The sequence below is a fragment of the Lentisalinibacter salinarum genome (assembly GCF_040706555.1).
Classification (GTDB): Bacteria; Pseudomonadota; Gammaproteobacteria; order Steroidobacterales; family Woeseiaceae; genus Lentisalinibacter; species Lentisalinibacter salinarum.
On the sequence record NZ_JAPDRH010000002.1, the window covers coordinates 965,536 to 1,078,697 of the forward strand.

Genomic DNA, 113,162 nt, shown 5'->3' on the forward strand with positions numbered 1-113,162 from the left:
CAACTCCGGCTGGAAGTTCCTGACCGTGTCGACGACGCCCTCGTAGCCCTGCAGGAAGTACTGGTCCATGGCGGCGTTGCCGAAGACCGTCATCCAGACGATGAAGATGAAGGACGGCGCGAGGATGGACACCAGCAGGAACTCGCGCACCGTGCGGCCCGACGAGATGCGGGCGATGAACATGCCGACGAAGGGCGAGAACGCGATCCACCACGACCAGTAGAACGTGGTCCAGTCGTGCATGTAGTACATGTCCTCGCGGCCCACCCAGTTTGACAGCGCCGGCATGTAGCGGAAATAGGCGAGAGTGTTGTCGACGATGGCGCCCAGGCTATCCAGCGTCGGGCCGACCAGCAGCACGAACAGCCCGAGCACGGCGGCCATCGCCATGTTGCTCTCGGACAGGACCTTGATTCCCCCGTCCAGGCCGCGCAGCACCGAGATGAGCGCCATGATGGTGATGACCACGATGATGGTGAGCTTCACCACGTGGCCCTCGGAGATGCCGAACAGATACGCGAGCCCGCCGGCGGACTGCTCGGCGCCGTAGCCGAGCGAGGTGGCCAGCCCGAACAGGGTGGCGAACACGGCGAGCACATCGATGATGTGGCCGGGCCAGCCCCACACGCGCTCGCCGAAGATGGGGTACATGGCCGAGCGCACGATCAGCGGCAGGCCCTTGTTGTACGCGAAGAAGGCGAGCGCGAGCCCGACGATGCCGTAGACGGCCCACGGGTGGATGGCCCAGTGGAACACCGTGGCGGCCATCGCGAGTTCCCGCCGCGCGTCCTCGCTGAGCCCCTCCAGGCCGAGCGGCGGCGTGAGCAGATGATTCATCGGCTCCAGCACCGCGTAGAACATGATGCCGATGCCGATGCCGGCGGCGAACAGCATCGACACCCAGGAGACGTAGGAGTACATGGGCTCGGCGTCCGGCCCGCCGATGCGCACCTTGCCCACCGGCAGCACGATGAGCGCGATGCAGAACAGCACGAAGAAATTGCCCGCGGCCATGAAGAACCAGTCGAATCGGGTCGTCAGCCACGGGCGGAGGTCGCCGAACCAGTGCTTCGCCAGTTCCGGGAAGGACAGCGTGAAGACCACAAAGACGATCACCGAGACGGCGGAGATGGCGAAGACCGGATTATGGAAATCGAGGCCGAAGGGCTGGACGTTGTCCTGCCCAACCTCGAAGTCGGATACGTATTCGTCGACGATTTCCTCGACGAGTTCGTCGCCGGCCTCGTGACCGGAGTCGGTGCTCTGCTGCAAAGTTCCGTGACCTTTACGCAGCCTGGGTCGCGCGGGAGTCCGCTACACCGTCCCTCGACGTCACACGGGCATTATGTTCTCCGGCGCGACCTGACGCGCTGATTGGGATGACACCATTCTAGGCGCCTCCGGCGCGGGATTCCAAACGGGGGCCCGGCCGGCGTGGATGCAGGCGGCGGAAAAGCGTGTAGCTGGCGGCCAGCCCGATGGCGGCGAAGGCCGCGAGGAACAGGAAGTAGTGCCGGTGGCCGGCAAGGCCGGGCGAGGCGTCCAGCAGCAACCCGCCGACGACACCCACGAAGATATCCGGCGTGAAGCCGATCACCGAGACCAGGCCCACGGCGGTGCCCGTCAGCGCGTCCGGCACCTTCGCCTCTTCGAACAACGCGAAGTACAGGGCGCGCAGGCCGAACATGGCCGCCGAGGCGGCCAGCACGTTGCCGAGCAGCACCCAGGTCGCGCCGGCCACGGCCGAATCGAAACCGAGGAAAAGGTACGAGGCCAGCAGCATCACGAAACATGCGACGGTCATGCGGGCGACGCCGTAACGGTCGCCGAGGAAGCCTGCGGCGACGGCGGCCACCGGCCGCATCCAGGCACCGATGGCGGCGATGCGGGCGGCGTCCACGTCGCTCATGCCGTAGACCTCCACCGCATAGAGGGAGTAGTTGTCGAAACCCTTGTAGGCGACGTAGGCGCACACCACGATCAGCGCCTGCAGCCAGACGGCGGGCATGGCCAGCACGCGCGCGATGTGATGACCGAGGCCCTCCTCCGCCGGCCGCCAGCGTTCGAGGTCCGGCTCCTCGGACGGATGCCCGTCCCGGATGACGAACCAGACGAACACGCCGGCCAGCGCAGTGACCAGTGTGTAGCCGTGGATCACCGTGACGAGGGCAGCCTTGCGCTCCTCGAAGGTGACGGCGCCCGTGCCTTCGGGGAATACCAGGCCGAAGAAGGCGACCGCGACGGAAGCCAGCGCCGCGGCGAGCAACCCGCGGCCGCCGTCCAGCAGGCCGTAGGCGCGGCCCTGCTCGTCGCTGCCGCCCCAGTCCCTCGTCGCCCGGATCAGCGCCGCCCAGAAGAACAGGATGGTGGTGACGCCGAAGAAGCCCCACAGCACGAGCGCCCCCGTGTAATCGGGGATGGTCGCCATGTAGAGGCCGCCGGCCGCTGTCGACCAGAGCGAGAACGCGAGCAGCTTGCGGGCGGGGAAGCGGTCGGCCAGCGGCCCGCCGGGGAAATAGGCCAGCATCGCGAGGATGCCGTACACGCCCTGCGCCGCGCCGAGCTCGGTGTTGGTGAGCTGGAAGACGTCGAGCACCGCCGGCCGGAAGAATCGCGCGATATGGAACGGCAGCGCGAACACGGCCTCGCCGGCGAGGATGAGACCGAACATGTAGAGGAAGCGATGCATCAATTCTATGTAGGAGGGCCTTCAGGCCCGATTGGGTAACGAATCGGGGCTAAAGCCCCTCCTACAAAGCCCCTCCCACAAATCCCCTCCTACATCGCCAGGCGGTAGGTCCAGCGGCCGTACACGTACAGCCCGAAACCCGAGATCAGCCCCACTGCGCCCATGAGGTACCAGACCGCGCCGATGTTGTAGGCCGCATACAGCTGATCGGTCATGGCCTGGGCGCTCTGCCCGCTCACCGCCACCAGCTTCTGGAAGGCCTCGCCGATGGGCACGGCCTGCACGTCGGCGGCGCTGAGCCCGTAGTCCTGTACCAGCACCTCCCGGGAGATCTGCTCTTTCGAGGAGAACCTGCCGTACAGCGTGGGGCCGATGTAACTCTCCAGCGACCAGCCCACGCCGATGGGCAGCTGGGAGAAGCCGAGGTACATCGCCTTCTTGTCCCGTGGCGCGATGTTGCCGAGGTACTCGCTGGACTTCGGGCTGGAGAGCATCTCGCCCAGGGAGAAGATGACGATGCCGCCGACGATCACCCAGGCGGCGTTGAAGCCGCCGAACAGCAGCATGGCCGACGAGGCGAAGAACGTGCCCAGCGCCATCGAGTTCGCGGCTCGCAGCCGCGCGCTCCAGCCGGCCACCAGGAAGCAGGTGAACATGATCAGCATGGCGTTAATGTTCACCACGCCCTCGGGCATCATGCGCGTGCCTTCCTGGTTCAGGCCGAAGAAGAAGATCACGGCCTTCGAGTCGGTGCCGTCCGGGCCGAACACGTCCGTGACCAGGCGGCTGGTGTCCACCCAGTCGCGGAAGTACAGCGGCCCCACGTCCCAGAGGATGTAGAGCATGAACCAGAAGCCGCAGAACAGCACGATGTACCAGACGAGCACCGGGTTCGAGAGCTCCTTCAGGCTCTCGCGCCACAGGGACTTCTCGGTGAGCTCGCCGCTCCGGATCTTCGCGCGGTGAGCGAGCCGCTCTTCCTTGTCCGGCTCCCTGTAGGTGAGCAGCAGGAGGAAGTTCAGCGAGATGATGGCGGCGCACACGTAGAACACGTTCTCCCAGGCCAGCTGGCGGAGCTGGGCGGCGATGATGGGGCCGAGGAAGCCGCCGATGTTCACCGTCTGGTAGAACACGCCCCAGGCCACCGAGCTGTTCTTGCGGCTCGTCGCCTTCACAATGGTGCCCTGGATGCCGGGCTTGAAGATGCCGGTGCCGAAAGCGAGCACGACCGCGCCGGCCAGGAAGCCCCAGAACGTGGGCACCATCGCCATGATCAGGTAGCCGGCGATCTTGAATACCGTGGAGGCGAAGATCGTCTCCTTGTAGCCGACGCGATCGGAGATGCCGCCGGTGAACACCGGCACGAAGGTCTGGGTGACGGCCCAGACGAAGAAGATGATGCCGAGGTCCGATTCGAGCAGGCCGAGCCCGCCGCGGGACTGAGCGTCGGTGGCGTAGAGGCTGGAGACCTGGCGCACGCCGTAGTAGGCGAGGCGCTCGATCATCTCCATGCCGCCGCAGATCCAGAAGACGTAACCCAGGCTGCCGAGTGCGGCGAAAGTCCCGAGCTGTCTGACGTCCCGGACGGTGGTGCTGTGGTCCTGGCTGCTCATGCGTCCCCCGGCGGATGGTCCCGAAGGCACGGGATGCTACACGGGAACGCCCCCACAGGCATGTAGGAGGGCCTTCAGGCCCGACGCGGCTTTCTATCGTCGTTGGCCCCTCATCGGGTGGGCAAGGGTCGCGGGGACGCTCAGTCGGACGTCCTGTCCTCCTTCGCTTCGGCCGGGCCTCCTTCCCGCCGTCCTGGCTCCAGTCGGCCCGGACGACCCCGCAACCCTTGCCCACCCGCTGACGGGCCCGTAGCCGAGAGGTCTGGCACCAGTCAGCAGGCGTCACTGACTGGCGGATCCTCTCGGCGACCGCGAGGCGGCCGTCGTGCGGGGGTATCCATCGCCGCGACCTTTTGTCGGGAGCAAGATGGATACCCCCGCAGGGCGGCCAGGAGAGAAGGAATCGGGCCTGAAGGCCCTCCCACAGCAGGGTCGGGCCTGAAGGCCCTCCTACATGGGATCAGGGGACTGCCAGCGAGCGGGTCTGCTCGACGCGCTGCCAGTGGCGGGTGGAGTTGATGCTGTAGGCCGGCGGTTCGCGCCAGAGGCCGAGTTCGTCCAGTTGCCGGAACTGGTCACGGCGGACCTTGGGGCCGGGCCGGAACGGCGGGCGGGGATGCGCCACCGGGTAGTAGTAGCCGTCGCGGCCATAGCGCCAGCCGTAGCGGCCTTCCCGGCGACCATGGGGCTCGTATGCGAGGCGCTCCTCGGCTGACCGGCGCGCCTCGCGCCTCGCTTCCTGTTCCTTTTCCCGCTCCTCTGCGAGTGCGGTCCACTCGGCGTGGATGCGCTCGGCCTGGTTCATCACGGAGTACTCATACTCGTCAGGGTCGTAGTCGTCGGGGGTGGACGTGGTGACTTCGCGGGTCTCGACCGGGACGGTCGCGTCGGCCGGCGGCGTCTGGCTGTAATGGGCGACGCCGTCCTCATCCACCCAGTGGTAGATCTGGCCGGCGTGGGCGAGGCCGGTGATCAGAAGCAGCGTGGCGATGAGGTGAAACCGGTGCATGGCTTATTAGACATTGTAGGAGGGGATTTATCCCCGATCTTTATTGGATCGGGGATAAATCCCCTCCTACCAGGCCCTCCTACATTAGATCAGCATCGCCACCTCGTAGCCTTCGCGCGTCGCGGCCAGCACGCCGCGGGGGGCGCGGGCGTCGCCGATGCATTCCACCGTCAAACCTGCCGCCTCCAGCGGCGCGCGCAGGGCGTCGTCCGGCACACGCGCGGTGGCGTAGGTGATGGCGATTACCTCGTCCACCCGGCTCTCCGCCCCGCTCCAGACGTTCACCAGGCCGAGCGCGCCCTCCTCCAGCAGGTCGAGATTGCGGGGCTCGACGCAGGTGCGTATCTCGATCCCCTTCGCGCTCAGGCGGTGATAGATGCCCTGCCGGTTGATCAGCGAGCAGTCGGAGGCGATGCGCTCGCGAGGCGTGACCAGCATCACCCGTTCGAAGCGCTCGGCGAAGAGTTCGGCGGCCGCGTAGGTCATCTCGGTGTGGTCACGGTCCACGACGACGACGCGGCCGGGTTCGCGGCCGGAGCGCTCCAGCATGTCGCGGGCCAGGGTGCGCAGATCCGGTACCAGGTCGTCCTCGGCGAACTCCGCCGGCACGAAGTCCGGCACTGCCATGCGGGAACCGGTGGCGAGCAGCACGTGGTCCGGCTTCAGCGCCAGGACGTCGTCGGCCCTGGCGAGCACCCCCGTCTCGTAACGCACGCCGGCGGCCTTGCCGGCCAGGTACTGGTAGTCGTAGATGCTGGAGAGGTTCTCGCCGCCGGGCAGCTCCGCGTGCAGGCGCGTCTTTCCGCCGGGCTCGTCGGAGGCCGAGAACACGGTCACCCGATGACCCCGTCGGGCCGCAGTGTGGGCCGCCTCCATGCCTGCGATGCCGCCGCCGACGATGACGACGTGCCGGGGCCGTTTAGCCGGCGCGGGCTTCCAGGCGGCCTCGTCCGGCGTGCCCACCCGGGGGTTGTTGTCGCACTCCAGCCCGCCGCCCTCGATGATGGCGCGCCAGCAGGTGTTGCAGGAGACGCAGTAGCGGATCTCCGCCTCGCGGCCGTGCTCGGCCTTCGTGCCGAAGGCGGGATCGGTGATCAGCGGGCGGCCGAGGAAGGCCAGGTCTGCCGTGCCGTCGGTGAGCGCCCGCTCGCATTCGTTCGGGTCGGTGATGTAGCCGATGGCGCCGGCGGGGATCTCCGGCGCCACCTGTCTGAGCTCCCGGATGTGGCCGAGATAGGGATGGCGCTCGCCGTGGGCATCCGGCAGGTGGCGCCAGAGCGAGTTGGCGTGTGCGCCCCAGGCCCAGGTCCAGTAGTCCACCTCGCCGGTGGCGGCGACGAGTTCGGAGATGCGCCGCGCTTCGTCGAGGCCGATGCTGCCCGGCACGCCGTCGTCGCCGGGCAGTTTCACGCCGATGAGGAACGGCCGCCCGCAGGCGGCCCGGATGGCGGCGATCAGCTCGGTCAGAAAGCGGGCGCGGCCGGCGAGGTCACCGCCGAATTCGTCCTCCCGGCGGTTCGACCAGGCGGAGAGGAACTGGTGGAAGATGTGGCCGTGGCCGGCGGAGATCTCCACACCGGACCAGCCGGCGCGCTTCAGCCGCGCCGAGCCCTCGGCCCACTCGTCGATCATCTGCCGGATCTCGCCCGGCGTGAGCACCCGCGGCACCGTCCAGCTGAGGTCGTCCGGCAGGGCCGATGCGCCGACTGCGCCCTCGTTGCGGCCGACGGCGTGGCGGCCGCGGCCCGAGTCCTGCACCTGGCCGAGCAGCCGCGTGTCGGCGCCTTCCACGGCTTCCGCGACACGCGCCAGCGAGTCATAGGTCTTGTCGTCCCAGACCCGCAGCCGGTACGGCACCCGGTTCACCGACGTCATGGCGACGGGCTCGGTGACGATCAGGCCGGTGCCGCCCCGGGCGCGGGCGCCGTGGTAGTTGATGAACTGTTCGGTGGGCTCGCCGTCGCGGACGAACTTCGTCAGGATGGAGGCATGGGCCAGCCGGTTGCGCAGGCGCAGGCCCCCGATCTCGACCGGCCTGAAGAGGGTGGGATACGCGGTGTCGCCGGCGCTCACGCGGGACGGGGCGCGGTCACGCGGCGCGGAACGATTTCGGATCTTCCCCGGAGTCTCTCTTTTTGGCGCTCTCTTCGCCGGCCGGCGCCGCTTCCACGGCGTCGCGGCTGCCGGACTCGACCGTGCGCAGCACGGTGGAGAGCAGCCGCTCGCGTTCGGCGGTGAGCCAGGCGTCGTCTTCGTCGCTGATCTGGTAGCGCTCGATGCCCTCGCCCACGGCGAGGCCGTTCTGCTCGAGCACGCGCTCGGTGACGTAGAGCCGCTCGCGCAGCGTAGCCACCTCGGCGGTGAGTTCCATCACCATGCTCAGAAGCTCGTCGACGCCCTCGGCCTCGAAAAAGCGGTTGCGGCGGCCGCGGGCCATGCGGGGTAGTTCTGCAGACATGTCTCTCTCCTCTCAGGCGCCGGGGCGCGGCTCAGGACTGTTTCCAGGCGCCGAAGGCGTACCAGCGCGTCCCCTTCGGGTCCATGCGGCCGGTCTGGCTGTCGAACAGGGCGGGCTGGTCCACGCCCTCGCGGAAGGCGGCCTCGCCGACGAAACTGTAACGCGGCAGGGTGGCCTCGATGAAGTCCTCCGCCGCGAATCCGGCGTCGGTGCACAGCCCCTGGTAGTCCTGGTCGCGGAACGGCTTGTAGAAGGGCTCGTTGTTGTAATAGCTGTCCCAGTCCAGATAGAAGCTCTCGTAAGGCGCCATGCGGGAGTTCGGCGGCAGCTCCATGTTCCAAAGCACGCCACCCGGCTTCAGCACCCGGTACGCCTCGCGGAAGAAGGCATGGATGTCTTTGAGTGGCAGCTCGTGCAGAAACATGGACGAGAACACCACGTCCAGGCTCGCGTCCGGGTAGTCGAGCTTCGTCGCATCCATCTGGCGGAAGTGCACCGGCACGCCCAGGCTCTTCGCCCGTGCGCTCGCGTAGCGCAGCACGCCCGGGGCCACGTCGATGCCGTGCACCTCGGCCTCCGGGAATGTCCGCGCCCAGGGCAGCGTGTTGTGGCCGATGGTGCAGCCGCAGTCGAGGATGCGCTGCGGGCGGAACGCCGGGTACTTCAGCCGGATGTAGTTGGACAGCGTCTGGCCGATGTCGTCGAGTTCGCGGCCGAACTGACCGAAGGCGAACACGTTGATGGAGTGGTCGTACAGGGCGCCCGCCACCACGTCGTCGTCGCCGTATTCCGCGTGGTAACTGCCCGGCGCGAGATGCACGTCGATCTCGGTCACGTTGCGGGGCACCTCGAGGTCCGGGTCGAGGGTGAGCGAGCCGCCGGCCCGGTCGTCGTCGTCGCGCAGCGCGCGGGCCTGGTCGGCCAGTTCCGCGATGCGCCGCTCCACGCCGGGGATGACCGAGGCGAACACCATCTCCTGGGCGTTCGTGCGCACGGCGCTGTAGAAGCGGAACGCGCGCGTGGCGCGCACGGCCTTGTGCACCTCGGGCCCGTCCGCGGGCGGGCGGCCGTGTTCGCGCTCGAATGCGGGCAGCACCTCCTCGTCGTACTCGCCGCGCATGTGTCCCGCCAGGCGGGTGAGCACGTGCCGGCGCAGGCCGGAGACGAATTCCTGCCGGGCCCGCTCGTCGCGGGTGGGGCCGGGCTGCAGATCGTGAGGCTGTGGCTGGATCATGCTTCGCGTCCTCTGCTGAGCGATCCCGGATTTTCCCGAAATTGCCTTTCGGTTGTCAAACACAAATCCTTTTTGTATAAGAGGCATGAACTTTTGTACCGGGAGGCCAGGCCATGACGACACCCATGACCACCATCATCGTGCTGTTCAACCTGAAGCCGGACGCCGACCCGGCCGCCTACGAGCGCTGGGCCGCAGAGACCGATCTTCCGACGGTGCGCAATCTGGCCACTACCGACGGTTTCGACGTCTACCGCACCACCGGCGTGCTGGGCTCGGATGCGCCGGCGCCCTACCAGTATGTGGAGATGATCCGCGTGAGCGACATGGCCGGATTCGCGAGCGAGGTGGCCACGGAAACCATGCAGAAGGTGGCGAGCGAGTTCCGCGGCTTCGCCGATAACCCGGTATTCATGCTCAGCGAGGAGGTGGCGTGATGCGAGGACTGCAGGGCAAGGTCGCCGTCTGCACGGGCTCGGGCCGCCGGAAGGGCCTGGGCGAGGGCATCCTCCGCCGCCTCGCTGCCGAGGGCTGCAAGGTGGTAGTCACCGATCTCGGCCGGCCGGACGAAGGCCTGGACAGCGGCAACATCGGCACCACCGAGGAGATGGAAGCGGTGGCGGCGGGGCTGCGCGAGGCGGGCGCCGAGGCGGTGGCGCTGCCCTGCGACGTGCGCGACGAGGCCCAGGTGCAGGCACTGGTGGACGGCACGGTGGAGGCGTTCGGGCGCCTCGACATCCTGGTGAACAACGCGGGCGTCGGCTACATGATGAAGCACACCGCCGACCTGACGCTGGAAGAGTGGAAGCTGGTGCTGGACGTGAATCTCACCGGCGCGTTCCTGTGCACCCGCATCGCCGCGGCGCAGATGCGCGAACAGGGCGACGGCGGGCGCATCATCAATATCGCCAGCCAGGCGGCCAAGTCCGGCTTCCCCCACATGGCGCCCTACGTCGCGTCCAAGCACGGCATGGTGGGGCTGACGCGCACGGCGGCGATCGATTACGCCGGCGACGGCATCACGGTGAACGCCGTATGTCCGAACCACGTCACCACCGGGCTCGGCAAAAAGCAGAACGAGTATTTCGCGAAGTACAAGGGGCAGACCGTCGAGGAGTATCGGGCGGCGCTGCGCCAGCGCATCCCGCTCGGCCGCGTCGGCCTGCCGGAGGATACGGCGGCGGCGGCGGCGTTCCTCGCCTCCGACGACGCGGCGTTCATCACCGGCGAGGCGCTGAACGTGAGCGGCGGCGAGGAGATGCATTGAGCACCATGTAGGAGGGCCTGAAGGCCCTCCTGCCCGGGTATCAGCATGGAATTACGGCAGTTGGAGCGGTTCCTCGCGGTGGTCGATCACGGCACGCTGGCCGCCGCCGCGCGCGAGCTCGGCCTGACCCAGCAGGCATTGTCGGCCAGCCTGTCCGGGCTGGAGAAGGCGCTCGACGTCCGCCTGTTCGATCGCGGGCCCGGCGGCATAACGAAGCTCACCGCCTACGGCGAGACGCTGGTCACCCATGCCCGCTCCCAGATTGCCGCCGACCGCCGCGCGCGTGAGGCACTGAGGAGCCTGGCGAATGCGGAGACCGGCACGGTAACCGTGGGCATCGGCGAGACCTTCGCCGGCGACATCATCGAGCCGGCCGTGAGCCTGGTCCACGCGGAACGGCCCGGCCTCCGCATCAACCTCATCGAGGGTTACTCGGAGCAGATTCTGGAGCGGCTCTACGACGGGGAATTCGATTTCGTGGCGGTGGGCGTCGGCGGCTTCGCGCTGCGGGAAGGCTTCGGCGCCGAGGTCATCTACTCCGCAGACGACGTGGTGGCCTGCCGGCCGGCCCACCCGCTGGCCCGCAAGCGCAAGGTCCGGCTCCGCGACCTCGCCGGCTACACGTGGGTGGTGCCGTACTCCCGCCCCACCGATGTGGACGTGATCACCGACGCCTTCATCGCCGAGGGGCTCGAACCGCCAACGCGCTTCATCGGTTCGGACGCCTACCGCATCGGCATGAAGCTGCTGGCAGCGAACGATTTTCTGCTGATGACGTCGCCGGCGCTGGTTACCAGCCGGCTGGCGAAGGAGGCCTGGGGCGTGCACATCCTCCCCGTGGAGCGGCCTTCCGTGCGCCGCAATGCGAGTCTGGTGACGCCGTCGGAGCGACCGATGACTCCGGCCGCCGCGGCCATGCTGAAGGCGGTGCGCCAGGCCGCCGAGGTGTTCGCGGCCAGCGGCGAATCCGCCCGCTTCCGCGGCTCCGCAGGATGAAAGGACCGGCGCGGGGCGACGGGGTGCCGCCCCGCTTCCGGCTCCGCGTTCCCTGCGGATTTAACGGCCGGAGGGGGGTCCGACCATGGGGACAATGGCGCGATTACGCGTGGAGCGGTCGCGCCACCGTCCTCATGCTACGGCGCGCGTGGGATTCGGCAAGCGGTTTACGCCGATACGACAATCAGGCTGAGCCTGATGGACGGTATACCTTTATCGGTTTCTGCCGTAGTTTTCGTGGCTGCTGACCCACTCCTCGGCGATCACGGCGGCGCCCAGGGACAGCTCGCCGCAGAGCACGGTCGCGGCGATGATCTCGGCGAGCTTCTTCGCCTTGCCCTTGCCATAGCAGCCCAGCGACTCGAGGCACTCGCGCTGGGTGGCGAGGCCGGTGCCACCGCCGTAGGTGGCGACGATGAGCGACGGCAGCGTGATGGAGTAGTAGTAGTCGCCGGTGCGCGTGAGTTCGGCATAGGTAAACGCGGCGTGGGACTCGGCTACGTTCGCCTCGTCCTGACCGGTGGCGATGAAGGTGGCGGCGATGCCGTTGGCCGGGTGCACGCCGTTGTAGACGGACCCCGCCATGAGCGCGCCGAGCTGGGACACCCGCCGCGTGGCGAACAGCTGCTCCGCCGACACCCGAATGCGTTCACGCAGCACCGCGTCAGGGATGGTCACCTCGGCAATCACCCGTTTGCCACGGCTGCGCAGGCCGTTGAGCGCGGAGTGCTTCTTGTCGGTGTCCATGTTGCCCGACAGGTAGTACTCCACGCGGCCGTAGTTCTCGATAATCCAGTGACAGGCCGCCAGCGTGGCCTTACCTGCCATGTTCTGGCCGGCCGCGTCGCCGGTGGTGTAGTTGAAACGCAGGTAGAGCATCCGGCTGGCCGCGTACTGTTCGATGTCGCGCAGCCTGCCGACACTCGTGGTGGCCTCCGCCGCCGCCTTGATGCCAGCGAAGTTCTCCGACACCCACTCGCCGAAGGCCCGGGCTTCCCGCGCGCTGGGGAACAGGAACACCGGCGCGCGCTGCATGGCGTCGTCGGCGACGGTGGTGGTGATGCCGCCTGCCTCCCGGGTCAGGCTCATGCCCCGGTTGTAGCTCGCCACCAGCGTGCCCTCGGTGGTGGCCATGGGCACGTAGAACTCGCCCTCGGCGTGCTCGCCGTTCACCAGCAGCGGGCCGGCGAAGCCGATGGGCATCTGCGCGATGCCGGTGAAGTTCTCGACGTTGCCGCGCAGGGTGGCGGGGTAAAGCGAATAGCTGCCGAGATGGGTGAAGCGGGTGCCGGTCTGCTCGGTGATGAACTCCCGACGGCTGCGTACCGCCTCTTCCGAGTAATCGTTGTCGCGATCGCGGGGAATCCTGGGCATGGCTGCCTCCGTTCTTGTTGTTTCAGCGAATTATAGTCCGATGCAGGAGGGCCTTCAGGCCCGATTGCGATTGCAGGATCGCGCCTGAAGGCGCTCCTACAGAGTGCCAGTAGGAGGGGCTTTAGCCCCGACCCCTAAAACAATCGGGCCTGAAGGCCCTCCTGCACGATTATCGAGGTGATCCATGCGTCCAGCCGCTGCCATAATCATTGCCGTCGTCGCATCGATGCTGACGGGGACCGCCATGGCCTACGAGGAGCCGGAGTACCGGGTGCTCGCCGAGCGCGAGGAGTACGAGATCCGCGCCTACGAGCCCTATCTGGTGGCCGAGACCGTCGTGGAAGGCGATTACGGCGAGAGCGGCGGCAAGGGCTTCCGCATCCTGGCGGGCTACATCTTCGGCGACAACAAGGCGTCTGAGAAGATGGCCATGACCGCGCCGGTCACCCGGGAGCCCACCGAGAGCGTGAAGATGAATATGACGGTGCCGGTGATCGCCGAGCGCGTGGCCGAGGCGGAGCGCTACCGCTACCAGTTCGTGATGGAGCGCAAGTACACCCGCGAGACGCTGCCCGTACCGGAGGACGAACGGGTCACCATCCGCGAGGTGCCCGCACGCACCATGGCCGTGCACCGCTACTCGGGCCGCTGGACCGCGTCCAATTTCGAGAAGCACACGGCGATCCTGCTCCGCGCGCTCGAGGGCGACGGCATCGAGATCGTCGGCACACCACGGTCCGCCGCTTACAACGCCCCGTTCATGCCGCCGTTCCTGCGCCGCAACGAGGTGCTGGTTGAAATAGACCCCGCCTCGATGGGCATGTAGGAGGGCCTTCAGGCCCGACCGCGTATCGCGCCTGAAGGCGCTCCTACAGAGTGCCAGTAGGAGGGGCTTTAGCCCCGACCCCTAAAACAATCGGGCCTGAAGGCCCTCCCACAGCGTTAGGCCGCCAGCGGCGTCGGGTTCACCAGCCGCTCGAAGTCCGCGTAGGACATGCGGATCAGCTCGCTGTGGGAGCCGGCGTTGAAGGCGATCTCGTCGTCCTCCCTGAGCGCCGCCGAAACAAACACCTTCATGTCGTAGAGGTTGCCGAAGGGCGGCATCGCACCCGTCTCGCAGTCCGGGAAGCGTTCCTTGAACTCGTACTCGCCGGCGAGTTCCACCTCGTCGGCGCCCAGCGCCTCCTTCAGACGCGCGAGCTTCACGTGGTCCGAGGCCGGCACCACGATCATCGCCAGTTCGCCGTCGATCTTCACCATCACCGTCTTCGCCAGTTCCTTGCCGGGGATGTGGGCCCGTTCGGCGATCTCCTGGGCGGTGAAGGCGGGTGAATGGCCGACGGTGACGTACTTGACGTTCTCCCGGTCGAGGAATTCCTTCAGTCTGGTAACAGGCATGGCCGTCTCCTTGTCTCCCGCGGGAAACCGGGCAGGCCCGGGCCTGCCCGGACAGGAACAAGATAACGCGTTGTCCTGTCCCGGGAAACTCTCGGAATCTGCATATGGGCGGGGGGGCCTAGTCCGCCGCGTCGGCGGGTCGGTAGCTCGCGTAGTAGTTCACCACGGCGCCGATATCGCCGGCTTCCAGTTCCCCGAGTTCATGCGCCATGGCCGGCAGCAGGGCTTCCCGGTCGCCGGCGAGGTAGGCCTCGATGGCGTAGCGGAGATATTCCTTGCGCTGACCGTGCAGGGGGATACCGATGGCGTACTCCGCCTCCTCGCTGTCCGGCCGCATGTGGCAGGCGGCGCAGTGCTGGCGGTGCAGCGCGGCGCCCTCCTCCGCCAGCTTCTCGTCGTAAGGTTGGTTGAGAGCCTGACGCTCCTTCGCGCCGTAGTAGTTGGCGATATCGAACACCGTGTCCTCGTCGAGCTCCGCCACCGTCTCGCACATCTTCGGCTCCCGCACGCAGCGCCGCGCGCCGTCGATGTAGGCGAAGACGGCCTCCTCGATGTGCCCGGCAGGTATGCCGGCGAGCACGGGGATCATGGGATCGCCCGTGCCCATTCCGTCCGCACCGTGGCATTCGGCGCAGGCGTCCACCGCGTCGGGCCTGGCCGCTGCGAGGACCGGGAGAGCTAGTAGTGCGAGCAGGCAGAAGCGGAATCGCTGATTCATGCCTGTACCCCCGAGACGTTGCTTCCCTTGTAAGACTTTAGGCGGGAAACGGCTGCAGTTGAATAAGGGGATGACGCTTGCCCCGCTCAGGAAGCCGCCAGCCCGGCGGCGGCGATGCCGCCGCCGGCGAGCAACAGCACCGCGCCCAGCGGCTCGCCGATGCGCCGGCCCCAGCTCGCATTCTTTTCCACCGCCATGATCAGCCCCAGCACGAACATCCACAGGAGGTTCGCGCTGGCCGCGGCGAACATGAGCAGCATCAGCGCCCAGCAGCAGCCGGCGCAGAACAGCCCGTGGTCGACGCCGATGCGCCAGGCCCGGCGGGCATCTCCAGTGCCCGCGCTCCAGCGCGACAGGACGAAGCCCAGCGGGGCACGGCATTGCTCCAGGCAGCGGTACTTCAGCGCCGAGAACTGGAAGGCACCGGCCAGCAGGAACAGGCCGGCGGCGGGCGCCCAGACCGGCAGCGGCAACTCCAGCAGACCGAACGCCTGGCCGGCAGCAAAGACGACCGCGCCGAGAATCGCCCAGACGACCAGATAGCCGCCCGTGAGGACGCCGACCAGGGCCGCCGCATGGCGCCGACGGCGCACCAGCCGGCGGAATATCTCGACGAGGGGAAACGTGCTCGGCAGCATCATGGCCACGGTCATGAGCGTCCAGCCCACCACGAACGCCACGGCCGTCACCGTCAGCGGCTGGGCGTGGCCGGCGTGGGCGTGCGCGCCGCCGTGGGCATGGAACAGGGCGCCCCACGGCGTCCGTTCCAGCCACCACAGCAACGCCCACGCGACCGCGACGGTGCCGCCGAGCGCGACTGCGAGCCAGCTCTGATACCGGGTGTTCGGGTTCATGCGACGACCATGCCGCGGCGCCCGCAGGCGGGCCGGGCGCGCGGTGCCGCCGGGTCAGGCGGCTTCGTCGTAGTCGAACACGAACGGGCCGGATATCGCGTTGTGGCCGGCGATGTCGATGTCCTGGCCCAGCTCCTCGCTCTTCTGGCGATAGCGGGTGGCCTTGCCGACGTAGGCGGGCGAGCCCGGGATGGTGGAGAAGACGGAACCCACGAGCTTCGTCGGTTCGCCGTTCGGCCCCACGTAGGGCTCGAGATCCGCCTCGACGACGTCGCCGATTGTGAACCGGCCCTTGCCCTCTTCCACGTCGCAGACGATGGGCGCCCGGCGCACGTCGATGAGCTCGCCCACCAGCTGCGCGAGGTCGGCGATGGGCCCGCCGGCTTCGCCGAGGAAGACGCGGCGCAGCGCGGCCTCCTGTTCGTCGGTGGCCGTGTCGTTCAGATAGGCGATCTCCCGCCAGTTGCCGTCGAATACGTTGCCGGGGATGTGGACCACGCCGACCCAGGTCAGGCCGGAGACGTCCACGCCATCGATCTCGCCGCTGCGGATGTGGTAGGCCAGCGAGGAGTCGCAGGTACCGCCGTCCGGGTTCTCGCCCACCCAGCACGGGCACAGCGTCTCGCAGGTGCAGACCTCGAGGAGGTCACCTTCCAGGTGATAAGGCATTTGAATCTCTCCCCCGCGCGTCGCGGGAACCGCGCCTGGGCAGGTGAGTCCCGCGACGGATTACGCGGATTTGCGTGTGTATGCAAAAGGCTAACGCCGCGCCGTGGGGCAGGTCAAACGGGCCCGGCGCCGGATGTTAGCCTGCAGGTCACGTATCCGCATGCCACAGGAGCCCGACCATGACTATCCCTGTCTGGGTATTGCTCGCCTTCGCCGGTTGGACGCTGCTGACACTGACCACCACGGTCGGTGTGTACAGGTGGGGTCACATACTGACCGGGCGCGCGTCCGTCAGCGAATGGAACCCGGACGTGCCTCAGGGCAGCGACTGGTATCGCCGCGCGATGCGGGCCCACATGAACTGCGTGGAGAATCTGCCGGTCTACGGCGCGATCGTGGTGGCGCTGATAGCCAGCGGCACGACCGGGCCGAGCCTCGACGTGCTGGCGATCGTGCTGATTGTCGCGCGGGTATGCCAGACGCTGCTGCACATCGGCACGAGGCCCGGCGAATTCACGGCGGGGCTGCGATTCACGTTCTTCTTCGTGCAGCTGGCCTGTATGGTGGCCATGGGCGGCATCGTGGTCGCCCGCGCCCTGTAACGCAGGCACTCTGAAGCAGCCTCGGTGGATCAGCCGCCGAAGCCCTCGCCCTCGTCCGCCTCGCTCATGCGGATGAGCCGGCTGTCGGCGACCGCGGCCTGGCGGTGCTTCACGGCCTCCCGGTAGTCCGGGTCGGTGACCATCTCGAGGAAGGCGCCGGCCGTCGGATAGCGGGCTACGAACACCAGGTCCCAGTGCTTGTCCGATGGGCCGATCACCATCAGCTCCTGCTTCGCCCGCCAGACGATCTCGCCGCCAACGCGGCGGAAGATGGGGCCGCTGTCCCGGCCGTAGGCGGCGTAGGCCTCGGCGCCCGTGGCCTCGCGGCCATCCGGGTAGGCGGCTTTGTCGCGGAAGCGCAGGAAGTTCAGCATCAGTATGGGTTGGTCCCGCGGCAGGTCCTTGAAGGCTTCGAACTGGTCGCGTTCAGGGTCGATGTATCCGGTCATGGCGCGGCTCCCACAGTCTGCAGAGCCGCGAGGATAGCAGAGCGGCAACGCTGCGCCGGAATTGACGCAACGGGTTGTCGCCGATATTATTCACCGAAACGTATTAATTAATGCCATGCGAACCAACGACGTTCTGGACAACACGATGATCGCCCTCGCCGATCCGGTGCGAAGACGCATCCTTCAGCGTCTGGAGGCGGGCGAGGCGCGGGTGACCGACCTGGCCGAGCCGTTCGACATCTCGCTCAACTCCGTCTCGAAGCACATCCGCCTGCTGGAGCGTGCCGGGCTGGTGCGGCGGCGGCGGGCCGGGCGGGAGCATTTTCTGTCGCTGGATCCCGCGCCGCTGGATGCGGCCGCGGCGTGGATAGAGGAGCGGCGGCGATTCTGGGCCGGACGGCTGGATGCCCTGGAAGAGGCGATCGCGGCAGACGGGCACAACGCGGGGGAATGAAACATGAACGAGTACGGTGAATACCAGGTGCCAGGATGCATCCGCTTCGAGCGGTTGCTGAACGCGCCGGCCGACGTGGTCTGGGAGTATCTGGTGGATGCGGAGAAGCGCTCGCGCTGGCTGGCGGCCGGCGAGTTCGAGCTGCGCGCAGGGGGGCGGGCCGAGTTCGTGTTCCGCAACGGCGACCTCTGCCGGCCCGGTGACGAGCCACCCGAGAAGTACCGGTCGCTGTCCGCGGAGGTGCGGCTCGAGGGCCGTGTGCTGGAGGTGAACGCACCCTCGCGGCTCGTCCTCGAGTGGCCGTCGGATCAGGGTCCGCCGAGCATCGTGATTTTCGAGCTGGAGGCGCGGGGCGGCGAGACGCTGCTCACGCTGACGGAGACCGGACTGGCCGCGCGCGGCGACCTGCTCGGTGCCGCCGCCGGCTGGCATGCCCATCTCGACATACTGGAGGCGCTGGCGAGCAGTGCCCCGCCGCCCTCGTTCTGGTCGAACCATACGCGGCTGGAAGCCGAGTACGGACTCCGGCTGTCCTGAGCAGCCGATCGGGTCAGTAGCCGTCGCCGATGGGTGAGCCCGGAGGCACCGTGGTCTCCGGCAGCTGTTCGACGTAGGCGGGGTCGTCGCCGAAACGCTCGATGTCCTGACGGGCGGCGGTGTAGGCGGCCCGCCAGCGCGCATCCATTCGGCCATCCAGGCGGTCTTCGAGCCAGTCGTCGAGATTGTCTATAGCGCCGGTGGCGAGCATGCGCACGGCGGGGTCGGCGTCTTCGTCGGCGGCCAGGCGCATGAGGGCGTGCAGGGTCTGGCGGTTGGTACGCCGGTGGATGAGCCCTTCCATGCGATCGCGGCGGTCGGCATACCAGGTGGCTTGCAGCACGGCGTCGATGAGTTCGGCGAAGCCGGGCTGGTCGGCGTCGGCCGCGCGCTGGCGCTCCAGGCGGGCGGCGCGGGCGGGGTCGAGCAGCGCGGCCAGGGTGAGTGCCGCGGCGCTGTCGGCCGGCCCCGCCGGGTCGAACGTGTTGCCGGTCTCGCGCGGGAAGAGTTCGCGGTTGGGGGCATAGCCGGGCGGTCGTGGCGGGATGAGCTCGACGATGCGGTCCGGCAGTCGCAGGACGGCGGGGTCGAGCAGTGCGATGAGGGCGTCCATGGCGGCGCGCTGGCGCTGCGCGGGGACGCCCGCGCTGATGCGCTGGCCGTCGCCGCGGAGTGCGTAGTCGAAGTAGCGGCCGCCGATGAGTTTGGAGACCGCGCGGATCTGGTAGCGGTGCAGGAGGTACATCGGCACGAGTACCTCTTCCAGCGTCGCCCAGGGGCGTCCGGGGCGGATGTTGCGCTCGCCGAAGCGCCGGAGCACGACGTCGCGGACGCGCAGGAGGTGTTCGAGTTCGGCGATGGCGTCTACGCCGTTGTCCCAGAGGTTGCCGTCCGGGTGCGGCGTGCCGGTGCCGCGGGCGTCGTCGTCGGCGACGTAGGCGTAGCGGGCGGCGGTCTCCGCCAGGATGCGGTCGCGTTCGGCTGCGGCACCGGTGCCTGGCGGGAAGTCCTGGTAGGCATAGAGGATGGCGCGTTCGTCCCAGTCGCCGATGCCGGTGTCGTAGGCGTCGGTGAGGTCGATGACGCCCTCGTCGGTGAGGCGGATCTGCGGGAAGGGGTAGTCCATGACCGAGGCGCGGTCCTGGGTGCTGGCGGCGAAGTTGTGCTCGATGCCGAGGGTGTGGCCGACCTCGTGGGCCGAGAGCTGGCGGATGCGGGCGAGGGCCATGGCGAGCATGGGGTCATCGTCCGGGGCATAAGTTGGAAAAGTTTCGAGAGTTCGGTCCGGCACCTCATACGGTGCCAGGAGGCCCTCCGCGAGGAGGTAGTCCTGGCGTACGCGGAGTGAGCCGAGGGTGACGTGGCCCTTGATGATCTCGCCGGTGCGGGGGTCGAGAACGGAGGCGCCGTAGGACCAGCCGCGGGTGGAGCGGTGTACCCACTGGATGACGTTGTAGCGCACGTCCATGGGGTCGGCGTCTTCGGGCAGCAGCTCCACGCGGAAGGCGTCGCGGTAACCCGCCCCCTCGAAGGCCTGGTTCCACCATGCGGCGCCCTCGATCAGGGCGCTGCGTACCGGCTCGGGCGCGCCCCGGTCGACGTAGTAGACGATGGGCTCCACCGGCTCGCTCATCGGCGCGGCCGGGTCCTGCTTCGCGAGCCGGTGGCGGCGCCCGTAGTTCACCAGTAACGGGTCGCTGATCCCGGTGGCGTAGTCCACGAAGCCGCCGTTGTCGTACGTCAGGCCGATGATGCCGCCGCGGGGATCGTAGGGCAGAGGCTCGTAGCCCGGCGGCGGCAGCCGCACGAAGGAATGGTGCAGGTGTACGGTGAAGCTGGTCGGATCCGGTGCGACGGTGGGCAGCAACTCCCCCTCGGGCTTGCCGGTGAACGTGACCATGGCCTCGGTCTCGCTGTTGTCCGGGAAGGCCTTCGTGCGTGGCAGGTAGACGGCCGAGCGGTCGGCATCCACCGCATAGGTACCCTCCTCCATGTCCGCCAGGCGGCGGGCGATGCCGTGAGCGTCGCGGAGCAGGAACGGGGTGGCGTCCACGAACACTGCATCGTCGCGCTCGCCCAGCACCTCGAAGCCCCACAGGACCGAGGTGGCGAAGGACTCCGTGGTGGCGGCGCGTTCCGGGGCATCGCCGTCGAGCGCCCGGTAGGCCAGATTGTGCTGAATCAGCAGCACGCGGGGACCGACCCGGCGGAGCTCGACCAGGCGCGTGGCGCCGAGCTGTCCCCGGTCCAGACCGATGTCGTTGGAGCCCACGCCCCGGGCCAGCGAGGACTGGTAGATGAAGGGTTCGTCGAAGGCATCCAGCGCGAGCACCAGGCGGCCGCCGTCCTCGTCCCAGTACATGTCGATGAAGCCGGGCATCGACTGCCACGCGTCTGTCGCGAGCGCCTCCGCGGTCTCCCCGGTGCGGTCGTCGGCAGGCTGGTCGGCGGCGAGGGCCGGGAAAGCGAGAGCCAGCAGTGTCAGCAGGGTCGGCGGCAGAAGGCGTGGTGTCATCGTTGTTCTCGTCGCATCGATCGGTCCGTTATCTTGCCCGAGAAAGGCGGCTGACTCATCATCGCCGCCAACGGTATCCGCTACGCCCCCTGACTCCCGTCGAGCAAACAAGTTGGAAAAGTTGCAAAAGTTCGGTCCGGCACCGGAGTATCGGGTCGGGTTGCCGGCCTGGGCGTTTCCTGGCTGGAAAGGCCGCTACTGGGATGCGCGCCCGTCCCCGCTGGCGGACTATGCCCGCTTCTTCGGCACGGTGGAGGGCAACACCACCTTCTATCGCATTCCGGAGGAGAAGACGGTGGCCGCGTGGCACGAGGGCGTCGCGGGACGCGACTTCGAGTTCTGCTTCAAGCTGCCCCGCAGCGTCACCCACGAGCCGGCGCCCTCCCTGTCGGACCTCGACGCCTTCCTGCGGGCGATCGAGCCCCTCGGCGAGCACATCGGCCCGCTGCTCGTGCAGTTCCCGGCCACGGCCGGCCCGAAGGAGATCGCCGGCATGGAGACGGTGCTCTCCCGGCTTTCCCGCCAGTACCGCTACGCCATCGAGGTGCGCCATCCCGCGTTCTTCTCCCGCCCGGAGCTGCTCGAGCCGCTGCTTGCCGAGCACGGCTGTGGCCGCGTCATGATGGACAGCAGGCCCATCTACCAGGGCGACACCGCACACCCGGAGGTGCAGCAGGCACTGCATGAGAAACCCGACGTGCCGGTGCTGGATACGGTCTACAACGGCCTCGCCTTCGTGCGCCTGGTGCTGCATCCCGATGCCGGCAGCAACGAGGTCTGGATGGCCGAGTGGTGCCGACGGGTGGCGGGCTACCTGCGGGCCGGACAGCGGGTCTACATGATGATCCACTGCCCGAACAATCTGCATTGCCCGCCGTTCGCACGCACCTTCCACGAGACGCTGCAGCGCGAGCCGGGCATGCGGGGGCTGCCGGCGCTGCCGCCCTGGCCGCTGCCACGCCAGGCGTCGCTCCTCTGACCTGCCGCCATTACGTATTGCCGGCGCGGCGCCGGCTGGCCCAGCATGGTGGAGGCAGATAAACCGCGAGCGATTGATGGTTCGTCCCGCGCGCGGCAACGCCCGCGCGCCGTAATGTCGGGAGGAGACATGACTACGCGCAAGACCCCCTCGTGGCCAGGGAAGTGGCCGCTGCTGTCACTCGTCGTTCCGCTCCTGTTGTTCGCGGCCCCCTCCGGCGCGGAGGAACTGGTGAAGACCTTCACCGGCTCCGGCCCGGACACGACGCCCCGGTTCGAGGTGGAAGGCCCCTGGCGGGTGGACTGGGAGGCCGAGAGCGAGCATCCCCTGCTCTCCGCCTTCTACACCAACCTGTATGACGCGGAGACGAGCGAATACCTCGGCTTCATCACCCAGCTTCGGGGCACCGGTGCCGGCTCCAAGCTCATCCGCGAGAGCGGCACGTTCCGCATCGGCATCTCGGGCAACGACGTGGACTGGACGATCAGGATCGTCGAGCTGAGGGAAGCGGAGGCCGCGGCACTGTCCGCCGGGGCCGGCCGGCGTCCCGCCGCCGATCTGCCGGAATCCCCTGGGGAAGCCGGCGCGCTGGTAGCTGCCGGCTCGTTCATCGGCTGGGACGTCGTCGACGAGCGCACGCTGAACCTCGTCACCGGCGAGGACGGCCTCGTGCTGGAGACGACGCTGACCGCTCCGTGCCCGGGCCTGACCGAGACCGCGGAGGTGCTGTTCGTGACGCCGGACACCGGCGCGACGAACGTCTACAACTCGATCCTGCTGGACGACGGCACTCGCTGCTACTTCGAGCGGGTGGTGCCGCAGTACCGCTAGGCAATACCGCCAGGCGAAGCGCCTGGCCGACTGCGATAGTGACGGGCCGCCGCGGCGGTTGCCCCTAGCGCCGCGATGGGGCGGCCGCGGCCCGGGCCCGCTCGATGACCCGGTCCAGGCGTTCCAGGTGCGACCCCGGCCAGTAGATGCGCCCGCAGCCCGTACAGCGGCGGAAGTCGCGGTAGACGAGGAATACCTGCAGCGGGACCCTCAGGGCGGCCTCCCGGCGGCGGATCGGCACGCACTCCCCGTCGCACTCCAGGCAGCGGGTGTAGGGCTCGAATTCCGGGCCGAGCTGAAGGGCCCGGACCACCTCCTCCAGCTGGGCCACCGGATCGGTGGCGCGCAGCCAGTAGCCGTGGGTCACGCGCCCGTTGCGCAGGATGCCGATATCCCGCGTGAGGATAATTCGGTGCTCGGCGAGGGAGCGGTCGATGATCTCGTCGTCGCCGAGGTCGTTCCGCCACACCGTGTCGTAACCCAGCAGGCGGAGGTAGCGGGCCAGCGTGCCGAGGTGCACGTCCGCGATGAAGCGCGTCACCCGCAGGGGCGCCGGGCGCAGCCGGACCAGGGGCGCCACGTCGAGACGCTCGAACACCGGATAGACGGCCACCCGCTCGCCGCCGCGCAGCCGGTGGCCGAAGTCGACGGACTCGCCGTCGACCAGGATCACGTCGATCTCGGTATGGGGCACGCCCAGCGCCTCGACGGTGTCCTTGACCGAGGGCGTGTCGGTGAAGCGGTGGACGAAGCTGCGCTTGCGCCGCGCCGTAGGCAGGAAGTCGTTCAGCTCCTCGTAGAAGCGGAACTCCGCCTCGCGCGCGGGTTTGGCATGAGGGTCGTCGGGAGGAGCTGCCATGTGTAATGTAGGAGGGCCTTCAGGCCCGATGCTGTAGGAGGGCCTTCAGGCCCGACGGGGTAGCCACCAGAGTGTAAGCCACCATGCAGGAGACCGCCGTCAACGTCGTCTGGCTCGGCTTCGCCGCGAGCCTCGTGGCCGGGCTGGGCACCGGCGTCGGCGCCGTGGGCGTATTCTTCGTCCGCCGGCTTACGGATGCCACCGAGGATCTGCTGCTGAGCTTCGCCGCCGGCATCATGCTGGCCGCCTCTTTCTTCTCGCTGCTGCTGCCGGCCATTGCCTACGGCGAGGCGGAATTCGGCGGGAGGCAGGCGGCGGTCGGCGTGGTCATCGCGGGCCTGCTGCTCGGCGCACTGGCGCTGGCCGGCGTCCATCGCTACGTGCCGCACGAGCATTTCTTCGCCGGCCGCGAAGGCCCGGACACCGCGGCGCTGGAGCGCATCTGGCTGTTCATCATTGCCATCACGCTGCACAACTTTCCCGAAGGCATGGCCGTCGGGGTGGGCTTCGCCGGTGGCAACGTCGACAACGGACTCGCGCTCGCGACCGGCATCGGCATCCAGAACCTGCCCGAGGGCCTGGCCGTGGCCGTTTCGCTGATCGGCGCGGGCTACACCCGCCTGCAGTCCTGGCTGGTGGCCTTCCTGACCGGCCTCGCCGAACCGATCGGCGGATTGTTCGGCAGTGCGGCGGTCTCCGTCGCCGGGCCGCTCATGCCCTGGGCCCTGGCCTTCGCCGCCGGCGCCATGCTGTTCATCATCAGCGACGAGATCATCCCGGAGACTCACCGGCGGGGACTGCAGAACATCGCCACCTTCTCGCTGCTGGCCGGCTTCGTGGTGATGATGTTCCTCGACGCAACGCTGGGATAAATCCCGCGGCGGCACCTTGATCGGGCGGTATCCGCGCCCATGTCTAAGGGAGAAGCGCAGAAAAAGGAGTACTACGCATGGCCGACAAGAGCACGTATCAGAAGAAGCTGGAAGCCCAGCTCGAGGAATGGAACGCCGAGATCGACAAGCTGCAGGCGAAGGCGAAACGGCAGCGGGCCGATGCCGAGGCGGACTATTCCGAGGCCATCGAGGACCTCAAATCCCGCCGTGACGACATGAAGAAGCGGCTCGAGGAACTGAGGGAGGCCAGCGACGACGCCTGGGAAGACATCAAGGCCGGCGCCGAAAGCGCCTGGCAGTCGATGTCCGCGGCCGTTAAATCGGCCACGTCGCGCCTGAAACAGTAGACTGTCACCGGGGCGCCGGCCGGGTACGGCCCGGCCGGCGCCTCTCTTTGTCCGCAGATCGCACACAGTCAGAAATCTTGTCAGCAAGGAGCCAGCAATGGGTTTGCTCGTAGACGGCCAGTGGAAGGACCAGTGGTACGACACGAAGTCCACCGGCGGGAAGTTCAAGCGTCAGGAACAGGCGTACCGTAACTGGATAACCGCCGACGGCGAGCCGGGGCCCTCCGGCGAAGGCGGCTACGCTGCGGAGCCCGACCGCTATCACCTCTACGTCTCGCTGGCCTGTCCCTGGGCCCACCGGGCGCTGATCGTGCGCTCGTTGAAGGGTCTGGAAGAGATGCTGCCCATCTCGGTGGTGCACTGGTACATGGCCGAGCACGGCTGGACCTTCGAGCCCGGCCCGGGCGTGATCCCGGACCCCATCCACGACGTCGAGCGCCTCTACCAGCTCTATCAGAAGGCGGACCCGGACTTCACCGGCCGGGTAACGGTGCCGGTACTCTGGGACAAGCAGCGCGAGACGATCGTCAACAACGAATCCTCCGAGATCATCCGCATGCTGAACTCCGCATTCGATCATCTCGGCGCGGAACCCGGCGACTACTACCCTGAGCCGCTGCGCGCGGAGATCGACGCCGTCAACGAGCGCGTGTATCACACGCTGAACAACGGCGTGTACAAGTCGGGCTTCGCCACCACCCAGGAAGCCTACGAAGAGGCGGTGTATCCCCTGTTCGAGACCATGGACTGGCTGGAGGAACGCCTTGCCGGCTCACGCTGGCTGGTCGGCGACACCCTGACCGAGGCCGACATCCGGCTGTTCACCACCCTGGTGCGGTTCGACCCGGTCTACCACGGCCACTTCAAGTGCAATGTCCGTCGGCTGAGCGAGTATCCGAATCTGTGGGGCTTCACCCGGGACCTTTACCAGCATCCGAAGGTCCGCGAGACGGTGAACTTCGAGCACATCAAGAAGCACTACTACGCGAGCCACGCGACCATCAATCCGACGCGCATCGTGCCGGTGGGCCCGGAGCTCGACTTCGAGGCCCCGCACGGCCGCGAGGACATGTAGCCTCGGCCGGATGCCCGGCCGCCGTGGAGAGGATGCCGGGCCCGGCTACTCCCGCGGCTCGCCGGGGACGAGCAGATCCTCGAGGAAAAACGCGGACAGGGCGGAACGGCCCGACAGGCCCGACTTGCGATAGACCGCCCGGGCCTGCTCGCGGATGGTGCGCTCGCTGGTGTCCCGCACTGCCGCGATCTCCTTGTGGCTCAGCCCCTTCAGCAGCAGCAGGCCCACCTCGGATTCCGCGCGGGTGAGGCCCCAGTCGACGAACTGATTCTCGATTGCGATACCGAGTCCGCGCACCAGCTCCCGGTTCTGCCGTTGCCATTCTTCCGCCCGGTCCCGCGCCGCGGCCAGATCCGAACGGGTGCGCTCCAGCCGTCCCCACAGCAGCACGAGGCCTGCGCCCGCCGCCGCCAGCACCGCCAGTTCGATCGACACATGGCGCCAGTCCGCGCCCTCGCCGTAGTCGAGCAGGAGATCCCAGGCGATGAGTGCTGCGATGACGGCCAGCAGAGCCATCACCGCCGGCACCCGGCGCCGGTCGTGTACGTCATCCGACATAGAGCCGCTCGCTGATCACGTTTTCCTGACGTATAGGACGGATGGCGGATAGTAGCATCGCCGCCCGCCGGGGATGATGGATCAACCCCGACAGCGAGGAGACCGGAGATGCAGGAGAAAAAAGAGACCGTAAAGGTGTGGGATCCGGTGGTGCGTATCGGCCACTGGGTACTGGTGGCGGCATTCTTCACCGCTTATTTCACGGAAGAAGATCTGCTCGCGCAGCACGTCTGGGCCGGTTATGCGGTGGCCGGGGTGGTGCTCCTGCGCATTCTCTGGGGCTTCATCGGCAGCGAGCACGCCCGCTTCCGCGACTTTCTCTTCTCGCCGGTGCAGGCGCTGCAATACCTCGGCCGGCTGGCCACCCACCGGGCGCGTCGCTACATCGGTCACAGCCCCGCGGGCGCCGTCATGATCTTCGCGCTGCTGGCGAGCCTGGCGGTCACCACATTCTCCGGGCTGGAGATCTATGCCATCGAGGAAAACGCGGGTCCGCTGGCTGCCGTGGCCGTCGCCGAGCCACCATCGCGCATCGCCCTGATCACCGCCGCGCGGGCGGACGGGCGCGACGACGAGGACAGTGACGCGAGAGCCGCCGGGGCCAGCGAGGCCGCCGAGGAGTTCTGGGAGGATATCCATGAGGCCTCGGCCGACTTCACCGTGTTTCTCGTGCTGCTGCACATCGCCGGTGTGCTGGCGGCCAGTCTGTCCCACCGGGAGAACCTGGTGAAATCGATGGTGACCGGTCGCAAGCGCCGCGAGAACGACTGACGCCGCGGCGCGGCCTCAGCCCCCGGCGCCGGACGCCTGCCGCGTGGGGAACTGCATGAACAGGTCGTGCACCACGTTCTCGATGGCGGGCTTCGGGTTCTCCAGCGACTCGCGGGTGAGCCGGCCCTCGGCCACGCCCTCCCAGATGAGCTGCTTGCGCTCGGCATCCACCACGTCGATGTTGGCGGTGCCCACCCGGTAGTGCACCGTGTCCACTTCCTGCTCGTACATCGGCCAGGCCGTGTACAGGCCGTAGCGATAGCCGTAATAGCCGACACCCACGGTCATGGACGGGCGGCTGCGCACTTCACTGCGCTCGCGCACCCGGGTGTAGAAGTTGACGATCAGGTCCGGGTCGGTCTCCGTGTAGCGATAGCCGAGCGCCTCCATCTCGTCGCGTACCGCGCCCTTGAAGTGGCTGGTGATGAGCGAGGAATAGCCTGCCCGGTCGGTGCCCAGTTCCTCGGCGAAGCCGAACGTCTGGTAGCGGGTGAAGTCGACGCTGCGATCGTAGTCGGTGCGCAGCTGCGGGCCCGTGGCGCAGGCCGCGACGAGTGCGCCGCAGGCGATCGCCAGTACCGTGAACAGTCTCCCTGTTCTCGCGCCCATGGCATGCCTCCTTGGCGGTGAGGGAAGTGGTGGAGCCGAGGAGGATCGAACTCCCGACCTTCGCATTGCGAACGCGACGCTCTCCCAGCTGAGCTACGGCCCCGTGTTCTCCGTACCCCCATTTTATCGCAGGCGGCGCCGGTTTGGACCATCGCCGTCGATGGCAATCAATGGTTCAGCGGCTCTCAGTGGCCATCAGTCGCCGGCGGCCGGTTCGCCGGGGCCGGGGCCGGCGCCGTCCTCCTCCGGCGGCTGCGCGGCGGCTGCCTGCCGGTCGGCGGTGAGGGTCACTTTCATGGCGACCCGGTCGTTGTCGGTCAACGACACTTCGGCCGGCTCGGTCACGAGCACCCGGCCTTCCAGCTCGCTGCCCGCGGCCAGGATGGTCTCGCGCAGGTTCGCCGCCCGCTCGGCGGCGAGGGCCGCGAGGGCCCCCTCTTCCAGCGGCTGCAGGGGCACGAGTTCGTCCGCGAGGTCGGCGGCGTAGGCCGTGGCGTCGAAACGCGTCTCGCCAGGCTGGCCAGGCTCGCCCTCGGCCGTCTCCACCACCCTGGTATTCTCAGCACGCAGGGCGTCGAGCCGGGACTGCGGGTCCTCCACGGTGGCCAGTTCCCGATACAGTGCTTCCAGTGCCTCCCGGCGCCGCTCCGCATACATGCCGCCGGCCTCTCCACCCCCTGCAACGCCGGTCACCCGCTCCGACACCGCGGCCTCCAGCTTCGCTTCGCGGAGTGCGCGTCCATCGGCCGCCGGCGCCTGCACCGGCGGCAGCTCCAGTACGAGCTGGGGACGCAGGGTCAGGGCCTCGGCCAGATTCGCCGCCTTCTGCACCTCCGGCGGCGTCAGATCGGCGCGGCCGGGCAGGAAGGTCACCTGCTCGAGCTCGCTGGCCTCCACGCCGAGCAGGTTGCCCAGCAGGGCGAACGGGGAGGTCGCGATCTTCACGATCAGGTTGCCCAGTGCCTTCGCCACGATACCGCCGATGCTGAACTCGGGGTCGTCCACCTCGCCGGTGATGGGCAGGTCCACGTCGATGGTGCCGCTGGAGTCCTTCAGCAGAGCGATGGCAAGTCCCAGCGGCAGACTCATGGCGTCGGGGTGCGGCACCTGCTCGCCCAGCTCGAATTCCCGCAGCACGATGTTGTTGTCGCCGACCAGGCGGCCGCCGGTCAACCGGTAGCCGAGGTCCAGGGAGAGTCGGCCGCTGGCGATCTTGCGCCCGGCGAACGGCACCGAGTAGGCCGAGAAGCGGGGCATGGCCACGTTCTCGAACTCTGCACGCAGATCCGTATTCTCGGCCGGCGCCAGCGGCGTGACGCTGCCGGTAATCCGCAGGAATCCGTACTCGTCGACCCTGCCTTCCAGCGACACCGAAGAGGGCTCGGTGCTGGCCGTGGCAATCGTGGAGAGCTCGCCGTTCAGTCCGGCGATCTTCACGCTGAACGGCAGCGGCAGCGAACGGTCGGCGAAGTCGGCGGCACCGTCGGCGATCACGACCCGGCCAACCGTCACGCGGATCGGCAGCTCCTCGCCTTCCGCCTCGGACGGCTCGGTCTCGGCGGCGGCCGGCCCTTCGCCGGCCGGCTCACTCTCCGCTTCGGCCTCGGTATCCGCGTCGGCCTCGCCCTTCGCCACGCGCCCGAGATTCACCTGCCCCTCTTCCGTGATGAGGATATCGCCGTAGGGCCGCTCCAGCCGGACTTCGGAGACCTCGAGATTGGCGTCCGCCAGGCTGAAGACGATGCCGCTGGCGGCCACCCGCTCCCAGCTGCCGAGCCGGGTGCCGAGATCGGTCTCGGTGATCAGGAAGTCCCGGACCGCGATGTCGCCCTCGAAGCGCAGCGGATCGTCCGGGGAAGTGGCCAGCCGGGCATCGGCGTCGAACACGCCGGAGTCCAGGCTGACGTCCGCCAGCGGCTGGATGTAGGGGTGGCTCCAGGCCAGCGGAATGCCGTCGATGCCGAGGCCGAAGTCCGCCCGGAGCGCCGGCAGCACGGTGAGGGTGCCGTCCAGCTCCGCGCGGCCGCCCCGGCCGCTCTGCAACGAGAGTGTCGTCGGGAAGGACGCTCCGGGCTCGTTGCCGAGGTCGCGGATCTCCAGCTGCACGGCGTCGACTCCTATCTCGGCGGCCGGCTCCACGCTTTCGTCGCGCAGGCTCGCCGCGAGGTCGGCGATACGGAAGCGCCCGAGTGAGAACCGCCAGGGTCGGGCCTCGTCCGCCGTGCCGTCGCCCCCCGTCTCGTCGGCGGACGGCGTTTCGGCAGCCGGCTCTGCATCCGCATCGGCTTCCGCGGTCGGCGTGGCTTCCCTCGCCGGCAGATTGCGCACGACGTCCAGGGTGCCCTCCGTGTCCCGGTGCAGCGCCAGCACGGCCCCGTCGATGTCGAAACTCTCGGCGGACACGCTGCGCTCGGGCCAGCGCAGGCGGCCGCCGGCCAGCGCGATCCGTGGCACCGACAGGAGTTCCCGCGGCTCGCGCCCGGGCCCGCCGTCGGCCGCCGCCGGGAAGGTCAGTACGCGCACGTCGTTGAAGACCACGTCGAGATCGTCCACCGTCGCGCCGAGCACGCCGTCCGGCCGGGCGGCGACGTTGTAGGTGAAGTCGATGTCGGCATCGCCGTCGGTGATGTCCAGACCGGTCTCGTGGCGGATGTAGGCCGAGAGCAGCTCGAAATGCGAGCCGTCGATGGCCGCCTCACCCGCAGCCCGGAACGGGTTCATCTGCAGGCTCCCGGACCAGGTGAGCGTGCCTTCCGTCGCCGTCCGGATCACCACCTCCTGGGTGCCCGGCCGTTCCGGCAGGGTGTTCAGCCCCTGGACGCGGACGTCCACCGGTCCGAAGCGGGTCTCCACCGGCTGGGGCGGGACCGCGTCGCGCCAGTGCAGGGCGGCGTCGGTCACCGCGGCCTCGTGGAGGATGAAGCGCAGCGGTCCGCCTTCTTCATCCGGCGGCGGCGGTTCCTCCGCTGCCGGCGGCCGCGCGGCCAGCAGGCGGCGGAAGTTGAACGCACCGGCGCCGTCCCGCGAGATGAAAAGCTCGGGGGCGTCGATGCGGAACTCGGCGAAGGTCCAGGCCCAGCGGAACAGCGAACTCGTCTGAAAGTTGACGTGGATCTGGCGCACCCGCGCCAGCGGCTCCCCGGCGGGATCGTCCAGTGCCAGGCCGTCGATCGTGAGGCTCAGCACGTACGGGTTGATCGCCACGCGCTCCAGCCGGAGTTCGGAGTCGAACTGTTCGGCCATCGCCCTGACCGCCTGGCGCTCGACCAGCCAGGGCGCCAGGAAGAAGCCGGCCAGGGTCCAGGCGGCGATCAGTCCCGCCAGGACGGTCAGCAGGCGGCGATGGCGTTGCAGAAGATCACGCATGGGCGGCTCCTTCCGCGCCTTCCTCCTGCTCGGTCTCCTCGTGCCACTCGAAGATGTTCATCTCGATGAAGATGAAGGCCACCAGCCACAGGAAGGCGTCCCAGAAGTCGAGGAAGTCGCCGTCGATGCCCCAGTAGATGGCGCAGGCGAACAGCACCGCGTAGAGGAATCCCTTGATCCACTTGTTGACGGCCAGCAGGCGGTCGCTCAGGAGGCCCTTCAGCTGCAGCCACACCTCGGCCTCCAGCAGAGCCACGACGATGAGCCAGTCGCCGGCATTGATGATGTCCGTCAGCGCCAGCGACTTCGCCAGTCCGAGCTGCTCCGGCGTGCCCACGATCTTCGTGCCCGCGATCTGCAGGATGGACTGGCCCTGCATCGCCGCGCAGGCCTCGGCCGTCAGCCGCGGGTACTCGTCCAGCGTGGCCACCCAGGCGTAGCCCTGGTCTGCCAGCGCGCAGACGTTCACGCGGCCCAGCTCGACCAGGTCGGTGACGACGAAATACTTGCTGACGTAGCCGTAGAAGGCATAGACGATGAAGGCGTAGCAGATGCCGCGCACGGCGGTGAGCATCCACTTCAGCCGGCCCTCGAGCTTCTCGTCGGGGATAACCGCCGTCTCGAGTTCGAACAGGAGCAGCAGGATGACCCAGGCCAGCGTGTCGACGGTGGCCGAGAACGCCTCCACCAGATTGCTCCAGGTGACGCCGTCGACGAACACCTCCTTGCTGGCGGCGTAGTCGTCCAGGAAGAACAGCCAGACGTTCAGCGCCAGCAGGCAGTAGACGGTGTACTTGAAGGCCCGGAACCAGACGTGGCCCGGGCCGAGTTTTGTCAGGGCGTTCAACGGCTCACTGCTCCCTGTTTTCCGCGGCCGGCGATGTGCGTGTTGCGGGTCACCATGGCGATACCAGCCTTCAATGCTACCGCAGCCCCCGGCGGCGGCGCTCCTTCTTCTCCGCGCGGCGCCGGGACCGCTCGGCCTTCTTCTCCCGCTTCTCGCGCCGCCGTGCGGCCTTCGCCGCCCGTGCCTCTGCCAGTTCCGGCACGCGCGACTCCACCAGCGGGCGCAGGCCGTACTCGAACGCGCCGTAGGCCGCGGCCAGCAGCAGGATCCCCCAGAGGCCCAGCCGCTCCAGTACCCACAGCGGCCAGAGCAGGGCGAGGAAGCCGTTCAGGATGGACATGAACCCCAGGCGGAAGACGAACTCGATGAGCTCGCCGACGAGAAAGTCCGTGACCCCGCTGCTCTCGGCGACGTCGTCGGCGATCATGCGCGCCTCGAGGATCAGGAAGCTCACGACGACGCCGAGGCCGTAGAGACCGCCGCCGCGGGCCGTCCAGAGACCCACCAGCCAACCGCGGATCAGCGTGAGCGCCGTGCGGGGCTCGGCGCGCACCTCCCGCGCGATGCGCAGCTGGCGCGCGATGCGGCCCTCTTTCTTCGCCGTCCCGTCCTTCTCCGCCTCTCCCATGGCCGTGCTCAGTGCCCCCGCCACCAGTCCGGCAGGTCGCCGATGGAGTCGAGCACGGCGGTCGGCCGCACGTCGTCCGCCGACTCCTCGCCGCGATACTTGCCGGTGCGCACGAGCACGCCGCCGAGGCCGGCCTCCCGTGCACCGCCCACGTCGGCGCGCAGGTCGTCGCCGACCATCACGGTCTCGCCGGCCGCGCTGCCGAGTTTCGCGAGCGCCGTCTCGAAGAACGGGACCGCCGGCTTGCCGAGCACCACCGGGTCCGCCCCGCTGGCGTGAGCAAGGGCCACGACGAACGGCGCGGTGTCCAGCCGCAGGCCGTCCTCCGCCTTCCAGTAGCGGGTCATGCCGAGGGCGACCAGGTATGGCTGCGGCGCGGCCATCAGCAGCCGAAACGCCCGGTTGAGGCGGGCGAAGCTCCAGCCCTCGCCGAGGTCGCCGACGATCACCGCACCAGCCGGCCCCTCGTCGTCGTCACCCAGCCGGTCGAACGCAGAGAACTCCGCCGCCGTGGCCTCGGGGACGAACGCCGCCACCGTATCCACGTCGCGCTCCCGGAGCCAGGCCGCCGCGGCCACGGGTGGCGTGAGTATGTCGTCCTCGTCCGCCTCCACGCCGAGGCCGGCGAGTTTCTCGACCAGCGCCGAACGCGGGCGGGAGGTGGTGTTGGTGAGGAACAGGCATGGGATGCCTTCGTCGCGGATCCATCGGACCGTCTCCACCGCGCCGTCGACGGCGCGTTCGCCCTCGTAGATGACGCCGTCCAGGTCGATCAGCAGCGCTTTTCGGCTCGGGTCGCTCATGGCCGCAGAGTAGCCGGACTGCCGGCCGGGGTCGATGGCGCGAACCGGGGCAGCGCCGGGCCGCGGCCGCGGGGCAGCGGCATGCCGCCGAGGCGGATACCGAGCGTGAAGACCCAGCCGGCATCCACCGCGGCGTCGACGGGCCGACCCTTGTCGTCGATGAAGCCGTGTTCGCGGGCGAACTCGCGGGCCACGCCGACATCCACCGCGAGGCCGTCCGTGAACCGGTAGCTCCAGGTGGCCCTGGCGCGCCAGCCCTCCATCCGGTAGTCAAACGACTCGCCGAGTTCGTCGCTCACCACGTGCCAGCGCTGCCCGGCGGGGAAGACGTCCAGTGCCACCGAGTGACGCTCCGTGACGGCCAGCTGCAGGGACGGGTCCGGCCACGCGAGCCGCAGGCCGAGGGCGACGGAGGGGCGGTACTCCAGCCCGGCCACCGGCAGCGTGCGGCTCTCTCCCCGGCTGCGGTCGTGGGCCGCGCCGAGCAGCCAGGCGCTGCGCGGGCCCCGCCGCACGCGCAGCTCGATGCGACCGGTCAGCAGAAAATCCTCGTCGGTGGCCCGGCTGCCCAGGTCCTTGAAGACATTCGACGAGGTTGCCACGCCGGGAGCGAGCAGCGCGTCGACCCGCCAGCCTTCGCCCTGCCGGCGGGCGGTCAGCGGGAGCTGCAGCCGGTGCAGGTCCCGGTCGCGTCCGGCGATGCCGTCGTACTCGTGGCGGACGTAGGCATAGTCCATGCCCAGATCGAGCCCGGACCGGCTGCCGTACACCGACAGAAAGCAGGCCGACAGGGTGGACTCGCGGGTGGCGACCTCCGCACCCGGCGGCGGCGACATGTCTTCGGCGGGCAGCACGGCGTAGCCGAGAGCGGCCGACGGGCAATGCGACGCCGCGAGAACAGCGGCACCGGGCAACAGCAGGCTCAGGGCCGCGATTACCCTGGCCATTGCTATGGCTGGTACGGCGGCCGCCTCTCGACGCCTCACGCCGGACTCCGGTAGGGGCCGTGCTGGTAGTACTTCGGCCGCCGGTCCAGACGGACATGCAGCCAGGCCACTCCGGTGCCGGAGGTGCTGAGCCAGAGCGGCGAGTCGTCCAGCCGGTCGAGGACCGCTTCCGCCGTGGCGCGCCAGAGCGCGCGGACCTGCCGGGCCGGCCCCCGGCGCAGGAATACGGCCAGATGCGGATAGGCATCGGGCCCGGCATCGTCTGCGGGCTCGGGCACGACCAGCAGCGCATCGCCGCCCAGGTTGGGGAAGGTGACCACGCCGTCGCCGGCGCCGAAGTGGCTGCTGAAAGTCGCGGCGTCGGGCCGCACTTCGGCCAGCGCCGGCGCCTCGATCAGCACGAACTCCGCCGGCCGCTCCAGTGACCCGGCGGCGAGCGGCGGATTCTCCCAGTAGTACGCCGGCCAGGGTGCCGCGGCTAACAACTCCGAATACCAGGAAGCGAAGTCCGCGTCATCCCGGAGCCGCTGCAGGAAATGCGCACGGCTGAGCGGAGCGCCGCGCTCCTCCAGCGTGTGGCGCCGCCCGCCCGGCACCGTCTCGGCCGGGGCCGACCAGACACTCATGCGCGGCTCCGTTGCATCCCGTGAACAGCATACCGGTTCGACCGTAGCGGGCGCAGGTATGATGCGCTGCCATGGAACTGCTCCGGGCCATCCGGCGGCTGGACTCGACGGCCGTCGCACTGATCCTGGCGAATCTCGTGCCGCTGTACGGGGTATTCGCCTGGGGCTGGGCCGTGTTCCCCATCCTGTTCCTGTTCTGGTTCGAGAATATCGTCATCGGCTTCTTCAACGCCGCGCGCATGCTGACCGCGCGGCCGGCCGAACCGGTGCTCTGGGCCGGCAAGCTGTTCCTGGTGGCGTTCTTCTGCGTTCATTACGGGATGTTCACCGCCGTGCACGGCAGCTTCGTGCTGAGCCTGTTCGGCGACATGGCCGATGCCAGCGCGCTACCCGACATCGCGCTGGTCACGGACGTCATCGCACGCGAGCATCTGCTGTTGCCCGTGCTGGCGCTGGTGGCAAGCCACGGCTATTCCTTCGTGGTCAATTTCGTATTGCGGGGCGAGTACCGCGAAGCCTCGCCCAAACAGCTGATGGCCCGGCCCTACGGCCGCATCGTGCTGCTGCACGTCACCATCATCGCGGGCGGCGCGCTGCTGACGGCGCTGGATGCGCCGCTGGCCGGACTGGTCCTGCTGATCGCGCTGAAGATCGCGATGGACCTCCATTCCCACCTGCGCGCCCACGCGCGGGAGCTGCCCTGACGCGTCGCCCACCGCGGCTGACCGGCCTCAACGGGACGCGCCGTCGCCGCTTTCCTCCGCCACCGCCCGGCGCTCGGTCTCGACGTCCAGCAGCTCGCGCAGCAGCAGGATGAGGGGGTCGTCGGAGGTATAGCGGTGGCCGTAGTCCAGGTTGAAGCGGTAGTCGAAACCCGGCGGGTTGTCCCCCTGCGTGTGCTGGAGGATGGTCTCGAGCTTGTCCAGCGCCTTCGCCAGGCGGGCCTCGGGCGTGCGGCCGGCCTCGTACTCCTCCCACAGGCCGACGATGCTCTCGCGCTGCCGCGGGGCCAGCGGGCGGACCAGGGTCTGCAGGTCGCGGCGCTCCCGCTCGCTCTTGCCCGGCGCGTCCTCCTGTTCCGGCGCCGGCACGTCGCCGCCGATGGCCTCGCCGAGGTCGTGCACGATGCACAGGCGGATGAGGCGCGGGAAATCGAGATCCGGGTATTCGTCGGCCAGCAGCATCGCCATCAGGCAGAGCCGCCAGGTGTGCTCGGCCACGCTCTCCCGCCGCCCGCCGGAGGTCCAGGCATGGCGTTCGGTGTCCTTCAGGCGCTCGGCGGCACGCAGGAAATCGAGCAGTCCCTCCAGTTCTCCGGCGTCGGCTTTCAGCAAAGCGGTCACTCCCCTGCGCATGGCCCGGACGACAGACGCTAACCGACCGGCCGGGTGCTGTCATCCGCCCGCCTGCCCGCCGCCCCTCGGAAAGCCCGGATTGCCGCTCCCCGCGGGCACACCTAGCGTCGGCAGGACAGGTCACGGAGCCGGGCCATGCAGAGCAGCGCCGCGAAGAGGAAGCCGCCGTTCCCCGCCGACGGGAGCGAGAAGGACCAGCTCAGGTTCCTGCTGGGTTACGCCATCCAGGCGCCGTCCAGCCACAACTCCCAGCCGTGGCTGTTCCGCCTGAACGAGGATGCGGTCGAGCTGTATGCCGACCGTCGACGCGCGCTGCCCGTGGTGGACCCCCGGGACCGGGAGCTCACCATGTCCTGCGGCGCCGCCCTGGACCATCTCGCCGTCGCCGCACGCTATTTCAGGCGGGCGCCGGTGCTCGAACTGCTGCCCGACGAGGGGGAACCGGACCTGCTCGCCGTGTTCCGCCTGGGAGAAGCCGTGACGCCGGATGAGGAGGACCGGGCGCTGTTCGAGGCCATCCCCGAGCGGCGGACGACGCGGCACGCGTTCGAGCAACGCCGCCTGCCGCCGGCGCTGCAGGCCCGCTGCCGGCAACTGGCGGCGCATCAGGGCGCCGAACTGACGCTGGTGGCGGACGAGACCACCAAGGCCGAGATCGCAGACCTCGTCGCCGAGGGCGACCGCACCCAGTTCGCGGATGCGGGCTTCCGCCGGGAACTCGCCTCCTGGGTGCATTCGCGCCGCTCCGAGAGCCGGGACGGCATGTCCGGCGAGGCCTTCGGGGTGCCCGACGTGCTCTCCCCGGTGGGCGCCCTGGTGATCCGCACATTCGACCTCGGCAACGGCGTCGCCGCCGGGGATGCGAAGAAGATCATGGCCGGCTCGCCCCTGCTGGCCATCCTGAGTACGCCCGAAGACGACGTCGGCCACTGGCTGCGGGCCGGCCGGGCGCTGTCCCGGGTGCTGCTGCGCCTCGCCGCCGACGGCGCCACCGCAGCCTACCTGAACCAGCCGCTGGAGACGCCCCAGCTCCGCCCCCTGCTGCAGGACGTCATCGGCAGCGACAATGCGCCTCAGCTGCTGCTCCGCTTCGGCTACGGCCCGAAGACGAAGGCGAGCGTCCGCCGGCCCCTGAGCGAAGTTCTGATCTGATCCGGGCCGCTCGGCTCGCTGGCCGATTACGTTAACCGTCGCCGGAACTTGCGCGTATAGTGGCCCGGCGGCTCCGGCCGCCGACCAACACGACAATCAAAACCGAAACCCGCAAGGGGGAGAGCGCAATGAAGACGAAGATCACCGGCCTTTTCGCGGCCGCAATACTGCTGTGCCTGACTGCCACGGGCGCCGTCGCCCAGGATCATTCCCGTAACTGGGAGAACGGTCACGTCGTGCAGATCACCCACGTACACATCAAGCCCGGCATGTTCAATGCCTACATCAACGACCTGAACAGCCTGTGGCGCAAGTCCCTGGAGATACAGAAGAAGGACGGCCACGTCATCGACTACGCGATGTACTCGAACCCGAGTGCCCGCGAGGGCGAGCCGGACCTGATCCTGAGCGTCACGTACAAGAACTGGGCAACGTTCGATCTCGGTATCGAATATTTCGAGAAGGTGTCCGAGCAGCTCAAGGGCTCCATGGAGGCGATGCGCATGGCCTCCATCGACCGCGAGGAGCTGCGCACCATCGGCAGCACGATTGTCCTGCAGGAAGTGAAGTTCGCGGACTGACGGCTATTGTGTAGCGGGCCGGCACGCGCCCATGGGCGTGCCGGCCCTTCTTCGGGTAGGCTACGCCCGGGGCGACCTCGAGAGCCGTAGCCATGAAACTGACCCGACGCCGATTCGTCACCCGCGTGCTGCCCGGCGCCGCGCTGGCCCTGGCGCTGCCGCCGGCGAAAGCCAGCCCGGCCGCGAGCTTCGTCCACGGCGTCGCCAGCGGCGACCCGACCGCCACCGGCGTCCTGCTGTGGACGCGGGTAACGCCCCGCTTCGAAGCCGAGACGGCGGTGGGCTGGGAACTGGCCGTCGACCCGCACTTCGAACGCATCCTGCGCCGGGGCACCACGGCGGCACTGCCCGCACGTGACTACACCGTCAAGGCGGAGGTGGAGGGCCTGGATCCGGGCCGCCACTACTACTATCGCTTCCGAGCCCTGGGCGCGGTCTCGCAGACCGGTCGCACGCTGACCCTGCCGGTAGGCCCGGTGGACCGCTTCGTGGTGGCGGCCTGCTCGTGCTCGAACTACCCGGCCGGCTACTTCAACGCCTACCGGACCATGGCGCAGACCGACGATATCGACGTGGTGCTGCACCTCGGCGACTATATCTACGAGTACGCGGCCGACGGCTACGCCTCCGCCCGCGCCCGCGAGCTGCACCGGGAATCCGTACCGGGCCACGAGGTGGTCAGCCTGCACGACTACCGCCTGCGCCACGCCCAGTACAAGAGCGATCCCGACCTGCAGGCGGTGCACGCGCGCCATCCGTTCATCGTCAGCTGGGACGACCACGAGTCCGCCAACGACGCCTGGCGGGACGGCGCCCAGAACCACGACGCCAGTGAAGGAGAATGGGCACTCAGGCGCCGGGCCGCCATGCAGGCCTATTACGAATGGATGCCCGTCCGTGAGCCGCGCGGCGACGACCCGTCCGCCAGCTGGCGGGCGTTCGAGATCGGCGACCTCGCCACCCTCGTCATGCTGGAGACCCGGCTGTCGGCACGCAGCGCTCAGCTGGACATTCCGGCGTCCGTCGAAGCCGACACCCTGGCCGCCGACCTGGCCGATCCCTCGCGCCGCCTCCTCTCCGACGACCAGCGCCGCTTCGTCGCCGGCCGTCTCGCCGGCTCCCGCGAGGCGGGCAAGCCCTGGCAGTTGTTCGGCAATCAGGTGCTGATGGCCCAGATCACCGCGCCCAAGCTGGCCGAGAATATGAGCGCCGCCGAGATCCAGGCGCTGCCGGATTACGTGCGCCCGTACGTGGATTTCACCCGCCTCGGCGTGCCGCTCAGCGCCGACAGCTGGGACGGCTACGCGGCCGAGCGCGCCTGGCTGCTGGAGCAGTGCCGGGCGACGGAAGCGAGCCCCGTCGTGCTGAGCGGCGACTCCCACGCCGCCTGGGCGCTCGACGTGCTGGACCCGGCAAGCGGGAGACCGGCGGCCGTGGAATTCGGCGCCACGTCAATCAGCTCACCCGGCTATCCGGAGACCCTCGGCCTCGCGCCGCCGCGCATCGAACAGATGCTGCGGCAGGCGAACGCCAACCTGCACCACACGGACGTCGCCCACCGCGGCTTCCTGGCACTGGATCTCGGCCGCGAGCGCGCCGAGGCCCGCTACCACGTCGTGGACACGGTGCACTCCCGCCGCTACGAGGCATCGATCTCCCACCGCATGGCGATCGCCCCGCGCCGGGCCAAGGCCCCCGCCTGGCAGTAGGAGGGCCTTCAGGCCCGATCCGACTGTGGGAGAGCCTTCAGGCCCGATCCCCTTCTTTGCTGGCCGCCCTGCGGGGGTATCCATCTTGCTCCCGACAAAAGGTCGCGGCGATGGATACCCCCGCAGCCCGTGTCCGACCGATGGCGTGCCAACCCGAAGAGAATCTCCTGTCGGTCAGGCGCAGCCAGGTCGGGCCTGAAGGCCCTCCCACATGGCCGTTATTGCATCCGGTAGTTCACCGTCAGACCGTAGGTCCGCGGCATACCCCACAGGTCCACCGTGCCGGCGATGTTGCTGATGATGGTGTGGGTGCGGTACTCCTCGTCGGTGAGATTCTTGCCCCATGCCGTCACGTCCCACGCGCCGCTCGCGCTGGTCCAGGTGAAGCCGGCGCGCAGCAGGCCGTAGGCGTCCTCGCCGGAGCCGTTGGCGTTGCTCGGGTCGTGGAAGAAGTCGTCCTGATACGCATAGTTCAGGTTGAAGTCCAGGCTCGAGCCACCGGCCAGGTTAAAGGTGTAGTTGCTGGTGATGCTGTAGCTGTTCTCCGGCGCGCGGGGCAGCTGGTTGCCGGTAAAGTCCTCCCCGCCGGAGATGAACTGGTCGTACTCGGCGTCAAGGTAGCCGTAGTTGAAGTTCAGCACCCAGTTGTCCGTCAGCAGCGCGGTCGTGTCCAGCTCCAGGCCCTGGCTGGTCGCCTCCGCATTGGCGGCGATAAGCAGGGAGCCGTCCAGACGGAAGACCTGCAGGTCCTCGTAGTCCATGCGGAACACCGCCGCGTTCACCCGCAGCCGGTTGTTCAGGAACTCGCTCTTGACGCCCACCTCGTAGTTGGTGGCGATCTCCGGGTCGAGCGGCGTGGCCGCCGCCTGCGGCGTGGCGGTCTGGCTCACGAAGGCGCCGCTCTTGTAACCGCGAGCCGCGGTGAAGTAGACGAAGCCGTCGTCATTGAACTGGTAGCTGACGTTCGTCGATGGCACGAACTCGCTCCAGTCCTCGTCCGCCGTCGTGTTGTACGGCGTGTTCAGCACGGAGGGGTCGCCGCTGTTCACGAAGGCGATCAGCTCGCCCGGACCGTTGACCGGGATGCCGAGCACCACCAGCTCCACGGGCACGCCCAGCAGCTGGCTCAGCACGGCGCTGTCGAAAGCCGGATCCTCGAAGTTCTCCACCGCCTGCTCGATCTCCTTCTCGTCCCGGGCGTAGCGGGCGCCGATGCTCCAGGTGAGCCGGTCGCTGATGTTCCAGTCGATCTTGCCGAATACGGCCGTACTGGTCGTCTCGTTGATCTGGTTGAACTGCACGTCGCCGTTCAGCAGCGCGAAGCCCTGGGCTGCGAGGGGTGCGTGAAAGGAACCGATGTAGCGTTCCTTGCGATCGACGTCCTCGGTCATGAAGAAGCCGCCCACCAGCCAGTCGATCGTGCCTCCACCGGCCGAGGTCAGCCGCAGCTCCTGGCTGATCTGGTCGGCCTCCTCCTCCACGGTATCCGTCAGGTTGAAGGGGGTGTCGCCCAGCGGCATGCCGGCCAGGTCCTCCAGCCAGGAGTAGTCGGTCTCCCGGTAGGCGGTGATGGAGGTGAGGGTGGAGTTGGCGAAGTCGTGGTCCACGCGCAGCAGCGTGCCGAGCATATCGCGCTCCTGGAACGCGTCCGCCTCGGAGGCGCACTTGCGCACGTCGCCGCCGGTGGTGGCGGCGATTACCGGCGGGTAGAACACGGCCAGGCCGAGCGGATCGTTCTTGTCCAGGTTGTTAACATTACGGCAGTTGCCGGCCTGGTCGTCGGTGGCCCAGTCGAAGCCGACCAGCACCTCGGTGGCGTCCGAAACCGTGAACAGGAGCTGGCCGCGGGCACTCAGATTGTCCTGGTCGTGGTACTCCTCGCCGTCGACCACGTTATCCACGTAGCCGTCGCGCTGGCGGCGGCTGAAGGAGAACTTCCCGGCGACGTTGTCGGCGATGGCCCCGTTCACGAAGCCGCGCAGCACGGTCTGGGAGTAATTACCCACCGTCGCGCCGAATTTGGCCTCGAAGTCCTCGGTGGGCTTCTTGGTGATGATATTCAGCGCGCCGCCCACCACGTTCTTGCCGAACAGGGTGCCCTGCGGGCCGCGCAGGACCTCGACACGATCCAGATCGTAGAGGTCCATGGCCGTGCCGGCGGAGCGCCCGACGTAGACCTCGTCGATGAAGGTGGCCACTGCCGGGTCGCTGCCGGCGGAGTCGAGGGAGTTGCCGATGCCCCGGATGTAGTACTGGGGCTCGCCGATGTTGAACTGGGTCATGGTGAAGTTGGGCGTCTCCAGTGCCACATCCTCCACCTGGGTGATCTTGCCCTCCTGGATGGCCTGCTCGCCGATGGCGGTCACCGAGATGGGCACCTCCTGCAGGCTCTGCTCCCGCTTCTGCGCGGTCACGATGATCTCTTCCAGCACGCCCGCTTCCTGGGCGGTCACGGGCTGGACGGTGAGCAACAGGCAAGCGCTCGCGCAACTGGCGAAAAGGTTTCTCGGCTTCATGAACTATCTCCCCTCTGAGATGGCGTCTGCGTCTAATTGTGAAAGATACGCGGTCGGGGTGGCAACTGGCAGCTCTTTCTCCCGAAACTAATTCCGCGACGCGCAGACCCGTTCCGTTTGTTCCATTCGTTCCATTTGTTCCGGTTCTACATCGCTCCCTGCGATGGCCACGGCGGAGTCCGGCCAGGGACACAGCAGCGCCTCCGGCACCCGGGCGGCTTGCGGATCCGCCGCGCTGGCCGCAATGCGTTCCGGCGGACGGCCCTCCTCCACCCAGCGCTCGAGCACGCGGATGGGGTTGAAGCGGTCCGGCGTCTGCGCCGGCAGTTCCCAGCAATGGCCGTGGCCGGGGATCATGAACAGGCGCAGGAACTCGTCCGGCTCGCCGCCGGCCGTCTCGGCGACGCGGCGGTAGTAGTCGACGCTCTGGTCGGGCAGCACCAGCGGATCGGCCCAGCCGTGCCACATCAGGAGCTTGCCGCCGGCGGCGCGGAACGCGGCCAGGTCCGGATCGATAGCATTCAGGAGAGAGGCCGATTGGGCCAGTCGCGCCGGGTCCGCGTCGAAGTCGAAATCGAGCGCGCTCCAGTCCTCGCCGACCTGGCCGGCCAGGCCGAGATACTTCGGATAATCACTGCCCAGCGCGTTCCCCGGCGCCGTGCGCCCGCCGGCATCGAGGAACCAGACGGCCCAGTAGCGCTCGCTGCCGGGCGGCATGCCCGGGTAGAGCTGTCGGCCGGCCGAATCTCGCGGGCCCGCGTACCAGCGTTCCAGCACCCGGCGTTCGGCCGGCTTGAAGCAGACACGCTCTCCGGTCGCGGCCCCGTCGCCGCAAGCAGGCAGCGCCTCCAGGTCCGGAGCGCAGGCCCGCGGTGCGGAGATCAGCCCGTCCGCCCGGCCGTCGGCGCCGTCGCATTGCGCGAGCACTTCGGCGGACAGCAGGGGCAGCTTGTGGGCGAAGTTCTCCCGGGTGAGGATGCGCTCGCCGTCGCGGTCCGTGTTCGACTGCACCACCCACGGGCCATAGATGCCGCCGTTGCCGGAGAGATCCAGGACAGAGCCGCCGGCGAGGATTCCGTCGAACAGAGCCGGGTAGCGCTGTGCCGCCATCGCCCCCATGCGGCCGCCGTTGGAGCAGCCGCCGAAGTAGTCGTAGCGGGGCGCGGCGCCGTAATAGCGGGCGACCAGGGCGGTGCCGAAACGATGGGTGAGCGGGATGGCGCGGTGGGCGTACACCTCCACGGCCGCGGGGTCGTCCGCGGCCCAGGACGCGTCGCCGAGTCCGCCGCTGTGGCCGGCGTCCGTCGTGATGGCGGCATAGCCGAGCTTCAAAGCCTCGTTGATGGTGTTGGAGAAGCCGGGCTTGTCCGGCAGGACGCTGCCGCAGAATCCTCCGCAGCCGGCCTGGTAGTACTTGCCGTTCCAGCCGGCGAGCGGCAGCCGGGCCTCGTAGCCGATGCGCGGTTCGATGACGCCGCGCACGCGGCAGTAGGCGGGGAGCCCGTCGTCTTCGTCGACGACGGCCGCGGCGGTGACGGTGCCGCCGGGCACCGGCCTGTCCGCCAGGACGCCGCAGTTGGTCGTGCGGTCGGGCGCGCCGGCGCAGCCGGCAAGCGCGACGAGGAAGAGGAGGAGGAACGCGCGCATCGTCGCACCGCAGGAGGGCCTTCAGGCCCGATTATAGACATTGAATCGGGCCTGAAGGCCCTCCTGCGGACTATCGATCAGAGGCTCAGGGTCTGCTGTGCGTTGCGGATATCCTCACCGTGCGCCCAGGTGGCGTGCGTGCCGCTCGAGATGCGGTGCGGCAGGATGATGCGGCAGACCGGGCCCGCCGCGAAGTCGGTGGCGTCGATCAGCAGGGCCTCGGAGCGGTCTTCTTTCACGTCGGAGACGAAGGTGACCAGATAGCCGTCGTCCTCGGATTTCGCGCCAACGCGCGGAGCGAAACCGGCCTCGCTGCCGTAACGGCCTTCGCCGAGTTCCACGGTCGAGGAGGCGCCCGTCTCCATGTCGTGCTTGGTGAAGCCCTGGAACATGAACCAGCCCTGCACGGGCACTGCGCTGTAGCCGTAGCGGTAGGCACGCCCGCCGTGACGCTGGTTGATGGTACCGAACTCGAGCGTGCGGTCATCAAGGCGCTCTTCCTTCGTCTCGCCGGTCTTCAGGTTGAAACGCCAGCGGTGCAGGCGCGGCATGAGCAGGCCCTGGTCGAGATAGGCCATCATGCGCTCGAAACCCGAGGGCGCGCCGTCGTAGTTCGCCGGCTCCGGGTGCTCCTGGAAGTAGCCGTCGAGGACCACCTCGTCGCCTTCCTCCCAGGCATTCAGCCAGTGCAGCACGTAGGTGGGATCGGCCTCGAACCACTTGATGTCCTCCGGCTGACCCATGCGCGGGATCACGGCGAACCGGCTGGGCGTGTCCTTGTGCATGCGCACGGCATGGACGCCGCGCTCGAGCATCTTCTCGTCCCAGTACAGCGGCATGTCGTTCAGGATGGCGTAGTTCTCGGTGAACGCCATGTCGTGAGGCAGGCGCGGGCCGGGCAGAGGGATGGGCACGTAGTGCTTCAACCTGTTGTCCGGCCCCACCACGCCGTAGTGCATGTAGGGCGGATGCTTGGAATAGTTGAAGAACAGCAACTCGCCCGTCTGCTCGTCGAGTTTGGTGTGGGCGGAGATGCCGTCCAGCGGTACCCAGCCCTCCGTGCCGAACTGCTCCAGCGTGTAGGGGTCGAGCCGGTAGCCCTCACCGCACTGGTAGAAGGTGGAGAGCACGCGGCCGGCATGCACGATGACGTCGGTGGAAGACGAGTCCTTCAGCCACTCCTGGGCGCCCCAGCCCGGACGGGTCGAGGAGGACGGGTGCTCCATCAGGCCGGCCCAGAGGGAGCGCCCGGCCTCCTGTTCCGCCATGAAGCCTTTGGTGCGCACGAAACGGTTGCGGTACTCCGCCTTGCCGTCGGCGAAGCTGATCATGTGGATCATGCCGTCGCCGTCGAAGGGGTGGTAGCGGCCGATGGGCTCGTGCAGCTGGTTCTCGGTATTGCGCAGATAGACGCCGTCGATGTCGGCGGGAATCTCGCCTATCACTTCCATGTCGGTGGCGTTGTACTCGTCGTAATTGGGCCGCCACCCTTCCTGCAGGTTCAGGTAGGGGTGATCCTTGGTGCGGACAGTGGGCTCGATATGTGCGACGCGTTCGACAGGCATGGTCAATCCCTCGATGTTCCCGTGTAAGTCTTGTTGAACAAGTTACCATCGGAAATCGGGGTCTGCAATACCTCCCGGAGACGACTATTGCGGGACTACCGCGGACGCCGATAGCCGCCGTCGACGCCCCGCGGCGACAGCACCAGCTGCCAGAGCTGGATGTCCCGGGCGCGGAAGGCGCCGGCGCAGGAGAGCAGGTAGTACTTCCACATGCGGTAGAAGGTCTCGTCGTAGCGCTCGCGCAGCGCCGGCCAGGCGGCGTCGAAGTTGGCGAACCAGGCCATCAGCGTGCGGTCGTAGTCGGCGCCGAAGTTGTGCACGTCTTCCACCACGAAACGGCCCTCGCAGGCCGCCGTGAGCTGTCGCAGGGACGGCAGGTGGCCGTTGGGGAAGATGTAGCGGTTGATCCAGGGGTCCGCCGAGCGGGTGGTGCGGGGCCGGCCGATGGTGTGCAGCAGGAACAGCCCGTCGGGCTTCAGACAGCGCCGCGCGACGTCGAGCAGCGTGCCGTAGTTCTTCACCCCGACGTGCTCGGCCATGCCCACCGAGACAATATGATCGAAGGGCTCGTCCAGCTCGCGGTAGTCCTGCAGCCTCAGTTCAACCGGCAGGCCCTCGCACCGCTCGCGGCCGAGCTCCACCTGCTCGCGGGAGACGGTGATGCCGACCGTCGAGACGCCGTAGCGTTCGGCGGCGAACCGGCAGAAACTGCCCCAGCCGCAGCCGATGTCGAGCACCCGCTGACCGGCGCGCAGGCCGAGCTTGCGGCAGATGAGATCCAGCTTCTGGCCCTGGGCCGCATCCAGGTCGTCGACGCCCTCCCAGTAGCCGCAGCTGTAGACCATGCGCTTGTCCAGCATCGCCCGGAACAGCTCGTTGCCCCGGTCGTAGTGAGCTTCGCCGATCTCGAAGGCCTTCCCGACCCGCTGGGGGTTGGTGAGCCATTCCCGCAGGGCGAGCTTCAGCACCTGCCAGCGGCCAAAGCCGGCGGGCAGCCCTGCCCGGAGCAGGCGGTAGAACAGGTCGGACAGGTCGCGGGCATCCCACCAGCCGCGCATGTAGGCCTCGCCGGCGCCGAGCGAACCGCGGCGCAGAATCTCGGCGCAGGCCCGCTCGTCCCGGATCACCGGGTCCCAGGGCTCGTTTCCGTTCAGGGTCAGGCCGGCCGGTTCGATCAGGCGCTGCAGCGCGCGTTCTCCCGACGATTCGGTGGCAGCCGGTGGCGTGTAGCGCTCGTCCGCACGCGAGCGCCAGTGATGGTGACGGGTCGTAGCCATATCCGCGCTCCTCGGAGCGGTCTCCGCGGAGCGCCTTCGGTGCCGGGGCCGGCACGGGCTGCGGCGGCCGCTCTCTCCGTTTCCCCGCCCGGCGGGCGGAGCTTGTCTGGCGGCGCCGGGGCGCACGGCGGGCGGGTCCTTGCCCCGCACCGGCGCCTTATGTTCAGTCGTACTAGTCTGACAAACGGAAGGGGTCTGCGTCCAGATGGAAAGGATAATCCCGGCGGAAAGTGCGCAGGGCCTCCAGGGACAGGACGGTGGTGGTCACACAGGGCTCCTGCGCGCAGTCCGTCAGCGTGGCGCCGAGGAAATCGACGGCGGCGCTGCCGCCCCGGTAGTCGAGCCCGTTGCCGTCCCGGCCGGCCCGGTTCACGCCGATGACGTAGCACTGGTTTTCGATGGCCCGGGCCCTGAGCAGGCTCTCCCACGCGAAATGTCGGGCCGCCGGCCAGTTGGCCACGTACACCAGGGCGTCGCAGTCGTTGCGGTGGCGGCTCCAGACCGGGAAGCGCAGGTCGTAGCAGACCATCGGCGCGATGCGCCACCCCCGGTGCTCCACCACCACCCGGTCGCTCCCGGCGTTGTAGTGCTCCGTCTCGCCGGCGTGGCGGAACAGGTGGCGCTTGTCGTAGTGGTTGACCGTGCCTTCCGGCGTCGCCCAGATCAGCCGGTTGAAGTACCGCGCTTCGCCGAAGCGCGTCTCCCGGATGATGACGCTGCCGCAGATCACGGCATCGCGGCTGCGGGCATGCTCCTGCATCCAGGCCACGGTGAGGCCGTCCATGGTCTCCGCCTGCTCGGCGGCGGCCATGGTGAAACCGGTGGTGAACATCTCCGGCAGCACGATCAGGTCCGCCGGCGGCAGATGCCGCAGGTGCTCATCGAACCGGCGCCGGTTCGCGGCCGGATCGTGCCAGTCGAGCTCGGCCTGGATGATGGCGACTTCTAGATCCTGCACAGCACCTCCGCGGCCCGGGCCAGTGTCTGTTCTTCCTTCGCGAAACAGAAGCGTACGAGACACGCGTCCGGCGGGCTATCGTAAAAGACCGAGACGGGGATGGCGGCCACGCCGTGCTCCGCGGTGAGGCGGCGGGCGAACTCCGTATCCGGCTCGGCGGAGATGCGGCCGTAGTCGGCCAGCTGGAAATAGGTGCCGGCACAGGGCAGCAGCTCGAAGCGCGACGGCGCCAGCATCTCGCGGAAGCGGTCGCGGCGGACCTGGTAGAACGCGGACAGCCCCCGGTGGTGTTCGGGATGCTCGCGCAGCATGTCGGCCAGTGCCCACTGCACGGGCGTGCTGGTGGTGAAAGTGACGAACTGGTGCACCTTGCGGAACTCCCCCGTGAGCGCCGGCGGCGCCACCGCGTAGCCCACCTTCCAGCCGGTGGCGTGGTAGGTCTTGCCGAAGGAGAACACGGCGAAGCTGCGATCCCGCAGCGAGGGCTCGGCCAGCACGCTCGCGTGGGCGGCGCCGTCGAAGACGATGTGCTCGTAGACCTCGTCCGTCAGCAGATAGCACTCCCGTCCCGCCAGCAGACTGCCGAGCCGCGCCAGATCTTGCGCTGCCAGCACCGCGCCGGTGGGGTTGTGGGGCGAGTTGATGATCACCAGCCGGGTGCGGGACGTCAGCGCCTGCTCCAGCGCGGGCCAGGGCAGGGCGAAGTCCGGTGCCGCCAGCGGCAGATGCACCGTGCGTCCGCCGGCCAACGTTACCGCCGGCGCGTACGCGTCGTAGGCAGGGTCGAAGACGATCACCTCGTCGCCCGGCCGCACCACGGCGTGGATGGCGCAGAACAACGCCTCGGTGGCGCCGCTGGTGACGGTGATTTCGGCTGCCGGATCGACGGCCGCGCCGTACAGCTCGCCGATCTTCTCCGCCACGGCTTCCACCAGCGCGGGCACGCCGGCCATGGGCGCGTACTGGTTCCTGCCCTCGTGCAGATGGCAAGTGACGCGATCCAGCAGGAAGCCGGGCGGCTCGAAGTCCGGGAAGCCCTGGGAGAGATTGATGGCACCGTGTTCGGCGGCCAGCGCGGACATCACCGTGAAGATGGTCGTGCCGACCTCGGGCAGTTTGCTCTCGGGAGTCATCGGCTGAGGGGTCATCCGTTAATCGTAGCAGTCGGCGGCTCGCCGCCCTCGTCGCCCTCGCCGTCCCTGTCGCCGTCCTCGCCCCCGTCGCCCCCGTCACCGGATCGCCGGCGGTACAGCTCCATCATGGTCGCCCCCTGCAGGACGTCGATCATGGCGTGGGCGACGATGGGCAGCCAGAGCGACCCCGTCAGCAGGTACAGCAGTGCCATCAACAGACCGATGACAGCGGTCTTGGCGACGCCCGCGGCGCCCTGATAGAGGTGGGCCAGGCCGAAGGCGGCCGAGGAGACGAGCACGGCGGCCGTCAGCGGCATCCACGCCTGCAGATACCAGATGAGCCAGCCGCGGAAGATGGTCTCCTCCACCACGCCCGCGGTGATCGAGAGCGCGACGAAGCCCCCGTATTCCCGGCCGTTGCGCGGCATCATCTGGCCCAGTTCGGCCAGCTGCTCGCGGTAGCGCCGCCGGTCGGCCGCATCGGCCCGCACCATACTGCGCCAGGACTGCAGGAAGACGCCGGTGGCGAGCGCCACCAGGACGGCGCCCAGCCAGAAGCCCGTGCCGCCCGGCGCGGTGAAGCCGAGCGGCGCCGGCGAGCGGCCCAGCCACCACCAGCACGCGGCGAGCACGCCGAACACGAGCCACAGCTGCGCGAGGCTACCGAGGTAGAGCCGCAACCGCCGCGGCCGGTGGCCGGCAGCGAGCTTCGCCAGCCAGCGCCGCCAGGACCAGGCGCTGTAGAGCGGCAGGCCGACCACGAGCAGTAGCAGGTAGAGATGGTCGAGCGGATGCATGAGGCTGGCGGCCCGGTGACGGGAAAGACGCATGGTAGCGCCAAGGCTGACGGTGGCAAATCGCAGGCATGGCGCCTGGCGTAACGGGCGCCGGCGCGGCGCCGGTCAGGGCAGCGGGAAACCCGCCCGGGCCAGGCGGCGGCGGCTGCGCTCGAGGTCCGCCTCGTCCTCGTACAGCAGCACCACGCGGAACTCGGCGGCACCCGCGCGGAACCAGTCCACCGCGAGGCCGCCCGGGTCCTGCTCCAGCGCGGCGACGAACGCCTGCGCCCGATACGGTGCGGCGAAACTGATGAGCGTGAGCTTGCCCTGCTCGCCGTAATTCTGCGGCGGCTTGCCCGCCGGCGTGCTGCGGCCGAGCACGTACTGCAGGTGGCGGTAGATGTAGCCGCTGTACCAGACCGCGCCGGACGGGATGACGCCTGATTTGGGGATGCGGCTCGGGCCGTAGTTGTAGGCGGCCAGCGCCAGGTGCAGATCGCCGTCGTAACGTGCCAGCAGCTCCTTCAGGTAGCGGGCGCCGGCGTCGATGTTCTTGCAGGGCTCGTAGAGATCGGAAAGCAGATACAGCCCGAGGTGGCGTGCCGTACCGGGCCAGAGTATCTGCATCACGCCGTGGGCGTTGGCATGGGAGCGGGCGGTCGGGTCGAAGTCGCTCTCGCCCCGGGCCACCGCCAGCAGCAGGGTCTCCGGCAGCTGGTTGAGGATGGCGGCCCGGCGGAAGCACTCGCCGTAGGGGAATATCACCGCCGGCTCCCGGTCCGCGTGCTCGGCGACGTACTGCTGCCAGGCCGCGGCGAGTTCACGGCCGTCCGCCGCGCTGCGGGCCTGGCCGGCCGAGGCGCAGAGCGCGAGGCAGAGACCGGCGATGACGAGCCCGGCCTTCACAGCATCTGGCTCCGCAGCACGAGACCCGTGGCCGCCTCGATGGCCGCGAGGTTCTCCTGGCGCTCGGCCTCGTTCCGGTAGGCGAAGGCCACCTGGTACTCGCCCGGCCGCGGCGAGACCACGCGGTAGTCGAGGCCGGTCACGCCCTCAAGCCGGCGGCGGAAGCCCTCGGCGGAGATCTCGCTGTGGAAAGGCTGCCAGAACGCGTGCCATTGGCGGCCGGGCTCGTCCGCCTCGTCGGCGGCCGCAGCGTCGTCTGCCGCTCCATCGCCGTCGGTGCTGGCTTGCGCGACGGGTACGGGCGGTGGGTCGTCCACCCGCGGCGGTGTCTCGGCCGGGGCCGGGGCCGGTGGCGTGAGCGGCTCCTGCTTGGTCTCCGGGGATGATCCCCCGGTGGGTTCCCGGGGCCGTTCCCCGCCTGGCTGGTCGGCCGGATTCCGCGCGGGTGCCGGGCCGGCGTCCTCGGGCAGTCCTTCGGGCAACTCCTCGGGTAACTCTTCGGGCAATTCCCCAGGCGGTTGTTCGGCGGGTGCCGAAGTCGATTCCTGCGCCGGCTCCTCTTGCGCCGCTGCCGCCACCGCGCTGTCCGCACTATCCGTCCGTGCGGACAACCGGTCGCCCGGCAGCCCGGCCGGCGGATAGCGCAGGACGACGAACGCCAGGGCGATCACCAGCAGGAGGCCCGACAGGAATCCGAGCAGGCGGATCATGGCGTCATTCCCTCCTCGCCGCGTGGCGGCCGACCGGAACGTCGAGCCGGCGCACGGAGACCGGCGCGTCGGTCAGTCGGTCCAGGCCCGCCAGCCAGGCATCGGCGTCGACGGATGCGCCATCCTCCGCGGCGCAGTCGTCGGGCAGCCGGGCCAGGTGGCGGCGGATATCGGCGGCAGCGGCGTCCGCCGGGAGCGCCAGCGCGATCCAGCGCTCGCGCATGGCGGCCCGGGGCGGGCGCAGCGCGTGCGCCCAGCCGGCGGGCGCCGACGGGAATTGGAGGGTGGCTTCGCCGTAGGTGCGCCCGGGCACGCGGCCGTGACGGCCGCAGCGGCCCGGTATCATGCGCACGAGTCCGGCCGCGGGATCGCGGCGCAGCAGAAAGACCTCGGCGTCGCCGCTGACCTCGATCTCCAGGGCGAAGCACGCGTCGTCGCCCAGGCTCTCGCCAGGGCGCAATACACGGGCGCCCCGGCGCCAGGGGTCGCCACGGCGGCACATCCAGTGATCGTTCGGCGTCAGCACCCGCAGCGCGCCCAGTTCGACGGGGCGGCCGGAGTCGAAGCCGGGATCTCGGTCCGGCGGCGCGGGCAGCGGGTCGGCGGCGGCAGGCGCGGCCGTCGCATCCGGCGACGACCGGAGCGCGACGCGGCCGGGGCTGGACGTCTCGACGTAGGCCGCCACGTCGGTGACGGGGAAACGCGCACCGGCGGTGGCCGGTCGTGCCTGCACCCAGAATTGCTGCAGATCGCCGTCGATGGCATACAGCCGGCCGCTCAGGATCAGGTTCGCCGCGGCGGGATCCCGCACGCTGCGGATGTGTGGCGAGCGGGCCAGATTGTTCGCCACCAGCTGTACGGTGTCGGCGACGAAGGCGTCCTGGCCGGCAGCCTCCGCGTGCACCACCAGCGGCTCGCCGACGAAGCCGCAGAAATCGGCCGCCAGTTGCGCCGCCAGCCGTTCGGCCAGCAGATCGCCCTCGTCCTCGCGGAAGGGGTGGTCGCGCAGGCCGCGGGATTCCCCGGTGACGGCGGGCTGGCGGGAGCGCGCGTACTGGCCGCGGGTGAGCCGGCCGTTCCATTCCTTGCCGAATCCCGTCACCCAGAGGCCCTCCTCACGGTCGAGAGCACGGATGGCGAGTCGGTGGGAACCAGGTCCGCTCTGCTGCAGGTCGACCGCGATGACGTAGTGAGCGTCCTCCCGACGCACGCAGTCGCCCGCGCTGCGGCCGCCCTCCCATACCAGGTTCACGCCGGGCGTGGACTGCAGGAAGCGCGTCAGCCGCAGCGACAGCGCCCGGGACAGGGAATCCGGCGCCGCCTGCGGCGCGTCGCCGCGCATGACGGCGACGGTGACAGTCTCGCGGCGGAAGCGGGGATGGGTGGTCAGTGTCTCGGCCAGGTAGGGTTCCAGCTCCTGGTCGAGCCAGGCCTCCAGGGACGACTCGTCGCTGCCGGACCAGGCGAAGGCGCCGTAGTCCGCCGTCGCGCAGCCGGCAGCGGCCAGCGCCAGGACCAGCAGCCCGGCGAGACGCCCGATCCGTGCGCCCGCGTTCACGAGGGATCCTCCAGCCGCAGGAAACCGTCCGCCTCGATTACGAGTTCGCCGCCGTCGTTGGTGGCGATGACGCGGCCGAGGGCGGCGGCGGTGGCCGGCGGCAGCGTGACGCCCCAGCGTATGCCGCCGGGCGCGACTACCGCGGTGCGGCGCAGCGTATCCAGCACGGCGGCGGGCACCGTCTGCGGTGTCATCTCGTGCACCTGGCCGGGGGCTGCGGCGGTGCGGAAGGCGGGCCGGCCGTCGACCATCATGAAGCGCCAGACCCGGTCCCGGGCGAAAGCGTAGAGCGCCACCTCCTTGCGCTCCACCAGGCCGACCAGCGCGGCGTCGGAATCGAAGCGCAGGGAGAAGCCCGGCTGCGGTTCGGCGGCAGGCGCCGGATGCGCGGCCTCGGGCGGTGGCTCGGGTGCGGGTCGCGGAGACCGCTCAGGTTCCGGTCGCGGCAACGGCGGCGCCTCGAGCCGGGGCTCCGGCGTCGCTGCCGCGACGGGTTGCGGTTTCGGCTGCGGTGCTGGCCGAGGCTGTGGCTCAGCCTGCTTTTCGGACTCAGCGGGCTCGGGCGGCGCGGCGGGTGCCGGTTCCGCCGTCGGGTGCGTAACCGAACTTACGGTGTCCGGCACCTCTTTTGTGCGTTCTGCAACTTGTTCGGGGACGCTCTGCACGAGCGCGAAGATGGCGACCAGACAGAAGGCGAGGATGGCCATGAAGCGCATCACGTCCGTCTCCAGGTGCTCCATGCCTCCCTCGCCGCTAGCTGCGCCGGGGGAAGGCGAGCCGGTCCACGGCTGCCTGTCCATCTCCCTCCTCCTTCCTGCCGGCCGGCGTGGCCAGGACGGCCAGGTGCGCCTCGATGCGCGCGAGCGCCGCCAGCATCTCCGCGCCGGTCTCACCGGCGGCCGCCTGGTAGTAGCGCCGCAGCGCGGCGCCGACGGTGAGCGTCTTCACCACCCGCATGAGGTAACCGCCGATGCCGCCGAAGATCGTGGTGGAGAGCGCCACCAGGATGCCGCCGTTCACCATGCGCTGCAGTACGGCGAAGGCGCCCTCGTCCACGCTGGCCGCCGGATCGCCGAGCGCGTAGAGCAGAGCGCCGCGCATACCGATGGCGGTCCAGATCACGCCCACGCCGAAGAACAGGCTCGTCCAGGTGTCGGTGAGCTGCTCGGCATGGGCCACGGAATCCAGCGACGCGGCACGCGCGACCCGCCGGCGCAGCCGGGACAGGCTGCGCACGTACAGCGCGAGGACGACGGCGAATACGGGCAGCGACAGCCCCAGGTTGCGATACGCCCAGTCCAGCGCTTCTGCCAGGGTCCAGGCCGGTACGCCGCCGGCGGGAGCAAGTGCGTCGGCGGCGAGCATCATGCCGCCGGCCGCGACCAATCCCGCCAGCACGCCGGCGGCGAGACCGCTGGCGAAACCGCCGTTCCCGGCTGTCGCGGCCACCACTCCCTCCTACCGGGCCGCGCAGGCCGTGCAGGTGGCCTCGAGGACGAGTTCGGTCTCCTGGTAGAGCCGGTCGGCCCGGTAATAGCCGGGCGCATCCTGGCTCACCCTGAGCAGGCCCAGCTCCTTGTCGAGCAGCTCGGCTTCCATGGCCGTCAGCACCTGACGCTTGCGCGGGCAGGTATAGGCGCAGTTGTTGTAGTCGCCCATCAGCGAGACGTACTTCACGTTGAAGTAGCGGTTGTAGGCGCGCTCCGCCTGACGCTTGGACAGCAGCCCCTGATCGGTGGCCGTCAGCAGGAAATCGGAGAACTTGCGTTTGTTCTCGGGGCCGGGATCGCCCTCGGCGACGGTAAGCAGTTCGGCGTAGTAGCGGTCGAACTCGGCCTCGCAGCCGTCGGCCAGCTTCGCCTCCGCCGCATCCATGGCCTGATCCAGGCTGGCCGTGCGCGGCAGGCTGCAGTCGGCGGTGGTGGTGGCGCAGCCGGCCAGGGCCAGTGCGCCGAGGGCCAGCGGCAGCATCAGGCCGGTGCGGATGTTACTCGGATTCATGTCGCTCCTCCTCGGCCGCGGGGTTCCGTCAGAACTCCAGCGGGCTCGTGTATTCCTCTTCGAAGGTCCCCGGCGGGGGTGCGGCGATCTGCGGGCCGGGCTCGTAGTCGCCGAACAGGATGGCCTTCACCCCGTCCACCACTTCCTGCATCTCCGGCGTGATCACGCCGAAGGACTGGTTCAGCTGTTCCATCAGCGTGGCGCGCGCGATCTCCTCCCGGGTGCGGGCGATGAGATCGGAGGCTTCGGCCATGTCCAGGTACATGTCGGAGGCGATCACCGCCAGCGAATGGCTGTTGCGGTTCACCGACGAGGTGGCCACCAGCTTGTAGTACTGCTCGAAGCGCTGGGACAGGCGGATGCCGGAACGCCCGCGCAGCACCGGCGCCGGTTCCGCCTTCGAGCCCTCGCCGACGCCGAGCAGGGTCTCCTGCAGGGTCCAGGAGGTCATCTTGTTGCCGAGCTCGCTGCGCAGCCGACGCTCCAGGCTCGCGTGGGTGTTCTGCACGGAACGCTCCATGTCCGGCAGGCGCTCGGACATGATGTTCAGCATCTCGAGATAGGTGGCGCCGAGCTGCTTGGCGATGCGCTGGCAGCCGGGGTCGTCCTCCGCGCCGTCGCACTTGGCCTCCTGGTAGAGGCGGCGCTGCTGGTCCAGCCGGCTGATGGCGTCCTGCAGGCCGGTCTCCATCTCGGCCGCCACGTCGCCGGTCTGGCGGATGTCCTCCAGCACCGTGGTCGGGAAGAGCTGGATGGTGGGCGCCGTGCTGGCGAAGCTCAGCGCCGGCAGGACGAGGAGTGCGATGGTGGCGGCGAGGTAGTGCCAGAAGGCGGCGGGATGCTGCGCCTCCCGTCCCCCCGGGCGACCGCCGTGCGACGTTGTGGTTCTCGGCTCCATGGTCGTCTCCCTTTGATCGGGAGAATCAGGCTAGACCCGGAGCGCTGAACGGAAGCTGAACGGAGGAATGGCGAGGGGATGGCGACGGAACGGCGGAGGCTTTGCGGGTGAATCAGTCCGTGATCGCCGCGAGGATCGTCGCGAGGCCGGGCAGCGACGGCAGATCGAGGGCCCGATCCCGCAGCGAGCGGACGGCGGGCCGGGAGAGCGCCCGCCCGGCGTTGTCCTCGAACTTGGCGACGATGTCGGCGCGGGACAGCGGCCGCTGGTCGGCGCCCCGGTTCACGCACTCCTTATGGCGAAGCTCCCGCCCGTCCCGGGTGTGGACGATCACCTCGCCCGGGAAATAGCGCGGGAAGGTGGACTCCGGATCCACCTCGTAGCTGCAGCGCTCGGCCAGCGCAAGGATGTCCGGGTCGACGAGCACGTCGTCATCGAGTTCGTCCAGGGTGAACCGCCCCTTCACCAGCGTGGCGGCCATGAGGTACTGCACGCTGAACTTGGCCTCGTAGTCACTCTGCGGCCGACGCTTGCGCGCCTCGGGTTCGCAGACCACGTCGACCTCGTCGGCGTGCACCCTGGCCACCATCCGCTCCACGTCGTCGGGCGTCAGGCCGTGCTCCGACACGAGCGCCAGAAGGCAGTCGGCATGCGCGTGGTTGTAGTGACAGACGGGATACGGCTTGATGCCCACGCGCAGCATCTCCCAACGCTCGCCGAGGTCCGTCAGGCGTGACGTCAGAGCGGCGCCGGAATCCTCCCCGCCGTCCTCACCCAGATAGGTCCGGTAGAGTCCGAAACGGCCTTCGTAGGCCTGCGCGGGGCCGGTGAAACCGCCGCGGGCGAGCCCTGCGGCCTGCAGCCCGCAGGCGGCGGCCCAGCCGGGATGGATGCGTTTGGTCCAGGCGCCATCTTCCAGGAACTGTAGTGTCCCGCCCGCCAGGCTGAGCGTAATGCCCTGCGCCCACGCGAGCGCGGCCGGGTCCATCCGCCATAGGCGTCCTGCCGCCAGCGTCGCACCGAACGCCCCCACCACGCCGGTGGGATGGAAGCCGCGCTTCTGGAACGCACCGCCGACGCTGCCGATGCGGGCGTCGGCCTCCACGGCCACCAGGTAGGCCGCAACGGCCTCGGCGCCGGTGGCATCCGCGTTCAGCCCCGCGGCCAGCACGGTCGGCAGGGCGCTGGCCGAGGTATGCACGATGCTCTCGCCGTGGGTGTCGTCGAAATCCAGCCCGTGGATCAGGAAGCCGTTGGCGATGGCCGCATCCCGCATCGCCATACGCTCCGGGCGGCCGATGACCGGGTAGTCGCCTCCGCCCGCCATGCTGCCGATCGCCGCCAGACCGCGGCGGGCGAAGGGATAGGTGGTGGCCGCCAGCGCGACGCCCAGGGCATCGAGGATATGCAGGCAGGCTCGCTCGGCGACATCGTCGGGGATGCGGGAGGGATCGAGGCTGAGGGCGAAGTCGGCGAGTGTGGCTGCGGCGTCGGTCATGGTGTGATGGGCGCGCTGGGCAACAATGGGCATATAGGAGGGGCCGTAGGAGCGGCTGTAGGAGGGGCTTTAGCCCCGATTCACAAGCCCCGGATCGGGCCTGAAGGCCCTCCTACATCCATTTTTGCTGGAGCTTTTTCAGCGTCTCGGCGCCCGGGCCGAGTTTCTCGTAGGGGATCGAGTTCAGCGGCTGCTCCACCGTGTTGCCGACGGCGTGCATGTCGCCCTTGCGCTCGTGGATATAGAGCAGGCCGGTGACCACCTCGCCCCGGTTGGCGTGGTCGCGCAGGAAGGAGAACGCCTTGGCGCGGCTGGTGGGGTCGTATTCCTTGTCCACCTTCTTCAGCACGACGCGGCTGCCGTCGTGGAGTTCCACGGGCATGGCCTCGCCTTCCTCGTAGGCCGTCTTGATCTCCTCCGCCGGCGGGATGAAATCCGTGCCCACCACCTGGTGATAGTACTTGCGGGTGTGCGAGTAACTCTTGGTGGAGCCCACGTGGTCGTTGAAGGTCACGCAGGGGCTGATGACGTCCAGCAGCGCGAAGCCCCGGTGGGTGAGGGCACCCTTGATCAGCGGCACCAGCTGCGTCTTGTCGCCGGAGAAGCTGCGGGCGATGTAGGTGGCGCCGGTGGCGAGCGCCAGCAGGCACGGATCGATGGGCGGCTGCTGGTTTTCCTCGCCCTTCTTGGCCTTGGAGCCCACGTCCGCCGATGCCGAAAACTGGCCCTTGGTCAGGCCGTACACGCCGTTGTTCTCGATGATGTAGCACATGTTGAGATTACGACGGATGGAGTGGGTGAACTGGCCGAGACCGATGGACAGCGAGTCGCCGTCGCCGGAGACACCCAGGTACACCAGGTCCTTGTTGGCCGCGTTCGCGCCGGTGGTCACGCTGGGCATACGCCCGTGCACGGAGTTGAAGCCGTGGCTGGGCCCGACAAAATAGGCGGGCGTCTTGGACGAGCAGCCGATGCCGCTCATCTTGCCGAGCCGATGCGGCGGGATGGAGAGTTCGAACACCGCCCGGATGATGGCGTTGGTGATGGAGTCGTGGCCGCAGCCCGCGCACAGCGTGGAGACGGTGCCCTCGTAGTCGCGCTCGGTGAGCCCGAGGTCGTTGCGCGGCAGTCGCGGATGGGCGACTTTGGGTTTGGGTATGTAGCTCATAGCGGTTGCCTCGATGGGCATGTAGGAGGGGCTTCAGCCCCGATTCGTTAGCCCCGATTCGTTAGCCCCGGATCGGGCCTGAAGGCCCTCCTACGTGGGTTGTTCACGCGGCCTCGTTCTTCTCCCGGTCTTCCCGGATGCGGTCGACGACGAAGCCGGCGTTCATCGGCATGCCGTTGTAGTGCAGCACCGGCACGAGCTTCTTCTGGTCGATGCCCGCATCGAGGATCAGCAGGGAACGCAGCTGCGCGTCCCGGTTCTGTTCGACCACGTAGACGCGATCGTGTTTCGCGATGAAGTCCTTCACCGCCTCGCCGAACGGGAAGGCCTTCACCCGGCAATAGTTGAGCTTCACACCCTCTGCCGCCAGTCGCTCCACCGCCTCGTGGACGGCCGCCTCGCCGCTGCCGACGGTGAGCACCGCAGTCCGGTTGAACTTGGAGTACTCGATGACCGGTTCCGGCACCATCTCCCGCGCCGTGTCCCACTTCACCAGCAGCCGGTCCACCACGTCCTGGTACTCGTCGGCGTCCTCGGTATAGCCGCCGTACTTGTTGTGGCCGGAGCCGCGGGTGAAAAAGCTGCCTTTCGGGTGCTCGCCGGGCAGCGACCGGTACGGGATGCCGTCGCCGTCGGTGTCCAGGTAACGATGGAATTTCTCGATCTTCTCCAGGTCCTCGGCATGCAGCACCTTGCCGCGGTCCGGCTGGTAGGACTCGTCCCAGCTCAGCTCCGGCACCATCCAGTCGTTCATGCCGATGTCGAGATCCGACAGCACCATCACCGGGGTCTGCAGCCGCTCGGCGAGATCGAAGGCCACCGGCGCCATGGTGAAGCACTCGTGGGGGTCGGCCGGGAACAGCAGCACGTGCTTGGTGTCGCCGTGGGAGGCATAGGCACAGGACAGGATGTCGGACTGCTGCGTGCGCGTGGGCATGCCCGTGGACGGCCCGGTGCGCTGCACGTCGAAGATCACCACCGGCAGTTCCGCGTAGTAGGCGAAGCCGATGAACTCGTTCATGAGCGAGATGCCGGGCCCGCTGGTCGGCGTGAAGGCACGGGCACCGTTCCACGCCGCGCCCAGCACCATGCCGATGGCGGCGAGCTCGTCCTCGGCCTGCACGATCAGGTAGTTGTTCTTGCCCGTTTCCGGGTCCACGCGCAGCTGCTTGCAGAAGCGGCTGAACGCGTCCATCAGGGAGGTGGACGGCGTGATGGGGTACCAGGCACCCACGGTCGCACCGGCATAGACGCAGCCGAGTCCCGCAGCCGTATTGCCGTCGATGACCACGTGCCCCTTCGTCTTGTCCATCTTCTCCACGGTCAGCGGCAGCGGACAGGGGAAGTTCTGCACCGCGTAGTCGTAGCCCAGCTTCACCGCCTCCATGTTGGAGTCCGCCAGCGCCGGCTTCTTCGCGAAGGTGTCGGCGAGATTACTGCGGATGATGTCCAGGTCCAGGTCGAGCAGTGCGGCCAGCGCGCCGACGTAGGCGATGTTCTTCATCAGGATGCGCGCCCGCGCGCCCTCGAAGTGCTCGTTGCACATCTTCGACAGCGGGATGCCGATCACCGTGACGTCCTCGCGGTCCAGAAGCTTCGAGCGGGGCCAGGTGGAGTCGTAGATGAGGTAGCCGCCCGGCTCCACCTCGGCGAGATCCTGCGCGTAGGTCTGGGCATTCATCGCCACCATCACGTCGACGTGGCCCGCACGGGCCTTGTGGCCGGCGCCGGTGACGCGCACCTCGTACCAGGTGGGCAGTCCCTGGATATTGGAGGGGAAGTAATTCTTGCCGACCACCGGGACGCCCATGCGGAAGATGGATTTCATCAAGAGGCCGTTGGCGCTGGCGGAGCCGGTGCCGTTCACGGTCGCGATCTTGATCACGACGTCGTTGACGCGTTTGTCGGTCACTGCATACCTCGATGGGCCTGTAGGAGGGGCTGTAGGAGGGGCTTTAGCCCCGATTCCCTAACCCGGATCGGGCCTGAAGGCCCTCCTACCTCTCTGTTCATACCGCCTTGTGAAGCCGAGGTTTTGCCCGCGCGGCCTCGTCGCTCGCATGGGGGATCAGGATCTGGGACTTCTGCATGTCCCAGGCGCCCGTGGGGCAGCGCTCGGCGCAGAGGCCGCAGTGCACGCACAGGTCTTCGTCCTTGATCATCACGCGCCCGGTCTGTGGCAGGGCGCCGGAGACGAAGAAGGGCTCCTCCAGGTTTTCGGCGGGCGGCGTCAGACTCTGGCGCAACTCCTCCTCGCTGCCGTTCGGGGTAATGGCCAGGCAGTCCACCGGGCAGACGTCGATGCAGGCGTCGCACTCGATGCAGAGCTTGTCGATGAATACCGTCTGAATGTCGCAGTTCAGGCAGCGCTCCACCTCGGCCAGCGTCTGCTCCGGGGTGAAGCCCAGCTCCACCTCAATGTCGATCTTCTTGAACCGCTCCGCGAGATCCACCGCCGGCATCAGGCGGCGCTCCGCAGGATTGTAGTCGTTGGAGTAGCTCCACTCGTGGATGCCCATCTTCTGGCTGATGAGGTTCATGCCGTCGGGCAGGCGATCCTCGACGTCCTCGCCCTGGCAGTACTTGTGGATGGAGATGGCCGCCTGGTGGCCGTGGGCGACGGCCCAGATGATATTCTTGGGCCCGAAGGCGGCGTCGCCGCCGAAGAAGACTCCCGGCCGGGTGGACATCATGGTGGTCTCGTCCACCACCGGCGCGTCCCACTGATTGAACTCCAGGCCGACGTCGCGCTCGATCCAGTCGAAGGCGTTCTCCTGGCCGATGGCGAGGATGACGTCGTCGCAGGGGATGAAGATTTCCTCCAGCACCGTGCCCCGGTCGATGCGGCCCTGCTCGTCGACCTGATACTCCATCAGATCGAATTTCATGCCGGTGAGCCGGCCGTCCTCGATCACGAACTGCTTCGGCGAATGGTTCACGAGGATCTCGACGTTTTCCTCCTCGGCGTCCTCCAGTTCCCAGTCGGAGGCCTTGAAGTAGCCCCGCGGCTTGCGGGCCATCACCTTGACGTCTTTCGCGCCCAGCCTGAGCGAGGTGCGGCAGCAGTCCATGGCGGTGTTGCCGACGCCGATGATGAGCACCCGTTCCCCGATCTCCTCGGTGTGCTTGAAGGCCACGGACTCCAGCCACTGGATGCCGATATGGATGCGGTCGGTGTCGTAGCGGCCCGGCAGCTCGAGCTCCTTGCCCTTGGGCGCGCCGGTGCCGACGAACACGGCGTCGAAGCCGCCGTCGTCCAGCAGGTCCTTGAGGCTGCCGATCGGGTGGTTCAGTTTCAGATCGACGTCCATGTCCAGGATCATGCCGATCTCCTCGTCCAGCACCTTCGGCGGCAGCCGGAACTGGGGGATGTTCGTGCGCATGAGCCCGCCGGTCTCGTCCAGCGCCTCGAAGATGGTGCACTCGTAGCCCAGGGGGGCGAGGTCGTTGGCCACGGTGAGCGAGGCACAGCCGGCACCGACCAGCGCCACCTTCTTGCCGTTCTTCTCCGCCGGCGCCTTCGGCAGCCGGTCGGCGATCTCGTCCTTGTGGTCGGCGGCGACCCGCTTCAGCCGGCAGATGGCCACCGGCTTCTCCTCCACCCGGCGCCGCCGGCAGGCCGGCTCGCAGGGCCGATCGCAGACGCGGCCGAGGATCCCCGGGAAGACGTTCGACTCCCGGTTGACCATGTAGGCATCCGAGAAGCGGCCCTGGGCGATGAGACGGATGTATTCAGGGACGTCGGTATGAGCGGGACAGGCCCATTGGCAGTCCACGACCCGATGGTAGAAATCGGGGTTTGAGGTGTCGGTCGGCTTCATTTCCTGTGGTGTGAGTCTCTCCCCCGGAGAGGAAATCAGCACCCTTGCACCGTGTAGGTGCGAAGAGTACTAGAGGCAGCGGAAATCGCAATGCTTTTCATTACTTTCGTGACACGCGTCATACGATTTCTCCACTGCCGGCGCCCGCCGGGAACGGCAGGCGGGGCCTTCGGCTACACTCTGCGCTTCGCGGGACCGGAGACAGACGGGTGAGCGAACGCTATACCGCCCTCGCACTGCAGATGGGCACCGACTGCGTGAACGGCTGCACGGACCGGGCGTCGGCCCGGGAACGCATGCAGTCGAATCTGGCCAGCGCACGCCGGCTGATCGCAGGCAGCAAGGCCTTCATCAGGCAGTTCGCCGGTACCGACGTGCGCCTGGTCGTTCTGCCCGAGTATTTCCTCACCGGGTTCCCCATGGGCGAGACCGTGGCCGAGTGGCGGGACAAGGCGGCGCTCGCGCCCGACGGCCCGGAGTACGAAGCGCTGGGCGAGATCGCGCAGAGCTTCGGCGTCTACCTGGCCGGGAACGCCTACGAGCAGGACGAGCACTTCCCCGCCCTGTTCTTCCAGACCTGCTTCGTCATCGACCCGTCCGGCGACGTAGTGTTGCGCTATCGCCGGCTCATTTCCCTGTCCGCGCCCACGCCGTGGGACGTCTGGGACCGTTACCTGGACGTCTACGGCCTGGAGGCCGTGTTCCCCGTCGCCCGCACCGAACTCGGCAACCTCGCCGCCATCGCCTCGGAGGAGATCCTCTACCCGGAGATCGCCCGCTGCCACGCCGTACGTGGCGCCGAAATCTTCCTGCATCACACCAGCGAGGTGGGCAGCCCGGCACTGACGCCAAAGGACGTGTGCAAGCGGGCGCGGGCCGTGGAGAACATGGCGTACGTGATCTCGGCCAACTCCGCGCGGCTGGGGGAGATCCCCATCCCGGCAGAGTCGTCGACCGGTATGTCGAAGATCATCGATCACGGCGGCAGGGTGCTCGCCGAAGCCCCACCTTCCGCGGAGAGCATGGTGGCCCACGCCGGCATCGACCTGGCGGGGCTGCGCGAGGCCCGGCACCGCGCCGGCATGAGCAACCTGCTCTCGCGCCAGCCGCTGGAACTCTACGCCGAGGCCATCGCCGGCATTCGTATGAGGCCGAAGAACCGGCTGCTCCGCGGCGGGGAGGTCATTGAGCCCGGCCGCGGCGAACTCGCAGCAATGCAGCAGGAGGACATCCTGCGCCTCGCCGATGAGGGCGTTCTCTAACCTGAATCGAAGCTGAACGTTCGGCGGATATTTCTTTTGACCGGCGACGCTACCGCGCTATTATCTCCGCAGGTTCGAAAAAACTGGAGCCTCACCATGAGAAAACTGATTGCGCTTTTTGCTCTTCCCCTGGTCTTCTTCGGCACTGCCGCTCTGGCAGACGGCCATATGGAGGTCGGCAAGGCAAAGTTCGAGGCCGTTTGCGCAGACTGCCACTACGAGGACGATTTCGCCGGAACGCCCAAGGACGAGATGAAGTCCATGATCAAGGCAGTTTCCGCCGGCGAGGTGGAACACGACGAGGATCTGTCCGGCCTGACGGACGAGGAGATCAGCGGCCTGGCCGCCTACTTCTCGAGCTTCGAATAGTCTGATCCGCCACGGGATTCCCCCGTGGCAGCGGGACACGGCCAGAGGCCGGCGGCGTCCAGCGTCGTCGGCCTTTTTGCGTCCGCCGGCGATACGGCGCCGCGGAAACTACGGATTGCCGCGGCGTGCCCCGGCAGGGAATCTTGTCGCGCCCCGGCTGGCTGAATGCCGGCTGAACAACGCAAGAATATTGTCTTTATGCGGCAATAGAGGCGCGTTAGGATTGACACGACCCCAGAGGAAAGTGGAGGACCCACGATGAGGAAGATTTGGATCGCGATGGCCGCGCCGCTGATGTTTTTCGGCACCGCCGCATATGCCGGCGGCGACGCGGAAGCCGGCAAGGCCGTGTTCAACGACCAGGGCTGCGCCGATTGCCACTACGAGGACGACTTCGCAGGTATCCCGAAGGACGAGATCAAGACGATGATCACGGAGGCGGCAGCCGGTGATCACGATCCGGACCTGTCCGTCCTGAGTGAAGAAGACATTGCCAACGTAGCCGCATACTTCGCCAGCTTCGAGTGAGCGGACACCGGGCGGCACGCTAAGCGCCGTCCGGTCAGTGTTAATGGCGGGGCCGACGGTGCTACCAGAGCCGTCGGCCCTTTTCATTTTCGAAGCCCCGGCAGAGTGCACGGCCGAAAGATGATCGATGCAATCGCTACTCACCCACGTTCTGCGGCGCATCAACCGCCGCTACATGAGCTTCGAGCGGGCGCCGGTTAACAACGCGCTGCCGGAGCCCAAGCCGGACAGGACGTATCTGCTCTACCTGCATATACCCTTCTGCGAGGTACTGTGCCCGTTCTGCCCGTTCCACCGGGTCGAGTACCAGCACGAGCGGACCGCCCAATACTTCCGGGTGCTGAGGGACGAGATCCGCCGCGCGACCGATCACGGCTACCGCTTCGGCGAGGTCTACGTGGGCGGCGGCACGCCCACCGTGCTGCCCGAGGAACTGGCAGAGACCATTGCGTTGGTGCGCAGCCTGCACCCGATCGGCCGTGTTTCCGTGGAGACCAATCCGGACGACCTCGCCGACGAACGGCTGCCGATGCTGCGTGACGCCGGCGTCAACCGGCTGTCGGTCGGCGTGCAGAGCTTCGACGACGCCCTGCTCCGCGCGATGCAGCGTTACGAGAAATTCGGCAGCGGCGCGATCATCCGGGAGCGCCTTGCCGCGGTCGACGGCGTGTTCGACACGCTGAACGTGGACATGATCTTCAATTTCCCGAACCAGACCGACGAGCATCTCAACCGGGATCTGGAGATCCTGACCGACGAACTGGGCGTAGACCAGGTGTCCTGGTATCCGCTCATGACCGCCCATGCGACCCGCAAGACCATGGCCAGGCACATCGGCGAGGTGGACTTCTCCCGCGAGAGCGCGCTCTACCACCACATCGCGGCGCACATGATGAACGCCGACTACGAACGTTCGTCCGCCTGGTGCTTCTCCCGCTCCGGCATGATGATCGACGAGTACATCACCGAGCAGGAGGAATATCTCGGCCTCGGCAGCGGCGCCTTCAGCTACCTGGACGGCACCCTGTACGCCAGCACCTTCTCCATCAACCACTACCTGCGCCTGGTGGAGGCCGGCGGTACCGGTATCGTGCGCAGCCGGCGCATGGGCGAGCGCGACCAGATGCGTTATTACCTGTTGATGTTTCTGTTCAGCGGCTCGCTCGACGTCCGCGATGCCGAAGAGCGGTTCGATGGCCGCTTCCGGCGGGTGCTGCGGCCGGAACTCGCGGGCCTGCGGCTGATGGGCGCGGTGCGGCGCGTCGGCAACACCCTGCGACTGACCGAGCGGGGCTATTACCTCTGGGTCATGATGATGCGCGAGTTCTTCATCGGGGTGAACAACTTCCGCGACGAGATGCGCCACCAGATCCACGACGAGCATCGGCTGGTCGCCTGACGCCCGGAACCCCGGATCCGACTGCGGCAAACCCCGATTGCTGCACTGCACCCAAGCTGGTCTCCTTGTACGCGGAGAGTGGTACCAGTCGAGCACGGTGCCCGTCGCCGGGTGACCGTGCGAAAGGATGTCGCAATGGAAACCTCGGTCTCGAGGATCAAGTTCCTCGCCTTCGCCTCGGCCTTATTCCTCTGCCTGCCGCTGCTCGCCGGCGCCCAGGACGACCGCCCGATCAAGTGCACCGGCTGCCACAAGAAGGTGGAGGTGACATCGACGGCCCACGCGGACGTCGACTGCCAGTCCTGCCACAGTAACGTTACGAGCCGTCGCCACCGGGCCGAGGATCTCGCCGATCTCTCCGGCGACGCCATCTGCGCCCAATGCCATCGCATCACCAGCCGCGCGCTGGACCGCAGCGTGCACGCCGGCAACGCCGGCTGCCTCGATTGTCACGGCGCCGCACACGACATCAAGGGTGTCGACGAAAGCGACTCGGCCGTTACGGCAATCCACCAAATCCAGACCTGCGGCGGCTGCCACCGCAGCCAGGAGGGCCTGATAGAGGGTTATCTCGGCTCGGTGCACGGGCATGGTCTCCTGGATTCGGGGCTCGTGAGTGCGCCCGCCTGCAGTGATTGCCACGGCGATCATCGCATCCTGCCGGTCCATGACGAGAAGGCGCCGACTTCGCATACCCACTCACCTGAGATGTGCGGCGATTGCCACGCTGGTGTGCTGAAAACCTGGGTGGCCGGGAGTGCCCACGGCAAGGCGTGGGAAGCCGGTGACGATCAGGCGCCGGCATGCACAGACTGCCACAATTCCCATGCGATCGACGACCCGGTGCATGCGGGACCCCGGCTGCACATGCCGGACGAGTGCGGCGACTGCCACGGTGAGCTATACACCAGCTACCGGAACAGCTTCCACGGCAACTTCACCCGCCTCGGACTGGTGACATCGGCCACGTGCTCTGACTGTCATACGCCGCACACAAACCTGCCGGCCGACGATCCGCGCTCGAGCATCCATCCGGATAACCTGGACGAGACCTGCGGAGCCTGCCACGAGGGTGCATCCGCGGCCTTCTTCCAGATCGACCCCCACAACGACCCGACAGACCCGGAGGACAACGCCTACGTCTTCTATGTGTACACGTTCATGATGGCGCTCCTGATCGGCGTGTTCGCATTCTTCGGCGCGCACGACCTGCTGTGGCTGCAGCGCACGTTCGTAGGCACATTGCGCGGCGAGTTCCGGGAGATTCCCAGGTATTCGACCAAGGGGGACTACGTGAAGCGGTTCCCGGGCATCTACATCGTGATGCACCTCGTAATCATCGTGACTTTCCTGATGCTCGCGATCACGGGCCTGCCGCTGAAATTCGATACGGCGCCGTGGGCGCAGACACTCATGGATATCCTGGGCGGCGTCGAGTCGGCACAGATCATCCACCGGATCGCTGCGATCGGCACCTTCGGCTACATGCTCTTCCACCTGATCCACCTCGGTATCCGGGTGGTGCTGAAGCACGAGCGCGGGTTGTTCTGGGGACCGGAATCGATGGTGCCCCAGGGGCGTGATATGAAGGACCTCTGGGCCAACGTCCGCTACTTCCTCTACCTCGGGCCGCACCCGAAAGAGGACCGCTGGACCTATTGGGAGAAATTCGACTACCTGGCGGTTTTCTGGGGCGTGATGATCATCGGTCTGTCCGGCCTGATGCTCTGGTTCCCGGCATTCTTCACCCAATTCCTGCCCGGGTGGACGATTAATGCGGCGCTGGTGATCCACAGCGACGAAGCCCTGCTCGCGACCGGCTTCATCTTCGTATTCCACTTCTTCCATACGCATCTGCGGCCCGAAAGCTTCCCGATGGATCCGGTGGTGTTCCTCGGCCGCATGCCGCTCGATAAGTTCAAGGAAGAGCGGCCGAAGGAATACCAGCGCATGGTCGAGAAAGGCACGCTGGAGCGCAATCTGCGCCATCCGCCCACCCGCGAGGAACTGATGTGGGTCTACTTCGTCGGCTTCATGGCGCTGACCATCGGGCTGGCGCTTGCCGTGTTCATCTTCTGGGCCCTGCTGACCCACTGAGGCAGGAGCGAAGCCCCGGGAACACGCAAACAAAACTGCGGAGAACCCCTACTTCCAAGGGGGACACGGTGCCGTAGCATGTGCGCATGCTGCGGCCCGTGAGTCTGCGGCCGTGCAAATCACCCTGTTTTCTGGATACCGATATGTCGCGACATTTCTTTGCCTCCATCACACGGAACTGGATCAGCCTGGTCGGCGTTGCCATAGCGCTCGTCTCCCTGACATTGATCGTCACACTGTTCGTCGTGGAGTCGATCAGCCACGAGAGCGGTCCCTATCTCGGCATATTGACCTTCCTGGTTTTGCCCGCCTGCATGGCGATCGGTCTGCTCCTGGTGCCGATCGGTATCTACTTCGAACGCAAGTCGATGCGGGAACACCCGGAGCACCCGGAGCACGGCGCATTCCCGATCATCAACCTGAACACGCCGCGAACACGCGGCGCGCTGCTCGTCTTCCTCGGCCTGACGGTCCTGAACATCGTGGTGCTCGCCGGAGCCACCTACAAGGGTGTCGAGGTGATGGAGTCCGTCGAGTTCTGCGGCATGGCCTGTCACAGCGTGATGGCGCCCGAGTACACCGCGTACCAGCGTTCGCCGCACTCGCGGGTGACCTGCGCCGAATGCCACATCGGCCCCGGCGCGGACTGGTTCGTGAAATCGAAGCTGGACGGCACCTGGCAGATGATCTCGGTGGCGCTCGACCTCTACTCCCGACCCATCGAGACACCACTGCATAACCTGCGCCCGGCGCGGGAGACCTGCGAGCAGTGTCACTGGCCGACGAAGTTCCACGGCGACAAGCTGAACGTGCGAACCGTTTACGCCGACGACGAGCAGAATACGGAGCTGAAGACCGCCGTACTGGTCAAGGTGGGCGGGGCCAACGGCCGGGAGTCCGAGGGAATCCACTGGCACACGGACCCGGATAACGAAATTCGCTTCCGCTCGGATGAGACCCGCGAGGATATCTACGAGGTACGTCTCAGCCAGGAGGACGGTACCGAGAAGGTCTGGATCGATGCGGACGCACCCGAGGGAGACGGCGTCTGGCGGACGATGGACTGCGTCGATTGCCATAACCGGCCGAGCCACCAGTACCGGCTGCCGGGAGAGGAGGTGGATGAGGCGATGCATGAGGGACGCATCGAGAAGTCACTCCCCTACATCAAGCGCGAGGCGGTCCGGATTCTCGACCAGAAATTCAATAGTCACGAGGAAGCCCGCCTGACCATCTCCACGGAACTGCGCTCTTTCTACGAGGCGAACTACCCCAAACTCGCGAAGGATCGGGCCGTGGCCATCCAGCAGGCCGGGAAGGCACTGGGCGATATCTACTCGGTGAACGTCTTCCCCAGCATGAAGATCTGGTGGAACACCTACCCGGACCATATCGGACACCAGGAGACGGAAGGCTGCTTCCGCTGCCATAACCGGGAGCTGAAGACGGTGGAGGGCGACCGGATCACGCGTCGTTGCTCGACCTGTCACAACGTGCTGGCCAAGGAAGAGAAAGACCCCGAGATTCTGACGACCCTGCAGAAATAGCAGTCCGGGACTACCAGGGCCCGTCATGCGGTAGCATGGCGGGCCTTTCTGTTTCCCGGCACAAAAGGAGCGACGATGGACAATCTCTTCGACCTCTCGGGCCGCGTGGCGGTGGTCACCGGCGGCTCCCGCGGCATCGGCCGCATGATCGCCGAAGGCTTCGTGCGCTGTGGCGTGCGCACCTACATCACCGCCCGCAAGGCGAACGCCTGCGAGCAGGCGGCGAAGGAGATGAGCGAGCACGGCGAGTGCATCGCCCTGCCCCACGACCTCTCCACGCTGCAGGGCATCGATGCCTTCGTCGCCGACGTCCATTCGCGGGAGGATCACCTGGACATCCTGGTGAACAATGCGGGCGCGGCGTGGGGCGAGGAATTCGACAAGTTCTCCGAGGAAGGCTGGGACAAGGTGATGGACCTCAACGCGAAGTCCCTGTTCTTCCTCACCCAGCGCTGCGCGCCCATGCTGCGCAAGGGCGGCGCCGGCGACCGACCGGCGAAGGTCGTCAACATCGCCTCCATCGACGGCCTGCGCACGCCGGACCTCGAGACCTATTCCTACGTCACCAGCAAGGCCGGCGTCATCCACCTGACCCGCCGGCTGGCGAAGCGCCTGATCGCGGACAACATCTGCGTGAACGCCATCGCACCCGGCGCCTTCGCCAGCGACATGAATATCTGGGCGCGGGACAACCCGGACGTCGTCAGCCAGCACATCCCGGCGCGGCGGGTGGGCACCGCCGAGGACATGGCCGCCGCGGCCATCTTCCTGGCCGCCCGCTCCGGCGACTATCTGGTGGGCACCACCCTCACCGTCGACGGCGGCGTGACGTTCGCGAGCTGAACCGGTGTACGTCAACCTGCTGATCGCGCTGGCCCTGGGGCTGGCCTACGTGCAGCTCACGACCTATGCGGCCATCTGGGTGCCGGTGCCGTTCGCCGACCGGGCGCTCGCCTTCGAGGGCGGCATCTACTGGGCCCAGGCGCTGTGGCAGATCTTCCTGACGGCGCTGCTGGCGGTCTGCGCGGGTTATCTGATCACACGGCTGAAGCCCCGACACCTGGCGGCCCATACGGCCATGTTTCTGATCCCGAGCCTGGCTGCGGCCGGCTGGGCCATCGGCACCCGCGGCAACTACACCGGCGCCGCCTTCTGGGCCAACCTCAGCACCTACGCGGCGCAGGTCGTGCTGCCGGTGCTGGCGGTGATGGTATGGGGGAAGGCGACGGGGTCTCGCGAAGGACGGTAGGAGGGGCTGTAGGAGGGGCTTTAGCCCCGATTCATTTAGACAATCGGGCCTGAAGGCCCTCCTACAGTGTCAGCCCAATTCTTCACGCAGCTCGAATTTCAGCACCTTGCCCGCCGGGTTGCGGGGCAGCGCTTCGACGATGTGCAGCCTGAGCGGCAGCTTGTAGCGGGCCAGCTTGCCGTCGGCGAAGTCCCTCAGCTCCTCCAGCGTGAGTTCCGCGCCCTCGCTCAGCGCCACCACGGCCGTGACGGCCTCGCCCCACTTCTCGTCGGGCAGGCCGATGACGGCCACCTCTGCGACGGCCGGATGCTCGTAGAGCACGCCCTCCACCTCGGCGGGGTACACGTTCTCGCCGCCGCTGATCACCATGTCCTTGACCCGGTCGCTGATGAACAGGAAGCCGTCTTCGTCCAGGTAGCCCGCGTCGCCGGTGTGGAACCAGCCGTCCTCGTCGATGGCCTCCGCGGTGGCTTCGGGCCGGTTCCAGTAGCCTTTCATGACGTTGGGTCCGCGGTAGAGGATCTCGCCCACTTCACCCGGCGCCAGGCTGTGGCCGTCGGCGTCCGCGATACGCAGTTCGCCGAACAGGCCCGGCTTGCCGGCGGAGCCGAGCTTGTCCGCCGTGTACTGGGACTTCAGGAAACTCACCAGCGGGGAGGTCTCCGTCAGCCCGTAGCCCTGGTCCAGATTCACGCCGCGGTTGCCGTAGATCTCCAGCAGTGACTTCGGCACCGGCGCGGCGCCGACCACCAGCGAGCGCAGGCTCGAGAGATCCGTGTCGGCGAACCGGGGCTGCTGGGCCATGAACAGGAACATGGCCGGGGCACCGAACATGGTCGTGCAGCGGTAGCGGGCGATGTCGTCCAGTGCCTTGCCCGGGTCGAAGGCCCGGTGCAGCACCACGCAGGCACCCACCTGCATGGCGAGCAGCGTGGTCACATTGAGTCCGCCGATGTGGAACAGCGGCGCCGCGGTGAGCGTGATGTCGTCCGGGTTGGAGGACAGCGCGAAGGCGGCACCCACGTTGTTCCAGAGCAGGTTGCCGTGAGTGAGCATGGCGCCTTTCGGACGACCCGTCGTGCCCGAGGTGTACATGATGACGGCGGTGTCGTGGGGCGCCGCGGCGATGTGGCCCGGATACGGTGCGGCGTTCGCCAGCAGCCCCTCGTAGTCCTCCCAGCCGCCGGCGGCATTCTCCGCGCCGATGTAGCGCCGCACGCAGAGCGACTCGCGCACGGGCTCGATGACCGGCCGCAGCATGTCGTCCGCGATCAGCGTATGCACGCCGGCGTCGTTGATGATGAACTCGAGTTCGGGCCCGGTCAGGCGAAAGTTCAGCGGGACGAAAACCGCGCCGAGGGTCGCCGCCGCCAGCAGGGTCTCCAGGAACGCGGGATGATTGACGCCGAGATAGCCCACCCGGTCGCCCTGGCACACGCCCCCGTCCTGCAGCACGGCGGCCACGCGGCGGATGCGATCCACGAACTCGGCGTAGGTGTACTCCGTCTCCTCGAAGACGATCGCGCGATTGCCCGGGTCCAGTTCCGCGCGTCGCAGTATGGTCTGGGCCAGACTGTAGTCGACCTGTGGCAAGTGCAGCATGGTCCCTCCCCCGCCGTGCTGAAAAGCTGAGCGCAGCATGATAGGGGGCCGGCGCCCGGCCGGCAATCAGCCCCGGACGATGTGGGAATCAGGGACGGCCGGCGAAGCGGGCTAGCGGGTCGGCGGGCCGAAGCTCATGCGCTGGCCGGCCGGATCCCCGACGATGCGGCCGTCGTCCCAGACGACGCGGCCGTTCACCAGGGTCGTGCGGATCCGGGAGCGGAAGGTCACGCCCTCGAACGGCGACCAGCCGCACTTGTAGAGCACGTTGTCCGCCGACACCGTCCACGGATCGTCCATGTCGACGATGGCGAGATCGGCGTAGTAGCCCTCGCGCACGTAGCCGCGATGCTGCACCCCGAAGATATCGGCGATGGCGTGGCTGGTGCGGTCCACCACGAACTCGAGGCTGTAGCGGCCCTCGTGCACGTGCTCGAACAGGCTCGGCAGCGCATGCTGCACCAGTGGCAGGCCCGCCGGCGCGCCGAAGTAGGCGTTCTCTTTCTCCTCCGCCGTATGCGGCGCATGGTCGGTGGCCACCACGTCGATGCGGCCGTCGGCCAGCGCCTGGCGCAGCGCATCCCGGTCCTCCCGGCGCTTGATGGCGGGGTTGCACTTGATGAGCGTGCCCAGGCGCTCGTAATCCGACTCGTCGAACCAGAGATGGTGCACGCAGACTTCCGCGGTCACATGCTTCTCGCCGCGGGGCGCCGTCGAGAACAGCTCCATCTCTTTCGCGGTCGTCAGATGCAGCACGTGCAGTCGGGTGCCGTGACGCCGCGCCAGGTCCACCGCGTAGCTGGACGACTTGTAACAAGCCTCCGCCGAGCGGATGTGGGGATGCTCGCTCATGGGCACGTCGTCGCCGTATTTCTCCTTCGCGGCGGCCTCTGCCTCCCAGATCATCGGCGAGTCCTCGCAGTGGGTCACCACGATCACCGGCGCGTCGCGGAAGATGAGATCCAGTGCGTCCGGATCGTCCACCAGCAGGTTGCCGGTGGAGGCGCCCATGAACACCTTGATGCCGCAGGCGGTTCCCGGCGCCAGCGCACGGATCTGGCTAATGTTGTCGTTGGTGGCGCCCAGGTAGAAGGCGTAATTCGCACGCGACCGGCCGGCCGCACGGTCGTACTTCTCCTCCAGCGCGGCGATGGTCGTGGTCTGGGGGTCGACGTTCGGCATCTCCAGGTAGCTGGTGATGCCGCCGGCCACGGCGGCTGCCGACTCGGTGGCGATGTCGCCCTTGTGGGTGAGGCCGGGTTCGCGGAAATGGACCTGGTCGTCGATCATGCCGGGGATCAGGTAGCGGCCGCCGGCGTCCAGCACCTCGGTGCCGGCGCCGGCCTCGATGGAGGCGGCGATCTTCTCGATGCGCTCGCCGTCGATCAGTACGTCGGCGTCGCGGATCTCACCCTCGTTGACGAGGCGCGCGTTGGTAATCAGCAGTTTTTCCATGATTCGGACCAGGTTCAGGCGAAGGCATCCGTGGCGTTAACGAGTTCGTGGACGTTTCCCGGCTCGAAGGCCGAGTGGCCGGCGTCCGGCGCGATGCGCAGGCGTGCCTCGGGCCAGGCCCGGTGCAGTTCCCAGGCGCTGGTGGCCGGGCAGACGACATCATAGCGCCCCTGCACGATGACGGCAGGGATGTTGCGGATGCGGCCCACGTCGCGCAGCAGCTGGCCGTCCTCCAGGAAGCCGCCGTTGACGAAGTAGTGGCACTCGATCCGCGCCATCGCCAGCGCATGCGCGGCCTCGCCGAAATCCGACACCAGCGCCGGGTCCGGGATGAGGCAGCTCGTCGCCCCCTCCCACATCGACCAGGCTCGCGCCGCCGCGAGGCGTTCCTCCCTGTGCTCGCCGGTGAGACGCCGGTAGTAGGCGCCTACCAGGTCGTCGCGCTCGCGCTTCGGTATGGGTTCGAGGAACTTCTCCCAGCGGTCCGGGAAGAGTTCGCTGGCGCCGTGCTGATAAAACCAGAGAATCTCCTTGCGCCGCAGCAGGAAGATGCCCCGCAGTACGAGTTCGGTGACCCGCTCCGGGTGCGCCTGGGCGTAGGCGAGCGCCAGCGTGCTGCCCCAGGAGCCGCCGAATACCTGCCAGCGCTCGATGCCGAGCGCGGCGCGGATGATCTCGATATCGCCCACGAGGTGCTGCGTCGTATTGTGCTCCAGGCTGGCATGGGGGCGGCTGCGGCCGGCGCCGCGCTGGTCGAACAGCACGATGCGGTAGACGTCCGGGTTGTGGAAGCGGCGCATCTTGGCGGAGAAGCCGCCGCCGGGGCCGCCGTGCAGCAGCACCACCGGCTTGCCGCGCGGGTTCCCGCATTCCTCGTAATACAGCTCGTGGCCGTCGCCGACGGCGATCGTGCCGGAATGGTTGGGTTCGATGGCGGGATAGAGCTCCCGCCGGGGCGTATCTCGGGCCATGTCCATGGCCGGATTATGGGCACCGCCGGCACGGATTGCCACGTGCGGGCCGCGTTGCCCCGGGCGGGCGGCTTTGCCATCATCGGCGCGTTCCCCACCGGACCGTATTTACCATGCCGAGACTCCTCACCCTCCTGGCGCTGGCCTTCCTGGCCGCCGGCTGCGGCGATCGCGCGCCGGACGGCTCGCGCGTCGCCGACGAAGGCGTCACATTCCACCGGGGTAACGGCGCCGAGCCCGCCACGCTGGACCCCCATCGTGCCGAAGACAGCGCCTCCTTCGAGATCCTGCGCGACCTCTATGAGGGCCTGACCACCGGCACGGTCGAGGCGAAAGTCGTGCCCGGCACCGCGGAGTCCTGGGAGGTGTCGCCGGACGGCCTGACCTGGACCTTCAAGCTGCGGCCGGACGCCGCGTGGTCCAACGGCGATCCGGTGACGGCGGCGGATTTCGTGGCGGGTTTCCGCCGCACGGTGAACCCGGCGACGGCCTCGACCTACGCCCAGGTGCTGTTCCCGGTGAAGAACGCCGAGGCCGTCAACCGGGGCGACCTGCCCCCCGAGGCACTCGCCGTCTCGGCGCCGGACAAGCTGACCTTCGTCGTGGAGCTCGGCGCGCCGACGCCCTATTTCCTCTCGCTGCTGACCCATTCCGCCACCTATCCCCTGCACCGGGCGAGCTTCGCGGTCCACGGCGAGGACTTCGCGCGGGCCGGCAACATGGTCTCCAACGGCGCCTACGCCCTGGACCAGTGGGCGGTGAACTCCTTCGTCCGGCTGCGGCGCAATCCCGACTACCACGACGCAGAGAACGTGCAGATCGACACGGTCTACTACTACCCCATCGAGGAGCACAGCGCCGAGCTGCAGCGCTACCGGGCCGGAGAGCTGGACTTCACCCAGTCCGTGCCCAACAACCAGTACGACTGGATCAAGGCCAACCTGGGCGACGAGCTGCACGTCACGCCCTATCTCAGCACGTATCTCTTCGTGCTGGACCTCACCGAACCGCCCTTCGACGACGCCCGGGTGCGCCAGGCCCTGGCCATGGCGGTGGACCGGCAGACGCTGGTCGAGAAGGTGCTGGGCGGCGGTCAGCAGGGCGCCTGGGGTCTGGTGCCGCCCGGCGTCGACAACTACGCCTCAGCCGAGTACGAGTGGAGGGACTGGCCGGAGGAGCGGCGCCTCGCCGAGGCCCGACGGCTGTACCGGGAGGCGGGCTACTCGGCCGACAACCCGCTCGAGGCGCGCATCCTGTACAACACGAGCGACAACCACAGGAAGATCGCGGTGGCCGTGCAGGAGATGATCCGCTCGGCGCTGGGCGCCGACATCACTGTGGTGAACCAGGAGTTCAAGGTGATGCTGGAGACCCGCAAGGAGCCCTCGCGCTGGGAGATCCTGCGCTACGGCTGGACGGGCGACTACAACGACCCCTACACGTTCCTCCAGATCTTCCGCTCCGACAGCCCGCAGAACCCGGCCTGGTACGCCAACCCGCGGTTCGACCGGCTGCTCACGGAGGCCTCGGAAGAGATCGACATGGAACGCCGCGCCGAACTCCTGCGCGAGGCCGAGCGCCTGCTGATCAACGACTATCCGGCGATTTTCGCCTACTTCTACGTGGCACGGCACCTCGTGAAGCCGTGGGTGCGCGGTTACCGGGCGAACATCATGGATCACAATTATTCACGGCATTATCGCGTCGAGAGGCCTGTGCCGGAAAGCGCCGAATGATCACGGTCTATTCGGATCGCCACCGGCTTCATCACGGCCGCGGCGAACTGAACGACGGCGCACTGGTGCCGGTCTTCGAGCGCCCCGAGCGGGCCGATGCCGTGCTCGAACGGGTACGTGAGGCCGGGCTGGGCGAGGTCATCGAGCCGGATGCGTTCGGCGATGCGCCGCTGGCCCGCGTGCATACGCCCCGCTATCTCGACTTCCTGCGGTCCGCCTGGCGAGAGTGGCACGCGCTGCATGGGGACACCGATGCCCTGCCGCTGGCCTGGCCGGCCCGGGGCCTGCGCCGGATCGAGCCGGACCATATCGACGGCCGTCTCGGCTATTACTCTTTCGATGCCGGCACGCCGATCACCGAAGGCACGTGGGCGGCCGTCAGCGCCGGCGCGGATATCGCGCTGACCGCCGCGGCCCGGGTCGCCGGCGGTGAGCGCGGCGCGTTCGCCCTGTCCCGTCCGCCCGGCCATCACGCGGGCGCCGACTATTTCGGCGGCTACTGCTACCTGAACAATGCCGCGATCGCCGCCGCCCACCTCCTGGAGCGGGGCGCGCATCGGGTCGCGATCCTGGACGTGGACTACCATCACGGCAACGGCACCCAGGAGATCTTCTACGGCAGGGCGGACGTGCTGTTCTGCTCCATCCACTGCGACCCGCGGCAGGAATATCCCTACTTCCTCGGCCATGCCGACGAGACCGGCCGCGGCGACGGCGAGGGCTGCAACCTGAATCTGCCGCTGGCACCCGGCAGCGACTGGGCCGTGTGGTCCGGGGCCCTCGCCCGCGCGCTGGACGCGACGCGGCGCTACGCCCCCGACGCCCTCGTCGTCTCGCTGGGCGTCGATACCTACGAGCGCGACCCGATATCGGCCTTCCGGCTGCGCACCGACGACTACCCGCGGCTCGGCGAACGCTTGGCCGGGCTAGGCCTGCCGACGGTCTTCATCCTGGAGGGCGGCTATGCGGTGCCCGAGATCGGCGACAACGTCGTCAACGTACTGCAGGGCTACGGCTAGGCTTTCGCGGCAGCCATCCGGGAACCCCCGGGCGGGTCGCCTGTCGGAACAGGGGTCGGCACAAGACCCTGGGCCGCGCAATTCGATTTGCTAGAATGCGCGCCCTTCCGAAGCACCCGAGAGAAGAAGGCAGACCATGAATCTGATCACACCCCTCGGCCGGGGGCTCGCCGCCCTCGCCCTGTCCCTGTCCGCGCTGGCCGTGCAGGCTGCAGCGCCGGCAGCGGACATCGACGTCCCCTATACCGAATTCACGCTGGACAACGGTCTCACGGTGATCGTCCACGAGGACCGCAAGGCCCCCATCGTGGCGGTGAACGTCTGGTACCACGTCGGCTCGAAGAACGAGCCGGAGGGAAAGACCGGCTTCGCGCACCTGTTCGAGCACCTGATGTTCAACGGCACCGAGAACTACGACGGCGAGTATTTCGTGCCGTTTCAGAAGGTAGGCGCCACCGACCAGAACGGCACCACCAATTTCGACCGCACCAACTACTTCCAGAACGTCCCCTCGACGGCCCTGGACCTGGCGCTGTGGATGGAGTCCGACCGCATGGGCCATCTCCTCGGCGCAGTGGACCAGGACAAGCTCGACGAGCAGCGGGGCGTGGTGCAGAACGAGAAGCGCCAGGGCGAGAACCAGCCCTACGGCCAGGTCTACAACCACATCTTCCGTAATCTGTTCCCCGAGGGTCACCCCTATCAGTGGCTGCCCATCGGCTCCATGGAGGATCTGAACGCGGCCAGCCTGGAAGACGTGCAGGAGTGGTTCAGGACCTATTACGGCCCGAACAACGCGGTCATCGTGATCGCCGGCGACGTCACTCCGGAAGTGGCCCGCGAGAAGGCCGAGAAATACTTCGGCGACATTCCGCCCGGCCCGCCCATCGCCAAGTTCGAAGCCTGGTCGCCGAAACGCGAGGCCGATGCCCGGGAGATCATGCAGGACCGAGTCCCCCAGGCCCGCATCTACAAGAACTGGGTGGGGCCCAACTGGAGCCATCCCGATGCGGAACTACTGAGCCTCGCCGGCAGCGTCCTCTCCTCCGGCAAGACCTCGCGGCTCTACAAGCGGCTGGTCTACGACGAGCAGATCGCCACCGCGGTGGACGCCACGCCGTATTTCGCCGAGATCGCCGGCGTGATCGGCCTCGAGGCCACCGCCCAGCCCGGCGGCGATCTGGCCGCCATCGAGAAGGCGCTGGACGAGGAGCTGGCCCGCTTCCTGAAGGAAGGCCCGACCAGGGATGAGCTCGAGCGGGCGAAGACCCAGTACATCGCCGGCTTCGTGCGCGGCATCGAGCGCATCGGCGGCTTCGGCGGCAAGTCCGACATCCTGGCGCAGAATGCGGTTTACGCCGACGACCCGGACTTCTACAAGGTCTCGCTGGCCCGCATCGAGGAGGCCACGCCCAGGGCCGTGATGGAAGCGGCCCGGCGCTGGTACGACGCGGGCTCCTACACCCTCGAGGTACACCCGTTCCCCGAGTTCGCGGCCAGCGGCGAGGGCGCCGAGCGCAGCGACGGACCGCCGATGCCGGACGAGTTCCCGTCGGTGGCCTTCGACGAATTCGAGCGCGCGACGCTCGACAACGGCATGGAGCTGATCGTGGCCAACCGGGACGCCGTGCCGGTGGTCAACTTCACGCTGATGCTGGACGCGGGCTATGCCTCCGACCAGTTCGGCGAGCCCGGCACGTCCAGCCTGGCCATGTCCATGCTGGACGAGGGCACGAAGCGGCGCGATGCGCTCGCCATCTCCGAGGAGCTCTCGCGCCTCGGCGCGAACCTGGGCGCCGGTTCCAACCTGGACATGTCCACCGTCTCGCTGAATGCGCTGACCGCGAATCTGGACGAGTCGCTGGACATCTATGCCGACGTCATCCTGGACCCGTCCTTCCCAGAGGCCGACCTGGCGCGGCTGAAGAAGCAGGTACGCGCACAGATCCAGCGCGAGAAGGTGACGCCGGTGTCGATGGCCCTGCGCGTGTTCCCCGAGCTGATGTACGGCGAAGGCCATGCCTACAGCCTGCCGCTTACCGGTTCCGGCACGCTCGAGTCGCTGGAGCGGATCGATCGGCAGACGCTGGTCGACTACCACCGCACCTGGTTCCGGCCGAATAACGCCACCATGATCGTGGTGGGAGACACCACCATGGAGAGCATCCGCCCGAAGCTCGAGAAGCTCTTCCGTGACTGGGAGCCGGGTTCCGTGCCGGTTAAGAACGTGGACGCGGTGGCCCAGCGGCCGGAGGAGAAGATCTACCTGCTCGACCGGCCGGACTCCGAGCAGTCCATCATCTTCGCCGGCCACATCATGCCGCCGAAGGCCAACCCGGACGAGTTCGCCATCGGCGCCATGAACAACGTGCTCGGCGGCGACTTCTCCGCGCGGCTGAACATGAACCTGCGCGAGGACAAGAGCTGGTCCTACGGAGCCCGCACGCTGATCCTGGACGCCGCCGGTCCGCGGCCCTTCCTGGGCTATGCGCCGGTGCAGACGGACAAGACCGCGCCGGCCATGGCCGAGATGCGGCGCGAGATGGTGGAGATCGTCGGCGAACGGCCGCCCACCGAAGACGAACTCGCGCGCGTGCTGGACGACAACACGCTGTCGCTACCGGGCCGCTGGGAGACCGCCGGCGCGGTCGCGGGCTCGCTGGTGGAGATGGTTCGTTTCGGCTACGACGACGACTACTGGGACACCTACGCCGAAAACGTGCGCGGCCTGTCCCTGCAGCAGGTGAGCGAGGCCGCCGACGACTACGTCAGGCCCGACAACCTCATCTGGGTGGTCGTCGGCGATCGGGCGAAGATCGAAAGCGAGATCCGGGCTCTGGAGATCGGCGAGATCGTCCCGATCGATGCCGACGGCAACGTCCTCGCAGACCAGGGCACGTAATCGACCATGTAGGAGGGGCTTCAGTCCCGATTCATTAGTGGGTCGGGCCTGAAGGCCCTCCTACATCTTTTTTGCTCGCCGGTGGCGGGGCGGGTTAACGTATCCGGATGAGCCCGGACCCCACGGACTACCTGAAGCGCATCCTCACCGCCCGCGTCTACGAGGTGGCGGAGGAGACTCCCCTCGACGCCGCCCCCAATCTCTCTGCGCGCCTCGGCCACGCGGTGTGGCTGAAGCGCGAGGACCTGCAGCAGGTCTTCTCCTTCAAGCTCCGCGGCGCCTACAACCGCATGTCCCGGCTGGCCGACGAGGACCTGCAGAAAGGCGTCATCTGCAGCTCGGCGGGCAATCACGCCCAGGGCGTGGCGCTGGCGGCGAGCCGCCTCGGCATCCAGGCTTTCATCGTCATGCCGGTGACGACACCCCGCATCAAGGTGGACGCCGTGCGCAAGCTGGGCGGCGAGGTCGTGCTGGTGGGCGACACCTACGACGACGCCTACGCCCATGCCCGCAAGCTGGAGGCCGAGCGCGGCCTGACCTTCATCCATCCGTTCGACGACCCGGACGTCATCGCCGGCCAGGGCACCATCGCCATGGAGATCCTGCGCCAGCACCCTGGCGACATCGACGCGGTGTTCGTGCCGGTGGGCGGCGGCGGTCTCATCGCCGGCATAGCGTCCTACATCAAGGCGCTGCGCGACGATATCCGCATCGTCGGGGTTGAGCCGGAGGATTCGGCGGGCATGAGCCGATCGCTCGCCGCCGGCGAGCCGGTGACGCTGGAGCGCGTCGGTATCTTCGCCGACGGCGTGGCCGTGCGCCGGGTAGGCGACGAGACCTTCCGACTGTGCCGTGAACTCGTCGACGAGATCGTGCTGGTGGACACGGACGAGATTTGCGCGGCGATCCGGGACATCTTCGAGGACACCCGCTCCATCGTGGAGCCGGCCGGCGCCCTGGCCGTCGCCGGCATGAAGAAGTACGTGGATGAGCGCAGACCGGCGGCGGGGCGGGAGTTCATCACGGTGAACTGCGGCGCCAACGTGAATTTCGACCGGCTGCGCCACATCGCCGAGCGGGCCGCGGTCGGCGAGCAGCGCGAAGCCCTGCTGGCCGTCGGTATCCCGGAGCGCCCGGGCAGCTTCCGGGAGTTCTGCGCGGCCATCGGCCGGCGCAACGTCACCGAATTCAACTACCGCTACAGCGACGCGGAAGAGGCGCACATCTTCGTCGGCCTGGAACTGGCCGAGGGCCGCGCCGAGAAGGACCGTCTCGTGGCCGAGCTGCGCTCGAAGGGCTACCCGGTCGAGGACCTCACCGACAACGAGATGGCCAAGCTGCATATCCGGCACATGGTCGGCGGCCGGGCCGGCGGGCTGCCGGACGAGCGGCTGCTGCGGTTCGAGTTCCCGGAGCGCCCCGGGGCACTGGCAGGTTTCCTCGACGCGGTGGGCTCGGACTGGAACATCAGCCTGTTCCACTACCGCAACCACGGATCGGACTACGGCCGCATCCTCACCGGCATTCAGGTGCCCGGCGGCGAGGCCGACGAGTTCGAGCGCCACCTGGAAAAACTCGGCTACCCCCACTGGGACGAGAGCGACAACCCCGCCTACCGGCTGTTCCTCGCCTGACGAGGATTGCGAGAACGATTGCCAGAACGATTGCCAGAACGATTGCGATAGCGCAGTTACGGCGCCGCCCCCGCATGGTAAACGTGGATGCACAGTCTTCGACCGCGCCGGGACGCTCCTTGTAAGCATCTCGATGCGTGCTTAGAATGATTCCAGATACCGCCGCAGGATCATGCGACCTCGGCGTCAACCCATTTCGATCCGGAAGGAGTCATCCATGGCCCACGAATTGCCTGCGCTGCCTTATGCGAAGGACGCTCTGGAACCCGTCATCTCGGCGGAGACCCTCGAGTACCACTACGGCAAGCATCACCAGACCTACGTCAACAACCTGAACAACATGGTCCCCGGCACTGAGTACGAGAACGCCTCACTGGAGGACATCATCCGGAAGGCCGACGGCGGCCTGTTCAACAACGCGGCCCAGGTCTGGAACCATACCTTCTACTGGAACTGCCTGAGCCCGGACGGCGGCGGCGAGCCCGGCGGCGCGCTGGGCGAGGCCATCGACAAGGCCTTCGGCTCCTTCGACAAGTTCAAGGAGGAGTTCCAGAAGGCCGGCGCCGGTAACTTCGGCTCCGGCTGGACCTGGCTGGTGAAGGACGGCGACGGCGTGGCCATCGTCAACACCGACGACGCCGGCAACCCGCTGCGCGACGGCAAGACGCCGCTGCTGACGGTGGACGTCTGGGAGCACGCCTACTACATCGACTACCGCAACGCGCGGCCGAAATACCTGGAAGAGATCTGGAAGATCATCAACTGGGATTACGTGTCGGGTAACTACGAAGCGTAACGCGGGATGTAGGAGGGCCTTCAGGCCCGACCGCGGAGCGGCTCGGGGCTAAAGCCCCTCCTACATGCCCATTGACGCTGCGGGATCGGGCCTGAAGGCCCTTCTGCACCCCTATTCCGGCTTGACGAATTTCAGCGTGAAACGGTCGCTCTCACCGATCTCGAGGTACTTCGGGTCGGGACCGTCGCGCAGGCTCGGCGGCAGCGCCCAGACGCCGCTCTCGTAGTCCTTGGTATCCTTCGGGTTGGCGTTGACGTCGGAACTCGCCACCAACTCGAAGCCCGCCGCCTCGGCCAGCTCGATGGCGCGTGCCTCGCTGAAGTAGCCGGTGCGCTCCTCCGGATCCGGCGGCGAATCCGGATCCGCCCGGTGCTGCACCACGCCGAAGACGCCGCCGGGCTTCAGGGCCGTGTATGCGGCGCCGAACACTTCCGCGGCAAACTCGTCGCCCCAGCTGTGCAGGTTGCGGAAGGTGACCACCAGGTCCGCACTGCCCGGCGGCGCGATGTCGGTCTTGCCCCGGCCGAGCACCGTCAGCTCCACGTCGCCGTAGACTTCCCGGTCGGCAATCTTCTCCTTGTACTTCGCGAGGTTGGTCTGCACGTACTCGCTTTCGAGGGTCGGGTCCCAGCTGGCCGCGTAGAGCTTGCCGTCGTCCTTCAGGACCGGCGCCAGGATGTCGGTGTACCAGCCGCCGCCGGGCCAGAGTTCGACCACGGTCATGTCCGGCTCCAGGCCGAAGAACGTGAGTGTCTCCACCGGATGGCGGTACTGATCCCGCGCCCGGCTTTCCGCCGAGCGGTGCTCCCCGTCCGCCGCCGCCCGGATGGCGTCGCGGGCATCGTCGGCCGCCGTACCGGCGCCGGCCGCGAGCAGGAACAGGGCAGCCAGCGGCGCCAGCCGTCGTCCGGTCAAATAGTCAGGCATGGGCTTCTCTCCGTAGATTACGGTTGCTGTGAAGTCTCGTTCATTCGCGGTAGGAAGGGTCACGCCGGTCGAGCCGGCGCAGCAGCGCGGGCCAGGCGAGCGCACCGCCCATCCCCTTCGTCGCCTCACGCATCTGGGCGCGGGCGCCGGCGAGGATGCGGTCGTCCACACGGGTGAGTTCCGCGCCGCCGGACTGCGCGGCGATCTGGATCTGGCAGGCGGTCTCCAGCACGTACATGGCCAGGAACGCCTCCGGGATCGACGCGCCGCAGGTGAGCAGCCCGTGGTTACGCAGGATCAGCGAGTTGGCATCGCCGAGGTCGGCCACCAGCCGGGGCTTTTCCTCCTCGTTGAGCGCCACGCCCTCGTAGTCGTGATAGCCGAGGGCGATCAGCGGGAATATCGACTGCTGCGAGATCGCCAGCAGGCCCTCCTTCTGGGCCGATACGGCGACTCCGGCCCGCGTATGGGTGTGCAGCACGCACTGCACCTCGGGCCGCGCGGCGTGCACCGCGCTGTGGATGACGAAACCCGCCGGATTCACCGGATGGGGGCTGTCGATGACCTTGTTGCCGTCGAGGTCCACCTTCACCAGGCTGCTCGCCGTCATCTCCTCGAACAGCAGGCCGTAGGGATTTATGAGGAAGTGTTCCTCGGGCCCCGGTACCCGGGCCGAGATGTGAGTGAAGATCAGGTCGTCCCAGCCGTACAGCGCCACCAGTCGGTAGGCGGCGGCGAGATCCACCCGCGTCGCCCATTCCTCGTCGGATACCTGGTCACGCACCGTCAGTGTCTCTGCAGCCGTACTCATCGTTCCCTCCCCTCTGTCGGCGTGGCTGAAACCATCAGTATAGGACATCGTCCGCACCCTGCCCGCTGCAACCATTTCGACAACCGGTGCATCTACTCAGTTATACGGCCATCGACAAAGAGGGAGAGAGACCATGAGGACGACCCGCAAGGTAAGCGACGCGCTCGCCATGGGACTACTGCTGCTGGCAGCTGCGCTCGCCGCTATTGCCGTGGCGGACGCCGGGGAAAACAAGCGCCTGGAACTGGTCGTTGCCCGGGACGACGGCGGGGAGGCGCTCGTGCTGCGCCTCGATACCGCTGAACTCGGCTACGACCCCTTCGAACTCGTGGAGGGCGAAAACCGCGCGCTCACGCTGGACGACGGCCGTTCGGCATTGATGACCCGCACGGCCGACGGTCTGCGCATCGATGTGGACGGCCGCGAGATCGAGATCCCGGCGCCATCGCACGCGGCATGCGCCGGAGAAGAAGCCTGCGGCGATACCGAGATAGAGGAACGCATCATCACCAGTTCCGACTCCGGCCAGGCGCACCACGTCGTGGTCCGAAAAGAGATCAGATCGGAGACGACCCGGACGAAAACACCCTGACGGCGGACCGGACCGGCAGCCATCGCGCCGGGTGACGCACCTGCCCGGATCAGGTGCCCCTGTTGCCGCCCGACGGCGATGGCTGCCGGTCCGGCGGCCTTTCAGCTCCACGCGCAGGCGTGGATATGGCTGATCTTCTGTCGCTGGGAGTAGCGGTAGAACTTCCTGAGTTCGCACATGACGTCCTCGCCGGCATCGTGCAGGCGGGCGCCGATGCGCCGGCAGAATCGCCCGGCGTAATCGTTCGCCAGCCGGTAGCGCTCCCGCTCCTCATCGCCGAGTTCGCGGTCCAGCGACATCCGCTCGAACAGGAGATGATGCAGCCGTGAGGCCACTGCCCGCCTGCCCTGTTCGCGGGCCAGCAGCACGGTGCTCACGAATTTGTCCACTTCCGCCTGGAGCTCCAGCTCCAGCAGCGTGACCTCGCGCCGGGCGGTGGCGTTGTGCACCACGTAATTGAAGTGGCTGATGCCTTCCACGGCGGTCCAGAGGTCGTCGAGGTCGTCGTCGTCCAAATCGTCCAGCGGGTTGCGCTCTCTGAGCCGCGCCAGCAGCGCGTCATCCAGGTACAGCGTCAGCGAGACCTCGTCGCCGTCGTGGTGGAGCAGCAGGCGCTCGTCCAGGCGCCCGCGGGCACCGGGCGGCGTCAGAGCGCCTGCGGTGGCGGCATCGGTGACCAGGAAGTCCTCGATGGCCAGCCCGTGCTCGAGCTGATAGAGCGCGGCGAGGCGTTCCTGCAGATCGGTGACCTGCACGGCTCAGTGCCGGGTGCCGGGCCGGCTGTCGGAGAGCGGCTCGATGCCTTCGCGGCGCAGCAGTGCCTCGGCCCGCTGGCTGCCCGTCTTCAGCCATACCTCGTAGAGCCGGAGGATGTCACGGTCCTGGCTCGTGCGTGCCGATTCGCTGACCTCGTTCAGCACGTCCACCATGACCTGGAACTTGCGCGCGAGCTCCCCGAAGATCGCCGAGAAGGCCCGGCCGCGTATGCTGCCGCGCATCTCATCGGACAGGGAGCCGTAGGCGCTGCCGCCCATGTAGATGTAGTAGTCCAGATCCACCAGCTTCTCGGCCAGGCTGTCGGCGAAACAGCCGGCGATGAACAGGGCCACGTCGCCGAGACGCTGCAGAGCGAACTGGCGTTCCTCCAGCGTCGGCGCGTCGACGGCGTCGCGCATCATGAAGGCCAGCGGCTTCAGCCCGTAGTGGCCGCCGGCGTCCTCGTACAGTGCCTCGGAGCGCGAATACAGGGTGAGCAGGTTGACGACGTAGTGAGTGGCATGAGGGTCGATCTCCACCGACTGGCGGGAGACCACTTCCTCGATGCTCTCGTGGAAATATTGCTGCAGGTTGCTGACCGGGATGACGGTACCCCGGCCGTCCAATCGCTGCTCGGGGCTGAAGCCCCTCCTACCCCTTTTTTGCATGCGCCACACCTCCTCGACTCGCGCGAGCACGATATCGGCCGGCCTGGCGAATGAACTCCACGTCCACTTCGCACAGAGGTGTGCGCAGGGCCTGAGCGAAGGCTCATCCCCCGAGCCAACCGCGCAATCCCAGTTTCGGTCCGAAACCGGGCGGTTGTCGTGACCGGCTTCACGTCTGCCCCCCGTGACAGCGTGAAGGGATTCACAGTTCCGGTCGCCGTAACCGCCTTTATATTAATCAGAGCCCGCCGGCGGACGTCAATAACTCCGTACGAGCGCCTTCAGGCCCGATCCGGCTTTCTTCTGGCGTTGGCCTCGCCATCGACTGGGGCGGGCCCGTAGCCGCGAGGTCTGGCACCGGTCAGTCAGCGCTACTGACTGGCAGCGCCTTCACGCCACCGCGAGGCGGCCGTCCTGCCGGGGTATCCATCGCCGCGACCTTTTGTCGGGAGCAAGATGGATACCCCCCGCAGGGCGGCCATAAAAGAAGGGGATCGGGCCTGAAGGCCCTCCTACATTTTTCGTGAGCGCATGAAATCCAGCGTGAGCCCGGTGAGGAGTTCCACGCCCGTCACCAGCGCGCTCTCGTCCACGTAGAACAGCGGCGAGTGGTTGGAGGGTGCGGTCATCGGGTCCTCACCCGGCGGGGTGACACCCAGGAACAGGAACAGGCCGGGCGTGCGCTGCGCGTAGTAGGAGAAGTCCTCGGCACCCGTGATCAGCGGCGACTCGATCACTCGGCCCTCGCCGGCGACGCGCACCACGGTATCGAGCATGTCATCGGTGAGTTCCGGATCGTTGACCGTCACCGGATAACCGAGGTCGATGGTGGTCTCCGCCGTCGCCCCGTAGCTCTCCGCCGTGAGCCGTGCGGTGCGCTCCAGCTTCTCGTGGATGGACTTGCGGATGTCCATGTCGAAGTTGCGGATGGTGCCGATCAGCGTCACTTCGTCGGGGATGATGTTGTTGCGGATGCCGCCCTCTATGACACCGAAGGAGAGCACCGCCGGCGCTGCGGTGATGTCCACCTGCCGGCTGACGATGCTCTGGGCCGCGGTGACGATCTGCGATGCAACGACGATCGGATCGACGCCGCCCCACGGACGCGAGCCGTGGGTCTGGCGGCCGCGCACCACGATCTCGAACCGGTCCGCGCTCGCCATCGCCGGGCCGGCCCGGTAACCGACCATGCCTGCCGGCAGCATGGAGGTAACGTGCAGGCCGAATACGGCCTCGGGCGTACGCTCGTCGAAGATGCCCTCTTTCAGCATCAGCTCGGCGCCGCCTTCCTCGCCCTCCGGCGCGCCTTCCTCGGCCGGCTGGAAGATGAACATCACGGAACCGGGCAGCTCGTCGCGTACCGCCGTCAGCGCGCGGGCGGCCCCGAGCAGCATGGCCATGTGGGTGTCATGGCCGCAGGCGTGCATCACGCCCACCTCGCGGCCCCGGTAGGTGCCCTTCGCTTGCGAGGCGAACGGCAGATCCATACGCTCGGTGACCGGCAGGGCGTCCATGTCCGCCCGCAGCGCCACCAGAGGCCCGGGCTTGCCCCCCTCGAGATGCGCAACGATCCCGGTGTGGGCGATACCGGTCTCCACCTCGAGACCCATGGCACGGAGCTCCTCGGCCACCTTCTTCGCGGTCTCGAACTCCCGGTTGCTGAGCTCCGGATGCTCGTGGAAATGGCGCCGCCACTCGATCACCTGGGCCTCGGCGGCCCGTGCCTCGCCCTTCAGCGTGTCGGCGAGATCCGCGCTCGCCAGAGCGGGCGCGAAGGCGATGAGCGAAAGCATGAAGAGTCGGTTTCGGTGCATGGTATCGGTCCCCCGGCAGTCTCTGCCCGAATTCGGCAACAGGCCGCCTAGTCTACCAGCGAGCGCCGGCAGCGGAGCCTCACCACATGCCGCGCAGTCTGCCGGCCACGTCGATGCGCCGGTCGCTCGTGCCGAGGCCACCGCCGTCTCCCGTGCCGGGAGCGGCATGGAACACGGGTTCCAGCGTGCCGAGCACCCGCTCGGTGAGGAAGCGGCTGCGCGCACCGTAGACGTGGCGGTCGCCGTGGCGGTGCTGCTGGGTCACGTGGTAGCGCAGCGGCGCGATCAGGTGCAGGTCGCGTTTCGCCCGGGTCATGGCCACGTACAGCAGCCGGCGCTCCTCCTCGATGAGCTCGGGGCTCGCCGTGGAGAATTCGGAGGGGAAGCTGCCGTCGGAGACATTCAGGATGAACACCGAGTCCCACTCCTGGCCCTTGGCCGAGTGCACCGTCGACAGGATCAGGTAATCCTCGTCCAGCAGCGGGTCGCCGGACAGATCGCCGGTGGACTGGGGCGGGTCGAGCGTGAGCTCGGACAGGAACCGCTCCCGGGTGGTGTACTTGCCGGCGACCCGTTCCAGGTGCTCCAGATCCGCCGACCGGGGCTCGGCGGCATCGTACAGCCGCTCGAGGTGCGGCTGGTACCAGCGGCGCACCTCCGACACCTGCGACTGCCAGACCCCCGCCGCGGGCTGCCCGGCCAGCGAGCGCATCAGGGCGGCCAGCGCCGGCCAGTCTTCCCTGGCAGCGGCCGGCGGGCGGAATGCGGACAGCGCCGACAGTGAATAGTCGGCCGCCGCCACGTGCTCGTAGCAGCGCCCGGCGTGGGCCGGCCCCATGCCCTCCAGCAGTTTCAGCACCCGGAATGCCGCCACCCGGTTCTTCGGGTTGTCGGCCCACTTCAGCACCGCGAGCATGTCCTTGACGTGGGCGGACTCCAGAAACTTGAGGCCGCCGTACTTCACGTAGGGGATGTTGCGGCGGACAAGTTCCAGCTCGAGCCGGTCGCTCGAGTGCGCGCCGCGGAACAGCACGGCCTGCTGCTTCAGCTCGAGGCCCGCCTCCCGGTTCGCCAGCACCCGGCTCACCACGTAATCGGTCTCCGCGTCCACGTCTTCCACCGTGACGTAGCAGGGCCGGCGCCCGGAGCCCTGCTCCGACCAGAGCTGCTTGTCGTACTGCGCCGCGCCCTCGGCGATGAGCGCGTTGGCGGCATCCAGTATCGGCTGCAGCGAGCGGTAGTTGCGTTCCAGGGTGACCACCCGCGCCGGCGGCACGTAGCGGTCGGGGAACGACAGGATGTTCTCCACCTCGGCGGCGCGGAAGGAGTAGATGGACTGGGCGTCATCGCCCACGACAGTGAGGCCCTCGCCACAGGGCTTGATGGCGTGGAGTATCTCGGCCTGCAATACGTTGGTGTCCTGGTACTCGTCGACCAGCACGTGATCGAAGCGTGCCCCGATGGCCGCCGCCAGCTCCGGGTCCGACACCAGGTGATACCAGTAGAGCAGCAGGTCGTCGTAGTCCAGCGCCTGGTGCTGCTGCTTGGTCTCGACGTAACGGCGGAAGAGCTCGCGGAGCTCCTGCTCCCAGTCGCCGCACCAGGGATAGGACGTGCGCAGGCAGTCGCCGATGTCTTGCCGGGCGTTGACGCAGCGCGAATAGATCGCGAGGCAGGTGTCTTTCTTCGGGAAACGCTTTGCCTTGGCGCTCAGGCCCAGCTCGTGGCGCACGAGGTCCATCAGGTCCGCCGCGTCGCCGCGGTCCAGCACGGAGAACGCGGGGTCCAGCCCGACGTTGCGGGCGTAGTGGCGCAGCAGCCGGTTGGCGACCGAGTGGAAGGTGCCGGACCAGGCGAATCGCACGGCCCGCGAGTCCTCGGCGAGCCGGAGCGAGCGGCGCACGATGGCCCGGGCCCGGCGCAGCATCTCCTCCGCCGCACGCCGCGTGAAGGTCAGCAGCAGGATGCGGTCCGGATCGACGCCCTCGATCACCAGGTTGGCCACCCGGTGGGCCAGCGTCATCGTCTTGCCGGTGCCGGCGCCGGCGATCACCAGCAGCGGTCCGGCGCGCAAACCGCCGCCCGCCGCGCGCTCGCCCCACGCCGCCGCCTCCCGCTGGGCCGGATTCAGGCGGGCCAGATGCTCCGGCGGCGCCCCCGCGGCGTCCGCCGCTGGCTGGTTTTCTGCAACGGTATCTTTCATCGCACGGGTTCACGGGCGGACCTGTCGGCCGCGCATCGTCCCGGGATAGTCCACGGACAGGCCACGGCTCGGCGGCCCACTACTGTATCAGCGTACAGTAGTGGATGGATCATCAGCTGTCGAGGGCCGTCTCAGTCGAGCATGAACTCCTCGATGGCGGCGGCGAGCGCCTCCGGCTGCTCGAAATGCACCATGTGTCCGGCGCCCGGAATGGTGAGCTTGGTCAGCCGGGGGAAAGCGCCGAAGGCGTTGTCGGCGTCCACCCAGCGCATGTCCGGCGAGCTGAAATCGGTGTTGCCGCCGATCACGAACAGCACCGGCGCCGTGACGGCGTGCCAGCAGGCCTCGGCTTCGGCGCGGCGGTAAAGCACCGGGTTGCGCAGTTTATGGGCCGGGTCCGCCCGGAGCGTGACCTTGCCGTCCTCGTCCACCTCGGCCCAGCGCTCGGCAACGAACAGCGCCCGGTCGTCGGCCAGCGTCGGGCTGCGCTTCTTCACCCGCTCCGCCAGCTCCTCGAAGCGGTCGTAACGGGAATAGCCCTTGTTGCGGCTCTGGTCCTCGATCCATTCCCGGTAGCGCTTCGGCGCGTCCGCCGGATCGCCGTTGCGCAGGCCGAAACCCTCGATGTTCACCAGCCTGGCGATCCGCTCCGGCATCACGCCGCCGTACAGCGAGAGGATGTTCGCGCCCATGCTGTGGCCGACCACCCGGGCGGGCTCGTCCGGGCTGTAGATGGCCAGCAGCTCGTCCAGGTCGGCCAGGTAGTCGGGAAACCAGTAGCCGTAGGTACGGTGCCGGGACTTGCCGAAACCGCGCCAGTCCGGCGCGACGACGAACCAGTCGTGCTGCAGCGCGTCGACGACGAACTGGAAGGTGGAGCCGGCGTCGCCCCAGCCGTGCAGCAGCACGAGCAGCGGCGCTTCCCGGTCGCCCCACAGATTTACGTGGCAGGTTACCCCGCGGATCTCGTGACGGGCGGCGTAGCGCGGGATTTTCGGACGGTAGCGGTCGGGCATAGTATTCCTGTGCACTGGACTGGGCGTGGCCGGCGGCGAGTGTAAGCGCTCGGCAAGGCCCAGGGAAACGTTGACGGGCGGATGCGGTTGCGGCAGATGGAGGCACCGTGATTCACAAAGGCTATGCGAACGTGCCCTGGGGCCAGGTGCACTACCGGGCGGCCGGCAGCGGCCCGCCGGTCATCCTGCTGCACGACTCGCCGCGCTCCTCCGTGCTGCACGAGCCGCTCGTCGAGGCGCTCGCCGACCGCTGGACGGCCATCGCCCTGGATACGCCCGGCTACGGCGACTCCGATCCGCTGCCAACGGGCGCACCGGACATCGGCGACTTCGCCGATGCGCTGGCTGCCACCCTCGATGCGCTGGCCCTGCCCGAGTGCCCGGTGTACGGCTATCACACCAGTTCCAAGATCGCGCTGGAGTTCGCCGTGCGCCACCCGGGCCGGGCGTCGCTGGTCGTGATGGACGGGCTGTCGGTGCCCGCCGAGCCGCTCCCGGACGCGTTCATCGAGCGTTACATGGCGCCGTTCCGGGTCACCGACGACGGCGCCTACCTCGCGACCACCTGGGCGCGGACGCGCGACCTGCATCGCTTCTTCCCCTGGTTCTCGCATACCGCGGAACACCGACTGCCCATGGAGCTGCCGCCCCCGGAGACGCTGCACCGCTACGCACTCGACCTGCTGATGGCAGGCACACATTACCCGGATGCCTATGCCGCGGCGATGCGCTACGACCCGGTGCCGGCCCTCGGCCGCCTGCAGGACCCGGCGGTGGTGATGTGCCGGCGGGACGACGTGCTCTACTCCCATCTCGAGCGCTTGCCGGAGACCCTGCCCGACGGCGTGCGCCGCGAGCCGCTGCCCGCCGACCGCAACGTCTGGCGGACCCGGCTCCGGGAACTGTTCGCCAATCACGGCGACTACGTGGCCGCCGTGCGCCTGCCGGGGCTCGGCGAAGTCGCCGGCCGCCCGGGTCCTGCCCGGGCCTACTGGCAGGCAAGGGAGGGGGAGCAGCTGCGGCTGCGCTTCCGTGGCGAACTCTCGTCCCGACACGCGCCGGTGCTGTTGCTGCCGGAACTGCCGGGCAGCGCGGCGAGCGCAGCGCCGCTCGCCGACGCACTGGCCGCCGACCGCCGCACGCTGACCCTCGATCCGCCGGGCTGCGGCGAGTCCACGGCCGCCGCCGACCCCGGGCCGGAGCGGTTCGCCGCCGATCTGCTGCGTCTGCTCGAGGACCTCGACTGGCATCGCGTAGACGTGGTCGCCACCTTCACGGCCGCACCCGTGGCGCTGGAGCTGGCCCGGACCGGCGGCGAAAAAATCGGCCGCCTCGTCTTCGAGGGCGTACCCATCGCAGGCCGCGCGGAACGCGAGGAACTGGCCGCCGACTACTGCGTGCCGCTCACGCCCCGCTGGGACGGCGGCCATCTGCTCGCCGCCTGGACGATGCTGCGGGACCGGGAGCTGAACTGGCCCTGGTACGGCCGGGACGCCGCGAGCATCCGCCGCCGCACGCCGGACCTGGACCCGGGCCGGCTGCATGCCCAGACCCTGGACCTGCTGCGCCAACCGGCCGACTACGGCGCGCTGGCCACACGCTGCCTGGCCCGGGACGTGACCGCGGCACTGCCCCGGCTGGAGCAGGCCGCACTGTTCATCGCCGATCCGGACGACATCCGCGACCGCGGCACCCGCGAGGCGGCGGAGCGCTGCCCGCGCGCGATGCTCGCGCACGCAGGCCCCGGCGCACACGCCAGGGCCAGCATCATCCGGTCCTTCCTCGACTGACCCGCTCCCTGTGCAGGGCCGGCCCGAGTCGCTAAAGTACCGCCTGATCCAGGTGAAGGAATGACATGGCCACAGGCGTCGTAATCAGCGGGACCGGACTCTGGGTACCGGAGCAGGGCATCGACAACGAGGAGTTGGTGGCCGCCTACAACGCCTGGGTCGACCGCTTCCTGGAAGAGAACGCCGAGGCGGTGGCCGCCGGCGCGGTGGAGGCGCCGGAGAAATCCAGTCCCGAGTTCATCGAGAACGCGTCGGGGATACGCCACCGCTACGTCTATACCCGCGAAGGCATCCTGGACCCGGAGCGCATGTGGCCGGTGTTCCCGGAGCGCGCCGAGGACGAACTCTCGATCACGGCCGAGATCTCCGTGGTCGCCGCACGCCAGGCGCTGGCGAACGCCGGCCTCGAAGGCAGCGACATCGACGCGGTGATCCTCTCCTGCTCCAACCTGGAACGGCCCTATCCCGCGCTGGCCGTCGAGGTGCAGCATGCCATCGGCGCGGGCGGCTATGCCTACGACATGAATGTGGCCTGCTCGTCGGCCACGTTCGGCCTGCAGAACGCCGTCGATGCGATCGCCGGCGGCTCCGCGCGCCGCGTCCTGATGGTGAACCCGGAGATCACCTCGGCCCACATCAACTGGCGCAGCCGGGATGCGCATTTCATCTTCGGCGACGTCTGCACGGCCGTGGTGCTGGAGCGCTCCGACGAGAGCCGGGCGAAGGAGCGCTGGGAGGTGCTGGGGACGAAGCTCGCCACCCTCTACTCGAACAACATCCGTAACGACTTCGGCTTCATCAATCGCGGCCCCGAAGCGGATTTCTTCGACAGCGGCAAGCTGTTCCGCCAGCAGGGCCGCAAGGTCTTCAAGGAGGTCTCGCCCCTGGCGGCCGACCACATCGGCGAGCACCTGCGCGAGAGCGGCCTCGACGTGGCGGACGTCGGCCGCTACTGGCTGCACCAGGCCAACCTGAACATGAACCGGCTGGTGGTCAAACGCCTGCTCGGCCGCGACGCAGGGGAGGACGAGGCGCCGGTCGTGCTGGACGAGTTCGCCAATACGGCATCCGCCGGCTCCGTCATTGCCTTCCATCGCCACCGGGAAGGGCTCGACGCCGGCGACGTGGGGGTGATCTGCTCCTTCGGCGCCGGCTACTCCATCGGCAGCGTCATCGTGCGGCGACTGTAGCCGCCACGACAGGGAGGTCGGACCCGAGCACATGACCTTCGAGATCGCCCTGGTCCTCGCCATCCTGGCCGCGGCCCTCGTCCTGTTCATCGGCGAGTGGATCCGCATGGACGTGGTGGCGCTGCTCGTCCTGGGCACGCTGGCGATCACCGGGCTGGTCTCTCCCGACGAGGTCTTCAGCGGCTTCTCCAACACGGCGGTGATCACCGTGTGGGCCATGTTCATCCTTTCCGACGGGCTGACGCGCACGGGCATCGCCAACGTCATCGGCCGCCAGGTCATGCGCCTGGCCGGTCGGCGGGAAGTGGCGATGATCGTGGTGATCATGCTCACCGCCGGCTTCCTCTCTGCGTTCATGAACAACATCGGCGTTGCCGCGCTCATGCTGCCGGTGGTGGTCGACATCGCCCGGCGCACGCGCGTGTCGCCGTCCCGGCTGCTGATGCCGCTGGCCTATGCGAGCCTGCTCGGCGGCCTGATGACCATGATCGGCACGCCGCCGAACCTGCTGGTCAGCAACGCCATGGCCGGCGGCGGTTACGAACCCTTCGGTCTGTTCGACTTCACCCCCGTCGGCGTCGTCGTAATGCTCGCCGGCACGCTGTTCGTCGCCCTCGTGGGTCGCCTGTTCCTGCCGAAACGCAAGACGCAGAAACGCGACCGCGGCCGCAGCCAGCGGGCGCTGCGATCCCAGTACAAGCTGGCCGAGCGCACCTTCACGCTGCGCATCCCCCAGGACTCGATGCTGGTCGGCAAGACTCTCGGCGAGAGCCGCATCACCTCGGCCGCCGACCTGGTGGTGCTCGCGCTGCAGCGCTTCGGCCGCAGCGAAACTTTACCGAACCGCCAGACCACACTGCGCGCCGGCGACGAGCTGCTGGTGCAGGGTCAGCTGGATCGCTTCAGCGAGCTGCGCCGCCTGAGCGACCTGGTGATCGAGCGCGAGGCGCCGGTGCTGCAGTCCATGGTCGCCGAACAGCTCGCCCGCGCGGAGGTGGTGGTGGCGGACTCCTCTCCCCTGGTCGGCGACCTGGTGGCACACATCGGCTTCCGCCAGCGCTTCGGTGCGGACCTGCTGGCCGTCCAGCGCCGGGACCAGTCGCCGCGGCGCACCAACCTCGCCTACGTGCCGCTGCGCGCCGGCGACCGGCTGCTGCTGCAGGGGCGCAAGGAGACCGTCGAGAACCTGCACGAGGTCAGCGACTTCGCCGAGGTGAGCCTGCTCGACGCCGACGAGGTCACGAAACGCTACGGCGCCGACGACCGGCTCTTCGTCGTCCGCGTGCCGCGGGAATCCGGGCTCGCCGGACGCACCCTGGGCCGCACCCGGCTCACCGACGTGTTCGACTTCAAGGTGCTCGCCACCTTCCGCGACGGCAACCTCGACCTGCTGCCCGGACCGGACACGGAACTGGCGGGCAGCGACCTGCTGCTGATCCAGGGGGAGCCCGGCGACCTGGACGTGCTGCGGGCGCTGCAGGGGCTGGACCTCGACTCGAAGCCGTCGATGAAGCTCTCCAGCTTCGAGTCCCGGCGCCTGGCCATGCAGGACGCCACCCTGGATCCGCGCAGCTCGCTGGTGGGCAAAAGCGTGGCGGAGCTGAACTTCCGCGAGCGCTACGGCCTGGAGCTGGTCGGCATCTGGCGCAACGGCGCGCCGGTCGAGGAGGATCTCCGCGACGTGCGGCTGGCCCTCGGCGACGCGCTGCTGCTGGTGGGGCCGCGGGAGAAGCTGGAACTCCTGGAGCGGGACCCGGACTTCCTGGTGCTGACCCCTCTCGGCAAGGCGCCGCCGGATACCCGCCGCGCGCCGGTGGCCGCCGGCATCATGCTGGGCGTGGTCACCAGCGTGCTGGTCGGCTGGCTGCCCATCCAGGTGGCCGCCGTATTCGGCGCCACGCTGATGGTGCTGACCGGCTGTCTCAGCATGGAGCAGGCCTATCGCGCCATCGAGTGGCGCGCCATCTTCCTCATCGCCGGCATGCTGCCGCTGGGCACCGCGATGCAGGACACCGGCGCGGCCGCCTGGATCGCCGGCCAGGTACTCTCGGTCGCCGGCGAAGCCGGACCCTGGGCCGTGATCTTCTCGCTCTATGCCATGACCGCGATATCGACAGTGGTGATCCCGCCCGCGGTGCTGGTGGTGATCATGGCGCCGATCGTATTGTCGGCGATGGCGGACATGGGCCTCGCGCCGGAGACCGCGATGATGGCGATGGCCGTCGCGGCGGCGGCGAGCTTCATGAGCCCCATCTCCCACCCGGCCAACATCCTGGTGATGGGCCCGGGCGGCTACCGTTTCGCCGACTACCTGCGGGTGGGCGTGCCGCTCACGCTGGTGGTGTTCGCCGTGGTCATGGTCGTGCTGCCGCTCATCTGGCCGCTCAGGCCCGTTTGACCCTCACGGCAGCAACACGGTGGAGCCCGTGGTCCGCCGCGCCTCGAGATCCCGGTGAGCCTCGGCGGCCTCGGCCAGCGGATAGCGCTGGTTTACCTCGATCTTCACGGCGCCGCTGCCGATCACCTCGAACAGCTCGCCCGCCGCGCCGAGCAGCGCCTCCCGCGTGGAGATGAAGTCGAACAGCACGGGCCGGGTCACGTACAGCGAGCCCCGCTTCGCCAGTTCCAGCGGCGCGAAGGGCTCCACCGGTCCCGAGGCATTGCCGAAAGACACCATCACGCCGTGGGGCCGCAGGCTGTCCAGCGAGGCGTAGAACGTATCCCGGCCCACCGAGTCGTAGACCGCCGCCACACCCTCGCCGCCGGTCAGACGCCGCACCTCGCCGGCCAGATCCTCGCTGTCCGCCATCACGATGTGGTCGCAGCCGTGCGCGCGTGCCAGCTCCGCCTTGGCCTCGGTGCTCACCGTGCCGATGACGGTGGCGCCCAGGTGTTTCGCCCACTGCACGGCGATCAGGCCCACGCCGCCCGCCGCCGCATGCAGCAGCACGGTGTCGCCCGGGCGCACGGGGTAGCTGCGCTTCAGGAGATACCAGGCCGTGAGGCCCTTCAGCATGGCGGCCGCCGCCGTCTCGTCGCCCACGGCGTCCGGCAGCGGCACCAGCAGGTCGGCGGCGATCAGGCGCGCCTCGGAATAGGCGTCCGGCGGCCGGCCCGTGTAGACCACCCGCTGGCCGACCTCGAGGTCGTCGACGCCGGCGCCCAGCGCCTCCACGACACCCGCGGCCTCGCTGCCGAGGCCGCTGGGCAGTTCCAGCGGATAGAGGCCGGAGCGGTGATAGGTATCGATGAAGTTGAGGCCGACGGCGGTATGGCGCAGCCGCACCTCGCCGGGACCGGGCTCGCCGACCTCGACGTCCCGCCACTGCAGGACCTCCGGCCCACCGAACTCCTCGATGCGTATCGCTTTAATCATCTCTACCATCACGGCCTCCCGTCACTGACCCCTCCTGGCAACGGGCGAGTCTAGCAGGCGGTGACGGAGACGGATTAGGCGGCGCCGGCCGCGGCCCTTAGAATACCGTGCCGGGGAGCGCCGCGGCGGGCGGGGGCGCCGCCGGCCGCAGCAACGCAAGCGAGGAGGCACCGTGGGCAGAGTCGACAACAAGGTGGCGCTGGTGACAGGCGCCGCGCAGGGTCTGGGCGCAGCCATCGCGCGGATGCTGGCACGGGAGGGAGCGCGCGTCGCGCTGACCGACATCAACTTCGCCGGTGCCGAAGAGCAGGCACAGGCCATCAACGACGAGCGCGAGGGCGCGGCGCTGGCGCTGGAACACGACGTTACCGACGGGGCGCGCTGGCAGGCAGTGATCGCCGAGACGGTGGACCGGTTCGGCGGCCTCAACATCCTGGTCAACAACGCCGGCATCGGTTCGATGTCCAGCGTGGAGGACGAGACCTGGGAGAACTGGCGCCACGTGCACGCCGTGGATCTCGACTCCGTATTCTTCGGCTGCAAGTACTCGATCCCGAAGATCGCGGCCTCCGGCGGCGGCAGCATCGTCAACATCTCCTCCATCTCCGGCATCATCGCCGGCCACAACATGGCGGCCTACAACTCGGCCAAGGCGGCGGTTCGACATCTGTCGAAATCCGTCGCGCTGCACTGTGCGCGCAGCGGCAACGGCATCCGCTGCAACTCCGTGCACCCCGTGTTTATCGACACGCCGATCCTGACCGGCATGCTCGATGCGGTGGGCCGGCAGAAGGGGCTGGACAAACTCACCCGTCAGATTCCGCTGGGGCGCATCGGCGACCCGGACGACGTCGCCTACGCCGTGCTCTATCTCGCCTCCGACGAATCGAAGTTCGTGACCGGCGCCGAGCTGAAGGTGGATGGCGGCATCAGCGCCATGTGAGCGGCGCCGGGGGATAGCGGGATGAGTGAGACGGTCCTCGTCATCGGTGCCGGCCATGCCGCCGGCCAGCTGGTGAGTACGCTGCGCCACAAGGGCTATGACGACCGCATCGTGCTGGCGGGCGAAGAACCGTGGGTACCCTATCAGCGCCCGCCGCTGTCGAAGAAATACCTCTCCGGCGATCTGGAGCGGAACCGCCTGTACTTCAAGCCGCCCGGCTTCTACGAAGACGCGGAGGTGGATCTGCGCCTCTCCACGCGGGTGGCCGCACTCGACACCGCGGCGCGGCGCGCCGAGCTGGAGAACGGCGGCAGCATCGACTGGGACCACTGCGTCATCGCTACCGGGAGCCGGGTGCTGAGGCTGCAGGCCCCGGGCGCCGACCTGCCCGGCATCCACTACCTGCGCACCATCGACGACGTGGACGCGATCCGAACTCACTTCGCGCCGGGGGCGCGCCTGGTGGTGGTCGGCGCCGGCTACATCGGGCTGGAGGTGGCTGCGGTCGCCGCGGTCGCCGGGCTGGACGTCACCGTGCTGGAACTCGCCGGACGGGTGATGAGCCGGGTGGTCTCGCCACCGATCTCCGACTTCTACGAGTCCGAGCACCGCCGACACGGGGTGCACCTGCGCCTCGGCGAGGGGGTAGCCGGCTTCGAAGGCGACGGCCGGGTGGAAGCGGTGCTGACCGCCGCCGGCGAGAGGGTGGCGGCGGACTTCGTGGTGGTGGGCATCGGCATCGAGCCGGTGACCGAGCTGGCGGCGAATGCCGGCCTGGCCTGCGACGACGGCATCCTGGTGGACGAGTACTGCCGCACCCACGCGGACGGCGTCTACGCGGTGGGCGACTGCACCCGCCACCCCAGCGGCATCTACGGCCGTCAGCTGCGGCTGGAATCGGTGCACAATGCGCTCGAACAGGCCAGGACCGCCGCCGCCGGCATCTGCGGGGAGCGGACGCCCTACAACGATGTGCCCTGGTTCTGGTCGGACCAGTACGACCTCAAGCTGCAGATCGCCGGGCTGTCCGAGGGCTGCGACCAGACCGTCATGCGGGGCGATCCTGCCGCGCGGTCGTTCGCGTGCTTCTATCTGGCCGAGGGCCGGCTGCTGGCGGTGGATGCCGTGAACAGCCCGCGGGAGTTCATGCTCTCGAAGCCCCTGATCGCGGCACACGCCACACCGCCGCCGGAGGCACTGGCCGACCCGGGCGTATCGCTGAAGGACCTGCTGAAGGACCTGCAGGCTGTCGACGCCGGCGATCGACCCTGACAATCATCACCAGCCATCCAAGATAGCGAGGAACGATGAAAGTATCCGAAGCGCTGGACTCGCGCCTGACGGTGCGGGCCTTCCTGGACGAGCCCGTGCCCGATGAGACGGTACGCGAGATTCTCGAGCGGGCGAGCCGTGCGCCCTCGGGCGGCAATCTGCAGCCCTGGCACGTGATCGTGCTCACCGGCGCGGCACGGGAACGCCTGCTGGACGCGGTAGCGCGCAAGATGCCCCACTCGCCGAAAGGCGAGGGCACCGAGTACAACATCTATCCGCCGGAGCTGAAGGAGCCCTACCGCACGCGGCGCTTCCGCATCGGCGAGATGATGTACGAGAAGCTCGGTATCCCCCGTGAGGACAAGGCGGCGCGGCTGATGCAGTTCGCGCACAACTACCGCTTCTTCGGCGCCCCCGTCGGACTCCTGTTCACGATCGACCGCAGCATGCAGGAGGGCCAGTGGGCGGACCTCGGCATGTTCATGCAGAGCATCATGCTGCTGGCCCGTGAGTACGGCCTGGACACCTGCCCCCAGGAAGCATGGGCGGTGTGGTACCGGACCATCGGCGAGCTGTTCGAGATCCCCGAGGAGCACATGTTCTTCTGCGGGATGGCGCTGGGCTACCGGGACCCGGACGCGCCGGTGAATGAGCTCCGCTCGGAGCGCGCGCCGCTCGCGGAGTTCGTGCGCTTTATTCGGGACTGACCGGGTCGGCCTGACCGGACCCGCCCGTAATCGCGACCAGCAGCGAACCGTCGGCGGCGAGTCGCCCGTCGCGCAGCGACAGCGCCTCCACCGACAGCGATTCCCTCGCCTCGCCACGGGTACCCGCGAATATCCCGGCGCCGCCGGTCATGACGGCCACTCGACTGGGTCGGGGCCCTGCCGTGATATCGCCGTCGAAGCTGCCCTCCCACGTGCCGTCCTCGGCACGCCATGCCGGCACGAGCACGTGCCTTGCCAGCGGCCACAGGTTGTCGAGCCCGTCCACGAACAGGGAGCCACGGCCCGCGAGATGCAGATTCCAGACGCTGTCCGCCAGTAATTCGCCGGTGAGCGGCCGGGTGCCGGAGTCCAGCGTGGCGAAGCGCACGCCGAAGCCCAGCGCTCGCCCGTCCACATCGCGCAGCACCAGCACCCTTGCCTCGGTCCACGCCAGCGCAGGCTCCCACAGCGTCTCTGCCGAGGCAGGTACGGCGGCGAGCAGGCCGTCGGTCGGCCCCGTGCGGGCCACCGTGTCGGTGGCGGTATCGTAGAACACCTCCACCGAGGCGTCCGGCGCAGCCGCCAGCGGCACCCGCGGGTTCTGCTGCACCAGCGGGTTGTAATAGAGCACCAGGATCACGAGCGCCGTGCCGCAGGCGAGGCCGGCCAGCAGCGAGAGCACGTATTTCATGGGGCGGCCCTCCCCGGGCGTGTGCCGATCTGCGTGAGCGTCATGATCTCGATGTCGCCGACCAGGCGGCCCTCGGCGTCACGGCCGGCAACCTCCCACTCCTCGCTGAAGCTGCCGAAGAAACCGGCGAACTCGCCGCTGCCCCCGGCCACGTCGCCGAGGATCCTGAACGTCGGCGACGTCGGCGACTGCCCGGCCGGGTCCGCCGCGACGCCGGCCGTCGCCATCGCCGTCGCCATCGCATGGGGCGAGACCTCGGAACCGGCCGCCGTGAGGAACAGCGCACCCCGCGCCGGGAGCATCAGCGTCCAGTCCGTGTACGCGGCATCGCCGCCGCGGATGCGGCTCGCCAGGCCGATGACCTTGCCGGAGGCATTGCGCAATTTGTAGATCTCCACCGCACCGTCGCCGGCGACTTCGGGCAGGGAGAGCCCTGCCGGCACCGACGGGACCACGCTACCGGGCGCCGCGGCGCCGAGCACCCGGTCTTCCGGAATCTGGATGCGGAAACTCTCCGTGCGGCCCCCGTTCCTGGCGACGCCGGACTCCGAGGCGAAGCGCACGGGATCCACGAACGGATACCAGCCGGCGAGCCAGACGGCTCCGCCGATACCGAGCAGCAGACCGAGCAGGAATGTTTTTTTCAAAGGGCTCTCGCGCCTCCGGGTAACTGGCGGACCGGCTGCCGAAGACGACGGGCCGGATTGCTGAATTTTAGGTAATCTGTGCCGCGGGAGGTCGCCGACTTGGACAAATTGTGAACCAGCACACAATTCGAGGCCGCGATCGCCGATCCGGTACCCGATATCGGGGAAACTCCGGCCTTGCCTGTCACGACACGGACCACACGCACGCCGGGCCCCGGCTGACGATCCCCTTGAAGCCCATGCACAGACTGATCCCCCTCCTGTGGCTGCTTTCGCTGTTATCGCTGACGCCGGCGCTCGCTCCGTCCGCCGCGGCGGCCGACGTCACCATCGCCCACCACGAGTCACCGCAGGGCTGGCGCTTCGACGCGGCGCCGACGGGAGCCGGGACGCTGGATTTCACCGCCTTCGGTCGCAGCTGGCGCCTGGAACTCGCCCTCAATGCCAGGCTCTCCGCGGCACTGGGGCGCAGCCCTGCCGCGCGTAACGCCGGCGTGGAGCTCTATCGCGGCCGCATCGCCGGGCAGCCGGGCTCCTGGCTGCGCCTGACCCGCGGCGGGGACGGCCGCTGGGCGGGCCTGATGTGGGACGGCACCGAGCTCTATGCGCTCGAGTCCGCGGCCGCGCTCTCCCTTGCCGCCGGGAATGGGGAGGTCAAAGCCGACACCGCCAACCCGGCGGCCGGGCCCGGCGCCGCGCCGGTGATGTTCCGACTGGCGGACATGCGTCTCGCGCCGGGCGCGCTCGGCTGCGCCGTCGCCGACGGGCCCGCCTCGCCGGCGGGCAGCGCCAAGGCCGGCTTCGACGACCTGGTGAGCGAACTGGTGAAGACCGTCGAGAGCGAGATCGACCTCGCCGTGCTCGGCGACGCGGACTTCGCGGCCCGCCACCCGGACCCGGTGGCGGCGCTGGCCACGCGGCTGAACAACATCGACGGGATATTCTCTGAGCAGGTGGGCGTAACGATCAACGTCACCGACTTCCGGGTGTTCTCCGTGGCGAACGATCCGTTCACCGACTCCACCGATCCGACCACGCTCCTGGCCGAGCTCGGCAACTACAAGTCGGGCGAGCCCGACCTGAGGAATCTCGGGCTGGTACATCTCTACACCGGCAGGGACCTGGACGACAGCACCGCAGGCATTGCCTACACCCGCGCGCTGTGCAGCACCCGCTTCGGCGCGGGGCTGAGCGAGGGCCGACGCACGGTGACGACCGACAGCCTGATCGGCGCCCACGAGATCGGCCACAACTTCGGCTCGCCCCACGACGGGGAAGACGGCTCGGTGTGCGAGAACACGCCGCAGAATTTCCTGATGGCACCGCGGCTGAACGGCAGCTCCACATTCTCCGCCTGCAGCCTGGAGCAGATGGCGCCGCAGGTTGCATCTGCGTTCTGCCTGAAGGCGCTGCCCGACGCGGACATGACCGTTGCCGCGGTCGTCTCGCCGGCCACGGTGCTGGAAGGCGGCACCGTCAGCCTCGAGCTGACCGCCAGCAACCTGGGCACTGCCACGGCCGAACTGGTGTCGATGAGCGTCGGCCTGCCGGCCGGCGTGAGCCTGCGCGACGCCGGCACGCTCTGCACCGCGGCGGCGGGCGGCGCCGAGTGCACCATCGGCACGGTCGCCGCGGGCGGCTCGGCGACGGCGAACCTGACGCTCGCCGCCGTCGACGCGGGCCCGGCCGATCTGGCCGCGGAAGTCCGGGCGGACAGCGACACCGAGCCGTCCAACAATACGGCCAGCGCAGCATTGCGTATCGATCCGGCGGCCGATCTGGGCATCGCCCTGCAGGCGCCCGCCTCGGTCACCCGCGGTGCCCGCGCCACGCTGGACCTCACCGTGACCAACGCGTCTCTGCGCACCGCCACCGGGTTGGTCGTGACGATAAGCACCCCGTCCTTCCTGCAGCCGGCAGCGACGTCCGGCAGCGCGGGCTGCACCGTCACGGCGGGTGGGATTCGCTGCGAGGCAGCCGCCCTCGCCGGCGGCGACACGCTGGCGCTCGAACTGTCGGTGGACGCGGCACAGGAAGGTACCGGAGCTGTCGAGGCGGTGGTCCGCGCGGCCCAGGGCGACCCGGACGAGGGCGACAACACCGCCAGCCGCAGCATCGAGGTAAGCAGCACGGCCGCCGCGGCCAGTGCGGGCGGCGGTGGCGGCGGTCACGGGCTCTGGTTACTGCTGCTGACGGCGGGTTTCCTCGGCGCAGCCCGGCGGAGCGCGTGAACCGAACCGCAACGCAGGCCGGGCGCACGGCAATCGCCGTCCACGGTGGGGCCGGGCTCGTCCGCCGCGCCGACCTGCCGCCCGAACGGGAAACCCGCTATCACGAGGCCCTGCGCGAGGCGCTCGCGGCCGGCCACGAGCTGCTCGCCGCCGGCGGCAGCGCCATGGACGCGGTGACCGCGGCGGTCGTCGTGCTGGAAGACAACCCCCTGTTCAACGCCGGCCGCGGCGCGGTCTTCAACCACGAGGGCGGTCACGAGCTCGACGCATCGGTCATGGACGGCAGCAACCTCGCGGCCGGCGGCGTGGCCGGCGTTCGCCGTGTCCGCAACCCGGTGCTCGCCGCCCGGGCCGTGCTGGAGCAGACCCCCTACGTGCTGCTGGCAGGCGCCGGAGCGGAAGACTTCGCCCGCGAGCAGGGGCTCGCGCTGGTCGAGCCGGACTGGTTCTCGACTCCCCAGCGCCGTGCCGAATGGGAACGTGCCCGCGCGGCGGCGGGGGACGACAGCGCGGCGCGCCCGGAGGAGTTCAGCCTGGGCACGGTCGGCGCCGTGGCGCTGGATCGCGGCGGCAACCTCGCGGCGGCCACTTCCACTGGCGGCCTGACCAACAAACGCTGGGGCCGCGTCGGCGACACGCCGGTGATCGGCGCGGGCACCTGGGCGGAGAACGGCGTCTGCGCGGTGTCGACCACCGGCGACGGCGAGTACTTCCTGCGCACGGCGGCGGCACACGACGTGGCCGCGATGATCCGCTACGGCGGCGCCGGGCTGGGCGCGGCGGCGCGGCGGGTGGTGGGCGAGAAGCTGCGCGCGCTCGGCGGCAACGGCGGGCTCATCGCCGTCGACGGGGCGGGTATGCCGGTATTCGAGCAGAACTGCGCAGGCATGTACCGGGGCGGCATCGACTGGCAGGGACGCGTGACCACGGCCGTGTTCGCCGGCAACCCCTGACCGGCGGTCCGCCCTCCGGCTAGCCCCCGGCGCTCGCGTAGTAGCGGGCGACGTGCTCCTCGAAGCTGATGGTCTCGGACGCCTCCAGCTCCCGCTGGCGCTCGCGGGATCGCCGCGCCTCTTCCTCGAACTCCGCCTGGCGGCGCTCGTTCACCGGCTTCAGCGTGCGGAAGTACGACTTGTGGCTGCGCGCCGCCTCCAGGGCGAACTCGAAGAAGCTGGCGCCGCTCTCCACCAGCTCGGCAACGAGGCGGGCCGAAGGTGTGCGGTCCGGGTCGTCGACCAGCTCCCGCTGATGGGCGAGCGTATCGCCGTAGGGGGTGCCCTCGAGACCGCGGTCGAGGATCTCCGCCACGGGCGCCATGTCGGCGAGGATATCGGCGGCCCAGTCGGCCAGCAGGACGCCGCGGCCATCGCGCTTGAGATACAGGCCCGGATCCCGGCCCGAGTGGGCCGTGGCGGTCTGATTGGCGCCGGCCTCCGCCAGCGCCTCGTCGTCCAGGAGCGGGCTCTCTTTCAGCAGACAGTAGATCAGGAAGCATTCGACGAACCGCAGCTCGTTCTGATTGACGCCCACCGGATCGAAGGGGTTCAGGTCCAGGGCGCGCACTTCCACGTACTCCACGCCGCCGCGCAACAGGGCCGCGGCGGGCCGCTCGCCGGAACGGGCCGTGCGCTTCGGCCGGATCGGGCTGTAGTACTCGTTCTCGATCTGCAGGATGTTCGCATTCAGCTGCCGGTGCACGCCGTCCACCAGCAGGCCGATACGTTCGTAGTCCGGCTCCGGCGTATTGATGGCGGCGTCCAGATCGGCCACGTAACTCGAGAGGTCGTTCAGCGAGATGTTCAGCTTCGCCTGCGTGCGATTGCTGTAGCCGAAGTCGCTCATGCGCAGCGACGTGGCGTAGGGCTCGAACAGCGTCTCCGCGTCGAACTCCGGGATGGTCGGGTAGTCGTCGGCCAGGAACGACTTGCACATCGCCGGCGAGGCGCCGAACAGGTAGAGGAGCAGCCAGCCCTCGCGGCGGAAGTTGCGCAGCAGGCCGAAGTAGTGGGCGGAGCGGAACGCGTCCGCCGGCCCGGCGTCGCCTTCATGCGCCTGGTACTCGTGCCAGAAATGCTGGGGCAACGAGTAGTTGAAATGCACCCCCGAGATCGTCTGCATGACCCGGCCGTAGCGATGCCCGAGCCCCCGCCGGTAGACCTTCTTCATCTGGCCGACGTTCGAGGGGCCGTAGTCGGCCAGCGGGATGCTGTCCTCGTCGCCCACCCGACAGGGCATGGAAGTGACCCACAGCAACTCGTCGCCGATCTGCCGATAGGCGAACTGGTGCACGTCGCACAGGAACTGGATGGTCTCCCACAGGGCGGGAAACGCGGGCGTGACGAACTCGATAAGGGCTTCGGAGAAATCCGTGGTGATGTATCGGTTGGTGAGCGCCGAACCCAGACCGCGCGGATGAGGCAGCGGGGAGATAAAGCCTTCGGGCGTCACCCGCAGCGACTCCTTCTCCACGCCCTTGCGGCCGCCGCGCAGCAGACCCGCCGTGCTGGAAGCGGCAAGGCGCTCCAGCCGTTTATCGAGTTTTCGATCCACCGAGCCCCCTCGAGCCCCAACACCGACCTGGCTCCGCGCGGACGGACGCCCCGTCCGCCGGACGGGGCCGCTGCGGCATACCGCGACAAGCGGGAGAGTCTAAACCGACAGCGCGACGCGCCGCCAGCCGTGAGCCGGCCACAGGCGTGTCAGGGCGCGATCCAGTCTCCCGCCCAGCCCCGGCCGCAATCATGACCGCGGTCGGCGCCTCGGTCATCGCCTCGGTCATCGCCTCGGTCATCGCCTCGGTCATCGCCTCGGTCAGCGCCTCGGTCGTCGCCAGGGTCCCGGCCACCGTTACCGGCATGGCCCACGCGTCGGAAGCGCGCGCGCCGATGCCCGTCGGCGGTGAGATGCAGCCAATCGATGAGCTCGATGTCTGCTGCCACGACGGCGAAGTTCACTCGCCCCGGCTCGGTCTCCCCGGGCTCGGGCCGCCTCTCGCGCAGCCCTTGCGGCAACGTGGAGCCGGCGGCCTCCAGCACGGCACCGGGCCCCGGCTCCACGAGGTAGCAGCGGCGGGAACCCACGGCGCTGGCCCGCCAGCGTTCGTCGGCCAGTGCGTCGTCGGCGTGCAGCGTGGCCCGCCCCTCGAGGCGCAGCTGGACCTTGCGCCCCGGGTCGTACAGCAGCCAGCTCACCGGCGCATCGTCCCCGATCTGCCGGACCTTCGCCGAACGGGCGTCGGTGTGGCAGAGCACCCGGCCGGCCTTCCGGTCGGCGGCCCGCAGCACCACGGTCCGCAGCCGGGGCCCGCCATCCTCGACGGTGCCCAGCACGGCGGTATGGAACGGACTGCGGGCGGAGCCGGCCCCCTCCTCCAGGTAACCCCAGCATCGCTGCAGCAAGCCCTCCAAATGGTCCGGTCGGTCGGTTTCCATGCGCGTCCCCCGTGGGTGTGCCGACGCAGGGATACCGGTCCCGTGCCGCCGCTGCAAGGCCCCACACGCCGCGCTACACTATGGAGGATGCGACTAGAGGGCAGAAAATCGCTGCGCGCGACCGGCCGGCTCCGCCGCGCCGCTGCCGGGCTCTGCGTGCTGCTCGCCCTGGCGCTGGCACCCGAGGCGCACGCCTTTCGCTGCGGCAACAAGCTGGTGAGCGAGGGTATGCACATCACGAAGGTGCTCGACATGTGCGGAGAGCCCGATTACGAGCAGACACGCACCGTCCTGCGCCGCAATGTCTTCATCGGCAAGACCACGCGCGCGCCGGACTCGGGTGTGATCCGGCGGCACATCTACGGCTGGGGAACACCGCCCTGGGTGGAAGTCGAGATAAGGGAGCTCACCTGGAACCTGGGGCCGAACAAGTTCATGCGGCGGGTGCGTTTCGAAGACGGTATCGTCACCGAGATCGAGACGCTGGAGCGCGGATACCTGGAATAGCGCCCGCTTTTTCGGGGCCAATTGCCAACTGTGTCACGAATTCCCCGGACGGGAAGCTCTAACATAATTCCGAATCCTCACCCCCGGGGCGACGACATGAGCGACAGGAAATTCCGCCGGCTACTCGACCGCAGCAGCGGCCCGGCCACGCTGATCGGCAAAGGCTGCCGCGTGCAGGGCGAGCTCTCCGGCAAGGGCGACTTCGTGATCTGCGGCGAAGTGGAAGGCGACTGCAGTCTCGACGGCACCGTCACCGTGGCGCCGGGCGGACGCTGGACCGGCGTGCTGCAGGCCCGCAACGTCGTGCTGGCCGGGGAGATCGAAGGCGAGGTGATCGCCCGCGGCAGGCTGGAAATCGCGCCCAGCGCGAGGATCAAGGGTACCGTCACCGGCGAGGCGATCGCGGTCGCCGAAGGGGCCGTGGTGGACGGCGCCATCCGCACGACCGGGCCGCGGGAGCCGGAGACCTTCGTCGAGAAGCGGGCGCAGCAGGACGACGACGAAGCCCTGACCGGCACCGGCTGAGCGCCGGTCAGTCCGGCAGTATCTCCACCCGGATGCGGTTGTTCACCGCAGCCACCCGGTTCCACTCTCCCGCGCGCAGCGCATCGGTCACCGGCGGATAGGCCAGCACCGGCTCGGTGTTGCCGGCGGTGCCGGTCTCGACCCGGATGCGGCCGTCGTAACGGGTGTCGACGGTGCCGAGGAAGTTGGCGAACGCCACCGACTGGCGCAAGCCGCGGGTGACGGCCTCCTCGGCCGACAGGCCCAGCCGGTCGCAGCCGGTCAGCGGCAGATCCGCCGGCGCCACCTCGTAGTCGTCGCCGCCAGTCTCCAGCAGGCAGAAGTCGCCCACGTGGGAGACGACGCGGACCCGGCCGACGAATCCCATGGCGTCCAGCCGATCCAGCAGCTCCTCCAGCACCAGGCGCTGCTCTTCGCCGAAGGCGAGTTCCGTCCAGGCGTAGCGGCCATTCTGGTTCACCGCCCACTGCACCGCCTCCAGCGCCTGATCCAGGGCGCTGGCATAGCCGGCGCGGGTCTGGCTCATGCGCTCCTCGATGGCCACGGTGCCATCGGCCACGAGGGCCTGGCGGTTGCGGAGCTGCTCCAGCAGCTGTTCGGAGCGCTCTCGCTCCGCCTGCCACTGGCGCTCGGCCTTGATGTAGAGCCAGCCGAACGCGAGCGCCGCCACCGTCAGCACGGCCACGGCCGCGAGCGCCACCCGGGGCAGCGTGCCGCCGGACGCGGCCGCCTCGTCGCCGCCGGGGTCCCGGCGGCTGCCGATCTCGTCGGCCACCCGTGCGGCGATGGACTCGTAGCTGTCGATGAGGTCTCGGCGGATGATCGAGCGCTGCTGTTCGAACAGGTCCTGGATCATCTCCCGCAGGCCGACGTCCAGCCCCGAGAGCGCCTGCAGGTCGGCCACGGTGTCGCCGCTGGACCGGGCGATGCCTGTCCGACCGCCGTCGGGGGCGGCCTCCGCGCTCGATTCGATGAGACGCAGCGACTCGAGCACCTTCGAGACCTCGACCGGCGCCACCTGTTTCGGCAGCACGCCCACCGCGCCGAGGGCGCGCGCCTGACCCACGTACAGTTCGCCCTCCTGGGAGGTGTACATCATGATCGGGATGGTGGCGGTGTCGGGGTTGTCCTTGATCGCCCGCACCGCCTCGAAGCCGTCCATGCCCGGCATCATGTGATCCATGAAGATCACGTCGGGGCGGTGATCGGCGAGGTATTCCAGAGCTTCTTCGGCCGATTCGGCCGTGGCCACCTCGAGGTCGTGGCGCTCGAGCAGACGACGCAGCACCACCCGCGCCGAGTGCGAATCGTCAACGATCAGTGCGCACTTCTTCTCCATCCCCAGTCCGTCCAGGCCGCTCCTGCCACGCAACCTCCCCGCGGATGGCGCCATTCTACACGCGGCGGGCGGCCCGCACCGGACTGAAGCCGCATTCGGGCTACGGACGCCGGGGCGGGCCGTGACACTCGCCGCTCGCGCCCCGGCTGGGGTAGACTCTGGGCGCGAGGGAGTAGCGAAAAACTTCCCGAAGAAGAACAATAAAGAAAAACGGAGGAGTGGCCATGCTGGAGCCCGTCACGGGTCATCGCGGGCATACCGCGGCGAGCAGGACCGCGAGGTCCGGGTCGGCCTGACGGCCACCGGCTCCGCTATGTGGCGGAAACTGCTACCAAAATATGTGGCGACGGCAATTGCGCTGTCGGTGGCCATCGTATGCACGGTGGCCGGCCTCCTCGTGGTCAACTACACCCACCTCGCCGGCGAACTCAGCGAGGCAGGCGTCGCGCAGAAAGAGGAGCTGCTGACCCGCCAGTTCGAGGCCCGTGTGCTCGAATCGGTCGCGGCACTGGAGCGCGAAGTGGACGCGCCGCTCGCCGGCGGCGACGAGACCGCCGTGCAGGCGGTGCTCGACGAAGCGCTGGCGGATCTGGACATGCTGCGCGGCCTCGCGATCGTGGATTCCGAGAACCGCCCGGTGGTCAGCGCCGGCGCGCCCATCGCACCGGATGCCGCCGTGCTGGCGCTGGGCGCACCGTACTGGGGAGAAGACACGGTCGTCGCCGTGCGGCCCATCCGCGCGGACGGCGAGACCATCGGCGAGCTGCAGGCCGAGTTCGCCCAGACCGAGGTGGTCGAGGGCATCGCGGGATTCCGCGAGCGGCTGGAATCGGTCACCCGGGAACACCGCAACCGCGCTTTCGCCCGGCTGCTCGCATTCACCCTGCTGATACTGCTGGCCTGCGCCGCGGTCGCGTGGTTCACGGCGCGGCGGCTCGTGCTGCCGATCCAGGACCTGATCCGCCAGGCCCGGGACGTCAGCAGCGGCCACTACGGCGAACGCATGGCGGTGGAGCGGACCGATGAACTCGGCGACCTCGCAACGGCGTTCAACGACATGCGGGAGACGCTGCGCGACACCACCATCTCCCGCGACTATCTCGACCGCATCCTGAACAGCATGAACGACGGCGTGATCGTCTGCGATCCCGACGGCCGGATCGCGCGGGTGAACACGGCCATCGGCCGCCTGCTCGGCTACCGCTCGGAGGAACTCGTGGGCCTGCCGGTCACCGACCTGGTGGCGCCGGAGTACCGGCGCAAATTCCGTTCCGAGCCGGAAGGCGGCGCGCCGAGCGAATCGGTGCTCGTCACCCGCGGCGGGCAGCACGTGCCGGTGTCCTGGACCGGCTCGGCGCTGCGCGGCGACGACAGCGGGGCGGACGGGCGCATCTTCGCCGTGCAGAACATCACCGAGCGCAAGCGTGCCGAGCAACGCATCCGCTATCTCGCCCGCATCGACGCCCTGACCAAGGTGCCGAATCGCATGCAGTTCCAGCACTTGCTGCAGCGGGCCATCGCCAGGGCACGCCGCGAGCGCCGCTGTCTGGCGCTGCTCTACATCGACGCCGATCACTTCAAGGACATCAACGACACCTTCGGCCACCTGGCCGGCGATACCACACTGGAGACGATGACCGAGCGGCTGATCCGCGAGCTGCCCGAGAAGACCGTGATCGGACGGCTCGCAGGCGACGAGTTCGCCGTCGTCCTGGAGCACATCCGCGACGAGGAGCACGCCGAGGGAGAAGTCTCGGAGGTGGCCGGCCGCCTGCTCGCCGCCCTCGCCGAGCCCTTCCACGTGCAGTCCAACGAAGTCTTCATGACGGCCAGCATCGGCGTGGCCTTCTACCCGGAGGACGCGGGCAACGTGATCGACCTCATCCGCAATGCGGATGCGGCGCTGTACCACGCGAAGAAGGCCGGCGGGAACAGCCACCGCTTCTACCGGCCCGAGATGAACGAGGCCGCGGTGGAGCGGCTGATGCTGAAGAGCCGGCTGCGCCGCGCCTACGAGCGCGACGAGCTGCTGCTGAACTATCAGCCGAAGTACAACCTGCGCGACGGCAGCGTCATCGGCGCCGAGGCCCTCGTGCGCTGGGAACTGCCGGATCGGGGCCTGATCCTGCCCTCCGAGTTCATCCCGCTGGCCGAGGAGAGCAACCTGATCGTGGAACTCGGCGAGTGGGTGCTGGAACGGGTCTGCTCGGACTATCGCCGCTGGCAGGAGACGCTGCCGCTGCCCGGGCGGGTAGCGGTCAACCTCTCGCTGAAGCAGCTGCGGCAGGCCAATTTCCTGCAGCGGGTCGACCAGATCGTGCGCCGCCACGGTGTCTCCCCCACCTGCCTGGAGCTGGAGATCACCGAGACCACGCTGATGGAAGACACGCAGCGCACGATCCGCATGCTGGACGACCTCTACGCCATGGGCCTGCATCTCGCCATCGACGACTTCGGCACCGGCTACTCCTCGCTGAGCGCGTTGCAGCAGTTCCCCATCAGCACGCTGAAGATCGACAAGTCGTTCGTGCGCGATGCCGCCGTGGATCCCGACGACGCCACGATCGTGGCGACGATCATCGAGATGGGCCGCAGCCTGAAGATGGACGTGGTGGCCGAGGGCGTGGAGACCGAGGAGCAGCTCGCGTTCCTGCAGACTCTGGATTGCACCTACGTGCAGGGCCTGCTGTTCGGCGAGCCGATGAGTGGCGACGACTACCTCGCGCTGCTGATCGCGCAGCAGGACGGCACGGACACCCATCGGGCACTGTTCGCCTGAAGCCAGAAATTCTGCAATTACATCAGGGAGTTGAGCTTCGACTTCACGTCGACGGGGCATTGATGATTAAATGACGGCCTTGTCCGCGGCGCCCTCCGACCGCCGCCGCGCCGCAACGAAACTACGTCAATCCGGAGGATCAGGCTCATCATGAAAAGCTTCACACTCGCCGTC

At 68.4% G+C, this 113,162-nt stretch carries 101 protein-coding genes and 1 tRNA gene (2 of these 102 only partly in view); 43 read left to right on the forward strand and 59 right to left on the reverse strand.

Annotated features, from left to right (window positions below; translation table 11 throughout):
* The 7 genes from ACJMKZ_RS07470 to ACJMKZ_RS07500 form a co-directional block, all read right to left on the reverse strand.
* On the reverse strand, window positions 1-1,272 hold the 5' portion of the coding sequence (locus ACJMKZ_RS07470) for a BCCT family transporter (RefSeq protein WP_405232560.1). Its footprint begins 399 nt before the window's first position; only the first 1,272 of its 1,671 coding nucleotides appear in the window; the start codon lies at window positions 1,270-1,272; the stop codon falls past the left edge of the window.
* Between the two features lie 118 nt (window positions 1,273-1,390).
* On the reverse strand, window positions 1,391-2,689 hold the full coding sequence (locus tag ACJMKZ_RS07475; protein WP_405232561.1) for an MFS transporter: 1,299 nt from the start codon (window positions 2,687-2,689) through the stop codon (window positions 1,391-1,393).
* An 89-nt stretch (window positions 2,690-2,778) separates the two neighbouring features.
* A complete protein-coding gene (locus ACJMKZ_RS07480) occupies window positions 2,779-4,302 on the reverse strand; it encodes an MFS transporter (protein ID WP_405232562.1) in 1,524 nt (507 codons plus the stop codon).
* Window positions 4,303-4,762: 460 nt separating this feature from the next.
* Window positions 4,763-5,311, reverse strand: a complete 549-nt coding sequence (locus tag ACJMKZ_RS07485; protein WP_405232563.1) for a DUF4124 domain-containing protein — start codon at window positions 5,309-5,311, stop codon at window positions 4,763-4,765.
* A gap of 84 nt (window positions 5,312-5,395) precedes the next feature.
* Window positions 5,396-7,384: an FAD-dependent oxidoreductase gene (locus tag ACJMKZ_RS07490; RefSeq protein ID WP_405232564.1), complete on the reverse strand. Its 1,989-nt coding sequence runs from the start codon at window positions 7,382-7,384 to the stop codon at window positions 5,396-5,398.
* 16 nt (window positions 7,385-7,400) lie between these two features.
* Window positions 7,401-7,769 (reverse strand): hypothetical protein, encoded by a 369-nt coding sequence (locus ACJMKZ_RS07495; RefSeq protein WP_405232565.1) that lies wholly within the window; start codon window positions 7,767-7,769, stop codon window positions 7,401-7,403.
* 31 nt (window positions 7,770-7,800) lie between these two features.
* On the reverse strand, window positions 7,801-9,003 hold the full coding sequence (locus ACJMKZ_RS07500; RefSeq protein WP_405232566.1) for a class I SAM-dependent methyltransferase: 1,203 nt from the start codon (window positions 9,001-9,003) through the stop codon (window positions 7,801-7,803).
* Window positions 9,004-9,116: 113 nt separating this feature from the next.
* Between ACJMKZ_RS07500 and ACJMKZ_RS07505 the strand changes: the two genes are divergently transcribed.
* From ACJMKZ_RS07505 to ACJMKZ_RS07515, 3 genes are read left to right on the forward strand one after another with little or no spacing between them, the layout of a single operon-like run.
* Window positions 9,117-9,440 carry an REDY-like protein HapK gene (locus ACJMKZ_RS07505; RefSeq protein WP_405232567.1) on the forward strand — a complete coding sequence of 108 codons (324 nt, stop codon included), beginning with the start codon at window positions 9,117-9,119 and terminating at the stop codon, window positions 9,438-9,440.
* The gene (locus ACJMKZ_RS07510; protein ID WP_405232568.1) at window positions 9,440-10,270 is read left to right on the forward strand and encodes an SDR family NAD(P)-dependent oxidoreductase; all 831 of its coding nucleotides are present in this window, start codon (window positions 9,440-9,442) and stop codon (window positions 10,268-10,270) included. The genes ACJMKZ_RS07505 and ACJMKZ_RS07510 overlap by 1 nt, the downstream gene beginning before the upstream one ends.
* Window positions 10,271-10,315: 45 nt before the next feature.
* A complete protein-coding gene (locus tag ACJMKZ_RS07515; RefSeq protein ID WP_405232569.1) occupies window positions 10,316-11,266 on the forward strand; it encodes a LysR family transcriptional regulator in 951 nt (316 codons plus the stop codon).
* A gap of 213 nt (window positions 11,267-11,479) precedes the next feature.
* Here ACJMKZ_RS07515 and ACJMKZ_RS07520 read toward each other — a convergent pair whose 3' ends face one another.
* On the reverse strand, window positions 11,480-12,640 hold the full coding sequence (locus ACJMKZ_RS07520) for a hydroxymethylglutaryl-CoA reductase (protein WP_405232570.1): 1,161 nt from the start codon (window positions 12,638-12,640) through the stop codon (window positions 11,480-11,482).
* 184 nt (window positions 12,641-12,824) lie between these two features.
* Here ACJMKZ_RS07520 and ACJMKZ_RS07525 point away from each other — a divergent pair, with 184 nt between their 5' ends.
* The gene (locus ACJMKZ_RS07525; RefSeq protein WP_405232571.1) at window positions 12,825-13,466 is read left to right on the forward strand and encodes an SOUL family heme-binding protein; all 642 of its coding nucleotides are present in this window, start codon (window positions 12,825-12,827) and stop codon (window positions 13,464-13,466) included.
* Between the two features lie 116 nt (window positions 13,467-13,582).
* On the opposite strand, the gene ACJMKZ_RS07530 is transcribed toward ACJMKZ_RS07525, so the two are convergent.
* From ACJMKZ_RS07530 to ACJMKZ_RS07545, 4 genes are all read right to left on the reverse strand, one after another.
* Complete coding sequence (locus ACJMKZ_RS07530) at window positions 13,583-14,038, reverse strand: aminoacyl-tRNA deacylase (RefSeq protein ID WP_405232572.1); 456 nt, start codon at window positions 14,036-14,038, stop codon at window positions 13,583-13,585.
* Window positions 14,039-14,156: 118 nt separating this feature from the next.
* Entirely contained in the window at window positions 14,157-14,756 is a 600-nt protein-coding gene (locus ACJMKZ_RS07535) for a c-type cytochrome (RefSeq protein ID WP_405232573.1), read from the reverse strand.
* 86 nt (window positions 14,757-14,842) lie between these two features.
* On the reverse strand, window positions 14,843-15,610 hold the full coding sequence (locus ACJMKZ_RS07540; RefSeq protein ID WP_405232574.1) for a DUF2182 domain-containing protein: 768 nt from the start codon (window positions 15,608-15,610) through the stop codon (window positions 14,843-14,845).
* A gap of 54 nt (window positions 15,611-15,664) precedes the next feature.
* Window positions 15,665-16,279: a DUF1326 domain-containing protein gene (locus ACJMKZ_RS07545; RefSeq protein ID WP_405232575.1), complete on the reverse strand. Its 615-nt coding sequence runs from the start codon at window positions 16,277-16,279 to the stop codon at window positions 15,665-15,667.
* Between the two features lie 179 nt (window positions 16,280-16,458).
* On the opposite strand from ACJMKZ_RS07545, the gene ACJMKZ_RS07550 reads away from it, so the two are divergent.
* A complete protein-coding gene (locus ACJMKZ_RS07550) occupies window positions 16,459-16,881 on the forward strand; it encodes an MAPEG family protein (RefSeq protein ID WP_405232576.1) in 423 nt (140 codons plus the stop codon).
* A 29-nt stretch (window positions 16,882-16,910) separates the two neighbouring features.
* Here the strand turns inward: ACJMKZ_RS07550 and ACJMKZ_RS07555 are convergent, their stop codons facing one another.
* The gene (locus ACJMKZ_RS07555) at window positions 16,911-17,330 is read right to left on the reverse strand and encodes a DUF1330 domain-containing protein (RefSeq protein WP_405232577.1); all 420 of its coding nucleotides are present in this window, start codon (window positions 17,328-17,330) and stop codon (window positions 16,911-16,913) included.
* Between the two features lie 115 nt (window positions 17,331-17,445).
* On the opposite strand from ACJMKZ_RS07555, the gene ACJMKZ_RS07560 reads away from it, so the two are divergent.
* The gene (locus tag ACJMKZ_RS07560) at window positions 17,446-17,784 is read left to right on the forward strand and encodes an ArsR/SmtB family transcription factor (protein WP_405232578.1); all 339 of its coding nucleotides are present in this window, start codon (window positions 17,446-17,448) and stop codon (window positions 17,782-17,784) included.
* 3 nt (window positions 17,785-17,787) lie between these two features.
* On the forward strand, window positions 17,788-18,321 hold the full coding sequence (locus ACJMKZ_RS07565) for an SRPBCC family protein (protein WP_405232579.1): 534 nt from the start codon (window positions 17,788-17,790) through the stop codon (window positions 18,319-18,321).
* A gap of 13 nt (window positions 18,322-18,334) precedes the next feature.
* On the opposite strand, the gene ACJMKZ_RS07570 is transcribed toward ACJMKZ_RS07565, so the two are convergent.
* Window positions 18,335-20,836, reverse strand: coding sequence for a zinc-dependent metalloprotease (locus ACJMKZ_RS07570; protein WP_405232580.1), 2,502 nt, complete (start codon window positions 20,834-20,836; stop codon window positions 18,335-18,337).
* 112 nt (window positions 20,837-20,948) lie between these two features.
* On the opposite strand from ACJMKZ_RS07570, the gene ACJMKZ_RS07575 reads away from it, so the two are divergent.
* Both ACJMKZ_RS07575 and ACJMKZ_RS07580 read left to right on the forward strand, forming a co-directional pair.
* Window positions 20,949-21,815, forward strand: a complete 867-nt coding sequence (locus ACJMKZ_RS07575) for a DUF72 domain-containing protein (RefSeq protein WP_405232581.1) — start codon at window positions 20,949-20,951, stop codon at window positions 21,813-21,815.
* 129 nt (window positions 21,816-21,944) lie between these two features.
* The gene (locus tag ACJMKZ_RS07580; RefSeq protein WP_405232582.1) at window positions 21,945-22,646 is read left to right on the forward strand and encodes a hypothetical protein; all 702 of its coding nucleotides are present in this window, start codon (window positions 21,945-21,947) and stop codon (window positions 22,644-22,646) included.
* A gap of 64 nt (window positions 22,647-22,710) precedes the next feature.
* On the opposite strand, the gene ACJMKZ_RS07585 is transcribed toward ACJMKZ_RS07580, so the two are convergent.
* Window positions 22,711-23,505 carry a Mut7-C RNAse domain-containing protein gene (locus tag ACJMKZ_RS07585; protein WP_405232583.1) on the reverse strand — a complete coding sequence of 265 codons (795 nt, stop codon included), beginning with the start codon at window positions 23,503-23,505 and terminating at the stop codon, window positions 22,711-22,713.
* An 83-nt stretch (window positions 23,506-23,588) separates the two neighbouring features.
* Here ACJMKZ_RS07585 and ACJMKZ_RS07590 point away from each other — a divergent pair, with 83 nt between their 5' ends.
* From ACJMKZ_RS07590 to ACJMKZ_RS07600, 3 genes are all read left to right on the forward strand, one after another.
* The gene (locus tag ACJMKZ_RS07590; protein ID WP_405232584.1) at window positions 23,589-24,377 is read left to right on the forward strand and encodes a ZIP family metal transporter; all 789 of its coding nucleotides are present in this window, start codon (window positions 23,589-23,591) and stop codon (window positions 24,375-24,377) included.
* Between the two features lie 77 nt (window positions 24,378-24,454).
* Complete coding sequence (locus ACJMKZ_RS07595; protein WP_405232585.1) at window positions 24,455-24,745, forward strand: sll1863 family stress response protein; 291 nt, start codon at window positions 24,455-24,457, stop codon at window positions 24,743-24,745.
* Between the two features lie 97 nt (window positions 24,746-24,842).
* Window positions 24,843-25,820, forward strand: a complete 978-nt coding sequence (locus ACJMKZ_RS07600) for a glutathione S-transferase family protein (RefSeq protein ID WP_405232586.1) — start codon at window positions 24,843-24,845, stop codon at window positions 25,818-25,820.
* 45 nt (window positions 25,821-25,865) lie between these two features.
* On the opposite strand, the gene ACJMKZ_RS07605 is transcribed toward ACJMKZ_RS07600, so the two are convergent.
* Entirely contained in the window at window positions 25,866-26,378 is a 513-nt protein-coding gene (locus ACJMKZ_RS07605; RefSeq protein WP_405232587.1) for a helix-turn-helix transcriptional regulator, read from the reverse strand.
* Between the two features lie 108 nt (window positions 26,379-26,486).
* Here ACJMKZ_RS07605 and ACJMKZ_RS07610 point away from each other — a divergent pair, with 108 nt between their 5' ends.
* Window positions 26,487-27,149, forward strand: coding sequence for a cytochrome b/b6 domain-containing protein (locus ACJMKZ_RS07610; RefSeq protein WP_405232588.1), 663 nt, complete (start codon window positions 26,487-26,489; stop codon window positions 27,147-27,149).
* Window positions 27,150-27,164: 15 nt separating this feature from the next.
* On the opposite strand, the gene ACJMKZ_RS07615 is transcribed toward ACJMKZ_RS07610, so the two are convergent.
* The 8 genes from ACJMKZ_RS07615 to ACJMKZ_RS07650 form a co-directional block, all read right to left on the reverse strand.
* Complete coding sequence (locus ACJMKZ_RS07615) at window positions 27,165-27,758, reverse strand: DUF4136 domain-containing protein (protein WP_405232589.1); 594 nt, start codon at window positions 27,756-27,758, stop codon at window positions 27,165-27,167.
* Window positions 27,759-27,785: 27 nt separating this feature from the next.
* A tRNA-Ala gene (locus ACJMKZ_RS07620) sits at window positions 27,786-27,861 on the reverse strand.
* 92 nt (window positions 27,862-27,953) lie between these two features.
* Complete coding sequence (locus tag ACJMKZ_RS07625; protein ID WP_405232590.1) at window positions 27,954-31,124, reverse strand: DUF748 domain-containing protein; 3,171 nt, start codon at window positions 31,122-31,124, stop codon at window positions 27,954-27,956.
* Window positions 31,117-31,971, reverse strand: a complete 855-nt coding sequence (locus tag ACJMKZ_RS07630; protein WP_405232591.1) for a hypothetical protein — start codon at window positions 31,969-31,971, stop codon at window positions 31,117-31,119. The genes ACJMKZ_RS07625 and ACJMKZ_RS07630 overlap by 8 nt, the downstream gene beginning before the upstream one ends.
* 76 nt (window positions 31,972-32,047) lie before the next feature.
* Window positions 32,048-32,623: a hypothetical protein gene (locus tag ACJMKZ_RS07635; protein ID WP_405233172.1), complete on the reverse strand. Its 576-nt coding sequence runs from the start codon at window positions 32,621-32,623 to the stop codon at window positions 32,048-32,050.
* Window positions 32,608-33,402 carry a TIGR01458 family HAD-type hydrolase gene (locus tag ACJMKZ_RS07640; RefSeq protein ID WP_405232592.1) on the reverse strand — a complete coding sequence of 265 codons (795 nt, stop codon included), beginning with the start codon at window positions 33,400-33,402 and terminating at the stop codon, window positions 32,608-32,610. Before ACJMKZ_RS07640 ends, ACJMKZ_RS07635 begins: the two co-directional genes overlap by 16 nt.
* Window positions 33,399-34,349, reverse strand: coding sequence for a hypothetical protein (locus ACJMKZ_RS07645; RefSeq protein ID WP_405232593.1), 951 nt, complete (start codon window positions 34,347-34,349; stop codon window positions 33,399-33,401). The genes ACJMKZ_RS07640 and ACJMKZ_RS07645 overlap by 4 nt, the downstream gene beginning before the upstream one ends.
* A gap of 35 nt (window positions 34,350-34,384) precedes the next feature.
* Window positions 34,385-34,975, reverse strand: coding sequence for a DUF6940 family protein (locus ACJMKZ_RS07650; protein WP_405232594.1), 591 nt, complete (start codon window positions 34,973-34,975; stop codon window positions 34,385-34,387).
* A gap of 71 nt (window positions 34,976-35,046) precedes the next feature.
* Here ACJMKZ_RS07650 and ACJMKZ_RS07655 point away from each other — a divergent pair, with 71 nt between their 5' ends.
* Entirely contained in the window at window positions 35,047-35,679 is a 633-nt protein-coding gene (locus ACJMKZ_RS07655) for a DUF6498-containing protein (RefSeq protein ID WP_405232595.1), read from the forward strand.
* A 27-nt stretch (window positions 35,680-35,706) separates the two neighbouring features.
* Here ACJMKZ_RS07655 and ACJMKZ_RS07660 read toward each other — a convergent pair whose 3' ends face one another.
* Window positions 35,707-36,330, reverse strand: a complete 624-nt coding sequence (locus tag ACJMKZ_RS07660) for an HD domain-containing protein (protein WP_405232596.1) — start codon at window positions 36,328-36,330, stop codon at window positions 35,707-35,709.
* A gap of 135 nt (window positions 36,331-36,465) precedes the next feature.
* On the opposite strand from ACJMKZ_RS07660, the gene ACJMKZ_RS07665 reads away from it, so the two are divergent.
* The 3 genes from ACJMKZ_RS07665 to ACJMKZ_RS07675 all read left to right on the forward strand — a co-directional run bounded on the left by ACJMKZ_RS07665 (window position 36,466) and on the right by ACJMKZ_RS07675 (window position 39,772).
* Window positions 36,466-37,482 carry an Acg family FMN-binding oxidoreductase gene (locus ACJMKZ_RS07665; RefSeq protein WP_405232597.1) on the forward strand — a complete coding sequence of 339 codons (1,017 nt, stop codon included), beginning with the start codon at window positions 36,466-36,468 and terminating at the stop codon, window positions 37,480-37,482.
* 128 nt (window positions 37,483-37,610) lie between these two features.
* Window positions 37,611-38,063, forward strand: coding sequence for a hypothetical protein (locus ACJMKZ_RS07670; protein WP_405232598.1), 453 nt, complete (start codon window positions 37,611-37,613; stop codon window positions 38,061-38,063).
* A 92-nt stretch (window positions 38,064-38,155) separates the two neighbouring features.
* Window positions 38,156-39,772 carry an alkaline phosphatase D family protein gene (locus ACJMKZ_RS07675; protein WP_405232599.1) on the forward strand — a complete coding sequence of 539 codons (1,617 nt, stop codon included), beginning with the start codon at window positions 38,156-38,158 and terminating at the stop codon, window positions 39,770-39,772.
* Between the two features lie 218 nt (window positions 39,773-39,990).
* Here ACJMKZ_RS07675 and ACJMKZ_RS07680 read toward each other — a convergent pair whose 3' ends face one another.
* The 18 genes from ACJMKZ_RS07680 to ACJMKZ_RS07765 form a co-directional block, all read right to left on the reverse strand.
* Window positions 39,991-42,288, reverse strand: coding sequence for a TonB-dependent receptor (locus ACJMKZ_RS07680; protein WP_405232600.1), 2,298 nt, complete (start codon window positions 42,286-42,288; stop codon window positions 39,991-39,993).
* Between the two features lie 87 nt (window positions 42,289-42,375).
* Window positions 42,376-43,935, reverse strand: coding sequence for a tannase/feruloyl esterase family alpha/beta hydrolase (locus ACJMKZ_RS07685; protein WP_405232601.1), 1,560 nt, complete (start codon window positions 43,933-43,935; stop codon window positions 42,376-42,378).
* A gap of 77 nt (window positions 43,936-44,012) precedes the next feature.
* Entirely contained in the window at window positions 44,013-45,500 is a 1,488-nt protein-coding gene (locus ACJMKZ_RS07690) for a carotenoid oxygenase family protein (RefSeq protein ID WP_405232602.1), read from the reverse strand.
* 95 nt (window positions 45,501-45,595) lie between these two features.
* Window positions 45,596-46,777 (reverse strand): cyclopropane fatty acyl phospholipid synthase, encoded by a 1,182-nt coding sequence (gene cfa / locus ACJMKZ_RS07695; protein WP_405232603.1) that lies wholly within the window; start codon window positions 46,775-46,777, stop codon window positions 45,596-45,598.
* Between the two features lie 172 nt (window positions 46,778-46,949).
* Complete coding sequence (locus ACJMKZ_RS07700) at window positions 46,950-47,735, reverse strand: amidohydrolase (protein ID WP_405232604.1); 786 nt, start codon at window positions 47,733-47,735, stop codon at window positions 46,950-46,952.
* Complete coding sequence (locus tag ACJMKZ_RS07705; RefSeq protein ID WP_405232605.1) at window positions 47,723-48,868, reverse strand: pyridoxal phosphate-dependent aminotransferase; 1,146 nt, start codon at window positions 48,866-48,868, stop codon at window positions 47,723-47,725. The genes ACJMKZ_RS07700 and ACJMKZ_RS07705 overlap by 13 nt, the downstream gene beginning before the upstream one ends.
* A gap of 11 nt (window positions 48,869-48,879) precedes the next feature.
* Complete coding sequence (locus ACJMKZ_RS07710; protein ID WP_405232606.1) at window positions 48,880-49,698, reverse strand: CPBP family intramembrane glutamic endopeptidase; 819 nt, start codon at window positions 49,696-49,698, stop codon at window positions 48,880-48,882.
* A 72-nt stretch (window positions 49,699-49,770) separates the two neighbouring features.
* Window positions 49,771-50,553, reverse strand: coding sequence for a lytic transglycosylase domain-containing protein (locus tag ACJMKZ_RS07715; protein WP_405232607.1), 783 nt, complete (start codon window positions 50,551-50,553; stop codon window positions 49,771-49,773).
* The gene (locus ACJMKZ_RS07720) at window positions 50,550-51,263 is read right to left on the reverse strand and encodes a hypothetical protein (RefSeq protein ID WP_405232608.1); all 714 of its coding nucleotides are present in this window, start codon (window positions 51,261-51,263) and stop codon (window positions 50,550-50,552) included. Before ACJMKZ_RS07720 ends, ACJMKZ_RS07715 begins: the two co-directional genes overlap by 4 nt.
* Before the next feature lie 4 nt (window positions 51,264-51,267).
* Entirely contained in the window at window positions 51,268-52,821 is a 1,554-nt protein-coding gene (locus ACJMKZ_RS07725; RefSeq protein WP_405232609.1) for a hypothetical protein, read from the reverse strand.
* Window positions 52,818-53,621, reverse strand: a complete 804-nt coding sequence (locus ACJMKZ_RS07730) for a hypothetical protein (protein ID WP_405232610.1) — start codon at window positions 53,619-53,621, stop codon at window positions 52,818-52,820. Before ACJMKZ_RS07730 ends, ACJMKZ_RS07725 begins: the two co-directional genes overlap by 4 nt.
* A complete protein-coding gene (locus ACJMKZ_RS07735; RefSeq protein ID WP_405232611.1) occupies window positions 53,575-54,270 on the reverse strand; it encodes a hypothetical protein in 696 nt (231 codons plus the stop codon). The genes ACJMKZ_RS07730 and ACJMKZ_RS07735 overlap by 47 nt, the downstream gene beginning before the upstream one ends.
* Before the next feature lie 9 nt (window positions 54,271-54,279).
* Window positions 54,280-54,822, reverse strand: coding sequence for a hypothetical protein (locus tag ACJMKZ_RS07740; protein WP_405232612.1), 543 nt, complete (start codon window positions 54,820-54,822; stop codon window positions 54,280-54,282).
* A 28-nt stretch (window positions 54,823-54,850) separates the two neighbouring features.
* Entirely contained in the window at window positions 54,851-55,720 is an 870-nt protein-coding gene (locus ACJMKZ_RS07745; RefSeq protein ID WP_405232613.1) for a hypothetical protein, read from the reverse strand.
* Window positions 55,721-55,832: 112 nt separating this feature from the next.
* A complete protein-coding gene (locus tag ACJMKZ_RS07750) occupies window positions 55,833-57,218 on the reverse strand; it encodes an MmgE/PrpD family protein (RefSeq protein WP_405232614.1) in 1,386 nt (461 codons plus the stop codon).
* A gap of 112 nt (window positions 57,219-57,330) precedes the next feature.
* Window positions 57,331-58,386 (reverse strand): 2-oxoacid:ferredoxin oxidoreductase subunit beta, encoded by a 1,056-nt coding sequence (locus ACJMKZ_RS07755; protein WP_405232615.1) that lies wholly within the window; start codon window positions 58,384-58,386, stop codon window positions 57,331-57,333.
* 103 nt (window positions 58,387-58,489) lie between these two features.
* A complete protein-coding gene (locus ACJMKZ_RS07760) occupies window positions 58,490-60,298 on the reverse strand; it encodes a 2-oxoacid:acceptor oxidoreductase subunit alpha (protein ID WP_405232616.1) in 1,809 nt (602 codons plus the stop codon).
* A 97-nt stretch (window positions 60,299-60,395) separates the two neighbouring features.
* On the reverse strand, window positions 60,396-62,207 hold the full coding sequence (locus ACJMKZ_RS07765; RefSeq protein ID WP_405232617.1) for an FAD-dependent oxidoreductase: 1,812 nt from the start codon (window positions 62,205-62,207) through the stop codon (window positions 60,396-60,398).
* Between the two features lie 209 nt (window positions 62,208-62,416).
* Here ACJMKZ_RS07765 and ACJMKZ_RS07770 point away from each other — a divergent pair, with 209 nt between their 5' ends.
* The 8 genes from ACJMKZ_RS07770 to ACJMKZ_RS07805 all read left to right on the forward strand — a co-directional run bounded on the left by ACJMKZ_RS07770 (window position 62,417) and on the right by ACJMKZ_RS07805 (window position 70,658).
* Complete coding sequence (locus tag ACJMKZ_RS07770) at window positions 62,417-63,469, forward strand: nitrilase-related carbon-nitrogen hydrolase (RefSeq protein ID WP_405232618.1); 1,053 nt, start codon at window positions 62,417-62,419, stop codon at window positions 63,467-63,469.
* Window positions 63,470-63,565: 96 nt separating this feature from the next.
* On the forward strand, window positions 63,566-63,838 hold the full coding sequence (locus ACJMKZ_RS07775) for a c-type cytochrome (RefSeq protein ID WP_405232619.1): 273 nt from the start codon (window positions 63,566-63,568) through the stop codon (window positions 63,836-63,838).
* Window positions 63,839-64,096: 258 nt separating this feature from the next.
* Window positions 64,097-64,366, forward strand: coding sequence for a c-type cytochrome (locus tag ACJMKZ_RS07780; protein WP_405232620.1), 270 nt, complete (start codon window positions 64,097-64,099; stop codon window positions 64,364-64,366).
* Window positions 64,367-64,493: 127 nt separating this feature from the next.
* A complete protein-coding gene (locus ACJMKZ_RS07785; protein ID WP_405232621.1) occupies window positions 64,494-65,765 on the forward strand; it encodes a coproporphyrinogen III oxidase family protein in 1,272 nt (423 codons plus the stop codon).
* Window positions 65,766-65,900: 135 nt separating this feature from the next.
* Window positions 65,901-67,862 (forward strand): hypothetical protein, encoded by a 1,962-nt coding sequence (locus ACJMKZ_RS07790; RefSeq protein ID WP_405232622.1) that lies wholly within the window; start codon window positions 65,901-65,903, stop codon window positions 67,860-67,862.
* 143 nt (window positions 67,863-68,005) lie between these two features.
* Window positions 68,006-69,409, forward strand: coding sequence for a cytochrome c3 family protein (locus ACJMKZ_RS07795; RefSeq protein ID WP_405232623.1), 1,404 nt, complete (start codon window positions 68,006-68,008; stop codon window positions 69,407-69,409).
* Between the two features lie 75 nt (window positions 69,410-69,484).
* On the forward strand, window positions 69,485-70,252 hold the full coding sequence (locus ACJMKZ_RS07800) for an SDR family oxidoreductase (RefSeq protein ID WP_405232624.1): 768 nt from the start codon (window positions 69,485-69,487) through the stop codon (window positions 70,250-70,252).
* Window positions 70,253-70,256: 4 nt separating this feature from the next.
* On the forward strand, window positions 70,257-70,658 hold the full coding sequence (locus tag ACJMKZ_RS07805) for a hypothetical protein (RefSeq protein WP_405232625.1): 402 nt from the start codon (window positions 70,257-70,259) through the stop codon (window positions 70,656-70,658).
* Between the two features lie 69 nt (window positions 70,659-70,727).
* Here ACJMKZ_RS07805 and ACJMKZ_RS07810 read toward each other — a convergent pair whose 3' ends face one another.
* The 3 genes from ACJMKZ_RS07810 to pip form a co-directional block, all read right to left on the reverse strand.
* Window positions 70,728-72,260 (reverse strand): acyl-CoA synthetase, encoded by a 1,533-nt coding sequence (locus ACJMKZ_RS07810; RefSeq protein ID WP_405232626.1) that lies wholly within the window; start codon window positions 72,258-72,260, stop codon window positions 70,728-70,730.
* 111 nt (window positions 72,261-72,371) lie between these two features.
* Window positions 72,372-73,715 (reverse strand): dihydroorotase, encoded by a 1,344-nt coding sequence (locus ACJMKZ_RS07815; protein WP_405232627.1) that lies wholly within the window; start codon window positions 73,713-73,715, stop codon window positions 72,372-72,374.
* Window positions 73,716-73,729: 14 nt separating this feature from the next.
* A complete protein-coding gene (gene pip / locus ACJMKZ_RS07820; RefSeq protein WP_405232628.1) occupies window positions 73,730-74,692 on the reverse strand; it encodes a prolyl aminopeptidase in 963 nt (320 codons plus the stop codon).
* A gap of 107 nt (window positions 74,693-74,799) precedes the next feature.
* Here pip and ACJMKZ_RS07825 point away from each other — a divergent pair, with 107 nt between their 5' ends.
* The 5 genes from ACJMKZ_RS07825 (at window position 74,800) to ACJMKZ_RS07845 (ending at window position 82,773) form a co-directional block, all read left to right on the forward strand.
* On the forward strand, window positions 74,800-76,422 hold the full coding sequence (locus ACJMKZ_RS07825) for a peptide ABC transporter substrate-binding protein (protein WP_405232629.1): 1,623 nt from the start codon (window positions 74,800-74,802) through the stop codon (window positions 76,420-76,422).
* Window positions 76,419-77,441: a histone deacetylase family protein gene (locus ACJMKZ_RS07830; protein WP_405232630.1), complete on the forward strand. Its 1,023-nt coding sequence runs from the start codon at window positions 76,419-76,421 to the stop codon at window positions 77,439-77,441. Before ACJMKZ_RS07825 ends, ACJMKZ_RS07830 begins: the two co-directional genes overlap by 4 nt.
* Before the next feature lie 136 nt (window positions 77,442-77,577).
* Window positions 77,578-80,343: a M16 family metallopeptidase gene (locus tag ACJMKZ_RS07835; RefSeq protein WP_405232631.1), complete on the forward strand. Its 2,766-nt coding sequence runs from the start codon at window positions 77,578-77,580 to the stop codon at window positions 80,341-80,343.
* 107 nt (window positions 80,344-80,450) lie between these two features.
* A complete protein-coding gene (gene ilvA / locus ACJMKZ_RS07840) occupies window positions 80,451-81,977 on the forward strand; it encodes a threonine ammonia-lyase, biosynthetic (protein ID WP_405232632.1) in 1,527 nt (508 codons plus the stop codon).
* A 217-nt stretch (window positions 81,978-82,194) separates the two neighbouring features.
* A complete protein-coding gene (locus ACJMKZ_RS07845; RefSeq protein WP_405232633.1) occupies window positions 82,195-82,773 on the forward strand; it encodes a superoxide dismutase in 579 nt (192 codons plus the stop codon).
* A 111-nt stretch (window positions 82,774-82,884) separates the two neighbouring features.
* Here ACJMKZ_RS07845 and ACJMKZ_RS07850 read toward each other — a convergent pair whose 3' ends face one another.
* Both ACJMKZ_RS07850 and ACJMKZ_RS07855 read right to left on the reverse strand, forming a co-directional pair.
* The gene (locus ACJMKZ_RS07850; RefSeq protein WP_405232634.1) at window positions 82,885-83,700 is read right to left on the reverse strand and encodes a class I SAM-dependent methyltransferase; all 816 of its coding nucleotides are present in this window, start codon (window positions 83,698-83,700) and stop codon (window positions 82,885-82,887) included.
* A gap of 40 nt (window positions 83,701-83,740) precedes the next feature.
* The gene (locus ACJMKZ_RS07855) at window positions 83,741-84,511 is read right to left on the reverse strand and encodes a class II aldolase/adducin family protein (protein WP_405232635.1); all 771 of its coding nucleotides are present in this window, start codon (window positions 84,509-84,511) and stop codon (window positions 83,741-83,743) included.
* A gap of 133 nt (window positions 84,512-84,644) precedes the next feature.
* Between ACJMKZ_RS07855 and ACJMKZ_RS07860 the strand changes: the two genes are divergently transcribed.
* Complete coding sequence (locus ACJMKZ_RS07860) at window positions 84,645-85,103, forward strand: hypothetical protein (RefSeq protein ID WP_405232636.1); 459 nt, start codon at window positions 84,645-84,647, stop codon at window positions 85,101-85,103.
* 101 nt (window positions 85,104-85,204) lie between these two features.
* On the opposite strand, the gene ACJMKZ_RS07865 is transcribed toward ACJMKZ_RS07860, so the two are convergent.
* From ACJMKZ_RS07865 to ACJMKZ_RS07885, 5 genes are all read right to left on the reverse strand, one after another.
* A complete protein-coding gene (locus tag ACJMKZ_RS07865) occupies window positions 85,205-85,858 on the reverse strand; it encodes a hypothetical protein (protein ID WP_405232637.1) in 654 nt (217 codons plus the stop codon).
* Window positions 85,859-85,861: 3 nt separating this feature from the next.
* Window positions 85,862-86,527 carry a hypothetical protein gene (locus ACJMKZ_RS07870; RefSeq protein ID WP_405232638.1) on the reverse strand — a complete coding sequence of 222 codons (666 nt, stop codon included), beginning with the start codon at window positions 86,525-86,527 and terminating at the stop codon, window positions 85,862-85,864.
* Between the two features lie 512 nt (window positions 86,528-87,039).
* Entirely contained in the window at window positions 87,040-88,341 is a 1,302-nt protein-coding gene (locus tag ACJMKZ_RS07875) for an amidohydrolase (RefSeq protein ID WP_405232639.1), read from the reverse strand.
* Window positions 88,342-88,420: 79 nt separating this feature from the next.
* Window positions 88,421-90,544 (reverse strand): ATP-dependent helicase, encoded by a 2,124-nt coding sequence (locus ACJMKZ_RS07880; RefSeq protein ID WP_405232640.1) that lies wholly within the window; start codon window positions 90,542-90,544, stop codon window positions 88,421-88,423.
* 131 nt (window positions 90,545-90,675) lie between these two features.
* Complete coding sequence (locus ACJMKZ_RS07885) at window positions 90,676-91,560, reverse strand: alpha/beta fold hydrolase (RefSeq protein WP_405232641.1); 885 nt, start codon at window positions 91,558-91,560, stop codon at window positions 90,676-90,678.
* Between the two features lie 107 nt (window positions 91,561-91,667).
* On the opposite strand from ACJMKZ_RS07885, the gene ACJMKZ_RS07890 reads away from it, so the two are divergent.
* The 3 genes from ACJMKZ_RS07890 to ACJMKZ_RS07900 all read left to right on the forward strand — a co-directional run bounded on the left by ACJMKZ_RS07890 (window position 91,668) and on the right by ACJMKZ_RS07900 (window position 96,938).
* Complete coding sequence (locus tag ACJMKZ_RS07890; RefSeq protein WP_405232642.1) at window positions 91,668-93,350, forward strand: alpha/beta fold hydrolase; 1,683 nt, start codon at window positions 91,668-91,670, stop codon at window positions 93,348-93,350.
* A 65-nt stretch (window positions 93,351-93,415) separates the two neighbouring features.
* The gene (locus ACJMKZ_RS07895) at window positions 93,416-94,540 is read left to right on the forward strand and encodes a beta-ketoacyl-ACP synthase III (RefSeq protein ID WP_405232643.1); all 1,125 of its coding nucleotides are present in this window, start codon (window positions 93,416-93,418) and stop codon (window positions 94,538-94,540) included.
* 31 nt (window positions 94,541-94,571) lie between these two features.
* Window positions 94,572-96,938 (forward strand): SLC13 family permease, encoded by a 2,367-nt coding sequence (locus ACJMKZ_RS07900; RefSeq protein ID WP_405232644.1) that lies wholly within the window; start codon window positions 94,572-94,574, stop codon window positions 96,936-96,938.
* Between the two features lie 3 nt (window positions 96,939-96,941).
* On the opposite strand, the gene ACJMKZ_RS07905 is transcribed toward ACJMKZ_RS07900, so the two are convergent.
* Window positions 96,942-97,916: a quinone oxidoreductase family protein gene (locus tag ACJMKZ_RS07905; protein WP_405233156.1), complete on the reverse strand. Its 975-nt coding sequence runs from the start codon at window positions 97,914-97,916 to the stop codon at window positions 96,942-96,944.
* 172 nt (window positions 97,917-98,088) lie between these two features.
* Here ACJMKZ_RS07905 and ACJMKZ_RS07910 point away from each other — a divergent pair, with 172 nt between their 5' ends.
* From ACJMKZ_RS07910 to ACJMKZ_RS07920, 3 genes are read left to right on the forward strand one after another with little or no spacing between them, the layout of a single operon-like run.
* Window positions 98,089-98,859, forward strand: coding sequence for an SDR family oxidoreductase (locus ACJMKZ_RS07910; RefSeq protein ID WP_405232645.1), 771 nt, complete (start codon window positions 98,089-98,091; stop codon window positions 98,857-98,859).
* A gap of 21 nt (window positions 98,860-98,880) precedes the next feature.
* Entirely contained in the window at window positions 98,881-100,131 is a 1,251-nt protein-coding gene (locus ACJMKZ_RS07915) for an NAD(P)/FAD-dependent oxidoreductase (RefSeq protein ID WP_405232646.1), read from the forward strand.
* Window positions 100,132-100,166: 35 nt separating this feature from the next.
* On the forward strand, window positions 100,167-100,838 hold the full coding sequence (locus ACJMKZ_RS07920; RefSeq protein WP_405232647.1) for a nitroreductase: 672 nt from the start codon (window positions 100,167-100,169) through the stop codon (window positions 100,836-100,838).
* Here ACJMKZ_RS07920 and ACJMKZ_RS07925 read toward each other — a convergent pair.
* Together ACJMKZ_RS07925 and ACJMKZ_RS07930 are read right to left on the reverse strand one after the other, a co-directional pair.
* A complete protein-coding gene (locus ACJMKZ_RS07925) occupies window positions 100,825-101,529 on the reverse strand; it encodes a hypothetical protein (protein WP_405232648.1) in 705 nt (234 codons plus the stop codon). The genes ACJMKZ_RS07920 and ACJMKZ_RS07925 overlap by 14 nt on opposite strands.
* A complete protein-coding gene (locus ACJMKZ_RS07930) occupies window positions 101,526-102,176 on the reverse strand; it encodes a hypothetical protein (protein WP_405232649.1) in 651 nt (216 codons plus the stop codon). The genes ACJMKZ_RS07925 and ACJMKZ_RS07930 overlap by 4 nt, the downstream gene beginning before the upstream one ends.
* Before the next feature lie 239 nt (window positions 102,177-102,415).
* On the opposite strand from ACJMKZ_RS07930, the gene ACJMKZ_RS07935 reads away from it, so the two are divergent.
* Both ACJMKZ_RS07935 and ACJMKZ_RS07940 read left to right on the forward strand, forming a co-directional pair.
* Window positions 102,416-104,407, forward strand: a complete 1,992-nt coding sequence (locus ACJMKZ_RS07935; RefSeq protein WP_405232650.1) for a zinc-dependent metalloprotease family protein — start codon at window positions 102,416-102,418, stop codon at window positions 104,405-104,407.
* Entirely contained in the window at window positions 104,404-105,360 is a 957-nt protein-coding gene (locus ACJMKZ_RS07940) for an isoaspartyl peptidase/L-asparaginase family protein (protein ID WP_405232651.1), read from the forward strand. The genes ACJMKZ_RS07935 and ACJMKZ_RS07940 overlap by 4 nt, the downstream gene beginning before the upstream one ends.
* 19 nt (window positions 105,361-105,379) lie before the next feature.
* Here the strand turns inward: ACJMKZ_RS07940 and gshA are convergent, their stop codons facing one another.
* Together gshA and ACJMKZ_RS07950 are read right to left on the reverse strand one after the other, a co-directional pair.
* Window positions 105,380-106,957 (reverse strand): glutamate--cysteine ligase, encoded by a 1,578-nt coding sequence (gene gshA / locus ACJMKZ_RS07945; protein ID WP_405232652.1) that lies wholly within the window; start codon window positions 106,955-106,957, stop codon window positions 105,380-105,382.
* Between the two features lie 149 nt (window positions 106,958-107,106).
* Window positions 107,107-107,838 carry a pyridoxamine 5'-phosphate oxidase family protein gene (locus ACJMKZ_RS07950; RefSeq protein ID WP_405232653.1) on the reverse strand — a complete coding sequence of 244 codons (732 nt, stop codon included), beginning with the start codon at window positions 107,836-107,838 and terminating at the stop codon, window positions 107,107-107,109.
* Window positions 107,839-107,925: 87 nt separating this feature from the next.
* Here ACJMKZ_RS07950 and ACJMKZ_RS07955 point away from each other — a divergent pair, with 87 nt between their 5' ends.
* Together ACJMKZ_RS07955 and ACJMKZ_RS07960 are read left to right on the forward strand one after the other, a co-directional pair.
* Entirely contained in the window at window positions 107,926-108,345 is a 420-nt protein-coding gene (locus ACJMKZ_RS07955) for a DUF2845 domain-containing protein (protein WP_405232654.1), read from the forward strand.
* A gap of 96 nt (window positions 108,346-108,441) precedes the next feature.
* A complete protein-coding gene (locus tag ACJMKZ_RS07960) occupies window positions 108,442-108,870 on the forward strand; it encodes a bactofilin family protein (protein WP_405232655.1) in 429 nt (142 codons plus the stop codon).
* Window positions 108,871-108,877: 7 nt separating this feature from the next.
* Here ACJMKZ_RS07960 and ACJMKZ_RS07965 read toward each other — a convergent pair whose 3' ends face one another.
* Entirely contained in the window at window positions 108,878-110,209 is a 1,332-nt protein-coding gene (locus tag ACJMKZ_RS07965; RefSeq protein ID WP_405232656.1) for a response regulator, read from the reverse strand.
* Window positions 110,210-110,549: 340 nt separating this feature from the next.
* On the opposite strand from ACJMKZ_RS07965, the gene ACJMKZ_RS07970 reads away from it, so the two are divergent.
* Together ACJMKZ_RS07970 and ACJMKZ_RS07975 are read left to right on the forward strand one after the other, a co-directional pair.
* On the forward strand, window positions 110,550-112,988 hold the full coding sequence (locus tag ACJMKZ_RS07970; protein WP_405232657.1) for a putative bifunctional diguanylate cyclase/phosphodiesterase: 2,439 nt from the start codon (window positions 110,550-110,552) through the stop codon (window positions 112,986-112,988).
* Window positions 112,989-113,138: 150 nt separating this feature from the next.
* Window positions 113,139-113,162, forward strand: the 5' portion of a protein-coding gene (locus ACJMKZ_RS07975) for a hypothetical protein (protein WP_405232658.1). It continues 339 nt past the right edge of the window; the window shows 24 of its 363 coding nt (coding positions 1-24); it begins with the start codon at window positions 113,139-113,141; its stop codon lies off the right edge, out of view.

Coding starts and splice junctions, on each gene's coding strand:
- ACJMKZ_RS07545 (WP_405232575.1), bottom strand. CDS start 16,279: ATGCCTTATCACCTGGAAGGTGACCTCCTCGAGGTCTGCACCTGCGAG.
- ACJMKZ_RS07535 (WP_405232573.1), bottom strand. CDS start 14,756: ATGAATCAGCGATTCCGCTTCTGCCTGCTCGCACTACTAGCTCTCCCG.
- ACJMKZ_RS07530 (WP_405232572.1), bottom strand. CDS start 14,038: ATGCCTGTTACCAGACTGAAGGAATTCCTCGACCGGGAGAACGTCAAG.
- ACJMKZ_RS07775 (WP_405232619.1), top strand. CDS start 63,566: ATGAGAAAACTGATTGCGCTTTTTGCTCTTCCCCTGGTCTTCTTCGGC.
- ACJMKZ_RS07710 (WP_405232606.1), bottom strand. CDS start 49,698: ATGCGTCTTTCCCGTCACCGGGCCGCCAGCCTCATGCATCCGCTCGAC.
- ACJMKZ_RS07785 (WP_405232621.1), top strand. CDS start 64,494: ATGCAATCGCTACTCACCCACGTTCTGCGGCGCATCAACCGCCGCTAC.
- ACJMKZ_RS07480 (WP_405232562.1), bottom strand. CDS start 4,302: ATGAGCAGCCAGGACCACAGCACCACCGTCCGGGACGTCAGACAGCTC.
- ACJMKZ_RS07580 (WP_405232582.1), top strand. CDS start 21,945: ATGACTACGCGCAAGACCCCCTCGTGGCCAGGGAAGTGGCCGCTGCTG.
- ACJMKZ_RS07745 (WP_405232613.1), bottom strand. CDS start 55,720: ATGGAGCCGAGAACCACAACGTCGCACGGCGGTCGCCCGGGGGGACGG.
- ACJMKZ_RS07625 (WP_405232590.1), bottom strand. CDS start 31,124: ATGCGTGATCTTCTGCAACGCCATCGCCGCCTGCTGACCGTCCTGGCG.
- ACJMKZ_RS07765 (WP_405232617.1), bottom strand. CDS start 62,207: ATGAAGCCGACCGACACCTCAAACCCCGATTTCTACCATCGGGTCGTG.
- ACJMKZ_RS07685 (WP_405232601.1), bottom strand. CDS start 43,935: ATGCGCGCGTTCCTCCTCCTCTTCCTCGTCGCGCTTGCCGGCTGCGCC.
- ACJMKZ_RS07780 (WP_405232620.1), top strand. CDS start 64,097: ATGAGGAAGATTTGGATCGCGATGGCCGCGCCGCTGATGTTTTTCGGC.
- ACJMKZ_RS07880 (WP_405232640.1), bottom strand. CDS start 90,544: ATGAAAGATACCGTTGCAGAAAACCAGCCAGCGGCGGACGCCGCGGGG.
- ACJMKZ_RS07810 (WP_405232626.1), bottom strand. CDS start 72,260: ATGCTGCACTTGCCACAGGTCGACTACAGTCTGGCCCAGACCATACTG.
- ACJMKZ_RS07960 (WP_405232655.1), top strand. CDS start 108,442: ATGAGCGACAGGAAATTCCGCCGGCTACTCGACCGCAGCAGCGGCCCG.
- ACJMKZ_RS07895 (WP_405232643.1), top strand. CDS start 93,416: ATGGCCACAGGCGTCGTAATCAGCGGGACCGGACTCTGGGTACCGGAG.
- ACJMKZ_RS07905 (WP_405233156.1), bottom strand. CDS start 97,916: ATGATTAAAGCGATACGCATCGAGGAGTTCGGTGGGCCGGAGGTCCTG.
- ACJMKZ_RS07590 (WP_405232584.1), top strand. CDS start 23,589: ATGCAGGAGACCGCCGTCAACGTCGTCTGGCTCGGCTTCGCCGCGAGC.
- ACJMKZ_RS07915 (WP_405232646.1), top strand. CDS start 98,881: ATGAGTGAGACGGTCCTCGTCATCGGTGCCGGCCATGCCGCCGGCCAG.
- ACJMKZ_RS07485 (WP_405232563.1), bottom strand. CDS start 5,311: ATGCACCGGTTTCACCTCATCGCCACGCTGCTTCTGATCACCGGCCTC.
- ACJMKZ_RS07825 (WP_405232629.1), top strand. CDS start 74,800: ATGCCGAGACTCCTCACCCTCCTGGCGCTGGCCTTCCTGGCCGCCGGC.
- cfa (WP_405232603.1), bottom strand. CDS start 46,777: ATGGCTACGACCCGTCACCATCACTGGCGCTCGCGTGCGGACGAGCGC.
- ACJMKZ_RS07835 (WP_405232631.1), top strand. CDS start 77,578: ATGAATCTGATCACACCCCTCGGCCGGGGGCTCGCCGCCCTCGCCCTG.
- ACJMKZ_RS07670 (WP_405232598.1), top strand. CDS start 37,611: ATGAAGACGAAGATCACCGGCCTTTTCGCGGCCGCAATACTGCTGTGC.
- ACJMKZ_RS07705 (WP_405232605.1), bottom strand. CDS start 48,868: ATGACTCCCGAGAGCAAACTGCCCGAGGTCGGCACGACCATCTTCACG.
- ACJMKZ_RS07855 (WP_405232635.1), bottom strand. CDS start 84,511: ATGAGTACGGCTGCAGAGACACTGACGGTGCGTGACCAGGTATCCGAC.
- ACJMKZ_RS07505 (WP_405232567.1), top strand. CDS start 9,117: ATGACGACACCCATGACCACCATCATCGTGCTGTTCAACCTGAAGCCG.
- ACJMKZ_RS07585 (WP_405232583.1), bottom strand. CDS start 23,505: ATGGCAGCTCCTCCCGACGACCCTCATGCCAAACCCGCGCGCGAGGCG.
- ACJMKZ_RS07555 (WP_405232577.1), bottom strand. CDS start 17,330: ATGACCGGATACATCGACCCTGAACGCGACCAGTTCGAAGCCTTCAAG.
- ACJMKZ_RS07525 (WP_405232571.1), top strand. CDS start 12,825: ATGCGTCCAGCCGCTGCCATAATCATTGCCGTCGTCGCATCGATGCTG.
- ACJMKZ_RS07875 (WP_405232639.1), bottom strand. CDS start 88,341: ATGCACCGAAACCGACTCTTCATGCTTTCGCTCATCGCCTTCGCGCCC.
- ACJMKZ_RS07675 (WP_405232599.1), top strand. CDS start 38,156: ATGAAACTGACCCGACGCCGATTCGTCACCCGCGTGCTGCCCGGCGCC.
- ACJMKZ_RS07790 (WP_405232622.1), top strand. CDS start 65,901: ATGGAAACCTCGGTCTCGAGGATCAAGTTCCTCGCCTTCGCCTCGGCC.
- ACJMKZ_RS07720 (WP_405232608.1), bottom strand. CDS start 51,263: ATGATCCGCCTGCTCGGATTCCTGTCGGGCCTCCTGCTGGTGATCGCC.
- ilvA (WP_405232632.1), top strand. CDS start 80,451: ATGAGCCCGGACCCCACGGACTACCTGAAGCGCATCCTCACCGCCCGC.
- ACJMKZ_RS07920 (WP_405232647.1), top strand. CDS start 100,167: ATGAAAGTATCCGAAGCGCTGGACTCGCGCCTGACGGTGCGGGCCTTC.
- ACJMKZ_RS07565 (WP_405232579.1), top strand. CDS start 17,788: ATGAACGAGTACGGTGAATACCAGGTGCCAGGATGCATCCGCTTCGAG.
- ACJMKZ_RS07510 (WP_405232568.1), top strand. CDS start 9,440: ATGCGAGGACTGCAGGGCAAGGTCGCCGTCTGCACGGGCTCGGGCCGC.
- ACJMKZ_RS07650 (WP_405232594.1), bottom strand. CDS start 34,975: ATGAGTGTCTGGTCGGCCCCGGCCGAGACGGTGCCGGGCGGGCGGCGC.
- ACJMKZ_RS07690 (WP_405232602.1), bottom strand. CDS start 45,500: ATGCCTGTCGAACGCGTCGCACATATCGAGCCCACTGTCCGCACCAAG.
- ACJMKZ_RS07870 (WP_405232638.1), bottom strand. CDS start 86,527: ATGCAAAAAAGGGGTAGGAGGGGCTTCAGCCCCGAGCAGCGATTGGAC.
- ACJMKZ_RS07965 (WP_405232656.1), bottom strand. CDS start 110,209: ATGGAGAAGAAGTGCGCACTGATCGTTGACGATTCGCACTCGGCGCGG.
- ACJMKZ_RS07660 (WP_405232596.1), bottom strand. CDS start 36,330: ATGCGCAGGGGAGTGACCGCTTTGCTGAAAGCCGACGCCGGAGAACTG.
- ACJMKZ_RS07645 (WP_405232593.1), bottom strand. CDS start 34,349: ATGGCCAGGGTAATCGCGGCCCTGAGCCTGCTGTTGCCCGGTGCCGCT.
- ACJMKZ_RS07550 (WP_405232576.1), top strand. CDS start 16,459: ATGACTATCCCTGTCTGGGTATTGCTCGCCTTCGCCGGTTGGACGCTG.
- ACJMKZ_RS07750 (WP_405232614.1), bottom strand. CDS start 57,218: ATGACCGACGCCGCAGCCACACTCGCCGACTTCGCCCTCAGCCTCGAT.
- ACJMKZ_RS07755 (WP_405232615.1), bottom strand. CDS start 58,386: ATGAGCTACATACCCAAACCCAAAGTCGCCCATCCGCGACTGCCGCGC.
- ACJMKZ_RS07955 (WP_405232654.1), top strand. CDS start 107,926: ATGCGACTAGAGGGCAGAAAATCGCTGCGCGCGACCGGCCGGCTCCGC.
- ACJMKZ_RS07605 (WP_405232587.1), bottom strand. CDS start 26,378: ATGTCGGATGACGTACACGACCGGCGCCGGGTGCCGGCGGTGATGGCT.
- ACJMKZ_RS07540 (WP_405232574.1), bottom strand. CDS start 15,610: ATGAACCCGAACACCCGGTATCAGAGCTGGCTCGCAGTCGCGCTCGGC.
- ACJMKZ_RS07655 (WP_405232595.1), top strand. CDS start 35,047: ATGGAACTGCTCCGGGCCATCCGGCGGCTGGACTCGACGGCCGTCGCA.
- ACJMKZ_RS07570 (WP_405232580.1), bottom strand. CDS start 20,836: ATGACACCACGCCTTCTGCCGCCGACCCTGCTGACACTGCTGGCTCTC.
- ACJMKZ_RS07935 (WP_405232650.1), top strand. CDS start 102,416: ATGCACAGACTGATCCCCCTCCTGTGGCTGCTTTCGCTGTTATCGCTG.
- ACJMKZ_RS07740 (WP_405232612.1), bottom strand. CDS start 54,822: ATGAATCCGAGTAACATCCGCACCGGCCTGATGCTGCCGCTGGCCCTC.
- ACJMKZ_RS07600 (WP_405232586.1), top strand. CDS start 24,843: ATGGGTTTGCTCGTAGACGGCCAGTGGAAGGACCAGTGGTACGACACG.
- ACJMKZ_RS07475 (WP_405232561.1), bottom strand. CDS start 2,689: ATGCATCGCTTCCTCTACATGTTCGGTCTCATCCTCGCCGGCGAGGCC.
- ACJMKZ_RS07640 (WP_405232592.1), bottom strand. CDS start 33,402: ATGAGCGACCCGAGCCGAAAAGCGCTGCTGATCGACCTGGACGGCGTC.
- ACJMKZ_RS07595 (WP_405232585.1), top strand. CDS start 24,455: ATGGCCGACAAGAGCACGTATCAGAAGAAGCTGGAAGCCCAGCTCGAG.
- ACJMKZ_RS07830 (WP_405232630.1), top strand. CDS start 76,419: ATGATCACGGTCTATTCGGATCGCCACCGGCTTCATCACGGCCGCGGC.
- ACJMKZ_RS07845 (WP_405232633.1), top strand. CDS start 82,195: ATGGCCCACGAATTGCCTGCGCTGCCTTATGCGAAGGACGCTCTGGAA.
- ACJMKZ_RS07815 (WP_405232627.1), bottom strand. CDS start 73,715: ATGGAAAAACTGCTGATTACCAACGCGCGCCTCGTCAACGAGGGTGAG.
- ACJMKZ_RS07615 (WP_405232589.1), bottom strand. CDS start 27,758: ATGGGCGCGAGAACAGGGAGACTGTTCACGGTACTGGCGATCGCCTGC.
- ACJMKZ_RS07885 (WP_405232641.1), bottom strand. CDS start 91,560: ATGCCCGACCGCTACCGTCCGAAAATCCCGCGCTACGCCGCCCGTCAC.
- ACJMKZ_RS07950 (WP_405232653.1), bottom strand. CDS start 107,838: ATGGAAACCGACCGACCGGACCATTTGGAGGGCTTGCTGCAGCGATGC.
- ACJMKZ_RS07665 (WP_405232597.1), top strand. CDS start 36,466: ATGCAGAGCAGCGCCGCGAAGAGGAAGCCGCCGTTCCCCGCCGACGGG.
- ACJMKZ_RS07925 (WP_405232648.1), bottom strand. CDS start 101,529: ATGAAATACGTGCTCTCGCTGCTGGCCGGCCTCGCCTGCGGCACGGCG.
- ACJMKZ_RS07800 (WP_405232624.1), top strand. CDS start 69,485: ATGGACAATCTCTTCGACCTCTCGGGCCGCGTGGCGGTGGTCACCGGC.
- ACJMKZ_RS07680 (WP_405232600.1), bottom strand. CDS start 42,288: ATGAAGCCGAGAAACCTTTTCGCCAGTTGCGCGAGCGCTTGCCTGTTG.
- ACJMKZ_RS07495 (WP_405232565.1), bottom strand. CDS start 7,769: ATGTCTGCAGAACTACCCCGCATGGCCCGCGGCCGCCGCAACCGCTTT.
- ACJMKZ_RS07520 (WP_405232570.1), bottom strand. CDS start 12,640: ATGCCCAGGATTCCCCGCGATCGCGACAACGATTACTCGGAAGAGGCG.
- ACJMKZ_RS07560 (WP_405232578.1), top strand. CDS start 17,446: ATGCGAACCAACGACGTTCTGGACAACACGATGATCGCCCTCGCCGAT.
- ACJMKZ_RS07500 (WP_405232566.1), bottom strand. CDS start 9,003: ATGATCCAGCCACAGCCTCACGATCTGCAGCCCGGCCCCACCCGCGAC.
- pip (WP_405232628.1), bottom strand. CDS start 74,692: ATGGACATGGCCCGAGATACGCCCCGGCGGGAGCTCTATCCCGCCATC.
- ACJMKZ_RS07860 (WP_405232636.1), top strand. CDS start 84,645: ATGAGGACGACCCGCAAGGTAAGCGACGCGCTCGCCATGGGACTACTG.
- ACJMKZ_RS07610 (WP_405232588.1), top strand. CDS start 26,487: ATGCAGGAGAAAAAAGAGACCGTAAAGGTGTGGGATCCGGTGGTGCGT.
- ACJMKZ_RS07730 (WP_405232610.1), bottom strand. CDS start 53,621: ATGGACAGGCAGCCGTGGACCGGCTCGCCTTCCCCCGGCGCAGCTAGC.
- ACJMKZ_RS07850 (WP_405232634.1), bottom strand. CDS start 83,700: ATGCCTGACTATTTGACCGGACGACGGCTGGCGCCGCTGGCTGCCCTG.
- ACJMKZ_RS07515 (WP_405232569.1), top strand. CDS start 10,316: ATGGAATTACGGCAGTTGGAGCGGTTCCTCGCGGTGGTCGATCACGGC.
- ACJMKZ_RS07900 (WP_405232644.1), top strand. CDS start 94,572: ATGACCTTCGAGATCGCCCTGGTCCTCGCCATCCTGGCCGCGGCCCTC.
- ACJMKZ_RS07795 (WP_405232623.1), top strand. CDS start 68,006: ATGTCGCGACATTTCTTTGCCTCCATCACACGGAACTGGATCAGCCTG.